General features: G+C 46.6%; 96 protein-coding genes, 1 tRNA gene, 2 pseudogenes and 1 riboswitch (1 of these 100 running past the window's edge). Of the genes and pseudogenes, 37 read left to right on the top strand and 62 right to left on the bottom strand.

The genetic code is table 11. The features are described from left to right. The first annotated feature begins 466 nt into the window (after positions 1-466). The gene (locus L5M37_RS15845) at positions 467-928 is read left to right on the top strand and encodes an RNA-binding protein (RefSeq protein ID WP_113941557.1); all 462 of its coding nucleotides are present in this window, start codon (positions 467-469) and stop codon (positions 926-928) included. Positions 929-964: 36 nt separating this feature from the next. Here the strand turns inward: L5M37_RS15845 and murI are convergent, their stop codons facing one another. After that, positions 965-1,789: a glutamate racemase gene (gene murI / locus L5M37_RS15850; RefSeq protein WP_263201140.1), complete on the bottom strand. Its 825-nt coding sequence runs from the start codon at positions 1,787-1,789 to the stop codon at positions 965-967. Between the two features lie 220 nt (positions 1,790-2,009). On the opposite strand from murI, the gene trmA reads away from it, so the two are divergent. Next, on the top strand, positions 2,010-3,107 hold the full coding sequence (trmA, locus tag L5M37_RS15855) for a tRNA (uridine(54)-C5)-methyltransferase TrmA (RefSeq protein WP_263201142.1): 1,098 nt from the start codon (positions 2,010-2,012) through the stop codon (positions 3,105-3,107). Between the two features lie 107 nt (positions 3,108-3,214). Here trmA and fabR read toward each other — a convergent pair whose 3' ends face one another. After that, entirely contained in the window at positions 3,215-3,829 is a 615-nt protein-coding gene (gene fabR / locus L5M37_RS15860; protein ID WP_105251021.1) for an HTH-type transcriptional repressor FabR, read from the bottom strand. 144 nt (positions 3,830-3,973) lie between these two features. Here fabR and L5M37_RS15865 point away from each other — a divergent pair, with 144 nt between their 5' ends. The 3 genes from L5M37_RS15865 (at position 3,974) to mnmH (ending at position 7,340) form a co-directional block, all read left to right on the top strand. Next, complete coding sequence (locus L5M37_RS15865) at positions 3,974-5,080, top strand: acyl-CoA desaturase (protein WP_131525214.1); 1,107 nt, start codon at positions 3,974-3,976, stop codon at positions 5,078-5,080. 95 nt (positions 5,081-5,175) lie between these two features. Next, a complete protein-coding gene (selD, locus tag L5M37_RS15870; RefSeq protein WP_263201145.1) occupies positions 5,176-6,234 on the top strand; it encodes a selenide, water dikinase SelD in 1,059 nt (352 codons plus the stop codon). Further along, complete coding sequence (gene mnmH / locus L5M37_RS15875) at positions 6,234-7,340, top strand: tRNA 2-selenouridine(34) synthase MnmH (RefSeq protein ID WP_263201147.1); 1,107 nt, start codon at positions 6,234-6,236, stop codon at positions 7,338-7,340. Before selD ends, mnmH begins: the two co-directional genes overlap by 1 nt. Before the next feature lie 79 nt (positions 7,341-7,419). On the opposite strand, the gene L5M37_RS15880 is transcribed toward mnmH, so the two are convergent. The 14 genes from L5M37_RS15880 to L5M37_RS15945 form a co-directional block, all read right to left on the bottom strand. Beyond that, the gene (locus tag L5M37_RS15880) at positions 7,420-9,282 is read right to left on the bottom strand and encodes an MFS transporter (RefSeq protein ID WP_263201148.1); all 1,863 of its coding nucleotides are present in this window, start codon (positions 9,280-9,282) and stop codon (positions 7,420-7,422) included. Further along, a complete protein-coding gene (locus tag L5M37_RS15885; protein ID WP_263201150.1) occupies positions 9,273-9,884 on the bottom strand; it encodes a TetR/AcrR family transcriptional regulator in 612 nt (203 codons plus the stop codon). The genes L5M37_RS15880 and L5M37_RS15885 overlap by 10 nt, the downstream gene beginning before the upstream one ends. 320 nt (positions 9,885-10,204) lie before the next feature. Next, the gene (locus L5M37_RS15890) at positions 10,205-10,648 is read right to left on the bottom strand and encodes a GNAT family N-acetyltransferase (protein WP_263201151.1); all 444 of its coding nucleotides are present in this window, start codon (positions 10,646-10,648) and stop codon (positions 10,205-10,207) included. Positions 10,649-10,655: 7 nt separating this feature from the next. Continuing rightward, complete coding sequence (gene cysQ / locus L5M37_RS15895) at positions 10,656-11,468, bottom strand: 3'(2'),5'-bisphosphate nucleotidase CysQ (RefSeq protein WP_198573335.1); 813 nt, start codon at positions 11,466-11,468, stop codon at positions 10,656-10,658. A gap of 71 nt (positions 11,469-11,539) precedes the next feature. Then, entirely contained in the window at positions 11,540-12,088 is a 549-nt protein-coding gene (nudE, locus tag L5M37_RS15900; RefSeq protein WP_263183166.1) for an ADP compounds hydrolase NudE, read from the bottom strand. Positions 12,089-12,324: 236 nt separating this feature from the next. Continuing rightward, entirely contained in the window at positions 12,325-22,200 is a 9,876-nt protein-coding gene (locus L5M37_RS15905) for an Ig-like domain-containing protein (protein WP_263201153.1), read from the bottom strand. Beyond that, positions 22,197-23,057: a sulfotransferase family protein gene (locus L5M37_RS15910; protein ID WP_263201155.1), complete on the bottom strand. Its 861-nt coding sequence runs from the start codon at positions 23,055-23,057 to the stop codon at positions 22,197-22,199. The genes L5M37_RS15905 and L5M37_RS15910 overlap by 4 nt, the downstream gene beginning before the upstream one ends. 69 nt (positions 23,058-23,126) lie before the next feature. After that, positions 23,127-23,663 (bottom strand): phage tail protein, encoded by a 537-nt coding sequence (locus tag L5M37_RS15915; RefSeq protein ID WP_131525224.1) that lies wholly within the window; start codon positions 23,661-23,663, stop codon positions 23,127-23,129. 11 nt (positions 23,664-23,674) lie between these two features. Further along, positions 23,675-24,205, bottom strand: a complete 531-nt coding sequence (locus L5M37_RS15920) for a phage tail protein (protein WP_263201157.1) — start codon at positions 24,203-24,205, stop codon at positions 23,675-23,677. A gap of 12 nt (positions 24,206-24,217) precedes the next feature. Then, positions 24,218-24,739: a phage tail protein gene (locus L5M37_RS15925; RefSeq protein WP_263201158.1), complete on the bottom strand. Its 522-nt coding sequence runs from the start codon at positions 24,737-24,739 to the stop codon at positions 24,218-24,220. An 84-nt stretch (positions 24,740-24,823) separates the two neighbouring features. Continuing rightward, on the bottom strand, positions 24,824-25,315 hold the full coding sequence (locus L5M37_RS15930; protein ID WP_263201160.1) for a GNAT family N-acetyltransferase: 492 nt from the start codon (positions 25,313-25,315) through the stop codon (positions 24,824-24,826). 278 nt (positions 25,316-25,593) lie between these two features. Beyond that, the gene (locus L5M37_RS15935) at positions 25,594-26,733 is read right to left on the bottom strand and encodes a sulfotransferase family protein (RefSeq protein WP_263201161.1); all 1,140 of its coding nucleotides are present in this window, start codon (positions 26,731-26,733) and stop codon (positions 25,594-25,596) included. Next, on the bottom strand, positions 26,733-28,778 hold the full coding sequence (locus tag L5M37_RS15940; protein WP_263201163.1) for a phytanoyl-CoA dioxygenase family protein: 2,046 nt from the start codon (positions 28,776-28,778) through the stop codon (positions 26,733-26,735). The genes L5M37_RS15935 and L5M37_RS15940 overlap by 1 nt, the downstream gene beginning before the upstream one ends. Further along, on the bottom strand, positions 28,756-29,343 hold the full coding sequence (locus tag L5M37_RS15945) for an aspartyl/asparaginyl beta-hydroxylase domain-containing protein (protein WP_263179881.1): 588 nt from the start codon (positions 29,341-29,343) through the stop codon (positions 28,756-28,758). Before L5M37_RS15945 ends, L5M37_RS15940 begins: the two co-directional genes overlap by 23 nt. Positions 29,344-29,503: 160 nt before the next feature. Between L5M37_RS15945 and yrfG the strand changes: the two genes are divergently transcribed. After that, positions 29,504-30,166: a GMP/IMP nucleotidase gene (gene yrfG, locus L5M37_RS15950; RefSeq protein WP_168826969.1), complete on the top strand. Its 663-nt coding sequence runs from the start codon at positions 29,504-29,506 to the stop codon at positions 30,164-30,166. Between the two features lie 143 nt (positions 30,167-30,309). Here yrfG and L5M37_RS15955 read toward each other — a convergent pair whose 3' ends face one another. The 13 genes from L5M37_RS15955 to gspC all read right to left on the bottom strand — a co-directional run bounded on the left by L5M37_RS15955 (position 30,310) and on the right by gspC (position 42,020). Next, entirely contained in the window at positions 30,310-31,071 is a 762-nt protein-coding gene (locus tag L5M37_RS15955; protein ID WP_173497004.1) for a type II secretion system protein N, read from the bottom strand. A 14-nt stretch (positions 31,072-31,085) separates the two neighbouring features. Continuing rightward, positions 31,086-31,562, bottom strand: a complete 477-nt coding sequence (locus L5M37_RS15960; RefSeq protein WP_263201165.1) for a type II secretion system protein M — start codon at positions 31,560-31,562, stop codon at positions 31,086-31,088. A gap of 1 nt (position 31,563) precedes the next feature. After that, positions 31,564-32,751: a type II secretion system protein GspL gene (gene gspL, locus L5M37_RS15965; protein WP_173242587.1), complete on the bottom strand. Its 1,188-nt coding sequence runs from the start codon at positions 32,749-32,751 to the stop codon at positions 31,564-31,566. Between the two features lie 51 nt (positions 32,752-32,802). After that, positions 32,803-32,934, bottom strand: a complete 132-nt coding sequence (locus tag L5M37_RS15970) for a hypothetical protein (protein WP_263201166.1) — start codon at positions 32,932-32,934, stop codon at positions 32,803-32,805. A 45-nt stretch (positions 32,935-32,979) separates the two neighbouring features. Beyond that, positions 32,980-33,978: a type II secretion system minor pseudopilin GspK gene (gspK, locus tag L5M37_RS15975; protein WP_263201168.1), complete on the bottom strand. Its 999-nt coding sequence runs from the start codon at positions 33,976-33,978 to the stop codon at positions 32,980-32,982. Then, positions 33,975-34,757, bottom strand: coding sequence for a type II secretion system minor pseudopilin GspJ (gene gspJ / locus L5M37_RS15980; protein WP_263201170.1), 783 nt, complete (start codon positions 34,755-34,757; stop codon positions 33,975-33,977). The genes gspK and gspJ overlap by 4 nt, the downstream gene beginning before the upstream one ends. Continuing rightward, positions 34,738-35,106, bottom strand: a complete 369-nt coding sequence (gene gspI / locus L5M37_RS15985) for a type II secretion system minor pseudopilin GspI (RefSeq protein ID WP_105250998.1) — start codon at positions 35,104-35,106, stop codon at positions 34,738-34,740. The genes gspJ and gspI overlap by 20 nt, the downstream gene beginning before the upstream one ends. Continuing rightward, on the bottom strand, positions 35,093-35,668 hold the full coding sequence (gspH, locus tag L5M37_RS15990; RefSeq protein WP_113941577.1) for a type II secretion system minor pseudopilin GspH: 576 nt from the start codon (positions 35,666-35,668) through the stop codon (positions 35,093-35,095). The genes gspI and gspH overlap by 14 nt, the downstream gene beginning before the upstream one ends. Position 35,669: 1 nt before the next feature. Beyond that, positions 35,670-36,104: a type II secretion system major pseudopilin GspG gene (gene gspG / locus L5M37_RS15995; protein WP_105250996.1), complete on the bottom strand. Its 435-nt coding sequence runs from the start codon at positions 36,102-36,104 to the stop codon at positions 35,670-35,672. 62 nt (positions 36,105-36,166) lie between these two features. Continuing rightward, on the bottom strand, positions 36,167-37,390 hold the full coding sequence (gspF, locus tag L5M37_RS16000; protein ID WP_263201172.1) for a type II secretion system inner membrane protein GspF: 1,224 nt from the start codon (positions 37,388-37,390) through the stop codon (positions 36,167-36,169). A gap of 3 nt (positions 37,391-37,393) precedes the next feature. Next, positions 37,394-38,959 carry a type II secretion system ATPase GspE gene (gene gspE / locus L5M37_RS16005; RefSeq protein ID WP_105250994.1) on the bottom strand — a complete coding sequence of 522 codons (1,566 nt, stop codon included), beginning with the start codon at positions 38,957-38,959 and terminating at the stop codon, positions 37,394-37,396. Continuing rightward, positions 38,952-41,066 (bottom strand): type II secretion system secretin GspD, encoded by a 2,115-nt coding sequence (gene gspD / locus L5M37_RS16010; protein ID WP_263201173.1) that lies wholly within the window; start codon positions 41,064-41,066, stop codon positions 38,952-38,954. Before gspD ends, gspE begins: the two co-directional genes overlap by 8 nt. A gap of 24 nt (positions 41,067-41,090) precedes the next feature. Further along, positions 41,091-42,020 carry a type II secretion system protein GspC gene (gene gspC / locus L5M37_RS16015; RefSeq protein WP_131525237.1) on the bottom strand — a complete coding sequence of 310 codons (930 nt, stop codon included), beginning with the start codon at positions 42,018-42,020 and terminating at the stop codon, positions 41,091-41,093. Positions 42,021-42,273: 253 nt separating this feature from the next. Between gspC and hslR the strand changes: the two genes are divergently transcribed. The 4 genes from hslR to L5M37_RS16035 all read left to right on the top strand — a co-directional run bounded on the left by hslR (position 42,274) and on the right by L5M37_RS16035 (position 47,104). Next, entirely contained in the window at positions 42,274-42,672 is a 399-nt protein-coding gene (gene hslR, locus L5M37_RS16020) for a ribosome-associated heat shock protein Hsp15 (protein ID WP_011848177.1), read from the top strand. A gap of 14 nt (positions 42,673-42,686) precedes the next feature. After that, positions 42,687-43,547 (top strand): Hsp33 family molecular chaperone HslO, encoded by an 861-nt coding sequence (gene hslO / locus L5M37_RS16025; RefSeq protein ID WP_105250990.1) that lies wholly within the window; start codon positions 42,687-42,689, stop codon positions 43,545-43,547. Between the two features lie 198 nt (positions 43,548-43,745). Next, positions 43,746-45,287, top strand: coding sequence for a phosphoenolpyruvate carboxykinase (locus L5M37_RS16030; protein WP_173242580.1), 1,542 nt, complete (start codon positions 43,746-43,748; stop codon positions 45,285-45,287). 257 nt (positions 45,288-45,544) lie between these two features. Then, on the top strand, positions 45,545-47,104 hold the full coding sequence (locus L5M37_RS16035; RefSeq protein ID WP_263201174.1) for an AbgT family transporter: 1,560 nt from the start codon (positions 45,545-45,547) through the stop codon (positions 47,102-47,104). A gap of 196 nt (positions 47,105-47,300) precedes the next feature. On the opposite strand, the gene L5M37_RS16040 is transcribed toward L5M37_RS16035, so the two are convergent. Continuing rightward, positions 47,301-47,657, bottom strand: a complete 357-nt coding sequence (locus L5M37_RS16040) for a hypothetical protein (RefSeq protein WP_263201177.1) — start codon at positions 47,655-47,657, stop codon at positions 47,301-47,303. A gap of 498 nt (positions 47,658-48,155) precedes the next feature. On the opposite strand from L5M37_RS16040, the gene L5M37_RS16045 reads away from it, so the two are divergent. The 3 genes from L5M37_RS16045 to L5M37_RS16055 all read left to right on the top strand — a co-directional run bounded on the left by L5M37_RS16045 (position 48,156) and on the right by L5M37_RS16055 (position 52,992). Next, on the top strand, positions 48,156-49,406 hold the full coding sequence (locus tag L5M37_RS16045) for a dicarboxylate/amino acid:cation symporter (RefSeq protein ID WP_131525701.1): 1,251 nt from the start codon (positions 48,156-48,158) through the stop codon (positions 49,404-49,406). A 274-nt stretch (positions 49,407-49,680) separates the two neighbouring features. Further along, positions 49,681-50,817 carry an FUSC family protein gene (locus L5M37_RS16050; protein ID WP_263201178.1) on the top strand — a complete coding sequence of 379 codons (1,137 nt, stop codon included), beginning with the start codon at positions 49,681-49,683 and terminating at the stop codon, positions 50,815-50,817. Positions 50,818-50,949: 132 nt separating this feature from the next. Further along, positions 50,950-52,992 (top strand): M14 family metallopeptidase, encoded by a 2,043-nt coding sequence (locus tag L5M37_RS16055; RefSeq protein ID WP_263201180.1) that lies wholly within the window; start codon positions 50,950-50,952, stop codon positions 52,990-52,992. 25 nt (positions 52,993-53,017) lie between these two features. Here the strand turns inward: L5M37_RS16055 and L5M37_RS16060 are convergent, their stop codons facing one another. Continuing rightward, complete coding sequence (locus L5M37_RS16060) at positions 53,018-53,785, bottom strand: class I SAM-dependent methyltransferase (protein ID WP_263201182.1); 768 nt, start codon at positions 53,783-53,785, stop codon at positions 53,018-53,020. A gap of 270 nt (positions 53,786-54,055) precedes the next feature. Here L5M37_RS16060 and L5M37_RS16065 point away from each other — a divergent pair, with 270 nt between their 5' ends. The 3 genes from L5M37_RS16065 (at position 54,056) to L5M37_RS16075 (ending at position 56,436) form a co-directional block, all read left to right on the top strand. Next, a complete protein-coding gene (locus L5M37_RS16065; protein ID WP_263201265.1) occupies positions 54,056-54,841 on the top strand; it encodes a hypothetical protein in 786 nt (261 codons plus the stop codon). Between the two features lie 309 nt (positions 54,842-55,150). Beyond that, positions 55,151-55,621: a hypothetical protein gene (locus L5M37_RS16070; protein WP_263201183.1), complete on the top strand. Its 471-nt coding sequence runs from the start codon at positions 55,151-55,153 to the stop codon at positions 55,619-55,621. A 122-nt stretch (positions 55,622-55,743) separates the two neighbouring features. Next, a complete protein-coding gene (locus L5M37_RS16075; protein WP_263183203.1) occupies positions 55,744-56,436 on the top strand; it encodes a hypothetical protein in 693 nt (230 codons plus the stop codon). 602 nt (positions 56,437-57,038) lie between these two features. Here the strand turns inward: L5M37_RS16075 and L5M37_RS16080 are convergent. Next, entirely contained in the window at positions 57,039-57,917 is an 879-nt protein-coding gene (locus tag L5M37_RS16080; protein ID WP_263201185.1) for a hypothetical protein, read from the bottom strand. A gap of 267 nt (positions 57,918-58,184) precedes the next feature. Between L5M37_RS16080 and L5M37_RS16085 the strand changes: the two genes are divergently transcribed. Next, a complete protein-coding gene (locus L5M37_RS16085) occupies positions 58,185-58,337 on the top strand; it encodes a hypothetical protein (RefSeq protein WP_263201187.1) in 153 nt (50 codons plus the stop codon). Here L5M37_RS16085 and L5M37_RS16090 read toward each other — a convergent pair. Continuing rightward, positions 58,334-58,792: a GIY-YIG nuclease family protein gene (locus L5M37_RS16090; protein ID WP_263173748.1), complete on the bottom strand. Its 459-nt coding sequence runs from the start codon at positions 58,790-58,792 to the stop codon at positions 58,334-58,336. The genes L5M37_RS16085 and L5M37_RS16090 overlap by 4 nt on opposite strands. Before the next feature lie 11 nt (positions 58,793-58,803). Next, positions 58,804-60,939, bottom strand: coding sequence for a S9 family peptidase (locus L5M37_RS16095; protein WP_263201189.1), 2,136 nt, complete (start codon positions 60,937-60,939; stop codon positions 58,804-58,806). Positions 60,940-61,119: 180 nt separating this feature from the next. Continuing rightward, positions 61,120-61,351, top strand: a riboswitch (FMN riboswitch). A gap of 190 nt (positions 61,352-61,541) precedes the next feature. Here L5M37_RS16095 and ribB point away from each other — a divergent pair. Beyond that, positions 61,542-62,195: a 3,4-dihydroxy-2-butanone-4-phosphate synthase gene (gene ribB, locus L5M37_RS16100; protein WP_263201191.1), complete on the top strand. Its 654-nt coding sequence runs from the start codon at positions 61,542-61,544 to the stop codon at positions 62,193-62,195. Positions 62,196-62,630: 435 nt separating this feature from the next. Next, positions 62,631-65,855 carry an EAL domain-containing protein gene (locus L5M37_RS16105; RefSeq protein ID WP_263201193.1) on the top strand — a complete coding sequence of 1,075 codons (3,225 nt, stop codon included), beginning with the start codon at positions 62,631-62,633 and terminating at the stop codon, positions 65,853-65,855. Between the two features lie 71 nt (positions 65,856-65,926). On the opposite strand, the gene ftnA is transcribed toward L5M37_RS16105, so the two are convergent. Next, a complete protein-coding gene (ftnA, locus tag L5M37_RS16110) occupies positions 65,927-66,463 on the bottom strand; it encodes a non-heme ferritin (protein WP_105250975.1) in 537 nt (178 codons plus the stop codon). Positions 66,464-66,812: 349 nt separating this feature from the next. Here ftnA and glp point away from each other — a divergent pair, with 349 nt between their 5' ends. The 4 genes from glp to L5M37_RS16130 all read left to right on the top strand — a co-directional run bounded on the left by glp (position 66,813) and on the right by L5M37_RS16130 (position 69,901). Beyond that, entirely contained in the window at positions 66,813-68,066 is a 1,254-nt protein-coding gene (gene glp / locus L5M37_RS16115; protein WP_168826933.1) for a gephyrin-like molybdotransferase Glp, read from the top strand. Positions 68,067-68,076: 10 nt separating this feature from the next. Next, the gene (gene moeB, locus L5M37_RS16120; protein ID WP_263201195.1) at positions 68,077-68,847 is read left to right on the top strand and encodes a molybdopterin-synthase adenylyltransferase MoeB; all 771 of its coding nucleotides are present in this window, start codon (positions 68,077-68,079) and stop codon (positions 68,845-68,847) included. Between the two features lie 128 nt (positions 68,848-68,975). Continuing rightward, on the top strand, positions 68,976-69,638 hold the full coding sequence (locus tag L5M37_RS16125) for a Bax inhibitor-1 family protein (RefSeq protein WP_263201197.1): 663 nt from the start codon (positions 68,976-68,978) through the stop codon (positions 69,636-69,638). Positions 69,639-69,655: 17 nt separating this feature from the next. Next, the gene (locus L5M37_RS16130) at positions 69,656-69,901 is read left to right on the top strand and encodes a DUF333 domain-containing protein (RefSeq protein WP_263170257.1); all 246 of its coding nucleotides are present in this window, start codon (positions 69,656-69,658) and stop codon (positions 69,899-69,901) included. A gap of 87 nt (positions 69,902-69,988) precedes the next feature. On the opposite strand, the gene rlmF is transcribed toward L5M37_RS16130, so the two are convergent. Together rlmF and L5M37_RS16140 are read right to left on the bottom strand one after the other, a co-directional pair. Continuing rightward, on the bottom strand, positions 69,989-71,089 hold the full coding sequence (rlmF, locus tag L5M37_RS16135) for a 23S rRNA (adenine(1618)-N(6))-methyltransferase RlmF (protein ID WP_263201200.1): 1,101 nt from the start codon (positions 71,087-71,089) through the stop codon (positions 69,989-69,991). Between the two features lie 58 nt (positions 71,090-71,147). Then, positions 71,148-71,576 carry a flagellar basal body-associated protein FliL gene (locus tag L5M37_RS16140; protein WP_105250969.1) on the bottom strand — a complete coding sequence of 143 codons (429 nt, stop codon included), beginning with the start codon at positions 71,574-71,576 and terminating at the stop codon, positions 71,148-71,150. A 170-nt stretch (positions 71,577-71,746) separates the two neighbouring features. Here L5M37_RS16140 and L5M37_RS16145 point away from each other — a divergent pair, with 170 nt between their 5' ends. Next, a complete protein-coding gene (locus tag L5M37_RS16145; protein WP_131525672.1) occupies positions 71,747-72,310 on the top strand; it encodes a chorismate--pyruvate lyase family protein in 564 nt (187 codons plus the stop codon). A 117-nt stretch (positions 72,311-72,427) separates the two neighbouring features. Here L5M37_RS16145 and L5M37_RS16150 read toward each other — a convergent pair whose 3' ends face one another. Together L5M37_RS16150 and L5M37_RS16155 are read right to left on the bottom strand one after the other, a co-directional pair. Next, entirely contained in the window at positions 72,428-75,019 is a 2,592-nt protein-coding gene (locus L5M37_RS16150) for an immune inhibitor A domain-containing protein (protein WP_263201202.1), read from the bottom strand. A gap of 326 nt (positions 75,020-75,345) precedes the next feature. Next, positions 75,346-75,939, bottom strand: a complete 594-nt coding sequence (locus L5M37_RS16155) for a YhgN family NAAT transporter (protein WP_011848195.1) — start codon at positions 75,937-75,939, stop codon at positions 75,346-75,348. 483 nt (positions 75,940-76,422) lie between these two features. On the opposite strand from L5M37_RS16155, the gene L5M37_RS16160 reads away from it, so the two are divergent. Both L5M37_RS16160 and L5M37_RS16165 read left to right on the top strand, forming a co-directional pair. Continuing rightward, a complete protein-coding gene (locus tag L5M37_RS16160) occupies positions 76,423-78,087 on the top strand; it encodes a ZIP family metal transporter (RefSeq protein ID WP_263201204.1) in 1,665 nt (554 codons plus the stop codon). Between the two features lie 61 nt (positions 78,088-78,148). Next, entirely contained in the window at positions 78,149-78,952 is an 804-nt protein-coding gene (locus tag L5M37_RS16165) for an NRDE family protein (protein ID WP_113941261.1), read from the top strand. A 39-nt stretch (positions 78,953-78,991) separates the two neighbouring features. On the opposite strand, the gene L5M37_RS16170 is transcribed toward L5M37_RS16165, so the two are convergent. Next, a complete protein-coding gene (locus tag L5M37_RS16170; protein ID WP_113941260.1) occupies positions 78,992-79,444 on the bottom strand; it encodes a YybH family protein in 453 nt (150 codons plus the stop codon). Positions 79,445-79,848: 404 nt separating this feature from the next. On the opposite strand from L5M37_RS16170, the gene L5M37_RS16175 reads away from it, so the two are divergent. Together L5M37_RS16175 and L5M37_RS16180 are read left to right on the top strand one after the other, a co-directional pair. Continuing rightward, entirely contained in the window at positions 79,849-80,412 is a 564-nt protein-coding gene (locus L5M37_RS16175; RefSeq protein ID WP_263201206.1) for a lysophospholipid acyltransferase family protein, read from the top strand. Positions 80,413-80,438: 26 nt separating this feature from the next. Next, on the top strand, positions 80,439-81,062 hold the full coding sequence (locus tag L5M37_RS16180; protein WP_263201208.1) for a LysE family translocator: 624 nt from the start codon (positions 80,439-80,441) through the stop codon (positions 81,060-81,062). Positions 81,063-81,088: 26 nt separating this feature from the next. Here L5M37_RS16180 and L5M37_RS16185 read toward each other — a convergent pair whose 3' ends face one another. Beyond that, positions 81,089-82,354 (bottom strand): mechanosensitive ion channel family protein, encoded by a 1,266-nt coding sequence (locus L5M37_RS16185; RefSeq protein ID WP_113941257.1) that lies wholly within the window; start codon positions 82,352-82,354, stop codon positions 81,089-81,091. A gap of 209 nt (positions 82,355-82,563) precedes the next feature. On the opposite strand from L5M37_RS16185, the gene L5M37_RS16190 reads away from it, so the two are divergent. Beyond that, positions 82,564-83,142, top strand: a complete 579-nt coding sequence (locus L5M37_RS16190) for a hypothetical protein (protein WP_105250961.1) — start codon at positions 82,564-82,566, stop codon at positions 83,140-83,142. Between the two features lie 26 nt (positions 83,143-83,168). Here L5M37_RS16190 and L5M37_RS16195 read toward each other — a convergent pair whose 3' ends face one another. Next, the gene (locus L5M37_RS16195; protein WP_105250960.1) at positions 83,169-83,561 is read right to left on the bottom strand and encodes a DUF1090 domain-containing protein; all 393 of its coding nucleotides are present in this window, start codon (positions 83,559-83,561) and stop codon (positions 83,169-83,171) included. 216 nt (positions 83,562-83,777) lie between these two features. On the opposite strand from L5M37_RS16195, the gene L5M37_RS16200 reads away from it, so the two are divergent. Together L5M37_RS16200 and L5M37_RS16205 are read left to right on the top strand one after the other, a co-directional pair. Then, positions 83,778-84,404, top strand: a complete 627-nt coding sequence (locus tag L5M37_RS16200; protein WP_263201211.1) for a DUF3157 family protein — start codon at positions 83,778-83,780, stop codon at positions 84,402-84,404. A 138-nt stretch (positions 84,405-84,542) separates the two neighbouring features. Then, positions 84,543-85,538 carry a DUF481 domain-containing protein gene (locus tag L5M37_RS16205; protein ID WP_263201212.1) on the top strand — a complete coding sequence of 332 codons (996 nt, stop codon included), beginning with the start codon at positions 84,543-84,545 and terminating at the stop codon, positions 85,536-85,538. Between the two features lie 3 nt (positions 85,539-85,541). On the opposite strand, the pseudogene L5M37_RS16210 reads toward L5M37_RS16205, so the two are convergent. The 4 genes and pseudogenes from L5M37_RS16210 to L5M37_RS16225 all read right to left on the bottom strand — a co-directional run. Continuing rightward, positions 85,542-85,733, bottom strand: a pseudogene (locus L5M37_RS16210) (VOC family protein); the annotation flags it as partial. A gap of 106 nt (positions 85,734-85,839) precedes the next feature. Continuing rightward, complete coding sequence (locus tag L5M37_RS16215; RefSeq protein ID WP_263201213.1) at positions 85,840-87,138, bottom strand: M23 family metallopeptidase; 1,299 nt, start codon at positions 87,136-87,138, stop codon at positions 85,840-85,842. 484 nt (positions 87,139-87,622) lie between these two features. Continuing rightward, positions 87,623-88,045 (bottom strand): VOC family protein, encoded by a 423-nt coding sequence (locus L5M37_RS16220; RefSeq protein WP_006083714.1) that lies wholly within the window; start codon positions 88,043-88,045, stop codon positions 87,623-87,625. Positions 88,046-88,063: 18 nt separating this feature from the next. After that, the gene (locus tag L5M37_RS16225; protein WP_131524607.1) at positions 88,064-88,702 is read right to left on the bottom strand and encodes an MliC family protein; all 639 of its coding nucleotides are present in this window, start codon (positions 88,700-88,702) and stop codon (positions 88,064-88,066) included. Between the two features lie 451 nt (positions 88,703-89,153). Between L5M37_RS16225 and L5M37_RS16230 the strand changes: the two genes are divergently transcribed. Next, complete coding sequence (locus tag L5M37_RS16230; protein ID WP_263201214.1) at positions 89,154-90,482, top strand: M48 family metallopeptidase; 1,329 nt, start codon at positions 89,154-89,156, stop codon at positions 90,480-90,482. 128 nt (positions 90,483-90,610) lie between these two features. On the opposite strand, the gene yedF is transcribed toward L5M37_RS16230, so the two are convergent. The 3 genes from yedF to fdhD form a co-directional block, all read right to left on the bottom strand. Continuing rightward, the gene (yedF, locus tag L5M37_RS16235; protein WP_107946196.1) at positions 90,611-90,844 is read right to left on the bottom strand and encodes a sulfurtransferase-like selenium metabolism protein YedF; all 234 of its coding nucleotides are present in this window, start codon (positions 90,842-90,844) and stop codon (positions 90,611-90,613) included. Beyond that, positions 90,844-92,058: a selenium metabolism membrane protein YedE/FdhT gene (gene yedE, locus L5M37_RS16240; RefSeq protein WP_263164090.1), complete on the bottom strand. Its 1,215-nt coding sequence runs from the start codon at positions 92,056-92,058 to the stop codon at positions 90,844-90,846. The genes yedF and yedE overlap by 1 nt, the downstream gene beginning before the upstream one ends. Positions 92,059-92,168: 110 nt before the next feature. Next, positions 92,169-93,005: a formate dehydrogenase accessory sulfurtransferase FdhD gene (gene fdhD, locus L5M37_RS16245; RefSeq protein ID WP_219254663.1), complete on the bottom strand. Its 837-nt coding sequence runs from the start codon at positions 93,003-93,005 to the stop codon at positions 92,169-92,171. 141 nt (positions 93,006-93,146) lie between these two features. Between fdhD and L5M37_RS16250 the strand changes: the two genes are divergently transcribed. Beyond that, positions 93,147-93,241: transfer RNA gene (locus L5M37_RS16250), tRNA-Sec, on the top strand. 69 nt (positions 93,242-93,310) lie between these two features. Here the strand turns inward: L5M37_RS16250 and selB are convergent. The 9 genes and pseudogenes from selB to hutC form a co-directional block, all read right to left on the bottom strand. Continuing rightward, positions 93,311-95,158, bottom strand: a pseudogene (selB, locus tag L5M37_RS24160) (selenocysteine-specific translation elongation factor); the annotation flags it as partial. Continuing rightward, the gene (gene selA, locus L5M37_RS16260) at positions 95,155-96,576 is read right to left on the bottom strand and encodes an L-seryl-tRNA(Sec) selenium transferase (protein ID WP_263201218.1); all 1,422 of its coding nucleotides are present in this window, start codon (positions 96,574-96,576) and stop codon (positions 95,155-95,157) included. The pseudogene selB and the gene selA, both read right to left, overlap by 4 nt. Positions 96,577-96,672: 96 nt before the next feature. After that, positions 96,673-97,578: a formate dehydrogenase accessory protein FdhE gene (gene fdhE / locus L5M37_RS16265; protein WP_168826884.1), complete on the bottom strand. Its 906-nt coding sequence runs from the start codon at positions 97,576-97,578 to the stop codon at positions 96,673-96,675. Continuing rightward, positions 97,578-98,219 carry a formate dehydrogenase subunit gamma gene (locus L5M37_RS16270; RefSeq protein WP_011982054.1) on the bottom strand — a complete coding sequence of 214 codons (642 nt, stop codon included), beginning with the start codon at positions 98,217-98,219 and terminating at the stop codon, positions 97,578-97,580. The genes fdhE and L5M37_RS16270 overlap by 1 nt, the downstream gene beginning before the upstream one ends. Then, entirely contained in the window at positions 98,216-99,127 is a 912-nt protein-coding gene (gene fdxH / locus L5M37_RS16275; protein ID WP_275956790.1) for a formate dehydrogenase subunit beta, read from the bottom strand. Before fdxH ends, L5M37_RS16270 begins: the two co-directional genes overlap by 4 nt. 2 nt (positions 99,128-99,129) lie before the next feature. After that, positions 99,130-102,144, bottom strand: coding sequence for a formate dehydrogenase-N subunit alpha (gene fdnG, locus L5M37_RS16280; RefSeq protein ID WP_263201220.1), 3,015 nt, complete (start codon positions 102,142-102,144; stop codon positions 99,130-99,132). Positions 102,145-102,819: 675 nt separating this feature from the next. Continuing rightward, complete coding sequence (gene hutH, locus L5M37_RS16285; RefSeq protein ID WP_173242519.1) at positions 102,820-104,361, bottom strand: histidine ammonia-lyase; 1,542 nt, start codon at positions 104,359-104,361, stop codon at positions 102,820-102,822. Positions 104,362-104,415: 54 nt separating this feature from the next. Next, positions 104,416-106,083, bottom strand: a complete 1,668-nt coding sequence (hutU, locus tag L5M37_RS16290) for a urocanate hydratase (RefSeq protein WP_263201221.1) — start codon at positions 106,081-106,083, stop codon at positions 104,416-104,418. A gap of 155 nt (positions 106,084-106,238) precedes the next feature. Continuing rightward, positions 106,239-106,946, bottom strand: coding sequence for a histidine utilization repressor (hutC, locus tag L5M37_RS16295; protein WP_263201223.1), 708 nt, complete (start codon positions 106,944-106,946; stop codon positions 106,239-106,241). Positions 106,947-107,119: 173 nt separating this feature from the next. Between hutC and hutI the strand changes: the two genes are divergently transcribed. Continuing rightward, positions 107,120-108,346, top strand: a complete 1,227-nt coding sequence (hutI, locus tag L5M37_RS16300) for an imidazolonepropionase (protein ID WP_263183230.1) — start codon at positions 107,120-107,122, stop codon at positions 108,344-108,346. Positions 108,347-108,463: 117 nt separating this feature from the next. Here the strand turns inward: hutI and L5M37_RS16305 are convergent, their stop codons facing one another. The 3 genes from L5M37_RS16305 to L5M37_RS16315 all read right to left on the bottom strand — a co-directional run bounded on the left by L5M37_RS16305 (position 108,464) and on the right by L5M37_RS16315 (position 111,112). Continuing rightward, the gene (locus tag L5M37_RS16305) at positions 108,464-109,216 is read right to left on the bottom strand and encodes a siderophore-interacting protein (RefSeq protein ID WP_263201225.1); all 753 of its coding nucleotides are present in this window, start codon (positions 109,214-109,216) and stop codon (positions 108,464-108,466) included. Then, entirely contained in the window at positions 109,209-109,769 is a 561-nt protein-coding gene (locus L5M37_RS16310) for a MarR family winged helix-turn-helix transcriptional regulator (protein ID WP_263201227.1), read from the bottom strand. Before L5M37_RS16310 ends, L5M37_RS16305 begins: the two co-directional genes overlap by 8 nt. 836 nt (positions 109,770-110,605) lie before the next feature. Next, the gene (locus L5M37_RS16315; RefSeq protein WP_263201229.1) at positions 110,606-111,112 is read right to left on the bottom strand and encodes a hypothetical protein; all 507 of its coding nucleotides are present in this window, start codon (positions 111,110-111,112) and stop codon (positions 110,606-110,608) included. Between the two features lie 707 nt (positions 111,113-111,819). Between L5M37_RS16315 and L5M37_RS16320 the strand changes: the two genes are divergently transcribed. Together L5M37_RS16320 and L5M37_RS16325 are read left to right on the top strand one after the other, a co-directional pair. Further along, positions 111,820-112,437: an FMN-binding negative transcriptional regulator gene (locus L5M37_RS16320; protein ID WP_263201230.1), complete on the top strand. Its 618-nt coding sequence runs from the start codon at positions 111,820-111,822 to the stop codon at positions 112,435-112,437. Between the two features lie 173 nt (positions 112,438-112,610). Continuing rightward, entirely contained in the window at positions 112,611-114,434 is a 1,824-nt protein-coding gene (locus L5M37_RS16325) for a glycerophosphodiester phosphodiesterase (RefSeq protein ID WP_263201232.1), read from the top strand. Between the two features lie 7 nt (positions 114,435-114,441). Here the strand turns inward: L5M37_RS16325 and L5M37_RS16330 are convergent, their stop codons facing one another. Next, entirely contained in the window at positions 114,442-114,873 is a 432-nt protein-coding gene (locus tag L5M37_RS16330) for a hypothetical protein (protein WP_113941233.1), read from the bottom strand. A gap of 381 nt (positions 114,874-115,254) precedes the next feature. Between L5M37_RS16330 and mtnC the strand changes: the two genes are divergently transcribed. Beyond that, on the top strand, positions 115,255-115,343 hold the 5' end (the start) of the coding sequence (gene mtnC, locus L5M37_RS16335; RefSeq protein ID WP_220774041.1) for an acireductone synthase. Its footprint extends 592 nt past the window's final position; only the first 89 of its 681 coding nucleotides appear in the window; it begins with the start codon at positions 115,255-115,257; its stop codon lies off the right edge, out of view.

Consider the following 115,343-nt stretch of genomic DNA (forward strand, 5'->3'; position numbering starts at 1 on the left):
CCACACAGATTTGCTTGATAAATTGTTAAAGAGCGTTGACCACACACTGAGTTTTCAGCGGGTCAGGGCTGCGTATTTTACGCATTCCCGTTAGTGCGTCAAGTAGTTTTTTCAACTTTCTCAACACTCATCGTTTAGCTTGCTAACCGATGAACTGCTTGGCTTTCTTTGCTTAACTTGCGTTACGCTGTCTGCCGTGTCAGTGGATGCGCATTATAGGGAGATTGAGAAAGTCCGCAAGGGCTTTTTATCGATCATTGAATCGCACGTCGATATTTTAAACGTTATGTCCATTTTTTAGCTTATAAGCTCTATTTATCGGAGATAAGTAAGGTTTTTTATCTAATAATTGATAATTCACGCTCAATATTTCAGCAATGGTCTAGTGTAAAAGTAAATAATTCATTACCATATACTTGCTGTTAACAGTTATTTATCAATTTCCCATTCATCAGAGAGCATTCTTATGCAAAAGTCATTTCTTATTGTCTTGATTGTCGCCATTATTGGCGCAGTAGCACTATCTCAGTTCGCAACGCCATTATCAGCTATTGCTTTTGTCGCTGGCGCTATCATTGCAAGTCTTGTTTTTAAATTTGTTCCAGAGACTTCATCATCTCATGCTTCAGAAGAACAATATGTTGGCCCTACTATGACCTTATATGTAGGTAACCTGCCTTATCGTGTTCATGAGGGTGAAGTAAAAGTATTATTTGGCGAATTTGGTCCAGTAAACTCTGTGCGTTTAGTCAGAGATCGTAAAACGGGTCGACGTAAAGGTTTTGGTTTTGTGGAGATGTCAGAATCAGGCGCTCAGAAAGCCATGGTTAAACTGAATGACTATAGTTTCCAAGAAAGAACCTTAAAAGTAAGAGAAGCAAAAACACAAGATTCGGAAGCTGCCGACCGTACAGGGACAGACGAGTAGCATTACCGCTTAAACTGTTTTGCTTTATTTTGTAATTTAGTTGGTTGTGGTGATTCGTTCGATAGTTGAAAAGCCACAATCAATTAATGTTGTTGTTAACCCTTCGCTGATTCCCACCTTAGTATAAAAAGCTTGCATCACTGGCTCCCTTACTGCTTCTCTCTCATCTGTTACTCTGTGCTCTTCCACAATAAGATTCTGTTGCGTTAAAAGAGTGACAACTCGCTTAGCAATAGCAGCGCCAGAATCCATTAGTTTTACGCCCGCACCGAGCACTTGTTGTAATTCAGCTTTGATCATAGGGAAATGAGTGCAACCTAGTACCAGAACATCCAATTGTGCGGCAACGACTGGTGCCAGTAACTGTGCCAATCTATACATATCCAACATTCCAGTCGCCACTTTTTGTTCTGCCATCATCACTAATTCAGAACAACCAAAGAGTTCGACATGGCAATCATCAGCAAATTGGCTGATGAGTTCATGGGTATAATGACGCTTAACTGTGCCAGGTGTAGCCAAGAGTCCAATACGTTTACTCTTAGACATTAGAGCGGCGGGTTTAATGGCAGGGACAACACCTACGACAGGGACAGAAAGATGCGCACGTAATGCCGGTAATACAACAGTACTTGCGGTATTGCAGGCAACGACCACTATCATTGCATTGGTACGAGCCACTAGATCGCATACTAATTCGACACAGCCAGAAATTAATACCTGCTCTTCCAACTCACCATAGGGCAACCTAGCGTTGTCGAAAAGATAGCAATAGTCGCTATGGGGCAAACTCTTACGGATTTCAGCCAATACAGATAGGCCGCCAATCCCAGAATCAAACACTAATATAGGTCGCGACAAGCGAATCTCCAGTTTCGGATATAAATAAACTATACAGATTGGACGCATTAACGATTCGATGGCTGCTTTACCGACGGAATCCAGCCAAATACCATAGAACCACATTCAAGTGCGCGGATTTTCCCATAGCTTTGCGAAAACCGCAAAAGCAAGATACTGGACATTCGTGTCACCTAGTATAATATTTGCGCCCCAATTTACAGCAACGGTGAATCAAACAATGAACTTAGCAGCAATGGACCCTCAGACTTATGATGCGCAGTTAGAACACAAGCGTATCAAGCTAGAACAAGCCTTTGCCCAATTTGAAACACCGAGTGTTGAAGTTTTTGCCTCAGAGCCAGCTAACTACCGTATGCGCGCCGAATTCCGCATCTGGCATGATGGTGACGACTTATACTATTACATGTTCGATAAAGTATTGAATGAGAAGGTACGTTGCGATCAATACTTACCAGCTAGCGTGCTCATCAATCAAATGATGTCGGCCTTAATCGCCGAGCTGAAACCGAATCCGAGTCTAAGGCACAAACTGTTCCAAGTGGATTTTTTGTCGACTTTAAGCGGCGAGATTTTAGTGTCTTTGCTTTATCACAGGCAGCTTGATGACCAATGGCGCGCCGATGCGGCAGCACTGAAAGCCAAGTTAAGTAGCCAGTTTAACGTCAACATCATCGGCCGTGCCCGTAAGCAAAAAATCGATTTAGATAAAGACTTTGTGGTTGAGTCATTACAAGTAAATGATAAAACCTTCTTATATAAGCAAATCGAGAACAGCTTTACTCAACCGAATGCCAAAGTTTCCGTAAAAATGTTGGAGTGGGCTATCGATGCGACTCAAAACAGTAAGGGAGACTTACTCGAGCTCTACTGTGGTAATGGCAACTTCTCTATCGCACTAGCACAAAACTTTAATCGCGTATTGGCCACCGAACTCGCTAAGCCTTCAGTCGATGCGGCGCAATACAATATCGAAGTGAATGGTATTGATAATCTGCAGATTATTCGTATGTCAGCCGAAGACTTTAGCGATGCCATGGCGAAGAAACGCAGCTTTAGACGTTTAGAAGGTATCGATCTTGACAGCTACGTTTGCAACACCATTTTTGTCGACCCACCACGCGCGGGGATTGATCCTGATACGCTGGCGTTAGTCCAAGGTTATGAGCGGATTTTGTATATATCCTGCAACCCAGAAACCTTAAAAGATAACCTGCAACAACTGAACGAAACCCATAAGGTGACCCGCTTTGCCTTGTTTGATCAGTTCCCTTATACAGATCACATGGAAACGGGTGTACTACTCGAACGTCGTTAATCATTTCAGATACACTGAGCTCGACTGCATAACACTTAAACGTAAAGTCGCTAAAAATAATGGAGCCTTAGGCTCCATTATTTTAGTGAATCTGCATCTCACTCAGATTAGCGGTGTTCAACCTTATGCTGCAAAGCCTCGGCGCCTTTGGCGACCATGCGCAATTGCATGACTAATTGATCGGCAAGAATTTTGCGGTCAGCCCGTTTCATATCTAATGCGGAAGCGCCGGCATTAAACACCAGTGTCACTAACGCTTCAGCCTGTGCACGGGCTAGCAAGGGGGTTCGACCCGCTTTGGCTTCGGTATAATGAGCCAATTCAGAAATAAAATGTTCAATTTCGCGGGCAACTGCCGCACGGAATGCTGCCGAGGTTCCAGAGCGTTCATGCAATAAAATACGGAATACGTTTGGATTCGAATCAAGCACTTCCATAAATGTATCAACGGAAATACGGATCACACTGCCACCCACTTCAGCTCGCTGACGGCCTTTACGCATCATCTGCCTTAGGGTTAACCCGCCCTCGTCCACCATAGTGAGACCGAGTTCGTTCATATCTTTAAAATGGCGATAAAAAGATGTCGGCGCGATATTAGCTTCCCGAGCAACCTCTCGCAAACTCAGACTTGAGAAACTGCGCTCAGCACTTAGCTGATTAAAGGCCGCATCGACTAAAGCTCTGCGAGTTTTCTCTTTTTGCTGTGCTCGAATACCCATTCTTAAATCCGCTAACTGAATGTAATAACGCGATAATACCGCTTTTAGGCATTAAACACAGCCCCATCGTCCTTGACCAAACAATATAGCTAAGCTAAATTAGCTTACAGATGTACGCTCAAAAGCGAATTTTGGAAACCTATAATGAAAAAACCCCCTATCATCTGGCTTAATGTCAGTCTGTTTGCCATCACTTTTCTCAGTGCGGTAATTTTAGTTCCATGGCGCGGTATTGTTCATGGCTATGGTGCCAGTGAATGGATCGCTTTTATTGTCTTAGCCTTTGCCAGTGGTCTGTCAATCACCGCAGGTTATCACAGACTCTGGTCACACAAGGCCTATAAAGCCCATCCGGCGGTGCGTTTTATATATGCCCTTGGTGGTGCTTTAGCATTACAAAACAGTGCATTGCACTGGGCATCTGATCACAGAGTCCACCACAAACACGTAGATGATAACGACAAGGACCCGTACTCAGCCAAAATGGGATTCTGGTACAGCCATATCGGTTGGATGCTGCGTGAGTATCAGTCGCAACGCTATCACGATTATCAAAATGTGCGTGATCTGCAAAATGACCGTATTGTCATGTGGCAACACAAACATTACCTCGCACTCGTGTTGCTGATGAACATTGGACTGCCAGTAATGCTTGGTTGGCTCAATGGTGACGTGCTGTCTATGTTATTGATGGCGGGTTTACTGCGTTTAGTGGTGGTGCATCACTGCACTTTCTTTATCAACTCTTTAGCCCACGTGTGGGGCAGTCAGCCTTATACCGATAAGAATACCGCCCGCGATAATGGCTTCTTGGCCATGTTGACCTACGGTGAGGGTTATCATAATTTCCATCATATTTTCGAAAATGACTATCGTAATGGCATTAAATGGTGGCACTACGATCCAACCAAATGGTTGATTAAGTCATTATCTTGGTTAGGTTTAGCTAAGGATTTGCGTACGAGTCCACAGGAACGTATCGAGAGCGCACGCTTACAGATGCAGTTATTACGTACCAAGCGGAAGGTTAATAACCTGCCTAATGCTGATGAAATTATTGAAAAAATCCAAGCAGAGTATGAGTTATTAAAGCAGCACTTAATGGATTACTATCAAGCACAGAAAACCTTGCTTGAAGCCAAGCGTAAACAACTTGTCGATCAGCAACTATTGCAACAAGTTGAAGAGCTAAAGGCGCGTTTCTTAGTCCAGCAAAAACATTGGCGCAGCCTGACCGCAACTTATAGCTAAGCCACAATTCTGCCCGAAAGTCATACGGCCACCTTGCATGGTGGCCGTATCTGATTATGATGATGCCTTAATCACTTAAATAGGCTGTTGAGATCATGTCAGATTCCCCAGTTACACTCCCAGAATCAATCAAGCTAACAGAATATAGTCATGGCGCAGGTTGTGGCTGCAAAATCTCCCCTAAAGTGCTCAGCACTATCTTAGCCTCGCAATTACCTGTATTTACCGATCCAAATTTGCTGGTTGGCAATCAGAGCCGCGACGATGCTGCAGTGTACAAACTCAATGATGACATAGGCATCATTAGCACTACCGATTTCTTTATGCCAATTGTTGACGATCCATTCACCTTCGGTCGTATCGCAGCGACCAATGCGATCAGCGATATTTATGCCATGGGCGGCACACCTATTATGGCGATTGCAATTTTAGGTTGGCCAATCAATAAACTACCCGCAGAAATCGCACAGCAAGTGGTCGATGGCGGCAGACAAGCCTGCATGGAAGCAGGGATCATGCTAGCCGGTGGTCATAGCATAGACGCACCCGAACCTATTTTTGGCCTCGCGGTTACCGGGCAAATTGCCTTAAGTGATTTAAAACAGAATGATACCGCTAAAGCCGGCGATCGTTTATATCTCACTAAACCTATCGGCATTGGTATTTTAACCACAGCGCAAAAACAGAAAAAACTCCGCGATGAAGATAGCCTCATTGCGATAAATGCTATGTGTCAACTCAATACTATAGGTGCGACCATTGCAAAAATTAGCGGTGTAAATGCCCTGACCGATGTCACTGGTTTTGGACTGGCAGGACACTTACTCGAAATGTGCCAAGGCGCCAACCTCACTGCGAAGCTTAAATTTGATGCAGTGCCATTGTTACCACGCGCCTTAGATTATTTGGCCTTAGGTTGTGTTCCTGGCGGAACTCACCGTAATTACGACAGTTATGGCGAGCATCTCCCTGAACTCAGCGAGCATCAAAAAGCGATACTGTGCGATCCGCAAACCAGCGGTGGTCTGTTAGTTGCTGTCTCGGCAGAAGCTGAAGCGGAATTAATCGCCCTACTCGATGCGAACCACATAGCCCCAATCTGCATTGGGTCACTGGAAACACCGACCACTGCAGCGAATGTGGTGTTGTGCTGATGCCAAGCGCTATTATAGCCGCAGAGCAATATCGGGAAATTTTCCTCAATCAACATCCGATGATGGATGTGCGAGCGCCCATAGAGTTCACTCGGGGCGCGTTTCCCAACTCGACCAACTTGCCCTTGATGCTGGATAGTGAAAGGGAAAAAGTCGGTACTTGTTATAAGCAACTTGGTCAGCAAACCGCGATTGCATTAGGTCATTCACTGGTGAATGGTCCCATCAAGCAACAGAGAATCGAGGCTTGGGCTAGCTATGTTAAAGCCAATCCTAATGCTTACCTTTATTGCTTTCGCGGCGGCCTGCGCTCGCAACTCACTCAGCAATGGCTCAAAGAAGCGGGTATCGAAGTCCCTTATATTCAGGGTGGCTATAAGGCCATGCGCCAATATCTGATTGGCGTGATTGAAGCGGCACCGACTCAACAGCCGTTATTGAGTTTGAGCGGGATGACGGGCTGCGGTAAAACCGATTTTCTACTACAGCGTAAAGAAGCGGTTGATCTTGAAGGAATAGCTAATCACAGAGGCTCTAGTTTTGGAAAGAATATCGACCCACAGCCGACGCAGATTAACTTTGAAAATCAACTCGCCATTGCCTTGCTACAGCACCAAACAAGTGGCGCGGCGTGTTTACTGCTCGAAGATGAAAGCTTCCTGATTGGGCGTTCGGCGCTGCCGCAGACATTTTACAATGCCATGCAAGCCGCTAATGTTTTAGTGCTAGAAGAGTCGGACGATGCGAGGCTCGAACGCTTACGCTATGAATACGTGCATAAAATGTATAGCGGCTTCTGTGAGCGCCTAGGACCAGAAGCAGGTTTTGCGGCTTTCAGTGAATATCTATTGCAAAGTTTAGTGAGCATTCGCAAACGTCTAGGCGGAAAACAACATCAAGAACTGCAAGATTTGATGCAACAAGCCCTCGATCAACAAATCAACCAGAATGACACTTCGCTGCACTTAGTCTGGATAAACCTGTTATTGCACAAGTATTACGATCCTATGTATCAATACCAATTACAGAAAAAGTCCGAACGTGTTCTTTTTAAAGGCTCACATCAAGCGATGCACGAATGGTTGGATAGTTATCAAACTCGATAAATTGCCCACGCATAAATGAGATAACCGCGAACATTAGATCCGCGGTTATCACTTCACTTTATTTCATGCCTTAACGAATTTAAGACTTGCCCAGCAGGCTCGCCACTTGGACTCTCAAAGATTCCTTATTCGCAAGCTTACCATCGACGGCATCCGTTAAATCCACCGACACCCTTGACCAAAAACGCTTGGGCATTTTAGCCAAAGCATGTCCGCCCTTGTGGCTAAAGTAAGAACCCCATAATCCGTGCAGTGCCATAGGAATGACTGGCACTGGATCTCTGGCCAAAATCTTATCAATTCCGGGACGAAAATCGCCAAGTTCACCGTCAGGTGTGAGTCGACCCTCAGGGAAAATACATACCAACTCGTCATTGGCGAGCGCTTCATGAATTGCCTCGAAGGCACGATTATAGGTATCTTCACTTTGCTTAGGCGAACAGATAGGGATCACACCTGCATGGCGGAACAAATACTTCAACAGAGGAATTTCGCTGATGGATTTATCCATCACAAAGCGGATTGGTCGTGTCGACGACCCCATAATAATCAATGCATCCACATAACTCACATGGTTACAGACTATGATGCCAGCCCCTTCCTTTGGAATTTTCTCTCGGCCTGTGACTGTCACTCGATACATAACATGACTGAGTAAGTAACTGATAAATCGTTGTGTAAATTCTGGTACTTGTGAATAAACATAGAGCGCGACTACAGCATTCATCACGGCGAGTAGCAGAAATAACTGTGGAATAGTCCAACCTGCAACGCCCAGTAACAGCATAGATAACAGTGCCGAAACCACCATAAACAATGAGTTCATAATGTTATTGGCTGCAATCGCCTGAGCACATTCCCCCTTAGGCGAACGAGATTGAATAAACGCATACAGGGGGACGATAAACAAGCCACCGCTAACGCCAATCATAAAGAAATCTAGCATCACCCGATAATGTTGGGACTCGCCAATAAAGGCTTTTAATCCATAGACAAAACCAGCATCTACGGGCGCAGGTGGAATAGCCCAAAGCAAATCGACACCAAAGATAGTTAATCCCAATACCCCAAACGGCAGCAAACCGAGTTCCACATGGCCGTAGGAGAAACGTTCACAAACGAAGGAGCCAACAGCAATCCCGATGGAAAACATACCTAATAATAATGACACCACAGTCGCACCAGAATGCAAATGCAGCTTAGCAAAGTTAGGAAACTGAGTCAGATAGGTCGCGCCTAAAAACCAAAACCAACTGATAGCGAGGATAGCCATCCAGATTGAAGGCGTTTGACGGGCTTTTTTGATGCTACGCCAAGTGCCCGATAACGGCCTGAAACGTATTTTTTCGATGACGCCCTGCGGGGGTAATGCAGGAATCGCTCGGCTCGATAAATATCCTGCAAAGGCTAATACAGCAACAGTAATCGCCGACCAAAGCGTACCGTTTCCATTAGAAACCAAGATCCCCGCACTCAAAGTGCCCACCAGAATCGAGAGAAAAGTGCCCATCTCAACCCAAGCATTGCCTGTGACTAACTCGTCCTCTTTCAACGCTTGGGGTAACAAGGAATATTTAACCGGACCGAAGTATGCTGACTGGCTACCCGTTAAAAATAACAGTAATAACATCATCATGTAGCTCTCGCTCAGAATCGCAATCGCGGCGCTAAACATGATGATGACTTCGAGTAGTTTCAATCGGCGGATAAGTTTGGCCTTATCCATATTATCGGCGACCACACCCGCATGGGCCGAAAAGAGGAAAAATGGCAAAATAAACACCCCAGCCGCCAAGCTCACAAACATATCGACGCTTATGGGTAGGTCTTTCACTTGGCTAAAGGTCACTAATAACAGCAACACATTTTTATAGATGTTGTCATTCAATGCGCCTAAGCACTGAGTCGCAAAATAGGGTAAAAAACGTTTTGTTAGCAGCATGATAGTTCCTTCTGGTAACCCATTCCTTGTAAATAAGCTTGTACGTGACTCTTGAGTAAATCCCGCAGTGATAATGACTCAGCGAAGAGCTTATTATCGAGTGACAGAGAGGTCAGCCCATGAATTCCCCCCCATAATACCCGGCTCATACTGAGATGCTGCACCGGCGTAACCTCGGGAAATAGTTGCGCCAATTCACACTCAATCAGAGTAAATAACCCCGCAATCAATTGCCCTTGCGATTCAGGCAAGGGTTCAGAATCGAGTAATTGCAGCTCAAAAACCAACTTGAAAGCTTGACGCTGCTCATGGGCGAATTGACTATACTCCCACGCCATTGCAATAATTTTACCTAAACTGTCGGCTGCGCGAACACCCGTCAATCGGTCGTGCAAAATCCTAAGCGTTGACTCAGAAACCGCCAGTAATAAATAGTTGTAGCTGCCGAAAATATTAATCAAGGTACTAGGGACATAACCAATTTGGCTGGCCACTTTGCGTAAGCTGAGCCCTATGGCACCTTGATCTATCAGTAACTCAGTTGCCGCTTGTATTGCCATCGCGCGAATTTCATCATGGCTGTGTTCTTTTCGTCTGGCCATAGGTCTCATCCCCTGTTGAATAGCAAGAGACTAACAGTAGTTAAAATAAAAAACAACGTTCAAAATAAGTTTGTTTTACGTACAGAAGAGGGTAAATAATGAAGGATATTATTGAGGATGATGGATAAAGATAGGCACTCGAATTAGATTCCCTCAGCAAGCCAAACAGGATCCGTGGGATGACATCACCTAAAAGAGCATAAAAAACGGCGCGCTCAGTCAGCACACCGTCCATTATTTTGATTTAAAAATCATTCTTAATTCAAAGGTGATTTTTATTTGAGGATAATCTTTCTTTGGTTCAAAGATAAGCACGCGATTTAAGGCCTGCGATAAGTCATCACAACCCTATCTGCGCCAGCGCCAAAATAATCGGCCTCAAAAGTTGAATCAATGAAACCTAAATGCTGATATAAACCATGGGCAGGGTTACTCGGATCAACGGTTAAACACACCCGCTCAACTGACACGGGCAACTCGGCTAAACATTGTTGCATCAAACGTTTGCCGAATCCCTTCCCGCGAGCATTTTCACTCACTGCGACAGATAATATCCACATGCAGCTAGGATCGCTACTCTGGGCACTGAGCAAATAGCCTTGTAGCTGATTATCTACATCCACGGCCACTAAAAATTGCTCTGGCCAACAATCAAATCCCTGACGGAAGAAGAAATCAGGATAGCTGTGCTCACCAAAAATGGCCTGTTCGAGCTGATAAACCGAGAATAACTCTGACTTTAATACCGGACGTATAGACTGCATTTGAAAATCATTCACCTATTAAAATCTTATCCCACTCTAAGTTGGGTGCGCCAACTACGATGAAATTAGGGTTCTCTAAGCTCTCGCGCTCATTGTAGGTTAACGGTTGCAGCTCAGTATCCATCAACTGTCCACCCGCTTCCTCGACGATAATTTGCGCGGCTCCCGTGTCCCACTCACCCGTTGGTCCGACTCGTACATAACAATCAGCACGACCTTCCGCGACAAGACAGCTCTTCAACGCTGCGCCCCCCATCACGACTAACTCGCAGTGTTTGGGATGGTTGAATAGGGTCAACACAGATTGGGGGTCCTGACGGCGACTTACGGCCAATCTTAGGGATACCTTTTCACGGTGCTCAATTTGGCGACTGCTAATACGCACTTCTTGTTTATCCGTGCGTTTGTACGCCCCTAAACCAGCAATAGCGTAATAACACACTTGCGTCATCGGCACATAAACCACGCCCATCACGGGACGATTGTGTTCCACCAGCGCGATAATGACTGAAAAATCACCGCTGCCAGCGATAAACTCCCCCGTACCATCGAGCGGATCCACCAACCAATAGCGCTTCCAAGATTCACGCACATTCAACGGAATGTCAGCGGCCTCTTCAGATAACACAGGAATATCAGGCGTTAAGGCGGTCAATCGGTCACAAATGATCTTGTTCGCCGCTAAATCTGCGGAAGTGACAGGGGTATTGTCAGACTTCATTTCTCGCTCAAAATTACCTTTGAGATAAATGTCACGGATAGTTATCCCTGCATCGGTCGCAATCGCAATAACTTCGTCGATCAACTCTTCTGGCTTCATAACAACTCCAATCGCCTGCTGAGCGAATGTTTTGCAAGCGTGCAAACTCTGAACGCTTAAAAGGAAAAAGATTATTTATGTAAATATTTTTGCGCCAAAAACAACGCGCTCACACTACGGGATTCAGAAAAATCGACATCATCGAGCAAGGCTTCCCAATCGGCGAGCGCCCAAGGCACCACATCAATTGGCTCAGGCTCATCACCTTCAAGGCGACTCTCATACAGATCTTCTGCAAGAAAAATTTGCATCTTACTAGAGAAATAACCCGGAGCTAGGCTGAGTTCTTTCAGTAAGGTGAGCTTATTCGCTCCAAAGCCAATTTCTTCCTGTAATTCACGGTTAGCAGCTTCTATTGCTGTCTCACCGGGATCGATCAAACCTTTTGGGAAACCGAGTTCGTAATTATCAGTTCCTGCAGCATATTCGCGTGCCAGTAGCATTTTCCCTTGATGAATAGGCACTATCATCACAGCGCCACGACTACCGCCTTTCATGCGCTCATATTGACGCTCTACACCATTGGAGAACTTAAGATGCACTTGCTCAATTTGAAATAATCGGCTTCTCGCGACAACTTCGGTATGCAATATTTCCGGCTTATTCTGCCGTTGCGACATAACTGCCTCTGGATAAAAAAGCGATAAATTAAATAAGGTAAGTGACAATCTTACTATCCTGTCTTTAATCTACAACCTGAATTTATTACATGCTCCTAATGGTAAGCCACAAATCCTTTGCGATATGCATCACAAACCCAGCCCAGCCTTAAGTGAACACCTTCAAAATATTCTCAAATATGATGTTTTTATTGGATAGTAAAAAGGGGCGAATGCCCCTTTTGATATGCTAACGTTTAAAATTGATATCGTAGATTGAGCTGGTAACTGAGGAAATCATTAGGCTCGATATCCACATATTGATACCCCAAACCTACAGACCATGAATCACTAAATTGATAGCTAAAACGCACGCCCGCATACCAATCTGTACCATCAAGCTCTGTAGTTAAACGGCTATTGCCCATAGTGCTACTGATATCCGCTTGCCACCTAAACAATCCGATGGGTACTTCAAACCGCCAAGCTTCATGTTGGAGTAAAGTGAAACGTAATCCCAGCATGACACCATCGGCCAGTACTGGCGTTACGGCTTTGACCTGCTCATGATATTGCTCAGGGGTGAGACTTGCGCCCTCAATCCGCGCACTTCCATTACCAAAGTCGGCATAGCCTAATTCGATGGCAACAAAGGGAGTCCATTGATAACCGATACTCACACCCAAAGCAGTATCTTTATCATCAACCGATGTTACAAAGCCTGTCCCCGCTTGTGGCTGTAGATCTCGCCTGCTGTTATCAACCTGAGCTTGACCTACAAATCCCTCGACGTACCAGTTATCAGCCGCATTTGCTTGATTAACGGAGCCTACGAGCAACACAGCGCCCAAGACTAATTTATGTAATTCCTTACGGCGAATTAAACCCATTGTAAGAATCAAACCTAATGCCCATAAGGACATACTGCCTCCACCCGACTTGTTATCTATCACCACATTTTGGTATGCCTTAACTGTGATTAACGCTTGCCCAGTTGCTTCGCCGCCCAATCCATCACTAATCTGATAACTCACAGTATCTACTCCATCAAATCCAGTTTTAGGGATATAACGTAGCTTATTAGATTCAACAGAAACCGTTCCTTGCTGCGCGGTTGCGCTGACTAAGGTTAAAACGTTGCCATCGGGATCGCTGTCATTACTCAACACATCGAGTAACAAGCTCGTTCTGTCATCTATGGCAGCACTATCGTTCACTGTCGTAGGTGCCGTATTGCCATTAACAATCACAGTCAACTCACTACTCGCAGTACCACCTTTACCATCGGTAATGCTATACACCAGCACATCTGTACCGATGAAATCGGTTGCTGGCGTGTAACTTAACTGCTGATTAGCCAAGATAACTACGGTTCCGAACTCGCTGGTGACTTGTGTTACCGTCAAGGCATCACCATCGCTATCCGTATCATTGGCGAGCACATCGACATCGAGACTCTGATTCCAAGGTAAAGATGCCGTATCTGGGTTCGCCACAGGTAAATGGTTACCATTGAGTATCACTGACACGCCACTTGGGTCGACAATGGTTCGGTTAGCGACGCCATCGTCATCGTTTGGCCCACCATCTTCTATGGTTAACTGCACACACCAATGGCCTTCAGTTAATCCAGAAGTCCAACGACTGTCTCCTGGTGGAGGACAGAAACCACGCTCACCTTCACTACTGGCGACACTATTGCGCGCATCAATCACAAAATCCTTCCAACCATTTTGGGCTTGATACTTACGATATACCGCATTGGCAGGAACTGGCGAACGTTGTGGTATCACCAGACTGTAACTCTGCCCTTGTTGCGGTAGTCCTGTAGCAATGAAGTCAAAAATCCCCCCCACATTGGCCGCGATACTGTCTTCAGGAACCAGATTAGGTAATAGTTGAATACCACTTTGCTCTTGCATCAGTGCAATATTACCTAAGCGTAAGCACACGCCCGCTTGCCCCTCTGCCAAGAAGTACACAGGCTGCAACTCACCTTCAGGCATCACGTTACAATCATTGATTGCATCCAAGTAATCTGGAATGCCATCGCGGTCTGTATCGGTAAATCCCTCTTGGTTATCAGGGATCAAATCACCGTCGGTATCAGTCCCCGTCAGAGGTGGCAAAGATGGGCGCACAACAATATAAACTTTCTCCGTGGTAGACAGCGCGGGTAAGCCGCTATCCGTCACAGTCAGGCTCACAGGATAAATGCCCGGTAAGACCTCTGTCGGCAAGAAGAACATCCCCGCATCATCGGACTGCAAGTTCAGCGCGCCACTCGACCATACAGATGTCAAAGTATCGTTCATGTTGGCATCGCTAATCTGCGCATGAATATGAACCTCGCCACCATTTTGTGCCACGATCAACTGACGTTCACCCGCTTGAGTCACCTCAAGAGTCACACTCGGGGCAATGTTAGCCTCAGTGATCGACACTTGTGTTTGCTTCTTACTGCCTAAATTCAAACTTGGATCTAGGCTGATCAACACCTCTTCTTCAGCCTCAACTTCCCCATCCTCTATGGTTCTAAAGTGAATATGGGCCAATGTACCTGAAGTAATCTCCACTACCGCATCGACTAAGTCATGATCATTGCTGTCCGCGGAACCTGCAACCGTATAAGGAACTGATATTGGATACTCAGGCGCTACACCGTTTAAGTGAATACTAACAACAACCTCATTACCCTCACCCACGACTTGATCTTTACTCAAGGAAATTAATGGATGCACTTTTACTTTCTGAGCCTTAGTCGCTTTGTTGCCATCACGATCTACGGCTTGCCAGTAAGCAAGATAACTACCAGGGGCAAAGAATAAACGCTTATCGACCAAAGAAACGGGCAGTGGATGACCATTACGATCGACGGCCTTCGCAAACCCTAGATCCACTCGAGTGAACAAGCCTGTTGCATTAACTTCAACATCACTAGGTACAGTAATAACAGGTAAATTGTCAGCCTCCCCACCTTCTACCAGTAAGTTGACTTTTGCACTTGCGCGCCCTTTCTGACCATCACTAATGGTATAACGAAGTGCGACCGGACCAACATAAGCTGCAGGGGCAGTAAATATGAGTCCATCATCAGTAATCTGCACACTACCTATGTCTGCTGCCGCGCCATCGATAGTCAAAGTATCACCGTCCACATCAACATCATTCTCTAGCGCAGGTAGTGTGTATTTATCATCCGCTGTGCTGGCTAGAGTGTAATTATCATCTACAGCTTGTGGGTCATCATTCACTGGGGTGACATTCATGGTGATAGTCGCAGGCTCAGAACTCAGTTCAGCATCCTTAGCAATAAAGCTTATCTGATCTGCACCGTTGAAATCTTTCTCCGGTGTGTATAACCACACAGTTCCATGCTGCTCCAAAGTGCCCGATTCAGGTTGGCTCACCACTTCATAGGTAAGAGGATCACTATCTGCATCCTCCCCAGTAAGCGTGATCATCACAGAGCTATCTTCCTCTAAGGTCACACTTGCACTCGTCGCAACAGGCGCATCGTTAACGTTAGTCACTGTAATGCTAAAGCTTTGCTCAGCCGTTAAGCCATCCGTGTCCGTCACTCGTAAGGTGACCGCATGACTGCCCACATCAGCATTGCCAGGCGTGCCACTGAGTAACCCTGTCGCCGCGTTGAAGCTCAACCAGCTTGGTATCGTCACCGCACTAAATGTCAGTACGTCGTCCACATCGACATCTGTAGCGGCAAAGGTATAGCTATAAACAGCATCTTGCACTGCGGCCATAGTTGCTGTTGAAGTGATGGTAGGAGCGTCGTTGCTATTAGTGACTGTAATACTAAACGATTGATCTGCTGTTAATCCATCCGTGTCCGTCACCCGCAGTAACACAGCATGACCGCCCACATCCGCATTGCTCGGCGTACCACTGAGTAAACCTGTCACCGAGTTGAAACTCAACCAGCTCGGTTTGGTCACTGCGCTCAGCGTTAATACATCACCCACATCAGAATCAATTGCAGTCAAGCTGTAGCTGTACGCCGCATCTTGAGTTGCTGCCGTCATCGCCGTCGAACTAATCGTCGGTGCATCGTTGACGTTCGTCACTGTGAGATTGAAAGCGGGCAGGCTCGCACTGAGCACTCCATCACTCACACTGATCACAATTGCCGTCGTCATACCAACATCTGCATTGCTCGGCGTACCGCTCAATGCCCCCGTAGCTGTATTAAAGCCCGCCCACGAAGGTCGATTCGTAATATCAAAAACTAAACTATTACCGTCCGCGTCTGCTGCGATGGGCATAAAGTTATAAAGTGTACCTTGAGCCACATTGGTCGCAGGTGTCCCTAAAATAGTGGGTACACTATTCACCACAACATCGAAGCTCCGAGTGCTAGTATTACCCGCAATATCAACTAGCGTCAGGGTGATGGTGCTCGTGCCAGATCCCAGCGCAGTCACAGTCACACCTCTATCAGCTTCGCTTCCTACCAATACAACACCCGCAAGTGGAACCACAGTGGTATCAGAACTCGCTGGCGTCACTAGGATATCCGTTGCAGCGGTTACATCATCGGCAATAGTAAATGCGAGCGTAGATGAGCTCTCGCCAGGTTGAATATTTTGATGAGCAATTGCCGAGGAAGTGGGTGCACTCGTATCAATAGTTACAGAAAGGGCGCTCGATGCAACACTGCTATTTCCTGCAATATCTGTCGCAACCGCTGTGATGCTATGGGTTCCAGGGCTCACGCTCGTTGCGTTGACACTCCAGTCACCACTACCATCCGCATTGACTGTACCAAGCACTCCATCAAGATGGCTGCTAAGGACAACGCTGGCGCCGGCCTCTGCCGTGCCAGTCAGTATGAGAGTCGTATTCTTGGTGATATTATCCGTTGAACTCACACCTGAATCGCTTGCCGCATCGAGATCAGGCGCAGAAGGTGCGACAGGTACAGTGGCGTCTTGAGTAATAGTCGGGACATTCTGAGGCGCAGAAACATTACTCGCAGCATCGCTGGCAACCACGACAAAATTATTGTCACTGTCCGTCGATAATGCAGCGCTCAGGGTCCAAGCGCCCGCCACCACAATAGTATCATCCAACACAGTCGCATTATCGGCAACGCCATCATTGTTCACATCGGCATAGAGGCTGATTGTGACCCCATCTTCAGCGTGCGTACCGCTAATCAATGTCGTTGCCTGATTGGTACTGATGGCGCCAGCAGGTGTAGTAACCACTGGATCGACGGGAGCCGTTGTATCGACAATCACATTGACACTGTTCCACTGACTGTAGCTTAAGTCAGCATCGTTGCTGCCCGCATCTCGCATAGTGTCGCCATTTAGTGCGATGCCATTGGCATCGACAATTAACCCACTCGCCCCCGTATTGTCACCCGCTTGAACTGTATATCTATAGGTCAGCACACCACTCGCCGCAGACACAAACACAGCCTGACGAGCCACACCATCGATATCGAGCGACAGCGTAGAAAGTGTGCCAGAAACCGTCACATCCTCGGTCAGAGTAAGAGTGATATCAATAGCACTGCCGACCCCATAATGGCCATCGTTAACATTAACCACATTCACTGCGGGAATTACAGCATCCTTCGATATGGTATCGGTCACTGCGGGACTAGAAACATTACCCGCCGCATCGGTCAGGGTAAGGCTCACTGTCAGAGTGCCATCCCCTAAGGCGCTCACGTCTATATTGACGATCTGTTGTGACGCACTTGCGACCGCAATAGATCCTGCAACAGGCGTGCCTGAACTGCCAGTAATAGTGTAATTTGCGCTGGTTCCCACCTCCGCACTCGCTAAGGTCAGGCTAATCGCATTTTGATTTGCCTGAGTCACCGACGTCTGGTCAAAACTGACACCCGAAATAGTTGGTGCATCCGTATCGACAGAGTGTGCAGTGCCAGCACTATAGGTACCGAGTGCATTACCCGCATCATCAACAATATCACTCGTTGTGTGGCCTACCTTCAGACTACCCGTACCCGATATGCCATTAACAGTGACGACAACACCAGTTCCAGAGCTAGCAGAAACGCTCGAAATAGTGCCAGATGCAGTGCCTGTGCTCGCCAGAGCAAAATCATCCGTCGTCAGACTATTCACAGATTCGCTAAAAGCGAGGTTGAATATCACACTGGCATCCGCGGCCGCGGCACCTACTGCAGGAGCCGAGCTGGTTATCGTGGGGATTTGTGTATCGAGCGTAAGCACAAGTGCCGTCGACACCGCGCCAGTATTGCCCGCAACATCGGTCGCAGTGGCCGTAATGTTGTGCGCGGAATTGCTGGTTAATAGTGGCGTGGTAAACGACCAATTTCCAGAACCATCTGCAGTTGTGGTACCCAATACACCATCGATACTGCTCATGAGCGTCACGGCACTATTCGCCTCAGCGTTGCCTGTGAGTGTCGGAGTGGTATCGCTGGTTAAATTATCTGTGCTGCTGATCCCAGAATCGGAAGCCGTGGCAAGATCGAGTCCCGAAGGTGCTAAAGGCGCATCGCGATCGACTGTGTGACTTGCGCCACCGGTATAAGCGGCAGTATAGCCATTGGTTCCATTACCGTTACCGGAAGCATCTTGGATATTGGAATTCGCCTTGACATCGAGTCTCAGGCTACCAGTGCCGCTCACAGTATTCACCGTCACATCAACACTTGTTCCAGATGCCGCAGAAACGCTGGCAATACTGCCACTTGCCGAGCCTGTTGCCGTGAGCACAAAATCATCGGTAGATAGATTGCTCGCTACCTCATCAAAACTCACAGTAAATACTAGACTAGTCCCATTCGCTGCTGGCGATCCCGTCACGACAATCCCAGTAACCACTGGGGGTGTAACATCGGCAACGGTAAAATTCCAATCGGTTTTATTGCTAATTCCGGCGTAAAGATTACCCGCCAAGTCGGTAATAGCCCCATTAGCGATTTGAATGTAATAACTGGTATTTTCAACTAGGTTAGCGGCTGGATTAATAGTCAACACACCCGCCGTTATCGTTAACTGTCCAACAGGTGAACCCACATCAATCGTCGCTACGGCCACATCGTCGGTGTTGTAAATAACGATATTACCGCTACCGAGTTGAATATCTTCATTCATGGTCAGCACAAAATTGGCACCAACTGCCACCCCAATAGCGCCATCTAGGGGGTTAAAACTCTGTACTGTTGGCGTGGCTGTATCCACGAGAATTGCGGTAGTTGAACCAACCGAGTTCAGCGTAAGCGCTAAATTATTACCCGCGCCGTCAAGCAAGGCGCCCCCATTGGCATCAATACTAGATGCCAAGCCAATACCATCGGTATCGTTATCACCGGCCTGCACTGCGTAGCTAAAGACTAAATTTGAGGTTCCGGAGCCACTGATATATAAGGCATAACGGGTTGTTCCACCAATAGTCAAGACGATACGCGGCGTACCCCCGCCCGTATTAACAGTCACATTTTCAGTGCTGCTCACCGTAAAACTCAAGGTATCACCAACTGCATAAGTATTATCTGTGGGCACTGTAACGCTACTCACAGTTGGTGGTACCGCATCCACTAATACGGCCGTCGTGCTGCCAATCGAATTTAACACTAAGTTCAGAGTATTACCCGAGCCCTCTTTTAAAGTGCCGCCATTGGCTTCTATCGATCCCGCGATCGCTATTCCATCGGTATCGAAATCGCCACTCTGCACTGTATAGCGGAAAGTCAATGCGCTGCTGCCAGTACCTGAAAGATAGCTTGCATACACAGTGGATGCACCGAGCGTCAATGCAATACGCGGCGTGCCACCAACAATAATAGCTTCGCTAGTATTGACGGTAAAATCGAGGGATTGCCCGGTAATATAAGTCGCATTGGCCGGAACGCTAACACTCGTTACCGCTGGCACCACATTATCCACAGTGGCGTTACTGCTATCTGCCTGAGTTCTGGTATTACCTGCATTATCCGTTGCAGTGACTGACACATTACGATTAGTGGTATTAATAGCGCCCGCAACTAAGGTATAAATCGCCGTCCAAGTACCGCTGTTATTGGTTGCCGCGACAGCGCCACCACCAAACTGGCTGAAGTCAACCGTCGCAGCACTGATGGTATCGCTGTTATCGTCCCCAATGGCGCTATTGTCCCAGCTGGCAGTGACTGTATCACCAGCGATAAAAGTGCCAGCAGTACCAGTACCGCCGGAAATGCCGATATAAACATCGGACACAAATGGCGCAACGTTATCGAGTGTCGCGTTGCTGGTGTCTGCCGTTGTCGTATTGTTGCCCGCGTTATCGGTTGCGCTGAAGGAAATATTCCGGTTGGTGGTGTCAATCGCACCAGCCACTATCGTGTAGGTTGCAGTCCAAGCACCACTGCTGTTAGTTGCTGCAACAGCGGCACCGCCACCAAATTGTGAAAAGTTGACGGTAGCTGAACTAATCGTATCACTGTTGTTATCACCACCGGCCGTGTTGTTCCAGGTCGCGGTGACGGTGTCGCCAATTTTATAGGCACCTCCGGTACCAGTGGCTCCGCTGAGGCCAAGACGGTTATCCGTGACAACTGGCGCAACGTTATCCACAACAGCATTAGTAGTGTCAGCAGTAGTAGTTCCCCCCTGGGCATTGGTTGCGGTCACACTGACATTACGACTGGACGCATCAATCGCACCTGAGGTGATAACATAAGTTGCCGTCCAAGTTCCGCTGCTATCCGTTGCAGCCACTGCGGCGCCGCCGCCAAACTGAGAGAAATCAACAGTCACCCCCGTCACACCTGAGTTATTGTCGCCTCCAGCTGTATTATTCCAAGTTGCGGTAACTATATCGCCAATTTTATATGCCCCGCTCGTACCTGACGCGCCGGAGATACCGATACGGGCATCACTTACTGTAGGTAGAGGAGGAGTATCTATTGCATTCGCGACTGTGAAGCTACGAAACTCAAAGTTCTCCGGCCCATCATTTGGCAAAGTACAAGCACTTGCACAATCAAAAAATAATTTGAACCCTTTTAGCTTAACGCCAGAAAAAGATCCTAACTGCCCAGCACCAAAGGCGAAGTTTTGAGCACCTGGGACTCCGTTAACAACAGATGACGTAACCGTTCCGCCACTCTGCAGGTAACCGACAATACGCAGATTAGTAAATTCACTAGAGTAGCCAGCGTACTCGCCTCCCGTTAATCCCGTTAACTCAAATGCAGTAGTATTGGTACCATCGGCGCGCAAATAAAAATAATGGTTAGTGCTAGTCGCACCACCATGCATGTAAGCAAAATTGCCAAGGCCATTACCTAGATTTTGAGTGACTCCATCCCCCCCCTTAGCTGTTAATCTGAAATGGGTTGTGCTGAGCTGTGCAGTTCCCTGTCCACTCCAACCTGCAAAATCATAAGTGCCATCTACAATTGGCGCTAACACCTCTGAAAAATCCCTTAATGCTTTTTCAGAAAACACCAAAGTAGATTCAATATTTCCGCGGGTAACTTCTAAATCCCAGTCGCCCTGCAACTCGGCATTACCGGTTAAATTATTGGAGGCGGCAACATCCAAACCCGTGTTATTGCTAATGATATCCAGCAGCGCTTCACCGCTTTCATTCGCGGCCAAATCACAACCATAAAATAATAAATCGCCACCTTCACGCACCGCGCCTTTTAGCGCAGCAAATGCCTGCACTTCTTGCTGGATTGTCTCTGGGGTAATACGTGAATTGCCTAGCAGTATCACACCAGCTTGTGCGTGGGAAACCACATGAATAGCTGCGAGATTTTTGTGACCATCAAGTACATTAATTAATTGCGGTAATCCAGCGATAGAAGAATCTAACTCTACCAATTGAACACTAGGTTTAAGGGCGCGACGCAATACCGATTTATCAGCTTCAGCCACTGCGCCATCAACAATCACCAGCTCACGCACCGGATGTGCACTCTGGATATCCAGTTGATCACCAGATAAATCAATTAGATCCTGTGGTAGAGAGGTGTCTGAACGCAATAATAGATCGGTCGATGCACTTATCGATGAACTCAAATAGGATCGCTGATAACTCGGCGCTGCAATAGCACCAGCACCATAGAGTCCGAATGGTAATAACAGCGAGGAAAGCCCACTAAGCAGTGCGTGTCTCATGATAAGTGATTCCCTTCATTTTTTGCGTTAGGTGCTACAGGTTTTTTACTTGCAATAATATTGGCTGCAGTGCCAGTACTATCCAGCCAGAAGTCCATTTCTTGATACTTCATAAATAAGTCAGGCGGTAAAATACTGCGCCTACTTTTGTATTCCACTTTCCGCTTAACGCTATGCAAACCTTTGACCCCAAGATTGTGGTCAAACTCATTTTCAGCATAGTCGACATTATTAAAATCGTGATCGAATTGCGGTTCGCCAATAAAACGATAGATTAACTCCAGCGTGCGTGCCGGATGCTGGGTAAGCAGATCATAATCCACTAATAGCAAGCGATCAGAAAACTCGCCGTAATAGGCTTCCTTGAGTGCGGTCCATGCACTTCCAACCGCACCACCAGCATTGATTAATGACTCGCAGCGGCTATACACAGTCTGACGCGAGGCCGCATTGAACATACGGCTGTAATCAAATGGGTTTTTACGGTAAATCACTTCAAAACTATCCATAATCCAAGCCGGATTGCGCACACAACAAATCACTTTAAAATCATCAACCAACTCTACCAATTGATGTAGACGGGCAGTCCAGTGACGGTTGGTGTCGAAAATAACCGGATGATTTTTATCATGGTAATAAGCATCAATTAATGCCCGACAAATGACCTTACGTTTATGTTCATCGAAAAATGAATAGGACTCACTACCTGCCCCCATTTGTTCGAGGGCACCATTCACAAGCCCCGCTACAGGGCTACTGATAGCCGCATGAAAGCGTGGATTTTGCCGAAGTATACCTGCGAGCAGCGTCGAGCCAGCACGCGGTAAACCTGAAATAAAATGTAATTTGTTTGGCATTAATGTGACTTACTAATTAAAAATATTTATTAAAAACTTCCCGACAAACATGCCGGGATCATTCATCAATTAATTGCGTGCCGGAAATACACCATAAAGGGCAATACAATAATTCAATGCGATAAATGGCTGACGGTTTTCATGGGGTAGACCACCACCATTTAGACCTAAAGTCTGTGGTGCCATAGTGGTATTTAACGTACCTGGCGCTGCCTGCATATAGTTGACTATGCCACCACCACGTCCATCCTTCGCAAGATAGGTATTCGCTGCCGGAGAAGGCAAAGTCCCCTGATTATTCAAACCGGTCAGCGTGTGGTTGTGTGCTGGCATTTCAGTGGAGATCAGCGTCACCCCATTTTCACCAAACTGTTCGCCCCAATCCCAGGTTCTCAGCCCGGGGCCCTGACCTACACCAACTACGGTCTGCCCCTGCAAATTAGGCAATTGGAACGTGGTTGTACCATTGCCACCATAAGTAATTCCGATAATTGAAAACAACGCGGTATTACTTGCGATTGACAATATTTGGCCATTACACAGCGCCCAATTGTGGGGAGCGAAGCTGAATGGCAACAAACGGATTTCACCAATAAATGGCTCCATAATTTCGCTCCTTAATTACGCGATGGGAAAATGCCTTCAATACACATGATGTAATTTATCGCTGTGGTAGGCATGATGTTATTGTGTGGTTGTGTTCCCCCAGAGGCTTGCACACTGAGTGCATTCATAACTTGGGGATCGGCACCGCTAGATGGCAAAGGAGCATAAATATTATCGGTATTACTATGAGCAAAGACATTACCCGTAGGGCTGGGTGATGTGGAGGGACTTGCAGTACTCGCCGACAAACTATGGCTGTGTGAAGGTATTTGCGGCGTTAATAAGGTAACGGATTCAACACCAAACTGCTGACCGATAACACGGGGAGTCAGACCAGGGCCATTACCCTGCCCAACCGGAAGGCGACCGCGCAAATCCGGCAATTGAAATGTTGTTACCCCATCACCACCATAAGTGGTTCCGATAATTGCGAAAAGAGTGCTTTGCTCACTAATACTTAATAGCTGACCAGCGCACAACATCCAACCTCTAGGTGCAAAACTACCCGCAAAAAGACGGATATCACCGATATAAGGATCCATAGTGATTCTCCTCTAGTTACGTGAAGGGTAAATGCCTTGAGTGGCAATGCAATAATTCATTACCAGTGAAGGCTGACAGTTTTCATGGGCTTGATTGCCGCCGGTACTGGATACAGTTGCAGGGTCCAACGCTTGTAAACTTGCAGCGGACCCATACAAATTGACCTCACCTGCTGCATTTTTGGCGGTGGCAATATTATTGCCTGCAAGCAACGTGGTATCGCCCGCCGTAGAACTGGCCATCACAAGGTGATTGTGTACTGGCAGGTTGTTAGGTACTAGGGTTACATTTTCAACACCCGCCTTACTGCCCTGAGGCAAACCTGCACTAACATTAGAGTGAACTGGTACGCGGCCACGCAAATCAGGCAACGCAAAGGTAGTGACTCCATCACCACCATAAGTAGTACCCAAGAGTGAAAAAAGCGCTTGGTTGGTGTTGATTGGCAATAATTGCCCTGCACACAAAGTCCAATACTTAGGTGCCCAGTTGTAGGGGAGAAGCTTAATTTCTCCGAGAAAAAAATCAGACATCCATGACTCCTTAATAAAAATAAACCTATCTATACATCATCTGTTTGATTACACACGCTTTCCTCTTCCCTCAAACAACACTACCTATGGTGATGGCCACGATAGCCACTCTTGGGTAGGTGATATTTCAAAAGGTAAGAAACCCAAGCGAAGATATAACTGTTTCGCACGCATATTTTGTCGATCAACACTCAGACTCACACTTGCCTCTTTTGCTTGGGCATAGGCTTTTACCGAGTCCAAAATGACTGAACCATAACCATAGCCACGAAATTGCGGTGCGATGACAAAATCGACGATATGGAAACCGTTAACAGAGGGATTAAGTATGATTTTGCCAATAGAAATTGATTGATATTCAATGATTAGAGTCACCGCTTGAGGGTATTGGGCAGCGTAACTCGCTTGCTGTAAGCGGTATTGTTGTTGCACTAACAGCTCTCGTTGCTGTGGGGGAAGCGGTAATAGAGACAGTTCCGTCCTTGCAGAACAAAATAGTGAAAATACAAAAGCATCGTCATTTTTATACGCATAACGCAATGAATAGGCTTTAGGTAATACTATGTCTTCTACCATCAAATACATTCCCTGTAGTAAGTAACTCTAACAGCGCTTTATAGTTCTTTAATTCGTCGTGGCATCTCGGGGTTAACGGACAAAAAACTCGACAAATCGAATGACAGGTTTAAAGAGAGACTCAGGGAAATGCGTTCGCAGAATAAAAAAGGCTAACGACTTTGAAGTACATGATTGCATTTTCCATCCCTAGAATAAAAACGTTAACTTGCTGATATTTTTTAATATAGATAGTTGGCTAAAGCTAGTTCACATCACACAAAAATACAAGATTTATGTTAACCTTTAGTTTCAAAAAGGTGAATATTAGACCAGTTACAATAACGGTGGATCTGTTCTTTTTGCTTAGCCGAAAAAAAACTTTGTTTAGATTGTGAATCTGCTACAAAGGGCTGCGTGGCTGTTTTAGCATGTATTAACTGACATTGTTCGACTTGGCTGCACTCTTCTTTAGAGAGAGCCAACGAAAACCAGTTTGCGATTTTATTCGCTATCGCGGGTAACAACTCCTGATAATCCACGACCATCACTTGGTTACGCTGACTCATCTCTAACCCATAACCCAATAACAAGCGCAATACCTTACATTGATAATCCAGTATCGACTCCCCCTCCTCTGGTACTGATAATTCACGGAATAAAGGTCGAGACGGTTGTCGCACCATATGATATCCAGCAGACTTTTGCTGTGAGGCTAAGATCTCGACGGGGTCCCTAAGTAGCAATAACACGGGAACTTGAGGATAAAGTGATAGGATCAATGGCCAAAACTGCAAATCCCACGCATTCCATTTAATCAACAAATGCTGTTCAGGATGAAACAACTGACCTTGGGTATTAATACAAAATATTAAAGCTGCGCGTCTTTGTGTGTCTGATAGGCTCCTATCCAATAGCACTTGAGTCAGCAAAGGCGATTCAGATAACGCCCTGCATTTAGATAACCCCGCAAAACTGCGCGACACTAAGGTAGATCCACAGCGAGAGAGGTGAAATATAAATCCGGCAGGCTGCACTTGTTCTACTAGCCCAGAAAGATTTGGCGCAGGTAACAGAGCAGTTTGGGGTTTGATCAAGGCGGACAATAACTGACCCCGCACGGCAGAAATATGCTCCGAGTAGAAAGGATGAATCGGTTTTTCTGCGGCGGACATCCACTCTAATACTCTGCGTTTAGGGTCATAGTCTGCTGGCGCCCAAAACTGGCAGAAGAGTGAATAATCCGGCTCTATCCTTTGTCGATTACCAGTATGCAAGATGGCCAGTAACGTATCATCGCCACAGTCTGGTAAGTGCCAAAAAAGCCGCAAATATTGGCAAAAGTTGGTGAGAGTCATAACCTTGCCAAGCTCCCTCAGGGCGGCTGGATTATGAACTAACAACCAATAGCGTTGCTGTTGTTCTTTAAAATCAACCATTAGGAAGCCATAGGGTAAAAGTTAATGTATTGCACCATACGCGGTAACGTCCCACGATTAGGACTGGCGCCGTGGGGCAAGGCATGGTGCCAAATGATTAAATCGCCCGCTTTAGCCGCTATAGGTTTTACTTGCCAGCGATGCCAATCCTGTTGCTGAAGCTCAATATCAGACTTGTTCTGTTCGAGAAGCCACTCCTCTATCTTGAGATGAAATCCGGGGACACAACAGAATGCGCCTTGTTCCTCGCCAGTGTCGGTTAAATAAATTAACCCTTGAGTCGCAAACTTAACGGGGAGCTGTAGCGGCATATCCCAGTGCATATCAGGACCGGGGAAATGCCAAGTTGGCGTTTCAGGTGGATTAAAGCTGACTCTATCGGTTGTTATTACTAAATCAGTTCGCTGCCACAATTGTTCAAACACTTGACGGATTTTGGGGACTTGTCGATTCGCATCTAGTTGCGGATGGCGAAACAGTTGCAGCATTATTTTCTGCATAAACTCATGAGGTTGATACCAAGTGGTGGGATCTTGTTCATTGGCTCCTAACTGCTGCCAAATAAAATCTCGAGTTGCGACGCATTGCTCTGCCGTGAGTACTTGCGGGATCACTAAGTAGCCTTCACTTTGCCAAAAATTGAGTTGTGACTCACTGAGTACTGCCGCCGGATTTGAGTCTTCAACCTCCGCTGAATTGAAGTCTTCGACTTCTGGTACTGTGACCGATGGCGTTAATCCATTGGAAATAGCGCCTAATTGCTGATTAATCCCTGCAATATCCGCGGCTGTTAGCTTGGCGATTTGCTGAATGTAAGCGACAAAAGCTGACTGATGATCGTTTTGATATAAAGCTCTCAGACCCGGCTCTAGCCCTATTCCACAAAGATCCAGCAAGGTTTTATCTAAGTGCCATTCATTAGCCAGTTCAGTGAATGGCACTCCCCGTTTGCGTAGTTGTATCTTTTGCCAAAGCCGCTGCAAATGATAAATGCCTAAGCAGCTCAGATCGTCACTCGACACAAGCACTGGTTTTTGCTCTATAACATCAAACACAAAATCGGGATGAGTACCCTGCTCATATCGAAAAGCAAGGCATGAGAGCGGCTTAAGCCAATGTTCACGTCGATATCGAGGCAGAGTGAGTTGGGATTGGTATTCGCTCAGCGTGGAATTACCACAGACTTGAATGGAAGTCGTGAACTTAAGCGTTACCACACTCGGGCTGAAATCGGGGAGCAGTAAAGTACCAGCCAAGAAGCTACGGTCTCCACTGGCAAGTAAGCGCGCTGTTTGTAGGTTGAGCGCGAATAACGGCCCTAAATAATGCGTCTCCACAAAATCCTGCACAGTACGACACTCAAGCCAAGCGTCTAACTCAATATTTTGCGGGATGAGCACGCCATCATCTGCAAGATACGCCTGTAAATGGGTAAAAATTTGCACTTGCGGCTCCTGTTGCAACAAGTGCTTCATGGTTTCGGAAAGAATCACATCAAACTTTACGACTGTATTTGGCTGCCAAAGCGTGGCATCCGCACAGACACTCTCCACCACACGATCAGCTAAATCAAAGTGTTCAATAAGCTTAGTGACTTTATCTAACGAGGCTTGATGAATGTCGAGCAAGGTCACTTGAATTTGACTCGCAGAAAATAACGGCAGCAGAGGTAATAATAACCAAGCAAAAGGCCCAGTCCCCGCATATAAGATGTTCACAGTCTGCCCGGGATGAGCCTTTAGACGATCTTGTATTGCTTGATAAATCCCTTGTATAAAGACTCGGCCCCGCTCGGGATCTTCGGCACACTGCGCCGCGGTAGTGAGTGAAACGGCCTTACCAAAAGGCGTATGGCTCGCCTCAGTATCCAAAAAAGACTCGGGGTGTAACTCCACTGCCGCTATTTGGCACAACTGCTTCAGCATGGGATCGATGAGCCGTTTAGACTCCCCTGCTGAGGTCGACAGCAGTAGCGCATTAGCAAACTGAGTTAATACAGCTACATCCAAACTATGCCCTAATTCAAGATCTGATCTTTGCAGCATCGATTAACTCCCTTAACCAAGTATTGACCTCGCAATCAATCACTAAATTGATCCGCGCATCCTGCCCTTTATTTTCAACCCAATGGACTTGGTCGGCATTGATATACCAAAGCTCTCCGGCCTGCATGGGTACACGTTTATCGTCCACGTAAAAGTTGAGTTGCTCATTCGTTTGCAGTGGCAAATGCAGTCTTGCCTCGCCTTGTTCTAGGCAGAGTCCTTGATCTCTATGGGGTTTGATTTCTGCCCCCGCATGTAAGCGCATCAAACGCACGGATTTCACTGGGCAGGCTAAAGATTGTAGAAAATGGCATAACGCAGGGCTCGATTCGAGTTGAGGCAAATCTTGCCAGTGCTGACCGGTAGAAATTGAGAAGGCTTGCAAGATAGGATGAGCACCGCGATACTCTGCTGCACAGCGTAAGACGAGAACATCCCAACCCCCCATATAATCACGCTGATTTACATGGGGTAACCAGTCTTGTTGCAGCAAAGCATTCAACTCTTGCTGTAAACTAAGGGGGTTTGAAACTTGAGCTAATAGGGCAAAAGAACAGATATCCATATCCAACCGCTTAATTTTCAGACTAAAAATAATTAATCATCCAAGACTAGCACAAAGATTTAAGCATACAAGTGACTCGAATCATCGTCATCACTGAGTATTACGCAGTGCAACAATCAATGCTAAGCGTGATTCAGTTTTGCAAAAATAGGAAATACCCATGTTTAACTGGAAGACTATCGATACGGTTCTGCTCGATATGGATGGCACCCTATTGGATTTGCACTTCGACAATCATTTTTGGCTGAATTTAGTACCGCAGGAATTGAGTCGACAACAAGGTTTGAGCCACAACGAAGCGCAGCAATTAGTTGTGAACGCCTATGAGAAAGTCGTAGGCACGCTCGATTGGTACTGTCTTGATTATTGGCAGGAGCAACTGCAGCTCGACATTATGGGCTTGCACCGCACTTTAGTGGATCGTATTCAACTGCGCCAAGACAGCATGCCATTTTTAGCGGCCTTGGCCTCTGCAGGTAAACGGCGCATCTTAGTGACCAATGCGCATCCCAAGAGTCTTGCCCTAAAGCTTGAACATACCGAGCTGGCAGCAGGGCTCGATGACATGATTTCTAGCCACGAGACAGGTTACCCTAAGGAACACCCACAATTTTGGCTGACCTTGTTTAAGCAATTCAACCTTGAACCAAGTCGCTGTCTCTTTATCGACGATAGCGAACCCATACTCAAGGCCGCAAAACTTGCCGGTGTGGGTCATCAATTAGGGATTGCTAACCCAGACAGTAAAAAACCAATCAAAGTCTTTCAAGATTTCCCCGCGATTACCGACTATCACTCACTACTGACTGATCTAACGCGATAAAAAGGCTATAAAAAAGGCACCTAAGGTGCCTTCGTTTCTATTCATCGCATTGTTTTATGATCGGACATTTAATCGCAACTCTCGCATTACGGCCTTCAAATCTGAGCACTCACATTAAGTTTAAATGCTCATCTAAAACAGCGCTATAACCCAGGGATCCGCCCCTGATATACCACAGGGAAATAACCATCCGCACCACGCTTACCTAAAATATTCAGCGACTCACGCATATCTTCCGGTTGCTCTGCCGTTTCTTTAATCTTAGCCTCAACCTTCACCATATTGCCTTCATCTAACTGTAAGGTACCAACAATACCAAGCTGGTTCTTGGTTTCATCTGTGGCCAATTGCGCTTTGCCTTCGACACAACTCAGTCCGAGTTCAATATTACCTAGAGGATAGTTACCAAACTGATTCTTAACATTGGTTTGATTCAAAAACAGCTTACCAGACAACTGTTCACACCAAGGCTTACCTTGCTCTAGCGTCTCAACCAACAAACTGACTTCACCGGTAATTTCGGTTCTAAAGGGCAGTTTTGCATTGCCGAGTAAAAAACTATCCGGCGCTTCGAAACGTAGCCCCTGCGCACTTAAGCCTCCCATAGACCAAGAAATTAATCCCTTAGCACTGACAGGTGTTGCGCGGCTGCCCACTTGAAAATCAACTTTCACTTTACCTAAAAATAGCGCCCAAGGACTCAGATCCCAACGCACTTGCTCTACCTGACGCTGCGGCATACTTAAGGTTTCTATGCTGCCAGACCAAATACTGCCACTCACACCCGAAACACTGATATTCGCGGGCAATGGGGCTAACGCTATCGCAATCTTAGCGGGGAATAGAACGACTAAAAATATTAAATAAATCAGTACGCCTATGATGACTTTTTTTATCAAACTCACAGCTACACCTTAATTTATTGCGCTAATTGGATACGTCTCACTTTGACATAGCCAGGTACATCGGCCTCAGCCAAATCAACACTTTCGAGTGAAAGTCCTTTCTTCTGTACTAACTCACTCAAATAACCTAACAAGGCATCAAAAGGAACATCGTCCATCCACACTTGGATCTTATCGCCTTGGGGCTGCATGCGAGTAATCACTAACCCATAATTGCCCGCAGTTTGGTTAACCACTGAGCTTAAACTGCCCGACGTAGTTGGCTTAGCACCGTTCTGCTTAAGACTCGCTATTTTATTCGCCGTTTGTTTTACATAGTTCAACGTCTGTTGCTGTGCATTGAGGTTACGTAATGCATCGGCTTCAGCATTGGCAATCGGCGTCCAAACACCCCAATAAAAAATACCAATGACTAAAAATATCGAGCAAAAGCCTACTAACTGCTGCTCGCGCGATGCGAGCCCTTGCCACCAAGTCCGCAAATTATCCATCTTATTTGCTCCTCAAGGTTAAGGTACTGGTGACTTGCTCTTCACCGCTATTCATAGTGCCGCCGTCGAGTTGAAAACGACGACCGACAATCTCTTTAAACTTCTCGATCTGCGCGTAATTTTTCGCACTCACTTGCATACGGATCTCGTTACGCGCGCTTTCGAATCTTAGGCTATTAGGTTTAAGTTCAGGCACTTGCTTAAAGGCATCCTGTAAACCATCGAGCATGGCAAAAAACTCGGCACCACTGCCCTGTCCCTGCAATGCACGTAACTGACTTTCCATCTGCGAACGTAGGTTAACAATGCGCGAATTTCCCGGGATCACTTGCTGATAAATGGATTCACTCTGGGCTTTAAGATCGGCAATCTGACCATTGACTTGATGTATAGTCAGCCCTTTATTCACTAAGGCCAGCACACAAGCGATGGCAATAACGATGGCCGCACTTTTCCACATCATCAACTGTTTGCTGTATTCACGCTTCGGCGTGTAAACGCCGCTCAGTAAATTCACTGGCGCATGCAAAATACCGCGGGCTAACACTAACATAGGTAGCTCAAGTGACTGCGGCTTAAGCTCGACACCCTCGAGTTGCATCTCGGTATAACTGGCAACTGAGACCTCACCTTGCACTGGCTTAAGTTGTTCTAACGCAATTGGCAACCAAGGCAGAGGTAAGCTCTGGCCCGAAGCTAATCCGGTACGCAGCAATAGCTCATTGCCAAAATTCATTGCCGCCCATTGGCACTCTTGCAATGGCAAGGCTAAACAATCAGGCACAATGCGCTTCACTTTTAAACCCGCTTCGGTCAAACAACTCAGCCAAGTCTGCATTTGCTCATGGGCCACTGCGACCACACTTAAGGCATCACCGTCACGTGGACCAACAGTAAAATGCATAGCATCGACATCATCGGCTAAGGCTTCTTCGAGCATAAAAGGCAAGGCTTTCAAGGCTTGGCGTTGACCTTTTTCGGGCAAATGCACACTAGTGAGCGTCATTGCCGCGGCGGGCACTAACACATCGACGGGACGATTGCCCGCACGCTCAGTTAAGGTCGACAAACCTTGGGCATTGGCGAGCTCGCCAGAGGCGATAATTTCCTGTTCTTGCTCCGACCAAACGAGCCAAGAGCACGCTTGCTCTGCTGTTCTGCCTAAGCGAATAAATAGCCGTTCACTCACAGTTTTTCTCCACCAGTCCCAGTCAAGAAAGCGTGACTGAGCTCGTTGCTATTATTTTTGTCCACCAGATTCTGCCGGGTGAGCACTTCCATTATTTTGGCCACCAACATCAAACCCTGACGGGTGAGCACTGCCATTATTTTTGTCCACCAACATCAAACCCTGCCGGGTGAGCACTTCCATTATTTTTGCCCACCAACATCAAACCCGGCCGGGTGAGCACTGCCATTATTTTTGGCCACCAAACTGACGGGTGAGCACTTCCATTTTATTGCCGCCGCTCTTTTTGAGCACACTTTCCATTCTAAATACGGCGTTATCAACCTTCGCCCCCGAGGCCAATAAAAAATATTGGCTATCGATGACAAAGCTCGACTTCATGGCACCTTCCCACTTGATCGAGCCCATGGATGAGCTTTCATAAAAATCTTCGATTTTGGCAAAGCCATCACCGGGGCGTTGGTTAATGATACTTTCTGCTTCTCCTACCGAAATCTGATTTTCGAGCATGCCAGCTAACAGTGCCGCTTGCTCTACTTCCAAGGTATTCACATTCAGTAATTGTCTGTCATTACCTGGGATAACGCACACATAGGGCAAGAGTTTCAAATAGATATCTTGGGTGTATCCCATCACTGCCCGTAATTCACTGCGATGATTCATCAGCGTATTGGCCGCACGGTAAGGCACATTTCGCGCTTCGTATTCCGCATCTTCGGCACCATAAGGGCTAGCAGTGGTGTCTTCGTCGATATAATCTTTTAAGGTCTGGGTCAGACGGTCCGCACTAAAGTCGTCCATCCCTAAACTCACCAACAAGGCCTTATATTGCTTCGCCGCCAGCGGCAGCTTAGGTTGACTGTTTTCCACCTCTTTCGTGGTCACAGACAGGGCATTTAAGTTAAAACAGACCCGCATATCAGTGATCTTGCCAGCAATTTCACCGTATTCAGCCGGAAACACAACATCGGCCATGGCCCAATATTGTTGCCTGTGGACCCGACCTTCCGAGTCGTCTAAATCTTGTTTTAAAATCTTCTTCGCCAGTTCTTCGGCAGAAATCGCGTACCAATAGGCTTGATCGTACTGGGCCAAGTTCAACGTTCGACGCATGGATAACTGATTACGGCCTGTGATGTTTGTCGCGATGATCACCACCATGGCAACAATCAAGAGCACAACTATCAGTGCGACACCGCGCTGTTTAGACCGAGATTGGGTTCTCATTCGCGGCCCTCATCTTCAGGGTCACCATCACCTGGAACACCAGAACCGTCACCAGGATCATTCCCCGAGCCATCATCGACGCCATCACCATCTTTGTCTTTATCTTTGTTCGTATCGTCAGGATTTTCGTCTTTATTATCGTCATCCTTAGACTTTTCTGGTGCAACAGCACCCAGCGGCAACAAGAACTTACGTTGGATCTTGCCTAAACCTTCAATCTCAATCTCCATGGCGATCGCTTTAGGCAACTTAGTCGCCTCGACTTTGCGCTCCCACTTGTCTTCCATGAAGAAGGAATATTCCACCGACAGCACTTTGTCGATAATCACTGTCTTAATCGGCTCGGCGCCAAATTCAGGCTCAGGATAAGGAAAATACCAGCGTTCCAGCCGCCCTTCATGCACCACATACGCCACCGACTGCAAGCTGCCTCGCGGTAATAAACCGTCGGGATTTAACCAGCCTAAACGGTAAAACACTAAGGCTTCTGATTCCGAATCTAAGATATCATTGCCCGTTTGGAAGACGGTCGAACCTCGACCACCTTCGAGTAATCTTGGCGTGCGCGCCACCATTTGCGCGAGATCACGCTCAATCGCACCAAAGCCTTGTTGTAGAGCTTTAAGCCGAGTTGAAAACGCGCGCGTCACTTCATCGTTAGTCAGCACTGTGCTGAGTACCGCATTAGAAGCCAAACCTATCATGGCGAAAATCGCGATGGCGATCAGCATTTCCAGCAGGGTGAATCCCCGCTGCGCACTAGTTAGTTTTAAGGACATAACTGCTCACTTGTGCGGCAATACGCTGATAGCGTTCGTCTTCACTCACACTTATGCGGATCATACGAAAATTATCGTCCGTCGTTTTCACCACTTCTTTACGCCAATACCAATCCTTTCCTGCGAGCTCAACTTGACCTTCTTTTTTACCGATTTCAGGAAACTGTGGATCGAGTCTGGCATCGACCATCTGATTATCAGCCACCCACTGTGCTAAAGTGCGCGATTCCAGAATCGGCATGTTTGCCATCTGCTCGCCCAAACTTTTAGTGATAGACACAGCCGCAATCGAAAATACGGCAAGGGCCACAATCACTTCGAGTAGGGTCATGCCCTTAACGCGTTTCATCGGGGCGCCCTATGGTTAATCTGCCCAGCGCATCACCGACCACTAACGTTTCGGCCTGCTGGCCTTTGTTAGTTTTAGCGATAAACGTCAGCTCAAAAGCGCTCATTTCACCGCTCGGGAATAGCATGACCTGTGGCTCAGGGTGTTTCTTCTTATCATCGGCAGAGGGTTCAATCAGCGGTTCTTCGAACCAAGAATCGTCTTTCTCATCCTCTTGTACCAAAGGTAAACCATCGAGCACTAAGTTCAGTACAACCCCTGGCTCCATTTGCTTTTCAGATAAGAGTCTGTCTTTATCCAAAGGCTCCCACTTACCTTCTTTGTAAAAAACAAACTGATAACTGGTTTTCTCAATCACAATACCAATAAACTGGCCACTTAAAACGGTTTCATCAAGCACCATTTCAGTGGCCGCAATAAACTGCCGCGCCGTTCTATCTAAGGCCTGTTGCGGCCCAGAATTGCCGATAGACATAGTCACAGCCGCAGCCGTGAGCCCCATCAACAAAATCACTAGCATCACCTCCATTAAGGTGAAACCAGCGTGACGCAGCTTTAGCATCTTATTGGAAATTCTGTAAATTCCAGTTACCGATGTCATCTTCGGTACCTGGTTGACCATCGGGGCCTGCACTGAAAATATCTAACTTGCCGTTTTCGCCAGGGCTTAACAACAGGTAGTTATTGCGCCATGGATCTTCTGGCAAACGTTTTACATAACCATCTTCACGGTAGTTACGTGGCTCAGGCGAAATCGTAGGCTTTTGCACTAATGCTTCTAAGCCTTGTTCGGTCGATGGATAAACACCGTTATCTAACTTATACATATCTAAGGCATTTTCGAGTGCAACTATGTCAGACACGGCTTTTTGTTGGTCAGCCTTGTCTTTGTTACCCATCAAGTTAGGCACAACCATAGAGGCTAAAATCCCTAAAATCACGATAACAACCATCACTTCGAGTAAGGTAAAACCTTGATGTTTCTTGTTCATTTGCATCGACTACTTCTCCTAAAAAATCCTATGCCAATCGACTTGGTCATAATCCATAAATTCAAAAATTAACCGCTAATCAAGTTATTCAAGGCTAAAATTGGCTGCAAAATTGCCATCACGATAAAGAGCACAACACACGCCATACTGACCACCAGCATAGGCTCGAATACACCCAATGCTATGTTGACGTTACCTTCGAATTCCCTGTCTTGGTTATCGGCGGCCCGCTCTAACATCTGCTCAAGTTGACCACTCTTCTCGCCCGACGCAATCATGTATAACATCATAGCCGGAAACAACTTAGTATTAGTCAACGCTGCACCTAAGCTAGTTCCTTCCCGCACGCGTGCAGTCGCATCGTCAACTGCGGCCCGCACTCGCATATTCTGCAACACTTCACTCGCGATACGCATACCATCGAGCAAAGGCACTGAACTGGCGGATAAGATACTTAACGTCCGCGCAAAACGCGCCGTATTTAATCCCTTACTCACGCGGCCAACAACCGGCATGCTCAATAAAAAATTATCGTACTTCATCCGAAATGCAGGTGACTTTAACATGCGCCGAAAGAGTGCGAACAGCAGCACTAAGGCGATGATCACAAACACACCATAGTTTTGCACAAAGTCAGAGGCCGAGATCAAAAATCGGGTCGAGGCGGGAAGCTCAGCGCCCATGTGCTCAAACTGTCCGACCACTTTAGGCACAACCGCAGCTAGCAGGATTGAAATCACCCCTATCGCCACTGTGGTCAAAACCGCGGGATAAATCATGGCTTGGGTCAGCTTAGATTTAAGCTGTTGGCGTCGCTCGGTATAATCCGCCAGACGATTAAGCACCACTTCTAAGTGACCGGACTTTTCACCCGAGGCCACCATGGCACGGTATAAATCATCGAAAATATGCGGAAATTCAGCCAAGGAATCGGCCAGACTATAACCTTCCACCACCCGAGAACGTACCGCCATAATCATGCTCGCGAGACGATCTTTCTCGCACTGCTGACCAACGGCTTTAAGGGATTCTTCAATCGGTAAACCCGCGGCCACTAAGGTCGCAATTTGGCGGGTGATCAAAGCTAATTCAGCAACTGAAATACCACGTTTGAAAAACGAAAAACTGCTGCTCTTAGCTTTGGCTTCTTTTTCAGTAACAGGCAGTATTTCCAAGGGCATCATGCGCTGATCGCGCAGTTGGCTGCGGGCGTGTCTGGCGGTATCCGCCTCAATCACGCCCTTAAGCTGCTTTCCCTTGGCATCCAGTGCCTTATATTCAAATGCTGGCATAAATTACTCCTCGCGAGTCACACGTAGCACTTCTTCGAGAGTGGTGATGCCCGCGAGCACTTTGCTCATGCCATCGTGACGAATGCTCGGTACAAACTGACGAATATACTTTTCGATGGCTAACTCACCGCGGCCGCCATGGATCAATTCACGCACATTATCGTCAACCAGTAATAGCTCATGAATACCGGTTCGACCACGGTAGCCATTGTTCCCACAGGATTTACAGCCATTAGCACGGAAAATACGTCTGTCGTCATCGGCAGCTATGCCCAGCAACTCACGCTCACGCGCATCGGGCACATGCTCGATTTTACATTTAGGACAAAGGGTTCGGATCAAACGTTGAGCCAACACGCCGAGCAAACTTGAAGACACGAGGAATGGCTCTACGCCCATGTCTTGCAAACGTGTAATCGCGCCAGAGGCTGTGTTGGTATGTAGGGTTGAAATTACCATGTGACCAGTGAGTGACGCTTGCACCGCAATTTGCGCGGTTTCGAGGTCGCGGATCTCGCCTATCATCACCACATCGGGGTCTTGACGCAAAATTGCACGCAGACCACGAGCGAAGGTCATGTCGGCCTTAGTGTTTACTTGGGTCTGACCAATACCGTCTAACTCATATTCGATAGGGTCTTCTACTGTGAGTATGTTGGTGTCTTTGGAGTTGATCTCCGTCAGACCCGCATACAAAGTGGTACTTTTACCCGAGCCCGTTGGGCCAGTCACCAAAATGATCCCGTGAGGACGACGAATAAGATCTTCAAACTTAACGCGAATACTGTCTGTCATCCCCAATTGTTCTAAATCGAGGTTGCCAGTATTTTTATCCAGCAGACGCAGTACAACACGTTCACCGTGGCTCGATGGCATGGTCGATACCCGCACATCTACCGCACGACCTGCGATACGTAGCGAAATACGGCCATCCTGCGGCACACGTTTTTCGGCGATATCGAGGCGAGCCATAACCTTAATCCGCGACACTAACAGCGACGACAGTTTACGGTTTGGCTTGAGGACTTCCTTAAGTACACCATCGATACGGAAACGCACCACAAGCTGTTTCTCGTAGGTTTCGATATGGATATCCGACGCTTCTTCTTTAATCGCTTCAGATAACAAGGCATTAATCAGTTTGATGATAGGCGCATCATCATCACCTTCGAGCAAGTCTTCGGTCTGCGGCAGCTCTTCGGCAAGGGTGAATAAATCCATCTCGTTGCCTATGTCTTCCATCAACTGCTGCGCTTCAGACGAGTTCGCCTGATATGCTTGAGTGAGTTTGGCCTCAAACTTCGCCACTTCGAGCTTAACCAAAGGCAAATCGACACCCGAATAACGCCGCGCTTCGAGCATAGCCGTTAACGGTGTTTTACTCGTATAAAACAAGCTTAACTCGCCCGTTTCGCCCAGCGCGAGCACCACATCGTGGCGGTGTGCAAAGGCAAAAGGTAAACGCTCTTTACTGCTCGAACGAAATACCTCATCACCTTCAGCTTCAAGGCCTAGCTCATTAGAGACTTGGCTAAGGTCATCGACTTGGGATAGTTGAATTTCACTCATTGGTTTTATCTTTGTTTTTGTTTTCATCGAGCGTTTTGAGCGTTGGATCCGTTTTACGCATCTGGGTCTCTAAACCTTTACCTTCTTTATAACGCTCTAAAATCTCGTTAACTTCAGGTGGTAAATACTCAGACTGATTCCATTCTTCCAACACTGGCACTTGAGTATTTGGCATTAAGTTCACGCCACGCTCTTGCTGCTCAAGCTGTAATGCTCTGAAATAATTATATTTACGCCCAGCAATCCCTTCCATCGTGATGCCATCACGTATGATCGTTGGCTTGATGAAGATCATGAGGTTTTTCTTCGTTTTTTTGCTCGAAGAAGATTTAAACAAATGTCCTAGAATAGGGATATCACCCAAGAATGGTACTTTTTGTATACTTTCTTGTACTTCTTCGTTGATCAAACCACCGAGTACCACAATTTGACCAGAATCCGCCATAACGGTAGTGGTTAAACGACGAGTCGCGAAGGAAATATCCACGCCTGTGTTACCGTTAACCCCAGAAACTTCCTGTTCAATCGTCAGCTTAACAGAGCTGCCTTCGTTGATCTGCGGCACCACTTTCAGTTTAACCCCAACCTCTTTACGCTCAACGGTTTGGAATGGATTGCTGTTGCTCGAGCTGGCGGTAGAACCTGTCAGAATAGGCACTTCGTCACCCACAATAAACGAGGCTTCTTGGTTATCTAAGGTCGTAATAGAAGGCGTTGCCAGTACGTTTGAGTTAGTGTCACTCGACACTGCTTGAATTAAGGCGCCAAAGTCGCCCATGGCCACGCCCCAAGCCATACCATTCACTTTGCCTAAGGCTTGGGCGAGTAGCGTCACATCTCCCTTAGTACTCGGGTTTTGACCTATCACCTGACCAGTGCTCGGGTTAGTGATGAATGTCCCTTCTTGATCTTGCGCCTGCCATACACCTGCACCAATTTCACCTATGGTTGGGCCTAAGTTATTAAACTGAGTACCACCACCCGCTTTCGCGGCCCATTGGACCCCAAAGCCGACGCTATCGCCTTCGGCGACTTCCACGATAATGGCTTCTACGAGTACCTGAGCACGGCGGATGTCGAGTTGATTAATGACGCTCTCGATAGTGCGCATCTGATCGGGTTCAGCACTGATCACTAAGGCGTTGGTTTCAGTATGCGCCATGATATTGATTTCATTACGGCGTTTACCACCTGCAGCCTGAGCGCTCGGATCTTTCTCGCCTTCCAACTTTTGGGCAAAACCGGTCAGCACTTCAACTAAATCTTCTGCTTTGGCATAACGTAGATAACGAACTTTTGTGTTACCTGTGCTGGCTTGTTCGGCATCGAGACGACGGATAAGCTCGACCACACGTTGGCGGCTCTTCTCATCACCGCTCACGACTACGGCATTGATACGTTCGTCAGCAACCACTTTTGGCGCTTGGCCTGGCAATTGGGATTGGTTAGCGGTAGCACGATAAAGGGTATCGATAATTCGTACCATTTCACCCGCGGAGGCAAATTCTAACGGCACCACTTGCACCGAGGTATCGCCTTGCTTATCCACTCGACGGATAATTTCGACTAACTTGTTCACTACAGCAGCACGGCCAGACAACATCAAGACATTGGAAGGGTCGTAGTTCACTACGTTGCCGCCACCCGCATTATCATTAAGTTGGCGCAATAACGGCGCTAATTGCTTAGCCTCAGTGTTATACAAGGCCACAATACGCGTCACCATTTCATCACCAAGGCCGGGGTCGTTATCGTTAGCGACTCGAATTGCAGCGGTTTTGGCATCTTTGTCTTTAATGACTTTAATAACGTTATTTTCCATCTCAACGATGGCATAACCGTAAACTTGTAAGACGTTGAGGAAAAACTGGTAATACTGTTCATCGTTCAACAGATCATAACTGCGAACGTTGATTTTGCCGCGAATTGTCGGGTCAACTATGATGGTCTTATTCAGGTTTTTACCAACGATATTGATAAATTCTTGAATATCCGTGCCTTTAAAGTTGGCCGCATACTGTTCAGACCAAGCGAATTGGGAGGAGAACATGGCTGCACCCGCAACAACCCCAGCAATCAGCTTGCGTCGAATCCTTTTGTTATTCATTCTTTTTCTTTCCTCTAACGCGTGTTATTGCGGCAAACTAAACATGATTTCAACCAATTGTCCTTCCCGCTCAACCATAATAGAAACTTCGGTTAACTCGGGTAATTGGCTCATCATTTCTAACGCTTGACTCATTACGGTCAAGTCGTATCCATTAATCGATTTGGCTAAATCGTTAGCTTTAAAACCCGCCTGCTTAAACAAATTGGCGTCTTTCCCTGGATTCAAGCGATATCCCGCCACAGCGTCACCCTGTCTGACAGGTGAAATGGCAATATAATCGGTGATCTTACTGGGGTCAGCTAACAATTCGGTGCGGGATTCGGCGAGTTCTTGGGAGATTTCGGCATTTTTACGTTGATCGACACGGCTCACTGCCGAGCCAGTCTTATTAGTCTTAGCTTGTTGTAACTGCTGATTGGCTGGGCTTTGGCTAGTGTAAACTAAGCCATCGAGCATTAATGTCTCGTAACGGCCAGCGTTAGTGATGATAATACGGTCGGCATAGACTTCTTTCAGTGATGCCGAAGTGCCCTTAATTTTATCGCCTAAGCTGTAGGTCTCTTGGCTGCCGTTTGACTCAATGATCGCTAAGCCTTTCTGATCCGCTGTCGATGCAACAACGCCAGTGAGCTGAATAGAGAGTGTGGTCTTAGGCGCGTCGGTCACAGTCTCAACAACCTCAGTTTTTGGCTTTTCAGATTTAGCATCTGCCTTACCAAAGAGACCAAGCTGCTGTAAACCCGCAAGATCAACCTGCCCAGCACCTTTACCCGTCAGGTTAACGGGCGTTGGTGACCAAGCACTGGGTGATGAGCTAGTAGGCACTAATTTCCATGTAATTTGCGCGGCTAACAACATGATCACAATAAAACCCAACCAGAAGACTATCCGGCTTAAGGGCTTATGGGGCATGCCAATGGCTTTTGCGATAACTTTATCTAATAAATCCATATTTTATGTGGACCCTCGATACAGGTCTCTGTTCTGATTATAATAATTAGGCGATTACCGTCTCATGCTAACCTAGGCAGCATTTGGCAACAAGCCCATAACAGCATTCAAATTGGCGAAAATAGGCCAATTATGCTAACTTTGCCCGCCATAAAAGGGTGTGAAGCACGCCACCCTTTAACATAATAGAAATGCTCTTCACGCATTTTCTTGCTCGGCATGTGAACTCATCGATCTTTTAGCTGGAGACACTATGACTCAAGGTCAAAGCGATAAAACAGACATTCGACTCGATAAGTGGCTTTGGGCTGCACGTTTTTATAAAACCCGTGCCATCGCCAAAGAAATGATTAACGGCGGCAAAGTACATTACAACGGCCAGCGTGCCAAATCTAGTAGGAATGCCGAGATAGGCGCCGTCCTTAAGATACGCCAAGGATATGACGATAAAGAGATCGTCATAAAAAAATTATCGCAATTACGCCAAAGTGGTGCGATTGCACAAGAATTGTACGAAGAAACCGCGACAAGTCTGGCTAAACGGGCCATTAATGCTGAGCAACGACGCCTCCACATGCTCAATAACCCGATACCCGATCAGAAACCAGATAAAAAGCAACGACGCCAGCTCATGCGCTTTAAAGACCTTTAACAGTGAGATACACGATGAACCAAGATACTTTACACCGCTACTTGTTCGATAATGCCGATGTGCGCGGTGAACTGGTGCAGTTACAAGACAGCTATCAACAAGTGATCAGCGCCCAAGAATACCCAGCCGTACTGCAAGTGTTACTGGGTGAATTAATGGCAGCCACCTCACTATTAACCGCTACATTGAAATTTAGCGGTGATATCAGCGTACAGTTACAAGGCAACGGCCCTGTTTCTTTAGCGGTGATCAACGGTAACAATTTACAAGAGTTACGCGGTGTGGCTCGCTGGAATGCTGAACTCGCCGATGATGCTAGCCTCACAGAACTCTTCGGCCAAGGCTATATGGTCATCACCTTAACACCCGACGAAGGTGAACGCTACCAAGGTGTTGTTGCACTAGACAAGCCAACGCTTGCGGCCTGTGTTGAAGAATACTTCAATCAATCTGAGCAGTTACCTACGGGAATTTGGTTATTTGCCGACGGCAAACAAGCGGCGGGCATGTTCCTACAAATTCTGCCAAGCCAGCAAGATCACAACGCCGACTTCGAACACTTGAGCCAACTGACGTCGACCATCAAGGCCGAAGAGCTATTTACTCTTGATGCAGAAAGCGTGTTACATCGCCTCTATCATCAGGAAGAAGTACGCTTATTTGATCCTATCGATGTGAGCTTTAAATGCACTTGTTCCCATGAACGCAGTGCCGGCGCGATCAAAACCTTAGATCAAGCAGAAATCGAAGCCATACTGGCCGAAGATGGCAAGATAGAAATGGGTTGCGAATATTGCCACGCTAAATACACCTTTGATGCCATAGACGTAGCAACCTTATTTGCTAACGGTCAAACATCAACAACCCAGCAGTAAAACGACTCCCCCTAAAAAATGGGCGCCCTATTTGGCGCCCATTTTTTATTCATACCTATAATCCCCTCACACATTGCACTCGGCTTAGGCTACAATCGCCCTCACTTTGTCACCTAGCACGACTCAGGCGATAAATAAAATTAAATCGGCAGACGATCGATATTAAAATAACCTTACAAATCAAATGGAGACCTCACTATGGCGGATGGATTAAACCGCGTTCACTTTAACCCCTCAACAGCACAACTTGTCGAATTTGCCCTGCTACGCGGCGAAGGTGAATTGACAGCCAATGGCGCATTAGTTGCTAAAACAGGCGCTCGCAGCGGTCGCTCACCTGGCGATCGTTTCATTGTAAGAGAACCCAGTTCAGAAGCTGATATCGAATGGGGCCCAGTCAATCAGGCTTTCGATCCAGGTGCTTTTGAAGGTTTATGGGCACGGGTTGAAGCTTACCTAGCCGATAAAGAACTGTTTGTATCTGATCTCGAAGTCGGTGCTGACACTGAACATTACCAACCAGTACGAGTCACCACGCAATACGCTTGGCACCAACTGTTCGCCCGCAATCTATTTATCATTCCTGAAGAATTTAATCGTAAAGACAAACCAGTGTGGCAGATCATCAATGCCCCTGACTTTGTTTGCGTACCAGAACGTGATGGCACTAACTCAGATGCGACCGTGATTTTAAACTTCGCTGAACGTAAAGTGCTGCTTGCTGGCCTGAAATACGCTGGCGAAATGAAAAAGTCTATGTTCTCAGTGCAGAACTTCCTACTGCCAGCCCAAGGCGTGCTACCTATGCACTGTTCGGCCAACGTAGGTAAAGATGGCGACACTACGCTATTTTTCGGTTTATCTGGCACAGGTAAAACCACACTCTCTGCTGATCCAAAACGCTTCCTGATTGGTGACGATGAACACGGCTGGGCACCCGGCGGTGTATTCAACATCGAAGGCGGTTGCTACGCCAAATGTATCGATTTAAGCCAGAAGAATGAGCCCGTGATTTGGGATGCGATTCGTTTCGGCACTGTGCTTGAAAACGTCGTTATGGACGAACACCGCGTACCTAACTACAAAGACAGTAGCCTAACGGAAAATACCCGCGCAGCGTATCCGCTGGAGCACATCGCCCAACGTAAAGAAGACAACTGCGGCGCTGAGCCACATGCGGTTGTATTCTTAACCTGCGACGTATCTGGCGTATTACCACCGGTTTCTATCCTGACCAAAGAACAAGCGGCATACCACTTCTTATCTGGCTATACCGCCAAAGTGGGTTCGACTGAAATCGGCTCAACCTCGGCGATTCAATCCACCTTCTCAACGTGCTTCGGCGCACCTTTCTTCCCACGCCCTGCTGGCGTGTACGCAGAACTGTTGATGAAGCGCATTGAGTCCTTCGGCAGCCAAGTGTACTTAGTCAACACTGGTTGGACTGGTGGCCCACACGGTGTAGGTAAACGTTTTGACATCCCAACCACCCGCGCCATCGTCGATGCGATTGTCAGCGGTGAGTTGAAAGATGTGGAAACCGTCCACTTAGACACCTTGAACCTCGCCGTTCCTGTGGCAGTAAGTGGTGTAGATAGCAATTTACTCAACCCAATCAACACTTGGGGCGATAAAGCGCTATACGCCGAATACGCCCAGAAGCTGGCCGAAGCTTTCACTAAAAACTTCGCTAAGTATCAAGTGTCAGACGCTATCCGTAACGCTGGCCCAAAGGCATAAGCGCGTAGCGGCTCTGTTCGGTACGATTATTTAGTCAAAATATCGTTTCATAAAAAAGCGCGGGTTCAGTCATGAACCCGCGCTTTTTATTTGTGGCTAAATTGATTTAGTGACGATGAGATCGGCCCGCACTAAAGTCACTACGATAGATTTTTATGTGTTTTATTTCTTATCGATTAGTTAAACCAAGCTTAAATTAATGCTGCGTTTTTATAATCACCGATAACAATCATCATTTTTTAGGAAGCGGCACCCAAATGGAAAATCATAAACCTGTCACTGGATTCCAGCGATTTCTCAATGGCGTCGAAGTCGTCGGCAATAAACTGCCCGACCCAGCAGTATTATTTGCGATGTTTCTGGGCTTAGTCTGGTTGATCTCTTGGGGATTATCGGGTGTCAGTTTTGATGAAATCGACCCTCGTACTGGTAACCCGATTCAAGTCGTTAATATGCTCGAAGGCGGTGCACTGACCGCGTTTACCTCGACGATGGTCACGACCTTTGTGACTTTCCCGCCGCTCGGTGTCGTGCTGGTTGCTATGTTGGGTCTAGGCGTTGCTGAACATACCGGCTTTATTAATGCAGGCCTGCGCTCCATTTTATCTGTCACACCCAAGATGTTACTCACCCCGGTATTGATAGCCGTGGGTATTCTAAGCCATGTCGCGGTAGATGCAGGTTATGTACTGGTTATCCCGCTCGGCGCGGTGATCTTCTATGCCGCGGGTCGTCATCCCTTAGCCGGTATTGCCGCCGCTTTCGCTGGCGTATCCGGCGGTTTTTCTGCAACCGTTGGCGTGCCATCGAGTCTTGATCCTATGTTAGCGGGCTTAACTCAGGCAGCGGCAAGATTATCGGCCGATCCCGCGGCCGCCACATTAACGATTAACCCACTGAATAACATCTTTTTTACTTCGGCTTCTGCCATTTTAATTATCTTAGTTGGCTGGTTCTTAACGGATAAAGTTATCGAGCCGCGCCTAAAAAACACTGCGGTGAATGGCGATCCCAGCACGCTCCCAACCCTAGATGAACTGCAACCCCATGAGCGCCGCGGACTCAAATTCGCCATGGCCGCCATGTTGTTGTGTGCATTAGGATTAGTATTAACCGCCTATGGTGAACATTCTGCTTGGCGTGCTACTGACGGCGCCTTAACCAGTGCTTCAGCGCCCTTAATGCGCTCCATTGTGGCGATTATTTTTGTGTTCTTCCTCATCCCCGGCATAGTGTATGGCTATGCCGCTGGCACGGCAAACAACCACAGAGCCATTATTCAGGGCATGAGTAAATCCATGAGCGGTATGGGTTATTACATCGTCATGGCCTTCTTCTGTGCTCAGTTTATTTATGCCTTTGGTCAATCTAATTTAGGCGCATTAATGGCCATTAAAGGCGCGTTGGCGTTAAAGGAATTAGCCCTTCCTATGGGCGTGACTCTGGTGGGGATTGTGTTTCTCACGGCGTTCGTCAATCTAGTAGTGGGTTCTGCCTCAGCCAAATGGGCATTGATTGGCGCCATTATGGTGCCCATGTTAATGGAACTAGGTGTGTCACCGGATTTGACTCAAGCCGCTTACCGAGTGGGCGACTCATCCACTAATATCATCACCCCACTGATGCCTTACTTTCCGTTAATTGTGGTGTTTTGCCAAAAATACGTTAAGGAATCAGGCATCGGCACCTTAGTGGCACTGATGTTACCGTTTTCAATCAGTTTTCTTTTACTTTGGAGCGGTTTCTTACTGGCATATTGGGCCTTAGGCTTGCCTCTAGGGATTGGCAGCTCGCTCTCCTTCCCCGCAATGCCTTAAGGCGTTCAAGAGGTATTCAGAGTGCTTGCGAAATTGAATTAATAATAAACAGGCGCTCAATACCTCAATAACCACTAAATGGTGCACAACTTATTACCTCGCCTTAAACACAAATGCCGACGTTAACCGTCGGTATTTTACCGCTAACAACACGTAATTTTATTTTATATAGAAACAACAAAATAAAAATAAACACTTAAATATCTATAAACGCATCTTGCTCATAATAAAAGATAATAGCTTCAAGCAGTTCCTGTTCACTTGGCTGGGCTTTTTGCTGCTTGAGGTTATCGATCACATCCTCGATTTGATCCATGTTTAGCAGATAACCATAGTCACTCCGGCCTAAGCTATCCTCAAAGGCATCGATTTCGTCATCCGATAGGTCTCTCATATCATTCACTATCGGGAATAATGGAGTGGTCAGTTGCAGGGATTCACCTTCATCAAGATCTTGATAAACCAGCCAATAACTCAATCCAGGTTGTTCGACGCACTTGCTTATCCAGCACTGTAACGATTCGGGCGGGCCAAAAAATGAGGTGATGTTCATAATGTCCTCGGAATGGAGTTGTCATAGGGAAAACTGAGTGAGTCACAGAGTTGAATGGTCATTGAGGTTTTTAGCTATTAACCACTCTCATGATTCATACAAGTAAAAGATGGGTGACCAACGACTCAAGCCGCCCCAAGAATACGAGAGGATATCTGCGCCCATCAAAGTAAAAATCACAATTCATCAATTTGGCAGTTAAAATCCCATAATTAAATAAGCTTTATTCATTTTTAAGCGCATAAATTTAAGCATTCCTCATTTAACGTTAACGTGATTTAGACTTTGGTTATTTTGAAACCAAGGTTGGTGATGTTTCACAATCCCCTGCTATGCAATTGTGATACTTTAGCCGGACAAAAATGTCGGGCACTTGCCTTTAACATAGAGTGAACCTTTAGCCTAGAGTAAGCCTTAATCACTAAAGCTTGAGTCGTCTAGGTTCAAATCGTCTGTGCATGACACAAAATGCTGCGGCAACTGGGGAGTTTCGCAAGAATGAAGAGCAAGAGTTTATTAGGTAACATTGGTGTGCAAGTGGTTATTGCCATGATTATCGGCGCACTGGTGGGTTTTATGATGGGCGAGAGTGCAAGTGTGTTTGCACCACTCGGAACCATTTTCATCCATTTAATCAAAATGCTAGTGATCCCACTGGTATTGGTTTCTATCATCAGCGGTGCGGCGAGCTTAGGCGATAGCCCATCGGCGGGTAAGATTGGCATTGGCACTTTCGGCTTTTTTATTGTCACGTCGGGCTTTGCCGTTGTGCTTGCACTCTTGATGGGTAATCTGTTCCAACCGGGTGCAGGTGTTGATTTTACCGCCCACAGCAGCACAGACTTGATGGAAGTAACCAAGGAACATGGCGCATTGCCTGGGGTAATGGATACCTTTATCGGCATGATCCCAACCAATGTGTTCGAGTCGCTGAACGGCGGTAACATATTACAAATCTTAGTCTTTAGTATCTTCTTCGGCATCGCACTGACTAAAGTTAAAGGCGATGGCGCTAAACCTATTTTGGCCGCACTTAACACAGTCGTCGATGCCTTTGTGTGGATGATCAACTGCGTGATGATCATTGCCCCTATCGGTGTATTTGGTTTGATGGCCGATTCTGTCGGCACCTTCGGTTTTGATGCACTAGAAGTCGTGTTTAAGTTATTCGCCGTATTTGTGGCTGCGATTCTGATCTACGGCTTTATCTTCTTCCCATTAGTGGTACAACTCTTCTCAAGAGTGTCGGCGCGCCAGTTTATTTCGGCAATGAAGAAGCCGCAGGTGATGGCCTTATCGACCGCCTCTTCAATGGCGACTCTGCCAGTGAATATGGAAACCTGCGAGGAAGATCTTAAAGTCTCTAAGGCAACCACGGCTTTTGTACTGCCGTTAGGCGCCACCATTAATATGAGCGGCAACGCGATTTATTATGGTTTAGTGGCCATGTTCTTTGCCCAAATGTATAACGTTGATCTATCGATGACAGCCTATGCGGCCATCATTTTCACCTCAACCTTAGGCGCAATTGGTCAAGCAGGTGTGCCGGGCCCATCCTTCTTAGTGGTGGCAGTGCTGTTAGCTGCGGGAATTCCTATCGATGGTTTACCTTTGCTGTTTGCGTTAGACAGGGTTTTTGACATGATCCGTACCGCACTCAATATCACTGGCGATGCGGCTTGTGCCTTGATTATGGATAAATACACAGAAGTTGACGTTAAAGCGGATAGTGAGCGCAGCTTAAGCTAACTCAAACACTTTAAATATAGGCTTGAATAGGCAACGCTTATTCAAGCCTTTTTTATATCTGCAGCACGGTATAATGGCCTGCCTCTACACGCATCAGTTAAGCCTATTTAATCTGAGTGTTAATGTGATCTCTCCCGCGCCATCCACTAAGCTCAATTTGCTAGATTTCGCAATTTACATTTCTTTATGGCGCTATGGCCGCAAGTGACACGGTTTTTCTGCGATACTGCCACCAGATTAACATCGCTAAGTTAGCTCAAAGGAATTTTGCCCTATGTCTGTATTTGCCCCAGCCACACCCTTTGCCGACTTTATCTATCGCCATTTCCGCTCAATTCACGCCCTAAAGCTCGGGCTAGCCTTACTCGTTGCTGTCACTATTAATGCCATTTGGGCGCCACCGCATTTTATTTGGAGCATGGTCACGATAGTGATCATTATGATGAGCTTACCTCAAGTAGGCGGCGCGATTGAAAAGTCGCTACAAAGGGCGATAGGCACTTGTTTAGGCTCAGCTTATGGGGTGATGTTAGTTGCCACTGTGGACAGTTATTGGCTAATCATGAGCCTGCTGATCTTAGCCGTTAGCTTGATTTGTTTTATCTCGGCCGGACGTTACAGCTATGCCTATTTAGTGGCCGGATTTACCATCATAATCGTCGTCGGCGACGCCAACCATGACACCTCTGAGGCACTATGGCGCACGGCCAACATCCTCTCCGGCTGTGTGATTGCTATTTTGGTCTCACTGTTCATTTTTCCGATTAAAGCTAAACAAGATTGGCGCTCCCAACTCACCCATGCCATCGACAATATGGCCGAAGTATTAGCCGAGCATCTTAAGGCGCCCGCCAATCATGAGCTCGATTTTCGCGCTAGACTAGAGGCTGCGATGAAGGCCGTACTCACTCAAAAGAAACTGTTTTTCTCCTTGGAATGGGAAAGTCAAACCCTCAAAAAACACAAAGTGCTACTGTCGCAGTTAGCCAATAAACAAGTGCGCTTAATCACCTTACTCGAACTCTTACCCTTTACCCGCTGGCAGGAAGAAGACAAAGACGCCTATCTGCAGATTAATGCGGTTGCCTCTGAGCTTGCCTTCTATTTGCAACAACTTGCAGAATTTGTGGCGGGTAAAGCTCAACAATTGCCGACACTGCCAGAATGCTTAGATCAAGAATTGCAACACAGACTCCAGCTTGCCCTAGTCGCAGCCACTCAAGCATCGACCGCAGATCCAGTGACAGCCGTAAACGACCAAGTGCCGCAGGGATTTGCACTCACAGGTTATAGCTGGCTGATTTATCAGCTCGCGATTGCCGTCGAAGCACTTTATAAAGACATTGCCATTATCGACATTGCCTATCACAAGCGGCCAGCTTCTCAGATAACGCCCAACAAAACGGCTTAGTCGATTTTACCATTCCGCTTAGTGCTTAAATCCACGTCAGAAATGCCGGATACCCTTAGCCGCCCTTGCGTTAACGGGGCGTTTAATGAAAAGATACCGTCCTAATAAAAATTCGATAGATGGACTCTTTTCATGCGCTTGTTTTCTTTCTCCGTTATCGCCATTGCCTGTCTCTCTACGGGCAATCTGTACCCTGGGAATGCTTTTGCCAATGATGCGAAAACCACAGCCCAAACAACTCCGGCAGCCACTATGGCGCAAGCCTCTACCACCGAAACATTGGCAGTTGGCTCCCCAGTAATCCCAACGTCACAGGATGCAAGTCCAGCAGCGAATAGCCAAGCGACTGCGACTGAAACTGCGACTAATGTACTGGCCGATACCACAGTTACGTCGCCAGAAGCACAACCAGCGCCCATTCCTGAACGAGCCAACACCTTTGTCAACGATGCGATTTTACCGCCCAGCATCACTTGGCATGGCGCCAGCGAATCGCTCATGTTAAGTGTTGATAGCGAGTGGGCGACTCCCTTTGAGCAAAGTGGCGGTATTGAAAGTCCAAGCTACGATGCCACTATCGCTTGGCTCGACAAACTCGCGGGCGAGACAGATAAATTACAAAAGGTGAGCTTAGGTAAGAGCCCACAAGGGCGCGATATTTGGATGTATATCGCCAGTAGCGAAGGCATTAATGAATCGGCACGCCTCAAACAAAACACTAAGCCGACAGTGCTAGTGCAGGCGGGGATTCATGCAGGAGAAATCGACGGTAAAGATGCTGGCATGATGCTGCTACGTGACATTATCCAAGGCGATAAAAGTGTCCTGCTCGATAAAGCCAACCTCTTGTTTGTGCCTATTTTTAGTGTTGATGCCCATGAGCGCAGCGGCGAATTTAATCGGGTGAATCAACGTGGCCCAGTGAATATGGGCTGGCGCACTACGGCTAATAATCTCAACCTTAACCGCGATTATGCTAAGGCAGACAGCTTAGAAATGCAGCACATGCTGCGCGCAATCAACGTATGGCAACCAGATCTGTATATCGATGTCCATGTTACTGACGGCATCGACTATCAATACGATGTTACCTTTGGTTATAACCTTGCCCAAGGCTTAAGCCCTGCGAGCTACCGCTGGCTCGAAAACAGCTACAGACCTGCGGTTGAAGCCGCATTAACGGAACAAGGCCATATTCCCGGCGCACTGATTTTTGCCGTGGATAACGCCGATATTAACAAAGGCATGTCGCTGTGGAATCCAAGCCCGCGCTTCTCTAACGGTTATGGCGATGCTCGCCATTTGCCCACCATTCTGGTTGAAAACCACAGCCTAAAGCCCTTTAAGCAAAGGGTGCTCGGCACTTATGTGATGTTAGCGCAAACCCTCAAAACCGTGGGTGAACAGGCGACAAAACTTAAGAGTGCGATTCAAGAAGATAAATACCGCGCCTCACCGCTAATCACCCTTACTTGGAAATTAGCACCATTAGAAAAAGGCTGGGATTTTAAAGGCATAGATTATCAACTTGAAAAGAGCCCCATCAGTGGCGCTGAAGTTGTGCGCTGGACAGGTGAACCAAAACTTTACCCTAACTTGCCTGTGATGGCTGAAACAGTGCCCGACATTAAGGTCACTCGTCCGAGTGCTTACTATATTCCAGCACAATGGACTCAAGTGATTGATCGTCTTAACGTGCATGGCATTCGCATGACCACACTCAAAAAGCCAACCGAGTTGAAATTGCAGCAATATACCCTCAGCAATCCCGTGTTTAACACTAAGGATTTTGAGGGCCGCCAAACGGTCAAAGCCGAGTCAGAGTTAACCAAAGTTAGCACCACTCTGCCCGCTGGCACCATTAAAATCAGTACAGATCAACCGCTAGGCGATCTGGCGATTTTACTGCTTGAGCCGCAATCACCTGATTCTTTACTGCAATGGGGTTTCTTCAATCCTATCTTCACTCGTACTGAATACATTGAAGATTATGCAGTAGAGCCACTGGCTGCCAAGATGCTGAAAGAAGATCCTAAGCTACAAGCTGAGTTCGACAAAGCACTGACTAATACAGAGTTTGCCGCCGATCCTGAGGCACGCCTACGCTGGTTCTATGAACGCAGCCCTTACTACGATAACCAATACCTTAAGTATCCGGTTTACCGTAGTCGCTGATCATCGCGATTACAAAAGGCTGTGATTACGCTGGCTTACGCGCACTGATGCTATACACCAAGGGCACCTTCTGCCCTTGGTGTGTTAACACATAACGACCATCGGCTTGCGCTTCGAGCCCTTCAAAGCAGTTATAGGGGCTGAAATCAAACTCGTGGAAAAACTCCAACACTAAGCCCGCCTGTAATAACGCATTGATCACTTCAGATAAACTGTGCGACCAGCACATTAAGGTTTGCTGATCATCACCGGTATTTTCGGTATATGTGCCTTCCTGCTCTATGTCTGGCTCACCCCGATTAAAATAGCTATAACCATCGAACAACTGCTGCGCAGGATGGAACTCGGCCATGTAAAACTGTCCGCCGGGTGTTAAACAGGCAACCACCGTCTGCGCCCACAGAGTTAAATCCGGCAACCAAACAATGGCACCATAGGACGTAAACACAATATCGTGAGGCTCAACCTTGCTCGCCACACTGTAAACATCGCTACAGATAAACTCGGCGGACAACTGTGTCCGTTCTGCCAGCTTTTGCGCTTCAACAATCGCCACCGCTGACAAATCGACGCCTGTGACTCTGGCTCCCATTCGCGCCCACGACAAGGTGTCTAAGCCGAAATGACATTGCAGATGCAGCAAACTTTTACCTGCAACCTCGAGTTCACCTAGCTCAATTTCCCGCAGCGAAGTCTTACCATTAAGAAAACCCGCCACATCATAAAAATCAGAAGTTAAATGTACCCGAGTGCGCGCATCCCAAGCCGTCTTGTTCGTCGTTAAATAATCCATCTGCATCCCTTCTTATGTTTTTTGTATTTTTGATTCCGCGTGACTTACGGAGCTTAAACTAACTTAATAAATGAGCAATTTCACTAATCTATGAGTAAATCACCCATGTAGCGGACATGTCCGCACAGTGAGTCTCGGACACTTTTCAGCTTAACCAATTGATTATAAATGAAACTTAAAATTGGCATGGGCTGTGCAATGTCTTACACATCGCAAGACGACTCAGCACTCACCCAAAAAATCGAGTGCCAGATAAACAAGGAAGCTAACATGTCACTACGCCCATTTATATTCACCCTCGCTTTTATAGTGTTTTTTACTGCTGGGGTATCGCTCACTGGCTGCATTCTTAATGTGAACGCAGCAGGCATGCCAGACTTAGACCACCAGCAACGCGAACTCACACTCGATAGCCAAGACTTACAAGGCCTGATTGCAGAAACTGGCGCAGGCAGTTTGGAAATTATCGGTGTCGAAGGCCTCAGCCAAATTAAACTCGTCGCCGACATCTATAGCAATAAGGACGGCAACGATGACAGCAAAGTCATTCTCACCCTTGAGAAAAAAGCCAATAAGGCCAAGCTCAAGGCCAACTTTGAGCAAGCAGATTCTAATAATAACTCGCCCTATATAGACCTAAAACTGCAAGTCCCTGCGAACTTTACACTGGATATTGATGACAGCTCAGGGGCTATTTTGATCAGCAAGATGACGTCAGACATGAACATCAAAGACGGTTCGGGTGAACTCACTATCAACGGTGGTAACAATATCAACATAGAGGATGGCTCAGGTGATATTGAAATCAGCCAAATCAACGGCAGCCTAACCATTGAAGATGGCGCTGGTGCCATCAAGCTGACCGATATTCGCGGCAATATCGCAATTGATGACGGCTCGGGCAACATAGAGGTCGCCAATGTGCAAAGTGCTGTAACCATCACAGATGGCTCAGGCAACATTAATGTCTTTAACACTAAGGGATTAACGATTCTTGCGGCAGGTTCTGGCGATGTGAAATTTAACAAAATCGACGGCCCAGTGAGCATGCAATAACGCGCCGTTTTACCACTCTACTCCCAAAGGTTTTACCCACTTCCCGGCGTAGAGGCTGATGTTGCAACGGTTCCCAGCCAAGATGTCAGTCTTCTACCCACCCTTTTAAGCTTATGCCCGACTTATGCATTTATGCCACTAACCCCTTGTAGTGGCATTTTTTTATACCGAAATTAAGCTTGAGTTTGCAGAAATGACGTTGATTTTATTCAGACCGTTACGCTTTAACCTTGTGGATTTGCTAAGATTGTCAGCCTTCCCACTTCAATAGTCGAAAAGTCACACTGTATTGCCAGTAAGGTCGAGAATATGGATCAGTTTTCGGAATACCAAAAAGAAATTGAATCGCTTTCCCTATCGGATAACCCTAGGCAGATAATGGAAGGACTAGGGGATATTTGTTTTGATGGCGAATCTTTTTATCGCAACGGCAATAAAGCCCTAGCCAAACACATTTTCAAGCATATTTACGCCTTAGATGCGCACTCAGACTATTTCTCACACGCCAGAACTGTCGCAAAAGCCTTTCTTATAACCTTGGGAGAAATTCCCCCTATCTCCCTAGGAGAGGTTATTTTGCAGATAAATCATGAGCATGCCTCATTAGCCGCACATCAATTAAATCTGCTGATTGCAAAGCGTCTTTTTAGGGAATTTAGTCACCATCAAGACGCTATCCACATCACTATGCAATATCTCACCAAAGCCGAGGCACTTACCCCTCTGAGCAAGAGTGACCTTCGCTTTAAAGCTTTAGTCAGCTCAAATGAGAGTGAGTAAAGGGATAGCGTGACAGAATAAATCATCAGAATTTAGAGCCGTTTATCAAAAGAAATGCAAAAAATATACCGGAAGAGATCAACGTTCTGAATTCGACAACCCAATTTTAATTAAGTGATAATATGGACATTTCATCTTTTAAGAAATATATAAAGTTAGCACCAGAAAATGTTTCAGAATGGCAGAGGTGGGAAAATTCATTACCTACCTTCGATTCTATATTACCAATATTGGATTATGTATATAACACTGAGTGGCAGCGAGATGATTGGAAAGCCATAATGGCATTCATTCGGAAAGGTTATGTTGAGCAAAATGAATCATCTGAATTGGTTGACGGGATTAAGCATGTAAATATATTCAACTCCAAAGTTATTAATCTAAAAGTTGATGTCGCAATTTCATTAAACTGCTCCATTGTTCGTTCATTAGAGTCAATTAATTTATGCTCAGACTCAGTTGAATCATTAAGTGTGTCCCATGCAAGCAAACTCTCTGAAATTACCGGAAACACCCAGAATTTAAGCTACTTATCTTTAAATAAATGTCAAAAGTTAGATTTTGGTTCTATCATTTCAACGCTTGACAGCGTAAAAATTTTAGACCTCAGTGGAAACCCACAGCTGTCCAGTATTGATGAGTTGCGTGGAAATAAAAATATTTTTGCGTTATATCTTGTTGAAACAAATGTAATCAAGACTAAAGAGACAGTAGAAATCTTGGCTTCGATACCAAACTTGAAAAAACTTTGGATTAAAGCAAACAAAAAGGAGTTGGAACTTTTAAGAGAAGCCCTACCAGGGATTGTAAATTAAGCATAGAAAAAGACCGGACATGTAGTTCGAGAGCGTGAAAAGATCTGTGTAAGTGGCATTCTTAAGCTGTTGAATGGAGTTCAGAATACCAATAGCAGACAAACTTATCGCTCAGCAGAAGAAAAAATCGACTCACCCCAATAATAAATCCGGCAATAAACCGGCCAGTGGCATTTTTTTAACTCTCAATTTCTACTTCTCTAACCCCAATGCAGACCAGTCTTTGGTGACGACTAAAGCTTAACTATTTGATTTATTATGAAAGTTAATCGTTAAGCTATTAAGCACTGCCATTCCAGTGACTCGCCGCCCTTTCGTTTAACAAGAAGTGTCACTATAGGCTCGACCGTGGCATCTGCTGCATACGGAAGTGCAAATGCCGCGATCACATGGATACGAAAGAGCGGCTATGCCGCCAACGGTTACTTCCATGACAGTGCTTAATCTCATTAACCTTTGAGTATACCTGTGGCCAAATTGAACAATGAATGCCTTGATAAACTTCACATATAATGTTGCATTCAAGTATGAGCAACATTGCCACTAGCCCCCAACCTTGAACTAAAAATACCAAGCTTTAGGAATCACTCTTAAATGCTTTATTATCTTAATGACTTTCGACCAAACCTCTCATAATCATGGACAATAGCTTCAAACAGTTTTGAACCTACCACTTTATCCACATTATCAATCACATAATTTTCAATCTTTGCAAGCTGTTCTTCTGGGATTTGCTCGTATAGTTCAGATATTTTATTTGCAGCATCCCTGATATAACCATCAAAACCGTCAGGAAAGACGTACTGTCTTGGGGATATTGTTCCACCGCTAATAGCCACACGGCTAGATCGCATTTGTTTCGATTGCTTTGACTTAATTACACCTATAACAATAAACGAAGGTAACTTCGTATAAATGTACGTGCCTTGTGAGTTACCCACAATATCCATGGCAATAGCACGAAGGAAATACCGATTGATGTTTGTTGGAAGATTATCGAAATTTGTTGACTCAATAACATCAAGAGGAAATATGTGTTGCTCAAATTCGTATAAGTTTGAAGATTTACCAAGTAAGAAGTTGGCTAACCCCTCTTCAGCTTTTGCCAACATTTCTAGGTATTCTTGCGGTTTAGTTTCATGGCTATTTTTGCTGCGAACATAAGTAAGTGTTCGCCAAGACAAAGAGGCTGCAAATTTTGACAACCAATTTCCATACACTGCTACTAAACTCGAGTTTTTCATATAAGGGTGGAATATTTTAACCGAAAAAGTTCTTTCCCATGTTGAAAATAAATCTTCGCAAGCTCCACATAACCAATATTCTTTGGCTATATCTTGCTGTCGTTTACTTACTTGATTTCCATATCTTAAATAACCCGTAATTGAAGTCTTCTTAAGCCACTTTCCTATAAATTTTGGAATAAAATGACTCAACTCAAGCTTCGCTTCTTGATTACATAATTTGCAAACGCCATGCATATAAAAAAGACCTCCATTAAGATAACCTTTGAATAGTGTGCATGCTCGCTTACCTCATTAGAGCAGAGAAAGCGTGCATCGTTAACTATTTGTATCAAAATAAATTAATCAGATTTCTATCACTTTCCTTACACAACAATCTATCAGACAGAATATCCCATGTGCGAGTTACAAACCTATCATATATTGCAATAGGATCATGCCAACTAAGATAGATAGTTCTGTCTGACATTAGGCTTAAGAGAATGCTCTAGGTAACAGGATACTATGCAGTTAGCCAGATTAAGCACTGACATGGAAGTGACCGTTGACGGCATGGATGCCGTCGTCGAGCCTATAGGGACATATTTACGGCGAGTCACTGGAATGACAGTGCTTAATCTCATTCCTCGTCACAGAACAAGTATGATGCAGTGTTAACGCTCTAGTAATCCACGCCCTGACTCAATCAACACCAACTTTTGACTACGGCTTAACTTTTTAACTGCTATTTCACGGCGCAGTGCATCGCCGTGACTGCCAACCTGCTCTTGATACATCAGCGTTAACGGACCTTTACCGCGCAAATACTTAGCGGATTTGATACCACCCGATTGATGCTCGCTAAAGCGTCGTGTGACATCTGTGGTGACGCCTGTGTATAAATGCCCGTTGGCGCAGCGAACTAGATACAAATACCAGAGGGGTGCTGATTTTATGGGTGTAGGCTTCGGTGGTGCAGGATTTAATGGTACGGGATTCAGCGAAGCTTCTGTAACAACATTTTTGGTTGCGACAGCGCTAGTCACTGGGACAAGTGTGTCTGCCACCAGTGACTCATGTTGCTGTAAAGCGCCTCTGTCAGTATTGCCTAGGTTGACGGCTGATCCAGTCACTTGCGAATGACCTACTTCGCCATACCTAATAGACTCAAGAAGAAGGCATATTCTTGGGCAGTGTCTTGGTACTGGCGATAACGACCACTCTTACCGCCGTGGCCAGCTTCCATATCCACATTGAATAACAACACCTTATCATCCATCTTGTACCACTTATTCTGTACATCGCGCAGTTTAGCGACCCACTTGGCGGGTTCAAAATACTGCACTTGGGAATCATGCAAACCTGTCGTCACTAACATGTGTGGGTATTCTTGCTCAGTGACATTGTCGTAGGGCGAGTAACTCAGCATGTAATCGAAATAGGTTTTCTCGTTCGGATTGCCCCACTCGTCGTACTCATTGGTCGTCAACGGAATCGACTCGTCCAGCATAGTCGTCACCACATCAACAAAAGGTACATGGGCTGCAAGGGCGAAATACTTGTCCGGCGCTTGGTTAGCAATCGCGCCCATTAGCAAACCACCCGCGCTGCCGCCAGAGGCAACAACCTTGTTTTTGTCGCCATAACCTTGCGCCGTTAATGCCGTTGTTACGTCAATAAAATCATTGAAGGTATTCTGCTTATTCAACAACTTACCATTGTCATACCAAGGGCGACCTAGCATTTCTGAGCCGCGCACATGGGCGATGGCATACACAAAACCGCGGTCAAGCAGACTGATAACGGATGAAGAAAAATCGGGTTCTACTGTGTAACCGTAAGATCCATAACCGTATTGATACAGAGGGTTAGTGCCATCTTTCTTGAATTTATCTTTGCGATACACCAAAGAGACGGGCACTTTCGCACCATCGCGGGCCGTCACAAATATCCGTTCGGCACGATACTGGCTGGCATCGAAGCCGCCTAAGACTTGATCTTGTTTTAATAAATCACGTCTATCGGGATTCACCAGCGAATATTCGTATACGGCTTCTGGCGTCGTTAGGCTGGAGTAGAAAATGCGTAACTTATTGCTGTCTTGCTGGGAATTAATCTCTAAACCCATCACATAAGCAGGCTCATCAAAGCTCAACTCGAAGGGCTTTTGACCATTGAGCGGCATCACTTTAATCCGCGTTAGGCCATTTTCACGGGTCTGAATAATCAGATAATCCTTGAGCACCAACTCGTCTTCGATACGGGCATTGGGATTATGCGCAACCACTTCTTGCCACTTAGATTTGTCCGCTGCATCTTTAATGGCGACTTTCATCAAACGGAAGTTAGTCGCCTGCCAGTTGGTGAGAATGTAATAAGTATCACCCAGCTTAGACACACTGTATTCGTGGCCTTCTTCCCGCGCTAATACTGGCTTGAATAAACCCAGAGGATCTTTGGCATCGAGCACCGACACTTCGCTGGTCGTGGTGCTTTCTTGGAACAACACAATTTGCGACTCATCTAAGGTTTTGCCGAGTGAGATATAAAATGAATCGTCTTGTTCTTCATACACTAAGACATCGCTCGATTGCTTAGTGCCCAGCTCGTGGCGATACACTTGATAGCCCAGCAAGGTTTTTAGATCTTTGGCGATATAGAACACATGCTTGTTGTCGTTCGCCCACACTACGCGACCTTCGGTATTTTCAAGCACGTCGGTGATCATGTCGCCCGAAGCCAAGTCTTTAAAATAGATGTGATATACACGGCGGCTGAGGACGTCTTCGCCAAAGGCCAACATGGTTTCATCTGGGCTGACACTGGCGCCGCCTAAACCATAAAACTCATGGCCCTTAGCTCGCTCGTTAACGTCGAGCATCACTTGCTCAACACCATCGGCGCCCTTACGGCTGATCAGCGGATATTCGCTGCCCTCTTGGTATCTGTGATAGTAGCTGTTCTGATGCCATTGGTACGGCACGCTCGACTCATCGGCGACTAAACGCTCTGTTAACTCTTTATAAAGACCATCTTGCAACGGCTTTAATGGTTTGAAATAAGCCGCGGTATAGCGATTCTCAGCGTTGAGATAGGCTAACACTTTAGGATCATTGCGCTCATCATCACGCAGCCAATAGTAATCATCGGTACGTGTTACGCCATGTAAAGTCATCACATGGGGAATTTTTTCAGCAACCGGGGCGGGTACTTGCCCTTTGGAGGTCGAACAAGCGGATAACAACATAACAATACCTAAAGTGAGTAGCAGAGAGCGCATTTATACGTCCTTGTGACGTCCATAACGACCGTCGAAGAATGCGACGGCAAGTCAATTAGCTTATGTGTTCAGTATGATAGTGGTCAGGTGTGCACTAGCGCAAACATTGAACGCGAGAAGTTGCCATTCGCGGTAAATAAGAGCAACATAACCGCGTTTTTGAGCGCAAATGGCTCAAAAGCAAATTCTCAGGGCGGGGTGAAACTCCCCACCGGCGGTAAATGGGTAACGACTAAGTGATTATTTTGCTGAGCGACACCCAAAGCCCGCGAGCGCCCGAAATCACTTTCGGGGTCAGCAGATCTGGTGCCTTAGATTTTGCCTAGTGCAAAACTGACTATTCCAGAGCCGACGGTAATGGACTGTTTGCTTCAATGCCGACAGTGCTGAGTCCGGATGGAAGAGAATGTAAGACAACACCTTGCGGTATTTAAGTGCAACGCGCTTATGTATTGCAGTGTTAGCCTCATGTTTTGCAATAACTTCACCCCAAGTGAAGTGATATTGCTACAGCAAAATCGAGCCTTTTGGTTTGATTACGTTGTATTTCTGCACGCCCTGATTCTGGATATTCCAATGTCGTTTATTTAAGGATATTAACCATGAATCAGTCTTTACTTGCTCCTTTTGGTACTGCTATCGAACGCGTTGAAGCGGGTCTTAATGCCCTGCGTCAAGGCCAAGGTGTGTTAGTTGTCGATGACGAAGATAGAGAAAACGAAGGCGATTTAATTTTCGCTGCCGAGACGCTGACTAACGCGCAAATGGCCATGCTCATCCGTGAATGTAGCGGTATTGTTTGCCTGTGTTTACCCGATGCAAAAGTCAAAGCCCTCGAGTTACCCCCTATGGTGGAAAACAACTCGAGCCAATATGGCACTGCGTTTACTGTGAGTATTGAAGCTAAAGTCGGTGTGACGACTGGCGTTTCTGCCGCAGACCGCGTGACCACCATTAAAGCGGCGATTGCCGATAACGCTAAGCCAAGTGATCTCGCTCGTCCTGGCCATGTGTATCCACTTCGCGCCCAACCGGGTGGGGTATTGACCCGCCGTGGTCACACTGAAGGCACTATTGATTTAATGCAACTCGCGGGTTTAAAAGCCGCTGGCGTATTGTGTGAAGTCACTAACACCGATGGCACTATGGCGCGTTTGCCCGAAATTATTGCCTTCGGTGCGCAGCACAATATACCCGTATTAACGATTGAAGATATTGTCGTTTATCGCAAATCATTGCTGGCCAATGTCGGCTAGATAACATGCCAATCGCCTGAATCTAGGGCATTGATTTAAATAGAAGGACGTTTAGCTGCGGCAAACGTCCTTTTTATTTAAATAGATTTACCGTTAACAATCGCGTTCCACCTAATGCACTAAAAAAACCGATAAAAGGTAAAGTTAAACAAGTCATTCTTTCGAATGATGAAATACTGCTTCACATCACAGACAAGACAAATGCTTGTTTGATAGGTGCAAAATAGGTTAATAAAAATAGTCTCTTAGCATGATATATAACAATTTGCTTAATTTCGTGACCTAGATTAGATATCCATAAACTAAAGGTCGCGGTGGCTGGCCGCCTATGTTAAATATCCTCACCCTGTGCCTAGTCCTATTTGTAACTCGGATTCAACGTTATTACGTTGAATTTTCTTTTTCTGCCTAGGTGAACGAGTGGAGTGATCTTTAATGCCGTCAGCGCTACACCATCTCAGTTTGAAGCAAAAGCTCATTCTGTTTTCGTTAGTCCCATTATTAATGATGAGCTTTTTCATTCTGACGCGCATGCATGACTTGATAAAGGAATCACACTCGGCCAAGCACAATCATCTTGCGGTACAAACGACGGTACAAATCACTGAGCTACTCTATCAGTTGCAAAACGAATATGGTCTAAGTACAAATCAGCGACCAACCGATGAAGTGCTATTACAGCAACAAGCGACTAGATCAAAAGCACTCGATGCGTTACTGAACAGTGAGCCTTTAGAGCACCTTCTGGAGGCGCTCGACCCTAAAAGTATTGAAGCAAACAAAATGAACGCATTGTTGGATGCGCTCAAACTCACAGGCAACAAACTCGCTAACGTTCACCAAAACCACACAGACGAAACACTGAGTCAGTTTACGGAACTCTATAATCAATTCCACACTCAGCTTTTGCAGCTCATCCAGTTATTACAGTTACAAACCAACGAAATCAGTCAATCCCGTGCCTATACCGATCTATTGAACCTGCTTATGGTGCAGGAGTTGGCCGTAAAAGAACGAAGTGCCATCAATCAATTACTGCTCAGCAAGTCACTCAATATTAATGATTACCGCACCATAATCTCCTTCATGTATGAATATGAGCGAGCCGTGATGCACGCGAGCAATGCATCAATTTCCGATAGAAGGTCCTTACTACAAAACCTACAAGATTCGCCAGAAAATCAACGTATTCTGCAAATCAGCAAGCAAATTGAACAACAAACTCGCATTAGCGCTCTGGCACAAAATATTAATGCCTACTTAGGTTACGGTGGCTTAATGGGCAGTTTTCAGGACTATTTGCTTAAGGGCGATGATATTTCACTGCAAAAATTTAATGCAGCACTTGCGACGATTCTGCTTAATTTGGATGAACTCAATCATGAGACTCGTTCTCTACCCGAATTTAAGGCAGCGCTGAAAACCATTGAGGACAGCATAGATCAATACCAGTTCAGCATGGTCAAGTTGCAGCAACTGCAGCAGCAAGGTTTGCCGATGACGGAGATCAAAGCCATCGCGCAAGTCCCTGCCAGCGAGGACAAATTAAGCCAAGCGATGAGCCAACTATTAATGCCGCCACATCCAATTGATAGCCAGGAGTGGTGGGATCTCACCACTCAGCGTATCAATCAACTACATTTGCTGGCGCAAAATATCACCAAGAACATGGCGCAGCAGAGCGAATATCAACAAAACCACACCTTAATCTTACTCGGCTTATACTTGTTCTCGGCTTTGTTCACCGCGACCATCACACTTTGGCTTGGACAAAAGATCATCCGCAATTTTATGGATAAGATCACTAAGATTGCCAATGACATGCAGCAAATGGCAGCAGATCCACAGCTCAATATTAATATCCAAGTCTCAGGCACAGATGAACTCGCCCGCATGGCCAGCGCCATGAACCGTATGATTAGCGAACGGCAAAAAGCAAACCATGCCCTAAGCCGCGCAGCAGCAGTGTTTGACTATTCTGCCGAAGGCATAATGGTGACAGATGCCGACAACCATATCGAACTAGTCAACCCCGCTTTTTGCCACATTACGGGCTATTCATTGGAAGAAGTGAAAGGCCGCAGTCCCTCCCTACTCAGCTCTAGCCGTCATCCTAAGCACTTTTACACCGCCATGTGGGAATCACTACAAAAAGAAGGGAAATGGGAGGGTGAAGTTTGGAATAAACGCAAAGATGGCCAAGTATATCCCGAGTATCTAGCGATTACTGTTGTGCGAAATGAGCAAGGTAAAATAATCCAACATATTGGTTTATTTATGGATATCAGTAAGCGAAAGCAATATGAGCAGGATCTTTGGTATCAGGCCAACTTCGATGGATTAACTGGACTGCCTAATCGTAAGCTGTTCAATGAACGACTGCAGCACGAAATCCATGTGGCGCAGCATGACTCTCGCAAGCTGGCTATCTTGCTGATTGATTTGGATCAATTCAAATATATCAATGATGTACAAGGCCATGCCACTGGCGACTTATTACTTAAAGATGTCGCAAAGCGCTTAGAAGGCATTGCGGGGAGAACCGATTTTATCGCACGTATCGGTGGCGACGAGTTTGTGCTTATCTTGCCACGACTGACTAACGAACTCGCCATCGAACACATGGCAACCCGAATCATTGAAACCTTAGGTATGCCATTTAACTTAAATGACCGCGAGATCCAGATTTCAGCCAGCTTTGGTATCGGCGTCTATCCCGAAGATGGCCTCGATGTCAGCTCACTCACCCGCAATACCGAAACCGCCATGTATCAAGCCAAAGATGCGGGACGGAACAATTTTAAATACTTCACCGCGGGTATGAATCAAGCCATGTTCGCTCGGATGGAGTTAGAACAACGTCTACGCCGTGCCGTGGCACAAAATGAATTTGCCCTGCATTATCAACCTATCGTGGATATGCAAACCGGAAGTGTCTGCAGCGTCGAAGCCCTTATCCGCTGGCAAGATCCCGAGCTTGGGTTGATCCCGCCGGATCAATTTATCCCGTTAGCCGAAGAAACCGGGCTGATAGAGCCTATGGGCGAATGGGTGCTCAACCAAGCCATGCATGATCTGAGGCAATGGCAGAAAAGTGGCTTAAATATCAATGTCGCGATTAATGTTTCCAGCCGCCAATGTATCAATACACGCGGCATGGGGTTCGACCAAGTGTTGCAAGAGTGCTTCAACCGCCACCATGTTAACCCACGAAATGTGCATATTGAGATCACTGAAAGCATGCTGATGGGCGATGCCAGCCATTGCTTGAGCACGCTCGAGTCTATTCGCCATTTAGGCTCGCAAATCTATATCGATGACTTTGGTACGGGTTATTCTTCCCTGAGTTATCTGAAAAAATTCCCGATTTCAGTGATTAAAATCGACCGTAGCTTTGTGGAAAATGCCCTCGAAAATAACTCGAACGCCAACTTAGTCAAAGCGATTGTCATGATGGGGCAAAGCCTAGAAATGGAGTTAGTTGCTGAAGGCATAGAAACCGAAGCACAGTGGCACTTCCTACGAGATTTAGGTTGTCACTTCGCTCAAGGGTATTTGATCTCCAAACCGCTCCCCTTTAACGAGATCACTCCCTTGCTACGCATCAAGCACACAGCACTGTTGAATGATGGCTATCAAGATAAATGCGTGAATATCTAAGCTTATAAAAATAAAACGATAAAGAACAAAAAAGCAGCCTAGGCTGCTTTTTTGTGGCAAATAAAACGGGTTTAAGCCTGTGGTTGGCCTTGACCGTTCATTATGCTTTCGCCACCCTTAGAGGCTAGCTTAGCTAAATCTTTATCTATAAAGAACAGTGCCTTACCATCTTCGCCCACTAAACGTATCTTATCGACAATCGACTTAAACAGCTTTTCTTCTTCATGCTGCTCAGCGACATACCATTGTAAGAAGTTAAAGGTTGAGTAATCTTGATTCGAAAATGCGGCATGGGCCAAGGCATTGATCTGACGGGTAATCAGCTGCTCATGCTCATAGGTTAATTCAAACAACGCCAGTAAAGAATCGAACTGTGACTGTGGCGCCGCAATCGCACCTAACAAAGGTAAGCCACCGGTTTCACTCACATACGTGAACAGACGGCGCATATGGCCCATTTCTTCATCCGCGTGCTCACGCATAAACTTAGCTGCGCCTTCAAATCCCTGATCTTCACACCACGCACTCATTTGCAGGTATAAATTTGAGGAGAAGAACTCCATATTAATTTGTTCATTCAACTTTTCGATCATAGTTGCAGACAGCATAGTAAATCCTCTTTTGCATTCGAACTGAATCATGGGAGACATTGTCATCAAGGGGGTCGACAAAAGCAACAAAATTTACCTTTGGATTTCTTGCTAAGTTAATGATTCATTGATAAAAATGATTTTCATTTGTTCATCGACTCGCGTTCAACCCTCGAATTAGCGCAGTAAATTGTGTGACTTCTAGCGAGGTTATCGCCCAAAGTGGCAGAAAAAACTGACTGGCCTATCACAGAAACTCACATGCAAATCATAGCCATCCCAGATCACCGTGGCATAATAGCCAGTCATAATCAGGTGGAAATTCATTCAGCGTCATTACGACCCATTGCATATAAGGCAGACCCTAATGTCCGTAACAGCCGATCCTTGTTCGCAACCTAGCTTAATGCATCCAGATCAAGCTATTCCCCTTTTGCTCGAGCAAGTTAGCCCAGTGTCAGACACCGAAGTCGTATTGCTTCCCCATGCCCTTGGCCGCGTCCTAGCAGAAGATTTAGCTTCCTGCATCGACCTGCCGCCCTTTAACAACTCCTCTATGGACGGCTACGCCTTCCGTTTTGTCGACTTAAATACGCAAACCAATCAGACCGCATTGCGCCTTATCGGCAGTTCCTTCGCTGGCCATGGTTTTAAAGGTGAAGCCAAACCTAATACCTGCGTGCGGATCATGACAGGCGCGCCTGTGCCTACAGGTTATGACACAGTGCAAATGCAGGAAGAAGCCGAGGTTGAAGGTGAGATTATTCATATCCGCCACCCTAGGGCGCAAGGCGCCAATGTGCGTTGCCGCGGTGAAGAACTCACCCAAGGCACTAAAGTGCTCAGTGCTGGCATTCAAATTGGTGCTGCCGAACTCGGGGTGTTGGCCACGATTGGTGTTAGCCAAGTGCGAGTTTATCGTCAGCTTAAAGTGGCCTTTTTCTCCACAGGCGATGAACTGCGTCCCGTTGGCAGCGAATTAGCCCTAGGACAAATTTACGATTCAAACCGTTACTCGATCCAAGGCTTACTCAGCCGCGCTAACGTGGAATGGCTCGATTTAGGCGTGATTGCCGATGATCCTGAAGCCATACGCCAGGCATTTCGCCATGCTGCCAGCCAAGCCGACATGGTATTAACCTCGGGTGGCGTGTCGGTCGGTGAAGCGGATTTCACTAAACAAATTCTTGATGAGGAAGGCAAAATTACCTTCTGGAAACTCGCCATCAAACCAGGCAAGCCCTTTGCCATGGGCCGAATAGGCAAAGCAATATTCTGTGGTTTACCGGGGAATCCCGTGTCTTCTATGGTGACGTTTTACAAACTCGTTTGGCCAATACTGAACAAGATGCAGGGGTTAACCCCTGTTGCACCTTTGATGTTAGACGCTACGCTTACCACGCCTGTGCGTAAACAACCAGGCCGCGTCGAATATCAACGGGGCGTTTTAAGCCGTAATGCACAAGGTAAACTTGAAGTTGCCATTACCGGTAGCCAAGGTTCTGGCATGTTGACTTCGATGAGCTTAGCAAACTGTTTCGTTTTATTGGAGCAATTCCAAGGTGATACTCCCGCTGGCACCCAAGTGACGGTCGAGCCATTTAACAGCGTGCTTTGCTAGGAAAATCCCAATGAATGTGCCAGAAGATATTCTCAGCGACAGCGAACTCTTAAGATACAGCCGCCAAATATCTATCAAGGCTATGGATATCGACGGTCAAGAGCACCTAAAACAGGCCAAAGTGCTCATGATAGGCGCTGGCGGTTTGGGCTGTGCCGCCAGCCAGTACCTGACAGTTGCGGGTATTGGTGAGCTGACACTGGTCGATTTTGATACAGTTGAATTATCCAACCTGCAGCGCCAAGTGCTGCATCAAGATGCCAATGTCGGCCAGCCTAAAGTCGAATCGGCTAAACAGAGCCTCATGCAGCTCAATCCCTTTATTAAGATCAATATTATCAATGCTGTATTAGATGATCATGAGATTGACGCCCTAGTCGCCGATCACGGACTAGTGCTCGACTGTACCGATAATGTCAGTGTGCGCGAGCAACTTAATCTCAGCTGTTTTAAGCATAAAGTGCCCTTAGTGTCTGCCGCGGCAATTCGGATGGAAGGCATGGTCACTGTGTTCGATTATCACAGCGAAACGCCTTGTTATCATTGCTTTAGCGCCCTATTTGGCGAGCAACAACTGAGCTGCGTTGAATCGGGCATCCTAGCCCCTGTCGTCGGCATGATAGGTTGTTTGCAGGCGGTTGAAGCCATCAAAGTGATTACTGGCATGGGTAAAACCTTAGCAGGACGCATTTTGATGATAGATGCGATGACGATGGAGTTTCGCGAGATGAAGTTACCGAAACAAGCCCGCTGCAGTGTTTGTGGCACTAAAGAGGCTTAGGTTGTTCTCGCTTGAAAAACAGCTTTATTTACACTAGCTTAATTGCCACCGCTTAATTTGCCGTCATATAGCTCAACACTGATGACGCTTAATGGCCCGTTAAAATAAGGAAATCACAAGGAAAACATATGGATTCGGAAAACAGTGTATTTGACCGCATGACCACAGACGACCCCATAGTTGGCGCAGGTATTTACAACCTCGTTATCGGCCTCACGCTGATTTGGGGTTTTGCCGTTAACTATTGGATGGTCACCAATATCGACCCAGAGGCGATTGCCAGTGTTAATCCTTGGATTTTCTTTATCTGCTATTTCGCCTCCTGTTTCTTTGGGATTTATCTGTTCCAAAAATCGACTAATCCCGTTGTCAGTTTTATTGGCTACAACTTTGTGGTCGTGCCCTTCGGCTTAATTATCAATATGGTGGTTAGTCAATACGATCCCGAATTGGTGACTGAAGCCATTCGTATCACAGGGCTAGTGACCATAGCCATGATGTGTTTAGGCACACTCTTCCCCGCCTTTTTCCAAAAAATTTCCGGTGCACTCACGATTGCTTTATTGCTCGTTATCGTCGTCGAACTGATTGAAGTGTTTATCTTTAATACTCACCACGGCATTTTAGATTGGATAGTCGTGCTGATTTTCTGCGGTTATATTGGTTATGACTGGGGACGGGCGAATCAAATCCCTAAAACCATAGATAATGCTATCGATAGCGCCGCCGCTTTGTATATGGATATCATCAACTTGTTCCTACGGATCCTGCGGATTTTAGGGCGAAAATAACTCACCAAGGAGTGTCTATGAAAATCAAATTCCTGCTTGTTACTGCTCCACTTCTGGCGAGTGTGGTATTAGTCGGATGCAGTGATACTGAACAAGTAAAAATAGCCAATCCCGCCTCTGAGTATTGTGTCTCCATTGGTGGCAACTTAACAATTGAGAAAACAGCCGAAGGTGAACATGGGATCTGCACCTTACCCAGCGGTGAAGCAATTGAAGAGTGGGCGTTATTCCGTCGCGATCATAAGGAAGAAAAGCCGCAGTAACAGTGGCTATTTTTACCTTTAATAAAAACAGGCGCCATTAGCGCCTGTTTTGTTAATAGTACTTAATTGGGTCATACCCAAAAAGCCTTAACGGGCTAAGTGTTCACCGCGCCAGATTTTGCGCTTAGCTGCAGACTGGAAGCTCCACGCCAAAACCCGCGTAATTTTATTACCCTGCTGCATCTCAATCGTTTTCACAGTATCGACGTTCAACTGCGCTAAGGCTTGATAACAAGGTTTCAGGTTTTCCTTCTTCGACACTAGACTGGTAAACCATAAGCATTGATCTGCAAACATTTGGCTCTCACGGATCATAGTCGCTAAAAACTGTCGTTCACCACCTTGGCACCAAAGCTCAGCCGCTTGGCCGCCGAAATTCAGCTTAGGTGCAACCTTTACCAAGCCACCCCGATTGAGCTGCAGATTATTCATCTTACGCTTTGTACCTTCGCTCGCCTCAGCCATAGAGGCATGAAATGGCGGATTGCACAGGGTTAACGCAAAACATTCTCCGGCTTGAATGATTCCCTTGAAGACCGCCTTGTCATTTGGCTGTAATCGTAAACTTATCTGCCCTTGCAGCACTGGGTTTTGCTCAATAATACTCTGCACATTACTGAGTGAATGGGCATTAATATCCGAGGCGACAAATTGCCAACCGTATACTTGGCAACCCAATATGGGATAAATACCGTTCGCGCCAGTGCCGATATCTAATACCCTAGTTTTATCCAAGGCAAATACATCATCGCCTTCGGCTAGAAGGTCTGCTAAATAATGCAAATAATCGACTCGACCGGGAATAGGAGGACATAACGCTCCATCAGGAATATCCCAAGATTCAATCCCATAATGGTGTTTCAGTAGCGCCGCATTAAGGATTTTAACTGCTAACGGATCGGCAAAATCGACCGATAAAGCCCCATAAGGCGTGGGTCGAACAAAGGCTTTTAGCTTAGGGAATGAACTCACCAGCGCCGGAAAATCATAGCCGTTCAAGTGTACATTTCGAGGATGCAAAGCTTTTTTGATCTCAGCACTAGGCCTGTTTTTGACCGACTTCACTTTGCCTTTCACCTCAGTTCTAGCCTGCTTTGGTGCTTTAGTTTTTGCATGACCAATGTTGGCTGTACTCGTTAGGCGTTTCGCAGTCACTAATTGGACGGGTTTAACGGCAGGTTTTGACATAATAGCTCTTGTAACGCAATGGGCCGACCTGAGTCAGCCCATGGAATGGGGCAGTAAATTAATCGTACAGATAAGAGGTGAACAATAAGTTTACGATCAAGGGTTTACCAGCTTCTTTAGTGATCAAATTATTGACCATTTCAAAGCACTCACGACGAATCTCTTCACGACCCGTGAGCGACTTAATCTTCTCTTCCGATTGATTGCCTAACACTTCAACAATTGCGGCTCGCAATAATGGATTATGGAGCTCAATTGTCACTAGATCATCTGGACTCTTTACCATTAACTCAACGCTAATCTTCACAAAACCCAATTTCTTGCGATTAGAAATGTAGTTAGTGACAATTTCGGGTTCGAAACCATAGTAGGCATACTCACCCGTCGGTGGGGTTGCTGCTGCAGGTGCAGCTTCTTTTTCATCGGCCGCATAAACACTGAAAACACTTGTAAACAGGATAAGACAGACTGAGAGTAATTTTTTCATAGCGACTTACGGCTCCCTAAAACAATAATGGTAATGGAAGAAACTTCCCAATCTATATAGCCAAACAACCTGAAGATGCAGTATCCGTATCTGGAAGTAGCTTGGGTATATATGCTCGCGTCGCGACATGCTAGACTGCCGACGTTTGTTTATATTGTAACGAGTATTTAATGAATGTGACTAGCTTAAGCTTTCCCTATGGTGAATCTATTCAGTGGTTTTCAGCCGATCTAGCCGACAAACTCCCCAAATCGCCCTTGAAAGAATGGTTGCTTGCCACTGGCAGCCTAACGCAAAAACTCAAAACTTGCTGCGCTCAATTTGAAGTAAAGATACTAGGCGAAGGACTGCATGCTCCCTTAGAGGGCGAATATCCCCAGCAAGGTGCTGTATGGATCCGTGAAGTCTTGCTTTGCCTCGACTCGATACCTTGGGTATTTGCCAGAACCTTGATCCCTGAAAAATTAATGGCCGAGCGCAAAATGGATTTCCTTAGTTTGGGTACTCGCCCCTTAGGTGAATTACTGTTTAGCCAAGATAATTTCATCCCCGGTAGAATCGAAGTTGCCAGTTTCGAAACCTGTAGTCGCCTTGCCCACTTAGCTGAAAGTTTAGATCAAAGTGTCGAACATGCACTCTGGGGACGCCGCCGCTATTTCCATCACGGTGAGCATGAAATGATCGTCAGCGAAATCTTTCTGCCAGCGGCCGAGCAAGCTATCCGTCAGTTGTAAACTTTAGACTTCATCCAAAGCTTAGTCAGAATTTAGCCTCAAGACAGATAAAAAATGCCTCTAGATCAGAGGCATTTTTGTTCGGGTTTCAAACAATCAACTTAGTGGACATTTAACTTAGTGCACATTTAACTGGCGGCGCCAAGTCAATAAGCTAAGAAAGGCAAGGCTTAACCAGCCTAAGCTGCCGCCACCTGAACTCTCACTGGCCGGCGGAGTTACTGGAGGCGTAACAGGTGCAACAACCGTTACCGTCGAACTGCTAATCGCCTTAGTATTTTGCGCATCTGTCACTGTAAGCTTCACAGTATAAGTGCCCGCCTTCGCATAGGTATGGGTTGGCGCCGTGACAGTGCTTGTCGTGCCATCACCAAAATCCCAAGTGTAGGTTAATACTCCCATACCACCATCAATATTACTGGTGAAGCTTACTGCTAATTGGTTGACAGTATTAGTAAAACTGACAGTTAACGGCGCTATAGCATCAGAGTTCGCATTAGCAAGACGAATAACCGCAGTACTATTGTTGCTGGCTTGAGATAGTACCTGCATTGTCAACCCTAGCTGCTGCAACACCATACCTGACTGTGGCTGTAGTGGCGCGCTGTAATCAAAACTGTCATCGAACAGGCTGACAGCATCGCGATGATTGTCCTCCAAATAGAAGGTTTGATTTACTGTACTAAAGGCCGCATCACGAATTTGTACGTCGGTAGAGCGAGTGCCAATCATATTCTGGTCAGCATCAATCACGCCAATCAAGCCATAGCCAGCGTGGTCTGAAACGTTATTGTCACTGTAGCTAAAATTTTCTAACCAGAGTAAAACTCCGGGATCAAAGCTTTTTGCTTTCAAACCCGCATCGACACTATTATGGCTACGCAGCTGGATAATATAACGAGACTGAGATTTGGGATCCGGACGAGAATCCTTAATCCGACTATAGCCGTAAAACGTCATTTTATCCGCGACTTCAGCGTTATCACTATATAACTCAGTGGTATTTTGTTTAACGCTGATGTTATCAATAGCGATCCCTGACTCAGAGGTATAATCATCGGTGACATAGTTGATTTCGACAGCAACAGATTTTCCAGAATATGCTGATAAATCATATTCTAATGTTACCCAAGCATCACGACCTTCCGCCAGAGCAAGCGCAGACGATTCACCAGTGATGATATGACGAGCACTATTCATTGCATTGTTCGACTTAGTGTAATTACCCGCAATGGCCACACCATCCACTTTCACCTGCATGTAGTCATAGTTAGGCTCAATACTCCAACTAGCCTTCATACTCAGAATCAGTTTATCTGTTGTTACTGCAGGTAAATTAACATTAAAATTCATGCTGTTATTCAGCATATTTCCTTGGCCAGAATAGTACTGATAACTGCCCTGATAAGGTGTTTTAAAAGGAATTAACACAAGAGGGAGCGGAATAGAGATCTGATTAACCGCCTGATGATTAACCGCCTCATTCAACGTCACTTCCATGCCTGATTTGGGAATGCTATCTAAGGAAATTTCACGTTCATTTAACCACTTACCTTTGTATCTTTTCTGTAGATAAGATCGAGCATAAGGACTAAAACCACTCGGCTGAGCGCCAGGAATAGCACCAGCCCAACTACCACCAGACATTAAAGACCATAGCCCCACAGGCGAGCCGTCTTTCTTATCATTTTCAGAGGTATCGTACTCATCAGGCAGACCTAAATCATGGCCAAACTCGTGGGTACACACGCCCGTTGCCGCATCGATAGGCTGGATTGTATAACCGAATACTTTTTTGTTCGTACCAGGAAGCGCATAACCATTGGTTGCTTGGTCGACATAATATCGATGCGACCATATCGCACTCGATCCTAGTTTTCCGCCGCCGACCTCTTCGCCTACGCTAGAGTGGAAAATCATCACATGGTCGATAATGCCATCGGGCTCATCGTAATTACCGTTATTGTTCAAATCATTTTGGTCTTCAACATCATAACTCGCCAACTCAGCTGCAGACATATTTGCAACAGCTTGAGATACGGCTTCTTTAACCAATTGTTCGACCTGTGAATCACTACGGGTATCTGGATCATTAACACCATAGTATTCGGCATTTTGCGAGGCGATATACCAGCCCTTCACATCCCCAGTAAAGGAGAAGGTTTGCCCAGAAACCGCTTGATAATATTGATACCCCGAATCTAACGTCTGCCCCTGTGGACCTTTGAAGCCCGTAGGCGAAAAGAGTAATTCCTTGTAGTGGGACGCAGGATAACTCGGGTAATACATGTCTGTATCCCCCGCTTTTAAGCCATTGTTATCATGTTTTAGATCAGCAAAATCCACTAATACCGTGAGCACTTTTACGGTTTTCTTTACATCCGCATCGGCCTGTAAACGCTGTGCGGATGAGCGCATCATTTGTGATGACTTAGCTCTTTGTAGACGCGCATGTTCAGCTTCAACTTCGATGCGCGGCGCTTTGGGTTGTGCCAAAGTGGCGCGATGAATATAAGCTTCTATCGCCTCCTGCTTTACGCTATCACTGTCATCGACGGCCACTTCGCCACGCTTAATCAACCAATATAAAATTCGATCTTTATTAATCACACCCGCATCTGCAGGCGTATGATTCGGAGCGGCAATACTCGCGCCGCTAATCAATGCCAACATCAGTCCAAACGCTGTTACGCCTTTTGTACTTCGCATTTTTAACATCCTTCTGTAACAGCTAACGCCGTTTACGCCATTCTATTTATTAAGACTAGTGTCTCTTTGTATTAAGACAAATTGCCTTTAATTAGTAACCTACTCAGGGTTTATCCGTCTTCAAGTGATAGAGACAGAGTTTTTGACATTAGCAGCACTGCACCTCAGTAACAACTTGATACACCTGTTCGCAGGTAAGATTTGCACTTTTGTCAGCAAATATTCAGCAAACCTCTGTGCTGACCCAATTCCAAGCCAAATCTCAGCCATAAAAAAACCGCATTAACAACGTTAATACGGTTTCGTTTTGATCAAACTAGATAAAGTTAGCCAGCGGTTTTCAGATAGTTTGAAATACCGTCGAGGAACATTTGCACTGAGATCATGACCAGCACCATACCCATCAAACGCTCGACCGCTGTGAGCCCCTTTTCCCCCAGCACACGGGTGAAAAGTTTATAAAACATTAAGATCACCGCACTCGCCCCCCAAGCTGACACTAACGCTATGGTCCAATCGCCCATACGTGAGCTATCGGTATGCGCTAGTAAAATCAAGGCTGCAAGAATCGATGGGCCAGCCATCAAGGGAATAGCCATAGGCACGATAAAAGGCTCTTCTCCCGCGGCTAATCCAACGACACCACCGGGTTGGGGGAAAATCATCTTAATCGCGATCAAAAACAGAATAATACCGCCTGCAATACTCACAGATTCGGAACGAAGATTTAAGAAACTTAAAATGGCTTCACCCGCATAAAGGAAAGACAACATGATCACTAAGGCGAAAAGTAATTCGCGGATCAGTACCTTACGACGTTTCTTGGGATCAATATGTCGCAGAATCGATGCGAAAATCGGCAAATTACCCAAAGGGTCCATGATCAGAAACAACATTACCGCAGCAGAAAATATATCCATTTAACGTATCAACACCCAAGTCAACATAAGCCGATATTATATACCCAAACAACCTGAAGATGCAGGATTCAGCGGGAATGTAACGCACTTTAGGCAAGGCGGTTATTTGCGGACCTAGTGGGCTAAGTTAAAAATAACCAACACGGCATAAAGTACGTTACAACCCGCCGGAACGGAGCGCCTAGGGAGCTCCACTTCCGTGTTGCAACAATTCAAAAGGTGGCCGACATTCTGTCATTGATGCGCCTTGAATTGAAGCACCCTAGGCGCTCTGAAACTCGCATCTTCAGGTAGCTTGGGTATAGTACCTTTTCTCGAGTTAGATCCGAAAATTTCTCCGCAGAATGGCCAAAGTGAATAAAATTCTCCCCTTCAAAACACAGTATAAAATGTCAGTTGAGTAAATTGCCTGCAAGTCACTGCTCACTTTGCTTTACAGCTGGTATACTATGGCGTTTTTTCAGCAAATTTTCAGTGGAATCCATGCTCTATCTTCTTGCTAGCTGTATCGCACTCTTAATTGGCCCTCTGTTTTATCGCTACTTCTCATCGAGTAGTGGCTTACAAAAGGGGCTCGATGGTTTTATATTCGTCTCATTAGGCGGATTAGTGCTGATCCACATCTTGCCAGAATTACTCGAGCATGGTGGCATGCTTGCGATCGTCTTTGTACTCCTCGGCATCTGGGGGCCTACCGCCAGCGAACGCCTATTTCACCGTTATTCAGAAGTCACCCATAATTTTACGCTTTTCTTGGGTATTGGTGGCTTATTACTGCATACCATCACCGATGGCACCGCTATGGTTTTGGCGCAGCAAGACGATAACTCCATTCTGCTAGCTCTTGGTGTCATACTCCACCAATTACCCGTCGGTTTTGCAGTATGGTGGATACTTAAACCCCATCTCGGAACACGTTGGACACTCATGATCTTTGCAGCCCAGATGCTATTTACAGGCATAGGCTATTTCGCCGGTGAGCAACTACTTCCTTATTTAAATATCGATGACACTGTCTACTTACAAGCCTTTATTACAGGCACAATTCTGCATGTGGTACTACATCAACCCCATGGTCAGCATGAAAGTGATACGCAAGGCAAATATGAATACCAAGCTGGCATAGGTAGTTTGCTCGGCATCGGTTTACTCGTGATGCTGCTATTAATGGATTCAGGCGGCCACGAACATGCCCACCATGATCACAGCACAGAGCAATTAATAACTTGGCTATTAAAGCTCGCACCCGTGTTGCTGCTGAGCTATGGTGCGGCTGCGCTGCGCTTTAAATTAGGTTTGACGCCGCAGGATAGCAGTTTAGCCCGTCGCTGGTTCCAACGCTTAGCTGGGCCTGAAGCCTTAGTGATCACAGCTCTACTTCTTGGTCCTTGGTTAGCGTTATTCCAATTGCTTGTAGTGTTTATTCTGAGTGCATATTTAAGCCATGCTAACGTCACCATTACCGATCCACACACTAAATTACCCAGTAGTTCACTGCGTTTCGGCTTTGCTCATTTAGTCGATCGCAGCGCACCTTGGATTTTACTCAGCCTAGTATTAGTGAATTTAATTGGCCACCCTTCAATGCCCTTAAGCAATCCATTGCTACAGGTTGTTGTGCTATTGCTTGTATTTTTACCTATGCGTTTCTGCAACTTAGGCGCCGCCGTACTCGCTCTTGCACTGGCTTATAGTGGCTGGAATCCTATCGCGATTATGATGCCGCTGATTGCAGCACCTGTGCTCAACATAGCTCAGCTTAAGTTAATGACATGGACGCAAAGGGCTATATTACTGAGTATTATTGCGCTGAGCTTAGCCGCAGCATTACGCTTGCCACTATGGTTCTCCTTATTTACCTTGCCTGAAGTCGTAAACTTAATTGCATTACTGATCCTCTCAGGGTTGTTTGCCGCCAGCTTACTGCGCTTAGGTCCACGTAAATTTTTACGCCGCTTAATGCTCAGCAAACCTGCAGTTCATGCGCATAGTCATTCGCACAGTCACGCCCATAACCATTCCCACGAGAATACACATACTCATGAATCTAGCGCTTCGCACACAGACAAGCAGAAACCTGTTGTGACACCTAGTGCCGATAAACATGCACATGAACACGCAAAAACAGATAAGCACTCGCACCACTAACGCTGTTCATTTGTGAGCAGACAGGCTAAGTTAATCTACCTTTGGATTAATTTAGCCTGCTATGTGCATACTCTTTGTCGCCATTAATGCCCATCCTAAGTATCCCTTAATCATCTGTGCCAACCGCGATGAGTTTCATCATAGACCAACTGCGCCAGCGCATTTTTGGCCGCCGGAAGAAAACATACTCGCGGGTAAAGATCTGCAGGCCGGTGGCACTTGGTTTGGCATCAATAAACAAGGACAAATCGCTGGCGTAACCAATCTGCGCGTTCCGCAAAAGAACCCTGAAGCCATGCGTAGTCGTGGCGAGCTAATTACTATGACGCTCAACTCAGGGTCGCTCGTGTGCCCTAATTGGCTCGTTGAACATAGCGACAATTATCAGCCGTTCAATCTCATTTTCGGCCAAGGTACTGACTTATATTGTTTTAACAGTATCAATAAAGACACAGTAAAACTTGCCGATGGATTTCATGCCATTAGCAATGGTGCACTCGATGATATTTGGCCGAAAATGGCGAAGGGACAGCAGGCATTAGAAGCGGCAATCAGCCAGTCCAGCAGTATAGAAGTGCAAGTACTGTTACAACTAATGAAAGACGATTCCCAGCCGCAAGATAATGAGCTGCCTAATACGGGAGTCGGGATCGAGTGGGAACGGCGTTTAGCTGCGATTTATATTCGTCACCCCGACTATGGCACCCGCTCCACCAGCATTCTGCTTGAAGATGCTGAGGGCGGTATGCATTTCACCGAAGTGAGATACGATGGCAAAGGTAGACAGCTTGGACAGCAGGATTTCCATTTAACCCTGCCCGCCGAGCCGCCAGCCAAACCAGACTGTTTATTATCGCAAATCTAATTTGAACTGCAGTGCAGCACTGAGTGTAAAGGACACGGTTTAGTCTGAACTGTGGTCCATAGTGATCACCCAACGATCGTCGATTTTTTCAATCAACAGAGTAAACACACCCGTTGGGGCATCTTTTATCCGCCGTAAATCCCAGCGCCCAACAACCATAGCGGCGTAATTACTGAGCATTTTGATTTCTTTGATAGTGAACTTCAGTTCACCAAGCGCTTCTTTATTTGGATAATTTTTCTTATAGGCAGCGAGAGTTTCTTCCCAGCCAAAACGAAACTTACCATTAGAGACAAAACGCAGTTGATCATTCTTCCAATAGCCTTGCATATAAGCATCGAGATCGCCGCGATTCCAGGCGTCTTCTTGGCCTTTGAGCATCTGCGTAATTTCATCCGTCGGCACCGCATTAACATGACAAGTCAGCAAGAGTAACAGCGCCGCAAAAACACGCTGCCAGATAACCTTGTTTAATAGTCCATTTTTCAACATAGTATCGTTCCCCCACAATCAATCAGGTTAAACTGTATTATACCCAAGCTACCTCAAGATACGAGTTTCAGAGCGTCTAGGGTACACCAATTCAAGGCGCTTCAATGAAAGAATGTCGACCACCTTTTGAATTGATGCAACACGGAAGTGGGGTGCCCTAGGCGCTCCGTCCCGGCGGCTGATGTTGATCATGTGGCAACGCATTTTAGGCCGTGCTGGCTATTAAGGTCCGTAAATAGCCTTGTCTAAAATGCGTTACCTTACCATGAACATCAACCGCTGAATCCTGCATCTTGAGGTTGTTTGGGTATATCGCGAATTAAGTACAGACTATCTTGTTTAAGCCAGTTTAAACCTAAAAAAGCTGATGATATTATTAATTTTTCGACTCTGGGCACCGAACTATGTTTACACCACTTTGCCGTTGGCTACTTAACACTTCAGGCTGGCAGATAGAAGGCCAACTGCCCGACTGTGCTAAATACATCATCATAGTTGCGCCGCACACTAGTAACTGGGACTTCATTGTCGGCATTTTAGCCCGTGGCGCCCTAGGTATCCGCATTCACTTTCTCGGCAAACACCAACTCTTTATCCCGCCTTGGGGCTGGTTTTTCCGCGCCATTGGCGGCAGTCCGGTGGATCGGCGCAAGAACAACAACTTAGTCGATGCCGCCGTGCAGCTGTTTGAGTCAAAATCCGATTACAAGTTAGCGCTAGCGCCAGAAGGCACCCGCGGCCCAGTGACGCGCTGGAAGTGCGGCTTTTATCATATCGCCAGCAAGGCCCAAGTACCCATTACACCCGTTGGCTTAGATTTTAGCCGCCGCACTGTCGTTATCCGCACGCCACTGCAACCCAGTGACGATATCGTGACCGACATGCAAGAGATTTTGAGCTTCTATCGCACCATTAAAGGCCGTCATCCCAAGGTGATCCCTGATTTTATAGCGAGTACCAAACATTAACATTTATTCCATTTAGAGCAGCAAATATGCAACCCGAAACTTGGTTACTCTATCTCTTTGCCATTGTATTGATTGGGATTTCACCCGGTCCTATCGCTATGTTATCTATGTCCCATGGGATCCACTTCGGCAAGATGCGCAGCATAGCGACTGGTCTTGGCAGTGTTAGCGCCGCTTTAATCTTAATGATGGCGTCAGCGGCAGGACTTGGGGCGATTATTAGCGCCTCAGAATACGGTTTTACCCTGCTCAAATGGTGCGGCGCGGCCTATTTAGTATTTTTAGGTATTAAGCTGTTATTGACGAAAAACCAAGGTCAAGCCCTTGAAGTTAGCCCGTCAGAGGGCAAAGGTACGCCTTGGCAGCTTTATAAGCAGGCGTTTCTAGTGGGGATCAGTAATCCGAAGGATTTACTGTTTTTTGCAGCGTTGTTTCCGCAATTTATCAATCTTTCCGCGCCGCAATTACCGCAACTGACCATTCTTGCAGTCACTTGGGCCGTGGTGGATTTTAGCTTTGTGATGATTTATGCCTGCATGGCCAATGTACTTGCGCCCAGCCTAAAGGCGAGCAACAAGCTGCATTGGTTTGACAGAACCAGCGGCGGTGTATTTATCACCTTAGCCGCGATTCTTGTCTCTCGAAACTAAATCGATAATCATCGACAGTCATCAAACTAGTCGACCTTAACCGACTTTAAACTGCGAATATCATTGCCGGTGGGCGCTTGGAACGCCTGCAGACCAAACTCAGGCAATATTGCAAAAACATGGTCGAAGATATCCGCTTGTATCGCTTCATAAAATGCCCAGCGAGTGTCGTTAGTGAAGATATAAATCTCGATCGGTAGACCCTCTGTGGTTGGCGCGAGCTGCCGCACCATTAGGGTCATATCCTTGTGCACCTTATCGTGACGCTGTAGGTATTCCTGCAGGTAAGCGCGGAAGGTGCCAACGTTAGTCAAATGGCGACCATTCACTTTCATATCAAGGTCAGAGACTCTGGCATTCGCCTCACGAATTTCATTTATTTTTGCGGGGAAATATTCTTTTAAGCAATTGATCTTACTGAGCCGTTCGCGCTCTTCCTCGGTCAAAAACTTTATGCTGTTGATATCGATATTGATCGCGCGTTTGATCCTGCGACCACCCGACTCAGACATACCCCGCCAGTTGCGAAACGCATCCGACACTAAGGCATAAGCAGGGATCATAGTGATGGTTTTGTCCCAATTACGCACTTTCACTGTGGTCAGCGAGACTTCTTCTACCGCACCGTCGGCGCCGTATTTGTCCATCTGGATCCAGTCGCCTTTACTCACCATACGGTTAGCCGCTAACTGAATGCCCGCCACAAAACCTAAGATAGTGTCGCGGAACACTAACATCACAAAACCCGTTGCCACACCTAAGCCGCTGAGGAAGTACACAGGTGATTGATCGGCCAAGATTGAGATAGAAACGATAATCCCAACAAAGAATAAAAATAGCTTAGTTAACTGTACGAAACTCTTAACAGGCAAGCGCCGACTCACCAGATTCACATCTGAAATTTCATCAACCGCATCCATACCTGCATACATAGCGCGGATAATCAGCACCACTAACCAAATACTCAGTAATCGGTCGACTAGCCCGCTTAGCAGTGGATGCTCAGTCAGCGCGATTGGCACTAATAGATTAAGTACGATAGCGGGCACAAGCATGGCCAGCTTTTCAAGCACCTTATAACGCATGAATACATCGTCCCACGTCGCCTTAGAGCGCAGGATTACCATATTCACCGCACGAATCACCACGCGTCGGACAATAAAATAAGCGATGCTCGCTAACAGTAAGCAAGCAATGACCATAACTGTGGTCGATATTCCATCAGAGGGTTGGCTATCAATCCCAAAGCCCGCTAACCATGCCGAAATTTCGAGCCTTATTTCCTGATCCACAATTTCACTCCAACGTAGGCGCTAGCGCAACAAACCCATACAAAGGTAACTGCCGAGTTGACCTCGGTTAAATGTCACCCTAGAAAACACTCAAATCAAAACACAAAATATTTACAAACACTTATTTTAAAAGAGATTTTAGCATTTTGAATTGACCCAGCACACAGGAAAATGAACAATATTTCCCCTATCCCTAAGGAAACCATCCCATGTGTCGTCATTCATATACGCTAGCCTGTCTTAGCATTGGACTCCTGAGCCTATGCCAACCGCTTCAAGCGGCCGAATATAGCACTTCTAAGCAATTAGTTAGGCCAGATAAATCAGACGAAACTGCCAATGCACCTTATATCGCTCTCATGCTCGATTATATTCCCGCCACAGATAATCTCTATGGCATTACAATCGCCCCCTATCATTTCGATAATAATTACCAACAATGGGGTTATTACCTAGGCTATGCCCGCAGTCGTGAAACCGATATTATCGTGCCAGAACCCGCGGAATCCTATCGCCAAGAAAGCCTCTTCCGCTTAGGCTTAAGCTACAGCTTAACGGCAGATTTAAGCTTTTATGCCGGCGGCAGTGGCTATATCAGCACAGTGTCTTACACGAATAACATTTCACCCAAAATTGTCGATGGCAAACCCACATGGGAAGAAGATAAAACAACCCGTTGGGGCGCAGAAGCTGGGCTAAGATATCGAATCACTGAGCACTTCATACTGAGTGCCGGTTATAACTCCAGCACAGAATCCACTATTTTAAGCATAGGTTACGCGGGCTAAGCTCCTAGCGATTGGGCTTGAGCTATTTATTGCGTTAGCTCGGCTCGCGCCTTAGCAAGATCAGCCTCGACTTCGGCGACTTTATTGCGTTTCTTGTTGATTTTATCCATAGAACGACCTTCTTCTATGGCTTTGGCCAATTCGTTTTGGCGCTCAGTGAGTTTTTCCTCTAAGGCCTCAACTTTAGCGACTCGCTCAGCGTATAAGCTATCATCGTCGCAATGGGTTGAAACTTCGTCATAGGCCTTTTCAAGTCCCGCGACTTTATGCTTATTACCTGCCGCTTTTGCTTGGGCAAGTTCGGCACTAATGGCATCTAATTTCGCCGCGCAACCCACTTTCGGTGCTTCAGCAGCCAAAGTGACAGTGCTAAATGCCAATCCAATCACTAAGCCATAAATTCCATGTTTCATCTGCATCTTAATCTCCTGTTACTTTATTCATTGAGCATACCGCTCATGTACACCTATCTAATAGTGCCACAGTCAGCTAGCTCAATCTGTACTAGCGTTAAAATCTCGCCTTTAAATCCACTTTATTCATCAAAACACGACTTAGACAGTGACTAACAGGCGGCAAATTGTTTATGTTAGGGCAGAATATTGACTCAGACGGATATCGGAGCCAGAAAATTAATGCACACTTCATTACGCCTTAGCGCACTTAGCTCATTGTTATTGCTAACATCATCGGTTATGGCGGCCGACGTAGCCAATATCACCCTAGAAAATGGCGCCCAAGTCAGACTCAAAGACGACTTTACCTGGGAATACGTGATCACTGAAACCAAAGCCGCGCCCAATGCCTTAGCCGCTGCAACCGTAAGTGCATCGAGCAATGTTGCCAGTGTCCCAAGTGCCGCAGTTACCACTCAAACTGTTGCTGCGCCAGTCACCACATTGACCGCCACTGCGATTACCCAACCTGAGCTATTAGGCTCAACGGCAAAAGATGGGATCAAAGTCAGCTTTGCTGAAGGTCAATGGAAAGGCGACAAACTCGGACTCAGCTTCGATCTCGCCAGCACCAGCAATGAACACGTTACCTTAGTTGAAGTTGAAGCTAGCTTCTTCGCCGATAATGGTACTTTGCTCAAAACCGAAAAACTCGAAGTGTGGGAAGCCATTTTCCGCATGCCTGAGACCTATCTACGCAAAGGCGAACAGCGTAAAAGCAGCGTCATTTGGGTCGAAGGCATAGATAAATCCCAATGGCAGAAGCAGCTCATTAACCTCAAAATAACCGAAATTAACTCACGCTAACAGGCAAAGAAGTAAGGGATTGCGAACCCGTTTTCAATCCCTTATCAACACTTTTATCAAATGTTATTGCTTTGTAGAGCCTGTGTTCGAGTAGAATGACAACACTTACTCTCCCTTTATTTTGAGCCCACGAGCAAGATGCATAATCTGATATCCAATCCAGCATTGTACCTTGTTGCTACGCTCTGTAGTGTCAGCCCCTTGTGTTATGCCGACACAGTTTTTTTGCTCAATGGCGATAAAATTAGCGGTGAAATTAAAGAGTTTAACGATCAAAATCTCATCATCAACACCAGTTATACCCCTAAAATTACCATTCAACGCAGTGCCATTCTCAGCCTCGAAGTCACAGATCCTAGACCTTGGAGTGTCAGTCGTTCCATACAGGACATAAGTATTCAAGCCTCTAATGAACATGGCATGGTATTAATTAATAACCAACACACTCCCGTGAGTGAGTTGAGATTTTCGCAGCACTATGCAAACTCAGATTGGAATTTTAACGGTAGTGTAGAAACCACACTCGATGTCACCAAAAACAAGAAAAATAGTCAGAAGCTACATATCAAAGGCGATATCACAGCGGAAACCTTGCAATGGCGACATAATCTCAAGACCGAAGTGCGCTACGAAACCGAAGATGACGTGACTAAGCGCAACACCCTCGAAGGACATTATTCATTAGACTATCTGCTCAATGAGCATTGGCTGTTACGTCAGGAAGATTTTTATGAAGAAGATAAACTCGGCATCGATAGCCATAGCTATTATGCAGCGCTCGGTCCTGGTTATCGCTTTTGGGGTGCTGGGCGCGATAAATTAGACTTCGTCGTAACCTACAACCATTTTTGGCTTGAACAACAGTCCTTTAAACTAGAACTAAATGCTTGGGCGGCCTCACTTAACTATAAACAATATTGGTTTGGTGGCATTTTAGAGTCCTATGCCGATCTGCAAATTGCCTTCCCAGATATGCCTTCGATTGATTACATCTCAAACTCGACAGTAGGACTTAAATATCTGCTCACTCAGCGGATTTATTTGTCATTTAAATATGACTTCAATGACACTAAAACAGTGATAGGCAATACGAGAGATACCAGCTACACCTTAGGATTAGGGGTTAACTTCTAATCCTCACTCCCGATACGCTAACCTGTGTGCCATAGGATGCTCATCATTCAATTGCAGTAAATCCCATAAGTTACCGTAGAGATCTTTAAACACAGCGACTGTGCCATAGTCTTGTTCTTGCGGCTCACGCGCAAACTCCACGCCATCGGCGACCATGCGTTGATAATCCCGCAAAAAGCCATCGGTATTCAAGAAATAAAGCAGGGGGATATCCAAATAATTTGGGGATTCAGCTAGCTTATCGACCAACGGTTTCCTCGCATTATATCAGCCCCTCGATTGAGGGGCTTTCTATCATGAATTAGAGACTTCCAGCATTATACAGCGGCGCCCAAGCGCACATTGTACGATTGTTACTTACATCAAACAGATTGAAACGACTACAGTTATTGTCATAGTTGTAACTACCAATGTTGATTCTATATTGTCCCAAATATACATCTTGCAACGACACATGGCGGCCATCCTTTAATAAAGAAAAATGCAAATGTGGCCCAGTTGAACTCCCACCTTCACACAAGGCTGCATTTTTATTATTTGCATAAATGCCCATCACGGTATTTTGGTTTACATATTGACCATTACGCACTGTAATTTGATCCATATGATAATAGTTAGTCGCCCAGCCGTTAGCATTGGTCACCCGTACTTGGCAGCGAGACAACACATTGACAGTCCCAGCATGTGCGGAAGCAACCGAATAAGTCGGACTCCCCCATTGTGGCCAATCGTAGGATACATCGATTGATGATAGCGGATAGCCAGACCCAGTATGCGAATGAGCACCATTGGATTGCCATGAATATCCCTGTCGCCAAGGCATTTGCAGCATGTTACTGGGTGGCAGACTACTCGCGGTAATATTCGCCAATGGGACGACTTGTTGCATCGACTGAGTTGAATCAGCTACAAGCGGATTTTTAGCAACTGAACTCATTAACAACTCACGGTCAGTATTGCCAAATAATAATCTAAACTGCTCAATGAATGGGTCCAATCCCAAAGCGTGCTCACCCGTCATAACGGCATGTTGCTGTTGCTCTATCCTACGACCGTTTAACAAAGCCAATAATGCGAAACTCGATGCATTAACTGCGTCGGTACTTGGCGGGTATAGGCCTTTTAATTGAGACTCTTCATAGGCATAAAAACGTTGTGATAGCTGAGCCAATACATCTTGGAGTTGTTCCTCAAAACCCTGTTTATCCGATAATGTTCCCAAAGGTCGGTTAAGCGCTTCAACTGTCGGAGACGAAATTAACTGAGATTGCATTTCCATCAAAGTCAGTATGACTTTGGGGTTAATACTATAATATCCAGCCCAATGCGTAATCGCCTCTTCTTTATCAATTAAGTCAGGAACATTGACGTAAATAAAGTCAGCTAAATCAAACTGCGACGCATCTACGCCATATAAAAACATCAGATTATTAAATGGCAGTAACACACTAGGCATATCTACCATTTTCATTTCTTCTGCATCAATATGATACTGACTTGTTGGCATATCAGATGCGAACGATGGTAACGCTATTATCGCGGAGACACTTAACGCGCGGCCTATCCATAATGCCGTGCAACGTACTTTAAAAAAATTCATACTTATCAGATTCCTTTAGTAAGTCACTCAGATTAAATATTATTTTTAAATGCCAGCTTGCTTTAGACGTAATGTTATTCACGACTAAATTTTTATAGCTAGAGAACATTAAAGAAGCTAAGTGACAATAATCGCCTATGCAAATAAGTGACGAATAAAACTGTCAACAAAAGCTGACGCTCATTAATTTAAATGTGAGTTAAATACTAAAGTACGAAAAAAGTGAATAGGTAATTATAAGAACAAAAGAGTAATTTATTCGATAGGCATTGAATTTTGAATAAAAACATAATGGCATTGGCCGATCCATTATAAAATCTATCCGTTCCACAATAATAAATTGAAATTTACAGTGAATCCCTAATAAAAATGATCAATAACTGAGAATTTTCGACGAACTTAACAGAGGTCAAACACTAAGAGTATTCCCAGTGTTTGACTCCATTAAATAGCTTGCGCGGTAATTCATACGAAATACTGAATCTTAACTCATTCGCTTAGCCATGACATGATTCGGGTTCAATTGCAGTAAATCCCATAAGTTACCGTAGAGATCTTTAAACACAGCGACTGTGCCATAGTCTTGTTCTTGCGGCTCGCGCGCAAACTCCACGCCATCGGCGACCATACGGCGATAATCACGCCAAAAGTCATCGGTATTCAAGAATAAAAACACCCGCCCACCCGCCTGATTACCGATAAAATCGAACTGCTCAGGCTTAGACGCACGCGCTAACAAGATAGAAGCGCCCTTAGAACCCGGTGGGGCAACAACGACCCAGCGCTTATCTTGCTCGGCTTGATAAGTGTCTTCGACTAATTCGAATTTTAATTTATTCACATAAAAATCAATCGCCTCGTCGTAATCTCTTACGACTAAGGCGATATGCACGAGAGCTTGTTTCATGGCGACCTTAAATCAATCCTATTTAGTCACCAGTTTACAGGTCATTTCTGGTGCTTCGTAGCCCCAAACCACTTTAGCTTCGCCTTGATGTTCCCATAGGCTTTCATTGCGGCCTTGATACTTAGCGCCGCTGCCGCTGGGTTGCACAAACATTAATGAAGTACTATCACCATGTTCAGCAATCAGGGTGGCAGGTTCGGTTTTAAAATAAGTCACCACTACTTCGTTAGCTGGATTGCCGTCGCAGGCATAAAACACTGGGCCGGTCATGTCGACTAAACGATATTGTGCCTGCAGTTCGGCAATGCGGGTTTGATAGCTAGATTCAATACACGCGTGCTTATCGTCGCTCTTCCAGCATTCATTACGGCCTTTCACCCAACCACGTTGCATCGCCTTTAAAGTAGGAGGTTGTTCATTCTTCGCTTTTTCAAGCGCTTGGCTATAAACCTTAGCTAACTGATTATCAAGTTGGTTCAGCCCTGCATCCTTACAGACCATGTCTTCAATACTGCCAGCATTCACTTTCGTGCAGTCAAAAGAAGGTGCATTAGCCGCCATTACTCCCGCACTTAACGCGCTAACCATCACGCCTGCGGCACAGTACCATTTGAAACCCAATCGATTACTTATCATCTTATTTGTTAACTTAGCCATCTCAATTCCTTTGTATTTCTGTGGTTTGTTTCAACGCTTGCCATAGCTAACCCTATATAGGCTTAACCGAGCCTGACTCAAAGCACTATGCCTTGAAGAAGCATGCCTTAAAGTGCACTCATAGTGATGTGATTTACTTTTATCTCGGTTCTAACTTAAGACTTAACCCTCCGCCGATATGCTGCGAAAACACCTAATTCTAGTGCGCTGCGAGGAAAATGCCCAGAGACTAAGAGCCACTTACCAATCTGTGTCCGCCTGCATAATTGGACTCTCTAGCGCCAAAAAACCACAAAATCCTGATGAAATCGACCTACTCCAATTTGTGCATAGCTGATTAAACTAATGACAAAACGGTTAATTTTTTGCTTTGCACGCGATAGTGGTTGAATTTTCGAGTAAAATTGACTACTTTCACGCCGTTTGTCTCTTCACAAGGAAAAGGATCAACATGGAACAAGTTATTACCGCAGGGAACGAGAATCCCATTCAAATGACAGATATTGTCTATTCGAAGGAAAAATCGCTGTTCACTCTGTTAGCTATTATTTCTGGGATCGTCTGGGCGGCATTGATCATAGGCACTTTTGGCATGGCGCTGCTCTATGTGTTGATGTTTTTTATTATTTATCTCTTTAGCCACTCCGCCTTTATCAGCTACTTAAAAGGCACGGCTGTCGAAATCAATGCAGAGCAATTTCCTGAATTACATAAACAATATTTAGCGTGTTGCGAACGTTTAGAAATGCGCGAGCCACCACGCGCTTACTTATTGGCAGCTGATGGCATGTTAAACGCACTGGCGACACGCTTCCTCGGTCGCAACTATATAGTGCTATTTTCATCGATTGTGGATGCGCTTGAGTCAGATAAAGATGCGCTCAACTTCTATATCGGCCACGAGTTAGGTCATATTCGCCGCAATCATATAGGTAAAGCGCCCTTCTTAGTCTTTGCCACTTGGTTACCTTTAGTAGGTGCGGCTTATTCTCGCGCCTGTGAATATACCTGCGATCTCCACGGATTACGTTGCTGCAACAGCTTACGTTCAGCCACAAATGCCGTTGCTGTGTTAGCCGCTGGTGTCGAGCAATGGAAACGTATGAATGTGGAGCAATATATCCGCCAAGCCAGTGAGTCGAGTGGTTTTTGGATGTCGCTGCACGAGCTTAATGGCAGCTATCCTTGGTTGACTAAGCGCATGGCAAGAGTCCAAGCCAAAGCACAAGGAGTGGAATATGCACCGCCATCACGCAGTGCATGGGCCTATGTACTCAGCTTCTTTATGCCACGTTTAGGCACAGCAGGCGGTGGATTGATAATCTTCGCTGCGATTATTGGTATTGTTGCAGCAGTCGCGTTGCCAGCGTATAGGGACTATCAAGAGAAAATGGGTGCCACCACGAGTTATGAGGCACCAACCACGACCGAAGCCACACCAGCAGCATTGAATGTACCCGATGCGGCACTGGCCATCGCCAGTATCGACCAGCAACATCAAGCACTGGCACCGATCACTGACATCTTAGTCGGTTACTATCAAACCAACAAAGCTTGGCCAACCGAATTGGATGTGCTTGGACTCACGGACGAGCAGATTGCGACATTTAATCTGTACACAGATGGCATAGTCGGTTTTATAGGAAGCGAAGCACTCGGGGATTATCAAGGCTATGAAGTCTATTTATCGCCTCAAGTTGATGAGCAAAATAATATCACTTGGGTTTGCAGCAGCAACGGTATTCCGGATGAATATTTGCCAGTAGATTGCCAAGGCTAATCCTGAATTTGCCCAATTAGCTGAAAGAAACTTTTACTGAAGAAGCTAATTATATTTCCTGAGGAAATAGTAAAAAGCACAAACATAAGTTTGTGCTTTTTTGTTTTCATAATCGCGAAGGTCAGTGATTAACGCTGGATCAGATAACGAATAGTCGGACCATTCTGCTCAATTTCCAGCACTTTATAACCATGATTTTTAGCATCGAGGGGAATGTTGTTAATAGACTGCGGGCAGTCACTAATCACCTCGAGAATTTCACCGGGCTTTAACTTTGGCATAGCCTCAAGGGTAGCCACTGCGGGATAAGGGCAAGGTTCACCCACCATATCGAGTTGATAATCTGGAATATATTGAGCCATTACGCCGCCTCCGCTAGCAATTGTTCATCCCGCTTCGCCTTACGAGCAAAGAAACGTTTTTCCCACAGCAACATAGCGCCAAAGGAGAGCCCCAGCAGCACATAGGTCAGCAATAATCCGCCTTTATCGCCAAAGCTGGTCAGTAAATTAACTTTGTCCCAGTTCGTTGCTAATGGCTGAGCGATATCATCCCAGTAATACGCCAGTAAGGTTGAACCCAACACGTTACCTAAGCCCACCCACCAGAAATGCACTTGGCCTTCGACTGCACGATACATCCAACCCGTTTCACAACCACCAGCCAGTACAATACCAAAACCAAACAGTAAGCCGCCGATCACCGCATTAGGGCCAGCCCACATGATCTTAGGTGGCACACCCAGTTGCACATAGCTGTAAATGCCTATCGCACTGACCGCCATGCCTAAGATAATCGCCTTCGCCATGTGAGTACGACCAGTGATCCACATATCGCGGAACGCTGAGGTAAAGCAGATTTGCGCCCGTTCGATTAATAAACCAAAACCAACACCACAGAGCATAGCAATGCCGAGTTTAGGCGCATTGAACATAGTCAATAACCCCCAACCGACGATGCCTACAAACACCAGCATACCGATACGGAAACGACGTCTAGCTTGGTTTTCGTCCTGCTTGATTGAAGTCGCTTTATTTACCTTTTTCAGTTTTATCGGAATACGGAACATCGGCAGTAAGGTAAATCTTGCACCAAAGTAAGAGCCTGCCGCAGTCGCCAAAGCAAAGAACCAAGCATGTAAAGAGAACTGAGGAATACCCGTGAAGAAGGCGGCAAGGTTACAACCCATAGCTAAACGGGCACCAAAGCCAGCAATAATGCCGCCGATCAGTGCCTGAGCAATACGGATACGGCTCTGTGGCATACGCAGTTTGACGTTATTGGCCCAAAGCGCAGCAGCAATACAGCCACCAAACATACCGATAATCATCATGCCGTCGATACGATCTAGAGGAGAGCCCTGCAGACCTATCACTTTGAAATAACCCCATGTTTCTGGATCTGCACCTAAAAACTGCAGTAAATGACCACCCCAACGAGTGAATTCCCCAGTAACGGCCCAGAAGGTTCCGGTCAAACCAAAATAGTAAGTAGAAAGGATACCCGCAGCGATAACCGCTGGCATAGGTGCCCAAAAACGGACTAAATATTCTTGTTTAAATTGTTGCCATGTCATGTCATTACCCTAATGAACGAGACTATAAAAAATAAGCGCAATGCGCTTATAACCTGTGTGCCAGAGTGATTGAAGTCGTTCGACAACTTCAATCACAAGTGGCCTCACGCTTAAATGGCTTTAGCTAAGCTGACACACTGCTGCCCCAACAGGCGATAACCGTGGGTGTAAAGCGTTGCCCTGCCATTACGGCAAAAACCGATAAGCGTGATATTGCTTTTCTCTGCTAATTCCAACGCCAGTGAAGTCACGGCGGACATAGCAAACAGAATTTGGATATTGGCACTAGCGGCCTTTTGCACCATCTCAAAACTCGCGCGACTGGTGAGCAATACGGCCACTGGACGTTCCACATTGTGAGCGGAAAAGGCGCCAATTAGCTTGTCTAGTGCGATATGCCTGCCTATATCCTCATAGGCGGCGATGATCTGTCCTTGATGGTTAAGCCCCATGGCCGCATGGGTGGCGCCCGTCAGCTTAAAATGTTGTTGATTATCTTGAATTTGCCCAAGTGCAACCTGTAAGTGTTCGATATCGAATCTGGCATCTGAGTCCACCCGCATCACAGGCTTGACGGCCTCTTCGAGCTGGGCGACGCCGCACAATCCACAACCTGTGCGCCCCGCCATATTGCGCCTTTGTTGCTTGAGTTCCATAAAGCATCTTTGGTTGATTTCCACTTGGATCAACACGCCTTCACTGGTGAACTCGAGCTCCACCCCTTTGATATCATTGATATGGGAAACGATACGTTCAGATAACGTAAAACCAATAGCGAAGGCTTCTAAATCTTGAGGACTCGCCAACATCACGGTATGCGCTATGCCGTTATAGACCAGTGCGACCCGCACTTCATTAGCTAAGTAGTCAGTCAGCTCAGATGCGTGCCCATGTTCTAACAAGACTACGTTTCTTTCGGTAACCACTTCATGTGAATGATATTCCATAGCGCCCCTTTAAAACTATAAAACCAAATAAAAACAATTAGTTTGATAACAATTTAAGACTTGCATCACAAACCCATAAACTAAATAAGAATCGCCTTGAATCATCCTTACGCATTTTCTACTATCCCTAAGTCTTCTATTGGAAGAACGTCGTCTCCGGTGAGGCGTCCGGATTTCAAATCCGGGTAGGGCTGCCAGCAGTCCTGGGTAGGTTCGACTCCTATGTTCTTCCGCCAATTCTCATGGGAAAAAAACAACTCCGCATCCCGAACTTCTCGGCTATTACTGCGATACTTCCTACGGGTAAAACCACTTCTGTCAAAGAACTCAAGCAGTTGAATACTCACCTTACGCCCAAGCCCAACCATGTCTTTAAATTCTGCCGTTTCGAGCTTGCCGTGTTCTGCAATATGAGTACGCACTAAGCTGGCGTAGTAACAGATTTGCTCGCTGAGCAAATATCTGTCCTTCACCACAGCAGTAATAAATCCCTGCTGCACCAGCTGGAAACACAGCAGCCTTAATTTGGCAGGTTCTAGCGCAAGGTATTCGCCCATTTCGGTGACCCATACAGGGGCGGTTTGCTGAGCCAGCCAAGGCGCAAGTGCCTGCCAACAATGCTGAGCCTCAGCATCTAGCACTATTTTGTGTTCAGCGAGCTGCAACAAGGCACCACGCAGCACCATGCGACCTTCTTGGCAAAGCGTGTCGAGCACTTTATTGGCTAATTCGGGCGGCAAAGCGCTGTGGCTCATGCGCTGCAAGCGATTACGCCCAAGCCCAAGTTGGTCAGGATGCTGTTGATGGAACTCGTTAAGTAAAGTAATAAACTGTTGTTTTTCTTGCTCAAGTAAACTTGTCGCTATAGCAAATGCCCCAAAACGAACTAAACCCGCTTGGGCTAACAGCATTGCCAGCCCTTCGTCGGTTAATTGCCAACGCCACGCGATTTCATCAAGCTCTAGCGCCTGAGTTTGGCCGAGTAAAGCCACCACATGGGCAGGATTATCCAAACGCGCTAATTGCAGCAATCTCGCGACTCGTTCAGGCGTGCGTTTCTTACGATTAGGGACTTTCAGCGCCAACACTCGCCCCGCACCTAAAGTCTGTTTTCCCCCAATGTGTCGCAGGACAATTCGATCGTCTTGGCATAGGAGTAGCGGCTTTTCGAGTACCAACTCCGCCAGACAGAAGCCTTCTTCATCAGCTTCATTTAACAGGGAAACTCGACCTAAAGTATGATCAGCGCCATGGTGACTGTGGACATTTTGCCAATGCACCAATGACTCACTGCCTAAAAAATCGAAGGCTCGAATGTGCACAACAGGGCGACTACAGAGCTCGGCTTGAGGCAAACTGCTCAGCCAATCGCCACGCTCTGGCTCCCTATGGTTATCAACGCTGGTTAAATTGAGTGCTACGCGTGTACCCGTGACAGCCCTTTGGGCTTCTTGTCCCTGACAATGTATGCCTCGCACTCTGAGTTTGGCCTTTTGCCCTGAGCTAAAAAGACTATCCCCCACACATACGCTGCCGCTGATCACTGTGCCAGTCACGACACAACCCGCACCTTTCACACTAAAGGCGCGATCGAGCGTCATCCTAAAGCTGCTGGCATCCTCCGCTCGCTTTGACTCTTGCTCACCTAAATCAAGAATATGCGCCTTCAGCGCCGCCACGCCATTGGATGCTAAGTCGGCGGTTCCATTCGCCGACACTTCAAAAACACCACTGGCCTCAATGCCATACTCGGCGAGCAAAGTGAGTCCATCGGCGACAAGCTGTGCCGCCGTGCCACTATCAACTAAATCCCGCTTAGTTAGCACTAAGGTCAAACTGTGCAAAGGTAAGAGCGCAAGAATTTGCAGATGCTCACGGGTTTGCGGCATTACGCCATCGTCACAGGCCATCACCAACAGGGCGTGTCGAGCATGACTCACGCCCACCAGCATGTTGTTGATAAATTTTTCGTGGCCGGGCACATCAATAAAAGCAAGCCGCGAACCATCTCGAAGTGGCATAAACGCATAGCCAAGATCGATCGTCATACCACGGCGTTTTTCCTCCGGCAGACGATCGGTATTCATCCCCGTCAAAGCGCGAATAAGCGTACTCTTGCCATGATCGACATGACCCGCAGTAACAATGATCACAACTGCACACCTAAAGTGCTCAACTCGGCGAGGAGTTCGGCTTCACTATCAAGACCGCGCAGATCTAACCTGAGTTGGTCCTGACTCATACGACCTATGATAGGGCGTGCCGCCTGCTTAAAATGTTGCTCTAATAGGCTTAAACTGCCGCCATTGAGTGCGGTAAAACACAGCGCCACTGAGGGTAAAAAAGTATCTGGCTGCGAGCCACTGCCGACCTGTGTTTGGCACTCGACTAACTCAATGCGATAACAAGGTTCAAAGTGTGGAACCAAAGCTTGCTGTAAGCGACGACCAATCTGCCATAACGCCTCTTGGCTACGGGCAAATTTCGCCATAATAGGCAGCTCAATGTCTAAGGTTTCAGGGTGAAGATAGTGGATCAATGTCGCTTCTAACGCCGCCAAGATCAGCTTATCGCAACGCAGGGCGCGCTTTAGTGGATGACTCTGTAACTGCTTAATCAGCGACTGTTTGCCAACGATCAAACCAGACTGAGGGCCACCCAATAGTTTATCGCCGGAAAAACTCACTAAATCGACCCCATCGGCTAGCATGGCTTGGGGCGTAGGTTCTTGTTTTAGGCCAAAGCGGCGCAGATCCGTCAGTGATCCACTACCAAGATCCGAAATGAGTGATATGCCACGCTCACGGCATAACTGACCCAGCCTTGCCTCCTCCACTGCGGCAGTAAAGCCACTGATATGATAATTACTGGTGTGGACCTTCATTATCGCAGCGGTATTTTCAGTAATGGCCTGCTCATAATCCTTAAGGTGAGTCCGATTGGTGCTGCCGACCTCGACTAAGGTGCAACCCGCTTGGCGCATAATGTCAGGGATGCGAAACGCGCCGCCAATTTCCACCAACTCACCACGGGAGACTATGACTTCTTTCCCCGCTGCCACCGCTGACAGCATCAACAACACAGCTGCGGCATTGTTATTCACGACACAACAAGCCTCGGCACCCGTTAAGCGCTGGATTAAAGCACTGATCGCATTATCCCTGTGACCACGTTCACCTGCCGCAAGCTCAAACTCCAGCGGTGTTGGGTAGCGCATAACAGAAGTCACGGCTCGAATTGCCGCTTCTGACTGTTGCGCTCGGCCAAGGTTGGTATGCAATATGGTGCCAGTGAGATTCCACACGGGTTTTAAGCTGTGGCTGTAATCGTTAGACAGTTGATCAACCAAACATCTGTGCAATTGCGCAAGCTCGCAACACCATGTCGGCAAACAGTGCTCGCGGCCGATTAAGCTGCGCGCCGCCTTTAACTGGGTATCCAGTGCGACCTTTACTGCCGCTTTGCCGTAGGACTGCTGCAATACCACAAAACTAGGCTCTGCAAGTAGGCTATCCATTGAAGGCAAAGCTCGGTACAGAACTTGTAGTGTTTCAGGTGCTTGGGTCATCATCTGTGTCATTTTGTTTATATTATTGCCATTGGTTTATAAAAAGCAGGAAGGGATCAGCAACCCGACTCCCTCCCGCATTTGTTTAAGCTATGTGGCTTACGTGGTTTCGTGGGCCAGTAGCAGTGGGTTCAGTGTTGTTGCCCCAAAGCCCTTAGCATTTAGCTCACTGTCTAACATCAAGGTTGCGAGATCGTCTGCCGCCACATCCATAGACGGCGAGTTTTCGACGAACATCATCTTGGTATAGCCATGACATTCATCGCAGCTTTCGATCCGCACTTGAGCCTTGGCATCATCTAGCGACCAAATCGTCATCTCTTTGTCCTGACCGCAACTGGTGCAATGGGCGCGAATGTAATGCCATTCGCTCTCGCACAGACTGCAATGCAGGTAGCGCAAACCAGCTCGAGGCTGATCGACAATCACACTCGCCACCGGATGACATCCACACACGGGACACATACTCTGCTGCGCCACCTTGCGCTGATCCATCCGCTTGATGACCATAGGTGCCCAATGCGACCAATAAACGCCCATCGCTGCCCAGATGAATAAGCTAAAACGGGCAGGCACTTCACTGACATGCCCTTGCCGTAGTGAACGCCCCCACGAACTCAGTTGCTCGGGTGATTGCTGCATCAACAAACGCACTACCCGAGCTATGGATTCATCCACCTGCGGCAACAAATCACTTAACAGTTGCTGTAGCAGTCCTTGCCAATAGCTATCTGCCTCTGAGCCCAAAAGGGAAAGCGGAGTCGCCTCATCTTTCCCCCAAGCGAGAAGCTTACCGAAGTCAGCCTCCTGCGCTAACCTGGCCTGTATAGAGACCAAACGGCGACATAGCTCAAAGTAGTCAGCCAGCGGCGAGTCCTTGGCCAATGACAGCAAACGCTGCGCCCTTCTGTGATACACAGCTTGGGGATCTGCCGCTTTTAACGGTTTAAGTTCCAGCGGCGATTCGCTGCCTTGGGCCAGAGGTATCTCGGCTGTATGACTCATTAATGTTTCTCCACGTCCGAATGTTCATCCAACATCACAGGGTGATGTTTGCGGCACCAAGCCTTAGAGACTTTGCCGTAAAGCATGCCTGTAACCGACCCTTCCACCCACGTCGCCATCCAGAAATGCACCATCACAAAAATCAACATGATGAGCGCACAAATGGCGTGCAACAGAATGGCCCAACCCACCACAGTGGCTGAGAAATAGGGCGCAAAGTAAGGCTGCCACATGATGATTCCCGTCACCGTTAAAGTGATAGATGTCAGCACGAAGGCGCGAAACAATACCTTTTGCCCAGGGTTGTAATGGCCGATAGGCGGGATTTTCTCCTCGTTCTCGAACATCACATCCTTAATGGCGAGCATCCAAGCGAGGTCGTGCTTTTCCCATTTGTTGTGTTTGTAGTAACGCACCAACATCAACATCAGCGGTAAGCACATCATCAAGCCCGCAATGGGATGAATAAACTTCGCCAATTGCGGTGTGCCCGCTATCGCCCCAAGCCATTGAAACGATGGATAGAAGAAGGAAAAGCCAGTGAGAAATGTCACTAGGCCAACCGCCACAATGAACCAATGACAGATGCGATCGAACAGCTTGTGACGCACTATCATTTCTTGCTTATCATGCTTGCTCATTTGTCGGCCCCCTCTTCCTGCTTAGCCTCTTCCTCTGGCGGTTGATAACCCGGTTGGTCTTCTTCGACTATGTTGCGACCGACGGTGATCTTATGCAGACAAGCGACGGCGGCAGTGGCAAGAATGCCCATAGTGCCTAAAGGTTTGACCCAGTCCTGCCACAGAGTAAGTGACAGTGGGATCTGCGGGTTATCAGGCATGTTGTAGCTTTCGGGCTGATCGATATCGTGCAATATCATCATCATACCCGTGCCACCTACACCCTCAGGGTTATAAAGTCCTGCCTTAGCAAAGCCCTTTTCCTTCAGTTCTTCGACCCGTTTTTGCGAGTAGAACAACATGTCCTCACGGGTGCCAAAACGCAGCGCCCCTGTGGTACAGGACTTAACGCAGGAAGGTTCCAATCCCACCGCCAAACGGTCAGAGCACATAGTGCACTTGTAGGCCTTGTTATCCTTAGGATCGATTTTGGGCACATCGAAAGGACAAGCACTGGCGCAATAACCGCAGCCGATACATTTGTCCGAATCGAAGTCCACCACACCATTGGCGTGCTGGATAATCGCGCCCGAGGTCGAACAGGCCGTTAAGCAGGCAGGGTCAGCACAGTGCATACAGGCCGAGTGGGTAAATTGCCAACGCAGCTTGTTGCTTTCCATCACCTCATGGAACTCCATCAGGGTCCAACATTGGCCCGATAGCGACATAGGGTTTTGGTAACTGCCTTGGAAGGTGCCCACCTCTTCCCGTAAATCATTCCACTCAGAACACGCCACTTGGCAGGCTTTACAGCCATTACACTTAGTGGCGTCGAACAGCTTAGCGACCTTTTCTGATGAATTACGCCCCTTTGCCGCAGGCGTCACCGCTGAAGTACCGGAGCGGCGGATAATGTCTTGTGATGCCATAATCAGATCCCCTCCGCTTTAGTGATGTTAACCAAAAATGCTTTGAACTCAGGCACCTGTGTATTTGCATCCCCCACTTCCGTGGTGAGTACGTTACAGGAGTAACTCTTACGAGTGAGTGCATTATGGCTGCCGTGACGGGGTAACCCGACGGTATGGACTAACTGGCCATTTACCTTTAACGGCTGTAGCCGTTTAGTCACTAAGGCTTTGGTTTCAATGCTGCCGCGTTTAGAGCTGACAGTGACCCAATCCCCATTGGCGATACCTTTTTCTGCCGCTAACATTTCATCGATTTCGACGAAGGTTTCAGGCATAGAAATCGCAGCTAAACGAGCATGCGTAGACCAGAAGTTAAAGTGTTCAGTTACACAGTAAGTAGTTGCCACATAAGGGAAGTCCTTATGGGAGCCTAAGGTTTCCTTCACACCCGGTAACATACGTACCGCAGGGTTACTGGTGATCTTGTGTAACGGGTTCAACCCAATAGGCGACTCCATCGGCTCGTAGTGCTCAGGGAACGGACCTTCGGCCAATAATTTAAGGGCGAAGAAACGACCCACACCTTCGGGTTGCATGATGAAGGGGCCAGCGGATTCCTGTGGTGTTAACTTCATATTGAAGTCGCCCACATCGATACCGTGCCACTTACCGTCAACCCACTCGACGATAGTGCGTTTTGGATCCCAAGGTTTGCCGTTGATATCGCAAGAAGCGCGGTTATACAGCACACGACGGTTTGCTGGCCAAGCAAATGCCCAACCCGGAGTAACACCTTTACCGGAAGGATCATGGTTGTCACGGCGAGCCATCAAGTTGCCTTCTTCGGTCCAAGAACCCGCGTAAATCCAACAGGCGCTGGCGGTACTACCATCAGCTTTCAGTTCAGCAAAACTACTGAGCTGACGTTGAGTCACGAGATCCTTACCGTTAAGCTCGCGAGCGATTTCTTCAGCGTGCGGTGAGTGAGGATTGTGGTAATTCCAGCTCATCGCGTGCACTGGTTCAGGCAGCTTACCGCCCTCTTGTTTGTACAGTTCACGCATTGCCATTAAGACGCCGGAGAGAATCTCAGCATCTGGCTTGGCTTCACCCGGCGGGTTAGCGCCCTTCCAATGCCACTGCATCCAACGGCCAGAGTTGACGATGGAACCTTCTTCCTCGGCAAAACATGTCGTAGGTAAACGGAACACTTCCGTCATAATTTCAGCGGGATTGACTTCATTGAAGCCATCGGCATTTTGCCAGAAGGTTGCGGTTTCCGTTGCCAAGGCATCTAACACCACCATGTATTTAAGATTACTCAAGGCTTTGAGTACCTTATTACGGTTTGGCATAGAGTTAATGGCGTTAACACCTTGGATAATGTAGCCATTCACTTCGCCGTGGAAAGCCATATCTAAGTGTTTAGTAAAGTCGTACTGCTTGTCCCATTTCGGCAACCAGTCATAACCAAAGTCATTTTCAACCGTGGCGTTATCGCCCCAAAAGCTCTTCATTTGTGAAACAAAGAATTTAGGGTAATTTTGCCAATAGTTGGTTTGACCCGGACGCAGAGCGACAGGGGTATAGTTGTGGAGATAGGTTTTAAGATTAATGTCTTTTTCGTTCGGCAACTTGAGGTAACCGGGCAAGCTTTGACACAATAAACCCATATCGGTCGCGCCTTGCACGTTCGAGTGTCCGCGCAGAGCGTTAACACCACCGCCCAACACCCCAATGTTACCCAGCAGCAACTGCACCATGGCCATAGAGCGAATGTTCTGCGCCCCTTTACTGTGGTGAGTCCAACCTAAGGCATACATAAAGGTCGCGGCTCTATCGTGGGTATGAGTGCTACCAATTTGTTGGCAAACGATCTCATAGTCCGCAATCGGCGTACCGGTAATATTGCTTACTGTTTCAAAGTCATAGCGTTCTACATGTTGCTTCATTAAGTTCCACACACAGCGTGGATGTTCGAAGCTAGGATCGATTTTCGCGTAACCCTGTTCGTCTAACTCGTAGTACCAAGACTCTTTATTGTAGCTATCTGTTTCTTCATCGAAACCACTGAACAGACCTTCACTAAAAGAGAAGTCTTCGCGCACTATGTAACTGGCATTGGTATAAGCCTTCACATAGTCGTAGTTCACTTGTTTGGTTTCAATAAGATAGCGGATCACCCCGAGCAGGAAGGCGATATCTGTGCCCGAGCGGATCGGCGCATAGTAATCGGCCACAGCGGCGCTACGGGTGAAGCGAGGATCGACCACCAAAAGTTTAGCGTTGTTATGTTGCATAGCTTCTGTAACCCAGCCGAATCCGACAGGGTGAGCCTCTGCAGCATTACCGCCCATAATAATGATCAAATTAGAGTTTTTAATATCGATCCAGTGGTTGGTCATGGCACCACGTCCAAATGTCGGAGCAAGACTTGCTACCGTTGGAGAGTGTCAGTTACGCGCAATAGTATCGATTGCAACTAGGCCCAGTGCCCGTGCAAATTTCTGGGTGATATAGCCGCCTTCATTCGGCATCGCCGACGAGGTCATCATCCCAGTGCTAAGCCAACGGTTAACCGTCATCCCAGCAGAATTCTTTTCAATCAAGTTAGCATCACGGTCATTCTTCATCAGACGGGCGATGCGTTGGTAAGCTTCAGTCCAGCTGATACGAGTCCATTCATTACTGCCTGGCGCACGGTACTCAGGATATTTAAGACGATTAGGGCTGTTCACATAATCCACTAGACCAGCACCCTTAGGACACAAGGCCCCGCGGTTAACTGGATGGTCTGCATCCCCTTCGATATGGAAAATACTTTGTTCGGCGTTTTTGCCGTTACTTCCTTTGCTGTACATCAGCAATCCGCAACCCACTGAGCAATAGCAGCAGTTATTGCGGGTTTCTTTCGCGCTAATGAGTTTGAATTCTCGAACGGCCGCATAGGCCTTTTCGGACATGAATCCCAACGCTGAAATTGCTGAGGTGGCAGCTCCGGCAGCACACAGTCTAAAAAACTGGCGTCTGTTCATTGCGTCCTCTCACACTCTTGTCGTTATGAGTCTAGTGGTTGCTGTGGTAAAAATGGCAACCGATTGAGTGAGTCCTACTAAAGACCACACTTAATTTAAGATTATCCCCAAAGAAGAAATAGATAACAAATAATGACATGAGATCAAGATCCCAAATAAACAACCACAGAACTTAACTCCGAAAAACACTTCAAATAAAGCACCAAAGACCAGTAAATGATAATAAAAGCACAATTTAAGGAATTAAAAACCAATAAACCACAAAAGACATTTTGTCCAACATGGCAACCCCATATTGTCCCACATCATATGGTTGTGGTTATTAAAAATGATTACATGCATTCAAATATGCATAATGATGGCGGATAAAAACACAAAGGTAACGGTTTCTAGAGGGATAGATAGCCACAAAAACTGACAATGTAAAGATTAGGGTAAAAAGTGCAGAGTCTGCGGTGTTAAACACACCAAAATGGCAAAGACAAAGATCGAGGAAAAGCAGATAAAAACCAAAGAAAAAGGCACAAGCAATCTGCCTGCACCTTAAATTTTGCCTTTTAACGCTTATTTTTAGCACATTGAGGTGCAAAATCTGGGCGCGATAACAAAAGCGCCTCAGTGCAGCCTATTCCCGCGGAGTAAACACCTGTTCAACCATTAAACTAAAACAAACGCCTAAAAGCTGGCTAGCGTTCCTGCAGGCAGATAAGTGTTAAAGCTCGCTGTATACAACAAATCGGTCGCGGCTTCGATATCTGGCGCGAAGTATCTGTCTTTATCGTAATAGGCGACGACTTCACGCAATTCGGCTTTAGCCTTAGCCACTGCAGCACTTGGGGCTAAAGGAGCGCGAAAATCTAAACCCTGAGCCGCCGCTAACAATTCAATTGCCAGTACACCACGGGTATTTTCGCTCATATCGCGCAAGCGGCGGGCAGCAAAGGTCGCCATAGAAACATGATCTTCTTGGTTAGCCGATGTTGGCAAGCTGTCAACTGATGCCGGATGTGCGTAGGTTTTGTTCTCGGACGCCAATGCCGCCGCCGTCACTTGGGCGATCATAAAGCCTGAGTTAACGCCACCGTTTTTCACTAGGAAAGGGGGTAATTTCGACAGGCTAGAATCGATTAGCAGTGCAATACGACGCTCGGCAATAGAACCCAGCTCGGCAATCGCAATCGCCAGATTATCCGCTGCCATAGCCACAGGTTCAGCGTGGAAGTTACCGCCTGAAATGATATCGCCCGTGTCTTGGAACACCAGTGGATTATCGGTTACGCCGTTGGCTTCAGTGCCTAACACATCGGCCGCATGGCGAATTTGCGTTAAACAAGCACCCAACACCTGTGGCTGACAGCGCAGTGAGTAAGGATCTTGCACCTTTTCACAGTTAGCGTGACTTAAGCTGATCTCAGACTCTTCACCCAGTAGATGACGGAAGACCATGGCCGAATCGATTTGACCTTTCTGACCACGCGCCGCATGGATGCGAGGATCAAACGGGCTACGGCTGCCCATAGCCGCTTCGACGCTCATGGCACCGATCACTGAACTTGCTGCGAACAAGTCTTCAGCATGGAACAACCCTTCCAGCGCCAGCGCAGTCGACGCTTGAGTGCCGTTAAGCAAAGCTAGCCCTTCTTTGGCCGCTAAATCGATTGGCTTGAGGCCCGCGATTTCTAAACCTTCAGCGGCAGAAATTAACTCACCTCGATAGCTCATCTCGCCTTCGCCCAGCATAGGCAAACACATGTGCGCCAGTGGCGCTAAATCGCCCGATGCGCCCACTGAGCCTTTTTCTGGCACACAGGGATACACTTCGGCGTTTACTAAACTGATTAAGAAGTTAATCACTTCTAAACGAATGCCCGAGAAGCCACGGCTTAATGAATTGATTTTTAACACCATCATCAAGCGCACTGTGGCGTCTTGCATGTATTGCCCCGTGCCAGCGGCGTGTGACAACACGATAGAGCGTTGCAGCAATTGCAGATCTTCGGGCGCTATCTTGGTATTGGCCAACAAGCCAAAACCTGTGTTGATGCCATAAACGGTGCGGCCTTCATCTAACACTTTTTGCACGATTTGCGCGCTGGTGTTGATGTCGGTAATGGCCTCTGGCGCGAGTTCGAGTGTCAGCTTATGGCGGCTGATTTCGCGTAATTGCGCTAGGCTCAAGCTGCCCGGCGTTAACACTAAGTGATTCACAGATTTCATATTTTTAGCTCCAAGCTTTTAGTTATTATTGTTATTTTAAGAAGTTAGCATCGGCTACTCTTGCATAGGTAAGTCGAGCCCCTGCTCTTTGGCGCAGTTTTTCGCAATCTCGTAGCCCGCATCGGCATGGCGCATCACGCCTGTCGCTGGGTCATTCCACAGCACACGGCCAACCCGTTTTGCCGCCGCATCGGTACCGTCGCACACAATCACCACACCCGAATGTTGGCTAAAGCCCATACCGACGCCGCCGCCGTGGTGCAGCGACACCCAAGTTGCGCCACTGGCGGTGTTGAGTAGTGCATTCAATAATGGCCAATCGGATACTGCGTCTGAGCCGTCCAGCATAGATTCGGTTTCGCGGTTCGGGCTGGAAACAGAGCCAGAATCTAAGTGATCACGGCCAATCACCACGGGCGCCGACAACTCACCATTTCTAACCATTTCATTAAAGGCTAACGCTAAACGAGCACGATCTTTTAAGCCAACCCAGCAGATACGCGCAGGCAGACCTTGGAAGGCGATACGCTCACGCGCCATGTCTAACCAATTGTGCAGGTGTGGATTATCTGGGATCAGTTCTTTGACTTTAGCGTCGGTTTTATAGATATCTTCTGGATCGCCAGATAACGCCACCCAGCGGAATGGACCAATGCCTTCACAGAACAGTGGGCGAATATAAGCAGGTACAAAACCTGGGAAATCGAAGGCGTTTTCAACGCCCATTTCAAACGCCATTTGGCGAATGTTGTTACCGTAATCGAGTGTGGCTGCACCCGCGGTTTGCAGGTCGAGCATGGCTTGTACTTGCACCGCCATGGAGGCTTTCGCCGCTTTCACTACGCCCGCTTCGTCGGTTTTACGCATGGCTGCAGCCTCAACCATAGTCCAACCCTGTGGCAAATAACCATTTAGCGGATCGTGGGCTGAGGTTTGGTCGGTCACCACATCTGGGGTAACGCCGCGTTTAACTAATTCAGCAAACACATCGGCGGCATTCGCTAATAAACCCACGGATACTGGCTTACCAGCTTGGTTCGCTTCTTCAATCATGGCTAATGCTTCATCGAGCGAAGTAGCTTTTTTGTCGACATAGCGAGTACGCAGGCGGAAATCGATGCGGGTCTCGTCGACTTCACAGGCTAACACTGAGAAGCCGGCCATAGTGCCCGCCAGCGTTTGCGCGCCGCCCATGCCACCTAGCCCGCCAGTGAGGATCCATTTGCCTTTGGAGATACCATCAAAGTGCTGTTTCGCTACAGACACAAAGGTCTCGTAGGTGCCTTGAACTATGCCTTGAGTACCAATGTAGATCCAAGAACCTGCGGTCATCTGGCCATACATGGCCAAACCTAACTTATCTAACTCATTGAAATGCTCCCAGTTCGCCCAATGTGGCACTAGGTTGGAGTTAGCGATTAACACGCGAGGTGCATCGGCGTGGGTGCGAAATACGCCCACAGGTTTGCCCGATTGCACTAATAAGGTTTCGTCATCTTCGAGGCGTTGTAAGACTTCGATGATTTTGTCGTAGCAATCCCAATCGCGGGCGGCGCGGCCAATACCACCATAGACGACTAAGTCTTCTGGGCGCTCGGCGACATCTGGATGTAAGTTGTTCATTAACATACGCATTGGCGCTTCTGTGAGCCAACTCTTACAGCTTAATTGTGTGCCATGCGGTGCAATAATACGGCGGCTTGGGTCGTGGCGCTTATCCATTGAATTTTCCTCTTTCAACCTGTGGTGCTAACTCGTATTCGCTAAGTCGCTAATACGGGTTAGCACTATTGTTTTTATTGTGTTTTTATCTTTTAACTTATAAAGGTACAGCTATTGGAGTGACTGATTTACATCTGTTAATCACGCCACTGGCGTTACTTGCTAAAGGTTAAGTGGCCGCCGAGTTTAAAGCGGCTACCTGGGTGAACTAATTTTGCGAAACTCACGACGCCTTGGCGTGACCAAGTGCGGCGTAAAATCTGTAAACAGGGCTCAGTGGCGGGGATTTCGAGCCTTTGCTGTAATTCTTCACTGGCGATAATCGCTTCAATCGTGTGATGCGCCTCGGTCAACGGTGCCACTTGTGATAAATATTCGTGGGGCGTCTGCAAGGTAAAATCCTGCAATAAATAGTCTGGCACCAACTCGGGATTCACGTAACGCTCCTCGACTTGCAACGGTAAGCCCTGCTCGCAATGCACTAAGATCGAATGGAATACTGTCGCACCGTGCTCAAGTCCAAGGGAAATTGCGATACTCGTACTCGCCGCGACTTGCTCTAACGCCCATTGCTGTACGCTATAGCCGTGGCCGCGGTCTTTTATCTCATCGGCAATATTGCGGATCGCCAACATAGACGACTGGGATTTACACCCTGCGACGAAAGTGCCTAGCCCTTGAGAACGCTCAAGCACACCGCTATCCGTCAGCTCGGTTAGCGCACGTCGCGCCGTCATTCGGCTGCAGGTAAACAAATCGGCAAGCTGATTCTCAGAAGGCACGCGAGCATGCTCTTCCCACTCACCCGACTCAATAGAGGAGATAATGTATTGCTTAATTTCTGCAAACTTAGGTGTAGCCAAAACATTTCCTCAATATAAAGCGCTAGAATCTAGGTGCTATTCACTCTTTCAAACGTTCAAAATTGCGGCTACAATCCTAGCTTGTATATACAAGTAAATACAAGCCAGCTCACATAAATTTAATAAACCGTTAATCACTTGGTTAACATCTGCCAGCACAGCGAGGGGAATACATGTCTTGGGATCAGGTTTGGATAGACGTTAACTTAGCCACAATGGACCCTTCCGTATCAGCACCTTATGGTGCGATCACCAACGCGGCCATCGCAGTAAAAGATGGCAAAATTGCTTGGCTTGGCCCCCGCAGCGAACTGCCCGCCTTCGATGTTTTGTCAATTCCCGTTTACAGGGGCAAAGGCGGTTGGATCACCCCAGGATTAATTGACGCCCACACCCACTTAATCTTTGCCGGTAATCGCGCCAATGAATTTGAGTTACGCCTACAGGGCGCCAGTTACGAAGAAATTGCTCGTGCAGGTGGCGGCATTATTTCAACCGTTAAAGCTTGCCGCGAAGCGGATGAAGCAGAATTATTTGAACTCGGCCGTCAGCGTTTAAACGCGCTGGCCAAAGAAGGAGTGACTACGGTTGAGATCAAATCGGGTTACGGCTTAGATACTGAAACTGAATTGAAAATCCTGCGTGTCGCCCGCGAGCTCGGCAAGCATCACCATGTAGATGTGAAGACCACATTCCTTGGCGCCCATGCAATTCCGCCAGAATATAAAGACAATAGCGACGGCTATGTCGACTTAATTATCAATAAGATGCTACCCGCAGTGATCGCCGAAAATCTTGCCGATGCAGTGGATGTGTTCTGCGAGAATATCGCCTTTAACCTTGAGCAAACAGAACGGGTACTCAGCGCAGCCAAAGCAGCGGGCTTAGAGATTAAACTCCACGCCGAGCAGCTAACCAATATGGGCGGTAGCGCACTGGCCGCACGTCTTGGTGCTAAGTCTGTGGATCATATCGAATATTTAGATGAGGCAGGCGTAAAAGCCTTAAGTGAAAGCGGCACCTGCGCCGTACTGCTGCCGGGCGCCTTTTACTTTTTGCGGGAAACCCAAAAACCACCTATCGATTTATTGCGCCAATACGGCGTACCTATGGTACTCGCCAGCGATTTTAACCCAGGTTCATCCCCCATTTGCTCAACCCTGTTGATGCTGAATATGGGCTGCACCTTGTTCCGCTTAACGCCAGAAGAAGCCCTAACCGGACTCACCTTAAATGCCGCCAAAGCACTCGGAATTGAAGATAACGTCGGCAGTTTAGTCGTTGGCAAACAAGCCGATTTTTGTCTGTGGGATATCGCCACGCCTGCGCAGTTGGCCTACAGCTACGGCGTCAATCCCTGCAAAGATGTGGTGAAGAATGGCAAGCTAGTGCATCAGTAAAATGCACGTACTCGCCGCAAATGTGGCATAAGTAGCGAATAAAATAAGGTCGCAAAATCAAACTTGGCGACCTTATTTTGTTTAATGGCTCGGTTTGTTTAAGAACAGGATTTAAGCTTAAGCACTGGCCCCATTTTCTAACTGCTCATCTTCTTGTTTTACCAGCTTGTGCTCGCCCTCATTACAGCCTATTTTCCAATAGCTCGAGGTATAAAAATGGCTCTTAGGCAATGAATGCGCTTGCTTAAAATGCCTTCTCAACGCGCGCATGCTATTAAATTCACAGGCAATCCACACGGCTGGCTCGCCAGCAAGCCAAGGTAATTGGGCTATTCGCTCGACCAAAGGACGGCCTTCGGGATCGGCTTCAGGATTGATCACCCAATACAGCTCGACATGTTCAGGATGTACTAGAGGCTGAATGTCGGCTTCACTCAATACTTCAATCACAGCGTAACCTACTGCATTGTTTGGTAATTTTTCCAGATTCACGCTAATGGCGGGTAAGGCTGTCATATCACCTGCGAGTAAAAACCAATCCGCCTCAAAGTTGATCAGTTTTTTAAGCCCGGGTCCACCAATTTGAATGAGTTCGCCCACCTGCGCCGTTTTCGCCCAACTCGATGCGGGGCCGTCGGTATCGTGCAGCACAAAATCCACATCGATTTCATCATCGCGTTGCTGGCGGATAGTGTAAGTTCGCATTAATGGACGCTCACCCGCTTGTGGGAATAACAACTTGATATAGGCACTCTCTTGATCGACAGGAAATCCAGCCAATCCCGCACCGCCTAAGGTGATGCGTAACATATGCGGAGTGATATAAGTCGAGCGGATCACTTCTAGCTCACGTGGTGCAGGTTTATTCATTATGATTTTCTCCTATTGCGTTTTCTGCCGTTAAGCGCAACTCAATGGCTCCTTTTCCAGCCGTATCTTTTGGCTGACTAGATGGTCTTTTTTGAGTAAGGCAATCAGTTTCACTTTTGGCGGCAGCGGCATCATCCACACTTTTACTAATCCTATTGGCAAGTTTAATAAAAGTATCGACTTCGTCTGAACTGAGCGCCTGCGTCATGCGCGCCACAGTTTTACGTTCTGAGGCATTGATCTGAGTCATGATCTTTTCCCCCTCAGCCGTGGGTCGCAGTAACTGGCTGCGGCCATCCTTAGGGTTATCGATTTTAGTGATCAACCCGCTCTGCTGTAGCTCATTAAGAACACGGGTAATTTGCGCTTTATCCCGCTGCATTCGCAGGGCAATAGACTGAGCTGTCGATTCAGGATTGCGACACACGCCCTTCAAGGCACGGATATGAGTGACAGGTAAATCAATCTCTTGTGCAGCAATATCGCTACGCAATTGCTTTTTGTAGGCATGCACTAATCTGTGCAAAGTTTCACTGAGTGACAATGACGACATAGAAGGCTCTCGATATAGTTGACTGTATCAACAATACCGAGATTAGTTGATTGTGTCAACTAAGTAACCCTGTACTGAGTGTGCGGCAATGTGCAAATAATCAGAAAATGATTAAGCACTGGCTTTCCAGTGACGCGCCATAAACTCATCCTTGAGGGCTCGACCGTGACATCCCTGTCACGAACGGTCCCTTACATGCCAGTGCTTAATCTCATCAACTCCCGCGCATATTAACGATCTAATTTAGCCATTAGCCTTATGCAATTTACATTTCAGGAAACTGCGCCGCCATCACAAACTCGTTATGTTGATAATGTGGCATCATCAAGATGGCTTGAATCAGTTCTTAAGTATATAATTCATTTTAGAGTAAAAAATGCCCTCCAATACCCGATAACAGGGCTTAAGGGCATGTTTTGGCGGTGTCTAGTGCAGAGTGATTCACTGGCTCACTTTTGGACAAAAGCGCTTAAAAAAAGAGGGTTAGTACGACTAAATGACTTGTTACTTGGTAACTTAAATGTTGGCTCCTACCGATGGGCGAGCCATGGCATTCGCTCATCGACTCGCAGCAAGTCCATCCATGGATGCTCGACCGCCCCGTCCTTGGGGCGGACGGTCGTCTCGCAAATCACCCTAGCTCACCATTTTGGCTTTAGCATAACTTGTAGATTTAAAAGACACCGGACATACGCAACATACTTTTGGACAATTTCGAGTTAAAGCCTTAACTCTAACTCGTCAATTTCGGATAAAAATTTCTATGGGTTAACGTTTGGTTAAGGGGCGGGCTTTAGCCCGTCCCAGTGAGCGAAGCGAACGGTTTGAACCTATTGTTAGGCATTGCTTAGACGCCAATCTTTAAGCAAATTTGGATTTACTTTGTTGCTGCGCCAGAGATAAATTTCATATTTATCATTTGCCGGCTCCCACTCTGTCTTAATTGTTTCAATTCCTGATACTAAAAACAGCACCCTGTAAATTCCTGGCTCGAGAGCAATTCTTGGGGCGTTTGACAAATCATCCGTACAGTTCATTACAACCAATTTACCACTTGAGATTTCTAAACATGCTTCTGCTGCATGCTCGTATTTTGAGAGGTCGATGCTAGGTTCGGAGTCCTTTATATTGACTTCTACGAGCACGTCTACATTTCTCAGAGTTCCAGGGCAAACTGCCTTGCGACCAACGGCAAGCATTCTTTCAAATGCTTCATCTGTCCAGATTTCAGAAAAATCATCATCTGACTCCTCATCCATGAGAACAAACTGGAAATAGTCTGCAAATATCTGAAATTGGTAAATACTTTCCATAGCAGTGCCTAACATTTTATTAGTGCGCATGCGCGTTTACCTCGTTGGACCAGTGAAAAAGCGCACAGTTAACCACTTGTATGCAAAGAACTTATCAGCTTTTTATTAAATACACTATCTGGAAAAACGCGCATGCGTGTTTCCCAAACCTATTAACTAACTTGAATTAAGTTTATCAAAATGATTTTAAAGGGTTTTGTTAATTTTAGACGGGGGAAACGCGCAAGCTAATCAGGTTAAAAACACTCAAAAGCATCTACATTTAAATACGACTGTATATCCATGATATTGTTAGTCGCTTTACGATAGAGCCAAACATTAGGCACATAGATGAGATTTTGTCGGGCAACTCGTTCGTCAGTTTTCGATTCACTCAACAAGTGCTAGCAAAAATTAGTTATCCAGAAACTGCGAAAAATGATCGGATTCAGTGCGTGAACCAGTCTAGGCAAGACTGATTCACAGATTTTAACGAGGCTAGGTGTATACGCAGGTCTTAACTAGATTAAGCACTCGCATGGATGTGACCGTCCGTGGCATGGATGCCACGTTCGAGCATACACGGATGTACTTACTGCGAGTCACAGTAATGCGAGTGTTTAATCTCCGAGTCAGAGTTCAAGCCCTACGATTTTGATTTTAATAAGCCACAAACTAACATTCCAAATCCCCTATCGACTCCCAACTTTTTCCTTGTAATATAACGCTTTCACTAATGTTGAAACCCAAGGAAGACAATGTATACCCCTAAGAACATGGCGATGACAGATCAGCAGGCCATCACAGCTTTTATCACGCAAAACAGCTTTGGTTTGCTGGTTTCGAGCTCACTTAATGCGACCCATATTCCCTTTGTACTCGATGCAACTGTCGGAAAGAAAGGCGTGTTGTATGGTCATGTTTCACGGGCAAACTCACATTGGCAAGAGCTTGAAAGCCAGCGGGTATTAGTGGTTTTCAGCGGCGCACACGCTTACATTTCCCCAACTTGGTATGACGCTAAACCTGCTGTGCCTACATGGAATTATGCTGCGGTGCATTGTTATGGTGTCGCAAACCTGCTGAGTGATGCAGAAACCCAAGACATGTTGGACAAGCTAGTCACAAAGTACGAACCTAAGCTATTGCAAGATAAACAAATTATGCCGGATGAGTATCAGCAGAAACTACGCCAAGCTATCGTCGGCTTTAAAATTCTGATTGATGAGATTCAAGCAAAAGAAAAGCTCGGCCAGCATAGATCCATTAGCGATCAACAGGGTGTGTTCAACGGCTTAAGTGCCAGCCCCCATGCCGATGCGACACAATTAGCCCACTATATGAATCAACGAGATCTTGGTAAAGGCAATGGCTAAACCCAATGCAGCCAAACCAATACTTTGACTAGCCACTTATACGTCCTCTGTAAAATCATTGAGAAGAAGACTTTAACGGCTTGCCCATATCTAAAACATTGCACGAATGACTAACCGTCAACCTGAAACGCTGCTAAATTACAGTCCTCAACTCGCACGATTAAGGAAGCTGCATGCTCAATCCTGAACACAGTTACTGGCATGACACGCTTAAAGCCATTCGTCGCTGCGGTAGAAAACTCATTGAATTTGAACTGTTATTCGCTTTAGTGTCGGCGGGTATTATCGTCCCGTCTTTTGGCTGGCTACTGCGCCATCTGATTGCCAAAACGGGCAATGTCACCATTACCAATTACGACTTAATCGCCTTTGCCATGTCTCCCTATGGCTTGCTGTTTATGGTCATTACTCTATTCAGTAGCTTTACCGTGTTTTTTACCCAACGTGCTGGAGTCACGATTCTCGCAGCATCTGGCTTATATGATATTCCCATTGGCCCAGTGCGGGCGCTGATTTTCGCGACAGCGCGCTTACCCGTATTTATTCGCCTTGGTAGCATTTATGCGGCTTGCTTATTGCTGCTCAGCGTACCTTTTATCGGGTTAGGATATCTGATTTTCAGCGTGTTTCTACAGGGACACGACATCAATTACTACTTGTATTTCAAGCCTATAGACTGGTATCTCGCCTTAACGAGTATGGCGTTCTTAGCGATAATCTATGTCCTTGTTGCCTTATATCTGTGGGCCAAAGCGGCCTTTTCACTAACAATTATTGTGAGTGAAACGACCGATGCTTTGACGGCACTCAAACGCAGTTGGCAATTAAGCGCAGGCAATGAACGCCCGATTATGTGGCACGCTGCGGGTTGGTGGTTGAGGATAGGTGCTCTGGTGTATCCCTTAATACTGCTGATTTCCTGGGGAGCCGATACTTTACTCGATAGGGTTACGCTGACACTTTCGGCAGAATTAGCCATATTGGCCCTCGTCTCTGCACTGATTTTTATGCTCAGCGCGGCATGGTCCTTACTCGGAATGTTTGGCGAAGCCTTTATCATATTGCTGTTATACCGCCAGCTGGGAGAAAAACCCGCAGGGTTAGAACGCCTTGGGCGACAAACAGTAAAAAGAACGTCTGAACTGTCGCTTTATACAATAAGTGGGGTGTTGGTCGGCACTTTTTTAATCATGTTGGGATTAGGGGTATATGCCCTCAATAGTGAACCACAAAGGGATGACATCCTGATTACTGCACACCGTGCTGGCGCAGCTAGGGCACCAGAAAATACCCTTGCGGCTTTGCGTTTAGCGATTGCAGAAAAGGCGGATTATGCCGAAATCGATGTGCAAACGGCATTCGATGGCACCTTAATGGTATTGCACGATGCTGATTTGATGCGCATAGCGGGCGATCCCAGACGAGTTGCCAACCTCAGTGCGAGTGAAATGCAACAACTTGATGCGGGGAGTTGGCACAGCGCCGCCTTTGTAGGGGAATCCGTACCAACACTACTAGAGATGCTTAATGAGGCACGCAACAAAATCGGTTTGAACATTGAGCTTAAATATAATCAAGCCGATCCCAGCTTAGCGCAGGCCGTCGTCGCCTTATTGCAACAAGAGAAAATGACACAACAAGTGGTCATTACATCACTCGAAGCAAGAGCCATTGAAGAAGTGCAACGACTCGACCCTTCCATTCACACTGGCCTTATCGTCACTCAATCCATTGGCGATCCCATTAAGGCGAATACACAATTCTTAGCGGTCAATCAATCGATTACTAACGAAAAATTTATCGCCCGTGCACACAAAGGAGGTAAGCAAGTACATGTATGGACTGTAAATAATCCACGGCAAATGCTGCGCATGTTGGCGCTGGGAGCCGATGTACTCATTACCGACTATCCGCAAGAAGCCGTGGAAATCCGAGAACAGTGGCTCGCGTTATCCCCTGTTGAACAAACGGCACTGCGCCTACGCTATGTTCTGTAAATTCTGCTTATTTACTCAACCTCGCCTCGAAGCGCTTAGCTCTACGTTGAAGCAACCAAAAGAGGCTTAACACCCCAAATGAAGCGGCTAAAGTGGTCAGCGTTAGTGCAAAACCTTTGAATGAAAACAGGTTTAAAGTAAAACCATCTAATACCAGTACCGCCAAGCCAAGCGGCATTTGGATAAGCACAGCGGTAAACCAATCGAAGGGAAGTTTAGGAAAGATCCTGTGGTAAGCATAAAGCACTAAACCTGCAAGCAATATCAGCAAACTCGCATCATGAGCCGCCAATAAAAGATACTCCACACTGTTATGCGAGATGTGAGGCACCGCACTCAACATGTCCAACATATAACCTGCGCTGGCGACCAATGAGAAACTGATAAAACTCAATAAGGCTAATAGGATACCAAAGCCAAGTGCGGGTAAATATTTCATGTAAGGTCTCTCTATTCGCAGGTGAAATATGCTGTCTCGTCTCCCGAAAACCACAGCATGCAAGGTATAAAGGAGTAAAGAGACTTTAACTACAATAGCAGCCTAAATTTCCCTTAGCTATTAAGACCATAGTCTTATGTCTACCACAAACTTGTGCGCAATAAACGAGATGAAATCCAGTATCAAGTTAGTGTTTTCTCGGATAATCAGTGGATAAGCTTTTAAAATTACTAGATTAATCAAATTTCAATCTTATCGCTTAGTGATATCACCCACAATTTGCCCATGTGTTTGGGTGAAATAGACTAGCCAATTTCACCAATAACGCTTAGGATCGGAGTTGCATTTTTTAGCCAACATATTGTGGAGTATCAAAACATTATGGGTATCAGAGCCATAGTCGTAGACACAGCAGGCACCACGACAGACCTAAACTTTATCCAAGATGTACTATTCCCCTATTCTGTCAA

The organism is Shewanella sp. SM69, from assembly GCF_025653985.1.
Taxonomy (GTDB): Bacteria; Pseudomonadota; Gammaproteobacteria; order Enterobacterales; family Shewanellaceae; genus Shewanella; species Shewanella oncorhynchi.

Excerpts from the sequence above, each read along its gene's own strand:
- yedE (WP_263164090.1), bottom strand. The coding sequence starts at position 92,058 with ATGACATGGCAACAATTTAAACAAGAATATTTAGTCCGTTTTTGGGCA.
- gspF (WP_263201172.1), bottom strand. The coding sequence starts at position 37,390 with ATGCCAGCATTTGAATATAAGGCACTGGATGCCAAGGGAAAGCAGCTT.
- L5M37_RS15885 (WP_263201150.1), bottom strand. The coding sequence starts at position 9,884 with ATGGCCAGACGAAAAGAACACAGCCATGATGAAATTCGCGCGATGGCA.
- L5M37_RS16045 (WP_131525701.1), top strand. The coding sequence starts at position 48,156 with ATGAAGAGCAAGAGTTTATTAGGTAACATTGGTGTGCAAGTGGTTATT.
- L5M37_RS16315 (WP_263201229.1), bottom strand. The coding sequence starts at position 111,112 with ATGCGCACTAATAAAATGTTAGGCACTGCTATGGAAAGTATTTACCAA.
- L5M37_RS16105 (WP_263201193.1), top strand. The coding sequence starts at position 62,631 with ATGCCGTCAGCGCTACACCATCTCAGTTTGAAGCAAAAGCTCATTCTG.
- L5M37_RS15960 (WP_263201165.1), bottom strand. The coding sequence starts at position 31,562 with ATGGATAATTTGCGGACTTGGTGGCAAGGGCTCGCATCGCGCGAGCAG.
- selA (WP_263201218.1), bottom strand. The coding sequence starts at position 96,576 with ATGATGACCCAAGCACCTGAAACACTACAAGTTCTGTACCGAGCTTTG.
- L5M37_RS16215 (WP_263201213.1), bottom strand. The coding sequence starts at position 87,138 with ATGAATTTTTTTAAAGTACGTTGCACGGCATTATGGATAGGCCGCGCG.
- L5M37_RS15910 (WP_263201155.1), bottom strand. The coding sequence starts at position 23,057 with ATGCCAAACAAATTACATTTTATTTCAGGTTTACCGCGTGCTGGCTCG.
- L5M37_RS16075 (WP_263183203.1), top strand. The coding sequence starts at position 55,744 with ATGGACATTTCATCTTTTAAGAAATATATAAAGTTAGCACCAGAAAAT.
- L5M37_RS16150 (WP_263201202.1), bottom strand. The coding sequence starts at position 75,019 with ATGCGAAGTACAAAAGGCGTAACAGCGTTTGGACTGATGTTGGCATTG.
- L5M37_RS16145 (WP_131525672.1), top strand. The coding sequence starts at position 71,747 with ATGAATGTGACTAGCTTAAGCTTTCCCTATGGTGAATCTATTCAGTGG.
- yrfG (WP_168826969.1), top strand. The coding sequence starts at position 29,504 with ATGTTTAACTGGAAGACTATCGATACGGTTCTGCTCGATATGGATGGC.
- L5M37_RS16030 (WP_173242580.1), top strand. The coding sequence starts at position 43,746 with ATGGCGGATGGATTAAACCGCGTTCACTTTAACCCCTCAACAGCACAA.
- L5M37_RS16065 (WP_263201265.1), top strand. The coding sequence starts at position 54,056 with ATGTCACTACGCCCATTTATATTCACCCTCGCTTTTATAGTGTTTTTT.
- L5M37_RS16330 (WP_113941233.1), bottom strand. The coding sequence starts at position 114,873 with ATGAAATATTTACCCGCACTTGGCTTTGGTATCCTATTAGCCTTATTG.
- gspC (WP_131525237.1), bottom strand. The coding sequence starts at position 42,020 with ATGGATTTATTAGATAAAGTTATCGCAAAAGCCATTGGCATGCCCCAT.
- fdhD (WP_219254663.1), bottom strand. The coding sequence starts at position 93,005 with ATGGAATATCATTCACATGAAGTGGTTACCGAAAGAAACGTAGTCTTG.
- gspJ (WP_263201170.1), bottom strand. The coding sequence starts at position 34,757 with ATGTCCTTAAAACTAACTAGTGCGCAGCGGGGATTCACCCTGCTGGAA.
- L5M37_RS16140 (WP_105250969.1), bottom strand. The coding sequence starts at position 71,576 with ATGAAAAAATTACTCTCAGTCTGTCTTATCCTGTTTACAAGTGTTTTC.
- glp (WP_168826933.1), top strand. The coding sequence starts at position 66,813 with ATGTCCGTAACAGCCGATCCTTGTTCGCAACCTAGCTTAATGCATCCA.
- L5M37_RS16040 (WP_263201177.1), bottom strand. The coding sequence starts at position 47,657 with ATGAACATCACCTCATTTTTTGGCCCGCCCGAATCGTTACAGTGCTGG.
- L5M37_RS16095 (WP_263201189.1), bottom strand. The coding sequence starts at position 60,939 with ATGCGCTCTCTGCTACTCACTTTAGGTATTGTTATGTTGTTATCCGCT.
- hslR (WP_011848177.1), top strand. The coding sequence starts at position 42,274 with ATGACTCAAGGTCAAAGCGATAAAACAGACATTCGACTCGATAAGTGG.
- gspH (WP_113941577.1), bottom strand. The coding sequence starts at position 35,668 with ATGCTAAAGCTGCGTCACGCTGGTTTCACCTTAATGGAGGTGATGCTA.
- L5M37_RS16060 (WP_263201182.1), bottom strand. The coding sequence starts at position 53,785 with ATGGATTATTTAACGACGAACAAGACGGCTTGGGATGCGCGCACTCGG.
- L5M37_RS16200 (WP_263201211.1), top strand. The coding sequence starts at position 83,778 with ATGCACACTTCATTACGCCTTAGCGCACTTAGCTCATTGTTATTGCTA.
- selD (WP_263201145.1), top strand. The coding sequence starts at position 5,176 with ATGTCAGATTCCCCAGTTACACTCCCAGAATCAATCAAGCTAACAGAA.
- L5M37_RS16080 (WP_263201185.1), bottom strand. The coding sequence starts at position 57,917 with ATGCATGGCGTTTGCAAATTATGTAATCAAGAAGCGAAGCTTGAGTTG.
- yedF (WP_107946196.1), bottom strand. The coding sequence starts at position 90,844 with ATGGCTCAATATATTCCAGATTATCAACTCGATATGGTGGGTGAACCT.
- L5M37_RS16160 (WP_263201204.1), top strand. The coding sequence starts at position 76,423 with ATGCTCTATCTTCTTGCTAGCTGTATCGCACTCTTAATTGGCCCTCTG.
- fdxH (WP_275956790.1), bottom strand. The coding sequence starts at position 99,127 with ATGGCATCACAAGACATTATCCGCCGCTCCGGTACTTCAGCGGTGACG.
- L5M37_RS15865 (WP_131525214.1), top strand. The coding sequence starts at position 3,974 with ATGAAAAAACCCCCTATCATCTGGCTTAATGTCAGTCTGTTTGCCATC.
- L5M37_RS15935 (WP_263201161.1), bottom strand. The coding sequence starts at position 26,733 with ATGGTTGATTTTAAAGAACAACAGCAACGCTATTGGTTGTTAGTTCAT.
- ftnA (WP_105250975.1), bottom strand. The coding sequence starts at position 66,463 with ATGCTGTCTGCAACTATGATCGAAAAGTTGAATGAACAAATTAATATG.
- L5M37_RS16155 (WP_011848195.1), bottom strand. The coding sequence starts at position 75,939 with ATGGATATATTTTCTGCTGCGGTAATGTTGTTTCTGATCATGGACCCT.
- rlmF (WP_263201200.1), bottom strand. The coding sequence starts at position 71,089 with ATGTCAAAACCTGCCGTTAAACCCGTCCAATTAGTGACTGCGAAACGC.
- L5M37_RS15925 (WP_263201158.1), bottom strand. The coding sequence starts at position 24,739 with ATGTCTGATTTTTTTCTCGGAGAAATTAAGCTTCTCCCCTACAACTGG.
- fdhE (WP_168826884.1), bottom strand. The coding sequence starts at position 97,578 with ATGAGTCATACAGCCGAGATACCTCTGGCCCAAGGCAGCGAATCGCCG.
- L5M37_RS16230 (WP_263201214.1), top strand. The coding sequence starts at position 89,154 with ATGGAACAAGTTATTACCGCAGGGAACGAGAATCCCATTCAAATGACA.
- L5M37_RS16070 (WP_263201183.1), top strand. The coding sequence starts at position 55,151 with ATGGATCAGTTTTCGGAATACCAAAAAGAAATTGAATCGCTTTCCCTA.
- hutI (WP_263183230.1), top strand. The coding sequence starts at position 107,120 with ATGTCTTGGGATCAGGTTTGGATAGACGTTAACTTAGCCACAATGGAC.
- moeB (WP_263201195.1), top strand. The coding sequence starts at position 68,077 with ATGAATGTGCCAGAAGATATTCTCAGCGACAGCGAACTCTTAAGATAC.
- L5M37_RS16270 (WP_011982054.1), bottom strand. The coding sequence starts at position 98,219 with ATGAGCAAGCATGATAAGCAAGAAATGATAGTGCGTCACAAGCTGTTC.
- hslO (WP_105250990.1), top strand. The coding sequence starts at position 42,687 with ATGAACCAAGATACTTTACACCGCTACTTGTTCGATAATGCCGATGTG.
- L5M37_RS16035 (WP_263201174.1), top strand. The coding sequence starts at position 45,545 with ATGGAAAATCATAAACCTGTCACTGGATTCCAGCGATTTCTCAATGGC.
- cysQ (WP_198573335.1), bottom strand. The coding sequence starts at position 11,468 with ATGAAGCCAGAAGAGTTGATCGACGAAGTTATTGCGATTGCGACCGAT.
- gspI (WP_105250998.1), bottom strand. The coding sequence starts at position 35,106 with ATGAAACGCGTTAAGGGCATGACCCTACTCGAAGTGATTGTGGCCCTT.
- gspG (WP_105250996.1), bottom strand. The coding sequence starts at position 36,104 with ATGCAAATGAACAAGAAACATCAAGGTTTTACCTTACTCGAAGTGATG.
- L5M37_RS15845 (WP_113941557.1), top strand. The coding sequence starts at position 467 with ATGCAAAAGTCATTTCTTATTGTCTTGATTGTCGCCATTATTGGCGCA.
- L5M37_RS16055 (WP_263201180.1), top strand. The coding sequence starts at position 50,950 with ATGCGCTTGTTTTCTTTCTCCGTTATCGCCATTGCCTGTCTCTCTACG.
- L5M37_RS15970 (WP_263201166.1), bottom strand. The coding sequence starts at position 32,934 with ATGGAAGTGCTCACCCGGCAGGGTTTGATGTTGGTGGACAAAAATAAT.
- L5M37_RS16325 (WP_263201232.1), top strand. The coding sequence starts at position 112,611 with ATGCTCAATCCTGAACACAGTTACTGGCATGACACGCTTAAAGCCATT.
- L5M37_RS15930 (WP_263201160.1), bottom strand. The coding sequence starts at position 25,315 with ATGGTAGAAGACATAGTATTACCTAAAGCCTATTCATTGCGTTATGCG.
- L5M37_RS15945 (WP_263179881.1), bottom strand. The coding sequence starts at position 29,343 with ATGGATATCTGTTCTTTTGCCCTATTAGCTCAAGTTTCAAACCCCCTT.
- L5M37_RS16220 (WP_006083714.1), bottom strand. The coding sequence starts at position 88,045 with ATGAAACAAGCTCTCGTGCATATCGCCTTAGTCGTAAGAGATTACGAC.
- L5M37_RS16125 (WP_263201197.1), top strand. The coding sequence starts at position 68,976 with ATGGATTCGGAAAACAGTGTATTTGACCGCATGACCACAGACGACCCC.
- ribB (WP_263201191.1), top strand. The coding sequence starts at position 61,542 with ATGAATCAGTCTTTACTTGCTCCTTTTGGTACTGCTATCGAACGCGTT.
- L5M37_RS16180 (WP_263201208.1), top strand. The coding sequence starts at position 80,439 with ATGCAACCCGAAACTTGGTTACTCTATCTCTTTGCCATTGTATTGATT.
- L5M37_RS16130 (WP_263170257.1), top strand. The coding sequence starts at position 69,656 with ATGAAAATCAAATTCCTGCTTGTTACTGCTCCACTTCTGGCGAGTGTG.
- L5M37_RS15915 (WP_131525224.1), bottom strand. The coding sequence starts at position 23,663 with ATGGAGCCATTTATTGGTGAAATCCGTTTGTTGCCATTCAGCTTCGCT.
- L5M37_RS16320 (WP_263201230.1), top strand. The coding sequence starts at position 111,820 with ATGTATACCCCTAAGAACATGGCGATGACAGATCAGCAGGCCATCACA.
- L5M37_RS15905 (WP_263201153.1), bottom strand. The coding sequence starts at position 22,200 with ATGAGACACGCACTGCTTAGTGGGCTTTCCTCGCTGTTATTACCATTC.
- L5M37_RS16195 (WP_105250960.1), bottom strand. The coding sequence starts at position 83,561 with ATGCAGATGAAACATGGAATTTATGGCTTAGTGATTGGATTGGCATTT.
- L5M37_RS16170 (WP_113941260.1), bottom strand. The coding sequence starts at position 79,444 with ATGTTGAAAAATGGACTATTAAACAAGGTTATCTGGCAGCGTGTTTTT.
- nudE (WP_263183166.1), bottom strand. The coding sequence starts at position 12,088 with ATGTCGCAACGGCAGAATAAGCCGGAAATATTGCATACCGAAGTTGTC.
- L5M37_RS16085 (WP_263201187.1), top strand. The coding sequence starts at position 58,185 with ATGCAGTTAGCCAGATTAAGCACTGACATGGAAGTGACCGTTGACGGC.
- L5M37_RS15890 (WP_263201151.1), bottom strand. The coding sequence starts at position 10,648 with ATGCAGTCTATACGTCCGGTATTAAAGTCAGAGTTATTCTCGGTTTAT.
- L5M37_RS16310 (WP_263201227.1), bottom strand. The coding sequence starts at position 109,769 with ATGTCGTCATTGTCACTCAGTGAAACTTTGCACAGATTAGTGCATGCC.
- L5M37_RS16305 (WP_263201225.1), bottom strand. The coding sequence starts at position 109,216 with ATGAATAAACCTGCACCACGTGAGCTAGAAGTGATCCGCTCGACTTAT.
- hutU (WP_263201221.1), bottom strand. The coding sequence starts at position 106,083 with ATGGATAAGCGCCACGACCCAAGCCGCCGTATTATTGCACCGCATGGC.
- L5M37_RS15940 (WP_263201163.1), bottom strand. The coding sequence starts at position 28,778 with ATGCTGCAAAGATCAGATCTTGAATTAGGGCATAGTTTGGATGTAGCT.
- L5M37_RS15920 (WP_263201157.1), bottom strand. The coding sequence starts at position 24,205 with ATGGATCCTTATATCGGTGATATCCGTCTTTTTGCGGGTAGTTTTGCA.
- L5M37_RS16225 (WP_131524607.1), bottom strand. The coding sequence starts at position 88,702 with ATGGCTAAGTTAACAAATAAGATGATAAGTAATCGATTGGGTTTCAAA.
- L5M37_RS16190 (WP_105250961.1), top strand. The coding sequence starts at position 82,564 with ATGTGTCGTCATTCATATACGCTAGCCTGTCTTAGCATTGGACTCCTG.
- L5M37_RS15880 (WP_263201148.1), bottom strand. The coding sequence starts at position 9,282 with ATGCTGCTAACAAAACGTTTTTTACCCTATTTTGCGACTCAGTGCTTA.
- L5M37_RS16050 (WP_263201178.1), top strand. The coding sequence starts at position 49,681 with ATGTCTGTATTTGCCCCAGCCACACCCTTTGCCGACTTTATCTATCGC.
- mnmH (WP_263201147.1), top strand. The coding sequence starts at position 6,234 with ATGCCAAGCGCTATTATAGCCGCAGAGCAATATCGGGAAATTTTCCTC.
- trmA (WP_263201142.1), top strand. The coding sequence starts at position 2,010 with ATGAACTTAGCAGCAATGGACCCTCAGACTTATGATGCGCAGTTAGAA.
- gspK (WP_263201168.1), bottom strand. The coding sequence starts at position 33,978 with ATGAGAACCCAATCTCGGTCTAAACAGCGCGGTGTCGCACTGATAGTT.
- gspD (WP_263201173.1), bottom strand. The coding sequence starts at position 41,066 with ATGAATAACAAAAGGATTCGACGCAAGCTGATTGCTGGGGTTGTTGCG.
- L5M37_RS16175 (WP_263201206.1), top strand. The coding sequence starts at position 79,849 with ATGTTTACACCACTTTGCCGTTGGCTACTTAACACTTCAGGCTGGCAG.
- L5M37_RS16165 (WP_113941261.1), top strand. The coding sequence starts at position 78,149 with ATGTGCATACTCTTTGTCGCCATTAATGCCCATCCTAAGTATCCCTTA.
- hutH (WP_173242519.1), bottom strand. The coding sequence starts at position 104,361 with ATGAAATCTGTGAATCACTTAGTGTTAACGCCGGGCAGCTTGAGCCTA.
- L5M37_RS16205 (WP_263201212.1), top strand. The coding sequence starts at position 84,543 with ATGCATAATCTGATATCCAATCCAGCATTGTACCTTGTTGCTACGCTC.
- gspE (WP_105250994.1), bottom strand. The coding sequence starts at position 38,959 with ATGAGTGAAATTCAACTATCCCAAGTCGATGACCTTAGCCAAGTCTCT.
- fabR (WP_105251021.1), bottom strand. The coding sequence starts at position 3,829 with ATGGGTATTCGAGCACAGCAAAAAGAGAAAACTCGCAGAGCTTTAGTC.